The 114218-nt window shown below is 71.3% G+C and carries 106 protein-coding genes, 4 tRNA genes and 2 pseudogenes; 65 read left to right on the top strand and 47 right to left on the bottom strand.

Going from position 1 to position 114218, the window contains the following annotated elements; translation table 11 throughout:
- Nucleotides 1–24: 24 nt before the first annotated feature.
- Complete coding sequence (locus OIE51_RS14930; protein WP_326598165.1) at nucleotides 25–486, top strand: transposase family protein; 462 nt, start codon at nucleotides 25–27, stop codon at nucleotides 484–486.
- On the opposite strand, the gene OIE51_RS14925 is transcribed toward OIE51_RS14930, so the two are convergent.
- The gene (locus OIE51_RS14925; protein WP_326600641.1) at nucleotides 483–1028 is read right to left on the bottom strand and encodes a dihydrofolate reductase family protein; all 546 of its coding nucleotides are present in this window, start codon (nucleotides 1026–1028) and stop codon (nucleotides 483–485) included. The two genes, OIE51_RS14930 and OIE51_RS14925, sit on opposite strands and share 4 nt — an antisense overlap.
- A 276-nt stretch (nucleotides 1029–1304) precedes the next feature.
- Between OIE51_RS14925 and OIE51_RS14920 the strand changes: the two are divergent.
- Nucleotides 1305–1629 (top strand): annotated as a pseudogene (locus tag OIE51_RS14920) (NF041680 family putative transposase); the annotation flags it as partial.
- 12 nt (nucleotides 1630–1641) lie between these two features.
- Here OIE51_RS14920 and OIE51_RS14915 read toward each other — a convergent pair.
- Nucleotides 1642–2430 carry an oxidoreductase gene (locus OIE51_RS14915; RefSeq protein WP_326598164.1) on the bottom strand — a complete coding sequence of 263 codons (789 nt, stop codon included), beginning with the start codon at nucleotides 2428–2430 and terminating at the stop codon, nucleotides 1642–1644.
- A 126-nt stretch (nucleotides 2431–2556) separates the two neighbouring features.
- Between OIE51_RS14915 and OIE51_RS14910 the strand changes: the two genes are divergently transcribed.
- A complete protein-coding gene (locus tag OIE51_RS14910) occupies nucleotides 2557–3165 on the top strand; it encodes a TetR/AcrR family transcriptional regulator (protein ID WP_326598163.1) in 609 nt (202 codons plus the stop codon).
- A gap of 27 nt (nucleotides 3166–3192) precedes the next feature.
- Here the strand turns inward: OIE51_RS14910 and OIE51_RS14905 are convergent, their stop codons facing one another.
- Nucleotides 3193–4587: an EF-hand domain-containing protein gene (locus tag OIE51_RS14905; RefSeq protein WP_326598162.1), complete on the bottom strand. Its 1395-nt coding sequence runs from the start codon at nucleotides 4585–4587 to the stop codon at nucleotides 3193–3195.
- 529 nt (nucleotides 4588–5116) lie between these two features.
- Here OIE51_RS14905 and OIE51_RS14900 point away from each other — a divergent pair.
- Entirely contained in the window at nucleotides 5117–5362 is a 246-nt protein-coding gene (locus OIE51_RS14900; protein ID WP_326598161.1) for a hypothetical protein, read from the top strand.
- Between the two features lie 17 nt (nucleotides 5363–5379).
- Entirely contained in the window at nucleotides 5380–5526 is a 147-nt protein-coding gene (locus OIE51_RS14895; RefSeq protein ID WP_326598160.1) for a zinc-binding dehydrogenase, read from the top strand.
- 273 nt (nucleotides 5527–5799) lie between these two features.
- Here the strand turns inward: OIE51_RS14895 and OIE51_RS14890 are convergent, their stop codons facing one another.
- Nucleotides 5800–6192 carry a hypothetical protein gene (locus OIE51_RS14890; protein ID WP_326598159.1) on the bottom strand — a complete coding sequence of 131 codons (393 nt, stop codon included), beginning with the start codon at nucleotides 6190–6192 and terminating at the stop codon, nucleotides 5800–5802.
- Between the two features lie 6 nt (nucleotides 6193–6198).
- On the opposite strand from OIE51_RS14890, the pseudogene OIE51_RS14885 reads away from it, so the two are divergent.
- Nucleotides 6199–6501 (top strand): annotated as a pseudogene (locus OIE51_RS14885) (alpha/beta fold hydrolase); the annotation flags it as partial.
- Between the two features lie 74 nt (nucleotides 6502–6575).
- On the opposite strand, the gene OIE51_RS14880 reads toward OIE51_RS14885, so the two are convergent.
- The 6 genes from OIE51_RS14880 to OIE51_RS14855 form a co-directional block, all read right to left on the bottom strand.
- Nucleotides 6576–6863, bottom strand: a complete 288-nt coding sequence (locus OIE51_RS14880; protein ID WP_326598158.1) for a hypothetical protein — start codon at nucleotides 6861–6863, stop codon at nucleotides 6576–6578.
- Nucleotides 6864–7108: 245 nt separating this feature from the next.
- The gene (locus OIE51_RS14875; RefSeq protein ID WP_326598157.1) at nucleotides 7109–8269 is read right to left on the bottom strand and encodes a polymorphic toxin-type HINT domain-containing protein; all 1161 of its coding nucleotides are present in this window, start codon (nucleotides 8267–8269) and stop codon (nucleotides 7109–7111) included.
- 953 nt (nucleotides 8270–9222) lie between these two features.
- On the bottom strand, nucleotides 9223–9762 hold the full coding sequence (locus tag OIE51_RS14870; protein ID WP_326598156.1) for an SMI1/KNR4 family protein: 540 nt from the start codon (nucleotides 9760–9762) through the stop codon (nucleotides 9223–9225).
- A complete protein-coding gene (locus OIE51_RS14865; RefSeq protein ID WP_326598155.1) occupies nucleotides 9759–14321 on the bottom strand; it encodes a DNA/RNA non-specific endonuclease in 4563 nt (1520 codons plus the stop codon). The genes OIE51_RS14870 and OIE51_RS14865 overlap by 4 nt, the downstream gene beginning before the upstream one ends.
- Before the next feature lie 568 nt (nucleotides 14322–14889).
- Nucleotides 14890–14980, bottom strand: a tRNA-Ser gene (locus OIE51_RS14860).
- A gap of 45 nt (nucleotides 14981–15025) precedes the next feature.
- Entirely contained in the window at nucleotides 15026–16405 is a 1380-nt protein-coding gene (locus OIE51_RS14855) for a S1C family serine protease (protein ID WP_326598154.1), read from the bottom strand.
- A 90-nt stretch (nucleotides 16406–16495) separates the two neighbouring features.
- Between OIE51_RS14855 and OIE51_RS14850 the strand changes: the two genes are divergently transcribed.
- The 3 genes from OIE51_RS14850 to OIE51_RS14840 all read left to right on the top strand — a co-directional run bounded on the left by OIE51_RS14850 (nucleotide 16496) and on the right by OIE51_RS14840 (nucleotide 18901).
- Nucleotides 16496–17284: a glycerophosphodiester phosphodiesterase gene (locus OIE51_RS14850; RefSeq protein ID WP_326598153.1), complete on the top strand. Its 789-nt coding sequence runs from the start codon at nucleotides 16496–16498 to the stop codon at nucleotides 17282–17284.
- Nucleotides 17285–17439: 155 nt separating this feature from the next.
- Nucleotides 17440–17874: an ATP-binding protein gene (locus tag OIE51_RS14845; RefSeq protein WP_442811928.1), complete on the top strand. Its 435-nt coding sequence runs from the start codon at nucleotides 17440–17442 to the stop codon at nucleotides 17872–17874.
- Between the two features lie 49 nt (nucleotides 17875–17923).
- Nucleotides 17924–18901: a DUF5926 family protein gene (locus OIE51_RS14840; protein WP_326598151.1), complete on the top strand. Its 978-nt coding sequence runs from the start codon at nucleotides 17924–17926 to the stop codon at nucleotides 18899–18901.
- Nucleotides 18902–19138: 237 nt separating this feature from the next.
- Here OIE51_RS14840 and OIE51_RS14835 read toward each other — a convergent pair whose 3' ends face one another.
- Nucleotides 19139–19828 carry a bifunctional DNA primase/polymerase gene (locus tag OIE51_RS14835; RefSeq protein WP_326598150.1) on the bottom strand — a complete coding sequence of 230 codons (690 nt, stop codon included), beginning with the start codon at nucleotides 19826–19828 and terminating at the stop codon, nucleotides 19139–19141.
- Nucleotides 19829–20212: 384 nt separating this feature from the next.
- On the opposite strand from OIE51_RS14835, the gene OIE51_RS14830 reads away from it, so the two are divergent.
- From OIE51_RS14830 to OIE51_RS14815, 4 genes are all read left to right on the top strand, one after another.
- Nucleotides 20213–21616, top strand: a complete 1404-nt coding sequence (locus OIE51_RS14830; protein WP_326598149.1) for a PP2C family protein-serine/threonine phosphatase — start codon at nucleotides 20213–20215, stop codon at nucleotides 21614–21616.
- Nucleotides 21617–21797: 181 nt separating this feature from the next.
- On the top strand, nucleotides 21798–23303 hold the full coding sequence (locus tag OIE51_RS14825) for an aminopeptidase P family protein (protein WP_326598147.1): 1506 nt from the start codon (nucleotides 21798–21800) through the stop codon (nucleotides 23301–23303).
- A 242-nt stretch (nucleotides 23304–23545) separates the two neighbouring features.
- Nucleotides 23546–25012, top strand: a complete 1467-nt coding sequence (locus OIE51_RS14820) for a hemolysin family protein (protein WP_326598145.1) — start codon at nucleotides 23546–23548, stop codon at nucleotides 25010–25012.
- The gene (locus OIE51_RS14815) at nucleotides 25009–26028 is read left to right on the top strand and encodes a hemolysin family protein (RefSeq protein WP_326598144.1); all 1020 of its coding nucleotides are present in this window, start codon (nucleotides 25009–25011) and stop codon (nucleotides 26026–26028) included. Before OIE51_RS14820 ends, OIE51_RS14815 begins: the two co-directional genes overlap by 4 nt.
- Here the strand turns inward: OIE51_RS14815 and OIE51_RS14810 are convergent.
- Nucleotides 26025–26957 (bottom strand): NAD(P)-dependent oxidoreductase, encoded by a 933-nt coding sequence (locus tag OIE51_RS14810; RefSeq protein ID WP_326598143.1) that lies wholly within the window; start codon nucleotides 26955–26957, stop codon nucleotides 26025–26027. The two genes, OIE51_RS14815 and OIE51_RS14810, sit on opposite strands and share 4 nt — an antisense overlap.
- Nucleotides 26958–27103: 146 nt before the next feature.
- Here OIE51_RS14810 and OIE51_RS14805 point away from each other — a divergent pair, with 146 nt between their 5' ends.
- Nucleotides 27104–27448: a winged helix-turn-helix transcriptional regulator gene (locus OIE51_RS14805; protein WP_326598142.1), complete on the top strand. Its 345-nt coding sequence runs from the start codon at nucleotides 27104–27106 to the stop codon at nucleotides 27446–27448.
- Between the two features lie 37 nt (nucleotides 27449–27485).
- Here the strand turns inward: OIE51_RS14805 and OIE51_RS14800 are convergent, their stop codons facing one another.
- From OIE51_RS14800 to OIE51_RS14785, 4 genes are all read right to left on the bottom strand, one after another.
- A complete protein-coding gene (locus tag OIE51_RS14800) occupies nucleotides 27486–27992 on the bottom strand; it encodes a peptidylprolyl isomerase (protein WP_326600640.1) in 507 nt (168 codons plus the stop codon).
- 284 nt (nucleotides 27993–28276) lie between these two features.
- Nucleotides 28277–29560 (bottom strand): hypothetical protein, encoded by a 1284-nt coding sequence (locus OIE51_RS14795; protein ID WP_326598141.1) that lies wholly within the window; start codon nucleotides 29558–29560, stop codon nucleotides 28277–28279.
- A 39-nt stretch (nucleotides 29561–29599) separates the two neighbouring features.
- Nucleotides 29600–30106 (bottom strand): SigE family RNA polymerase sigma factor, encoded by a 507-nt coding sequence (locus OIE51_RS14790; protein WP_326598140.1) that lies wholly within the window; start codon nucleotides 30104–30106, stop codon nucleotides 29600–29602.
- A gap of 139 nt (nucleotides 30107–30245) precedes the next feature.
- Nucleotides 30246–31499: a hypothetical protein gene (locus OIE51_RS14785; protein WP_326598139.1), complete on the bottom strand. Its 1254-nt coding sequence runs from the start codon at nucleotides 31497–31499 to the stop codon at nucleotides 30246–30248.
- A 258-nt stretch (nucleotides 31500–31757) separates the two neighbouring features.
- On the opposite strand from OIE51_RS14785, the gene OIE51_RS14780 reads away from it, so the two are divergent.
- Nucleotides 31758–32468 carry a DedA family protein gene (locus tag OIE51_RS14780; RefSeq protein WP_326598138.1) on the top strand — a complete coding sequence of 237 codons (711 nt, stop codon included), beginning with the start codon at nucleotides 31758–31760 and terminating at the stop codon, nucleotides 32466–32468.
- Between the two features lie 12 nt (nucleotides 32469–32480).
- Here the strand turns inward: OIE51_RS14780 and tatA are convergent, their stop codons facing one another.
- The 4 genes from tatA to OIE51_RS14760 all read right to left on the bottom strand — a co-directional run bounded on the left by tatA (nucleotide 32481) and on the right by OIE51_RS14760 (nucleotide 36188).
- On the bottom strand, nucleotides 32481–32756 hold the full coding sequence (gene tatA / locus OIE51_RS14775; protein ID WP_326598137.1) for a Sec-independent protein translocase subunit TatA: 276 nt from the start codon (nucleotides 32754–32756) through the stop codon (nucleotides 32481–32483).
- Between the two features lie 164 nt (nucleotides 32757–32920).
- Complete coding sequence (locus OIE51_RS14770) at nucleotides 32921–34000, bottom strand: Zn-dependent alcohol dehydrogenase (protein ID WP_326598136.1); 1080 nt, start codon at nucleotides 33998–34000, stop codon at nucleotides 32921–32923.
- A 157-nt stretch (nucleotides 34001–34157) separates the two neighbouring features.
- Nucleotides 34158–35579 carry an aldehyde dehydrogenase family protein gene (locus OIE51_RS14765; RefSeq protein WP_326598135.1) on the bottom strand — a complete coding sequence of 474 codons (1422 nt, stop codon included), beginning with the start codon at nucleotides 35577–35579 and terminating at the stop codon, nucleotides 34158–34160.
- A 162-nt stretch (nucleotides 35580–35741) separates the two neighbouring features.
- Nucleotides 35742–36188 carry an ATP-binding protein gene (locus tag OIE51_RS14760; protein ID WP_326598134.1) on the bottom strand — a complete coding sequence of 149 codons (447 nt, stop codon included), beginning with the start codon at nucleotides 36186–36188 and terminating at the stop codon, nucleotides 35742–35744.
- Nucleotides 36189–36409: 221 nt separating this feature from the next.
- On the opposite strand from OIE51_RS14760, the gene OIE51_RS14755 reads away from it, so the two are divergent.
- The 9 genes from OIE51_RS14755 (at nucleotide 36410) to OIE51_RS14715 (ending at nucleotide 46216) form a co-directional block, all read left to right on the top strand.
- The gene (locus tag OIE51_RS14755; protein ID WP_326598133.1) at nucleotides 36410–37219 is read left to right on the top strand and encodes a hypothetical protein; all 810 of its coding nucleotides are present in this window, start codon (nucleotides 36410–36412) and stop codon (nucleotides 37217–37219) included.
- 104 nt (nucleotides 37220–37323) lie between these two features.
- Complete coding sequence (locus OIE51_RS14750; protein ID WP_326598131.1) at nucleotides 37324–38076, top strand: YcnI family copper-binding membrane protein; 753 nt, start codon at nucleotides 37324–37326, stop codon at nucleotides 38074–38076.
- 82 nt (nucleotides 38077–38158) lie between these two features.
- Nucleotides 38159–38830, top strand: coding sequence for an SCO family protein (locus OIE51_RS14745; protein ID WP_326598130.1), 672 nt, complete (start codon nucleotides 38159–38161; stop codon nucleotides 38828–38830).
- On the top strand, nucleotides 38827–39297 hold the full coding sequence (locus OIE51_RS14740) for a copper chaperone PCu(A)C (protein ID WP_326598129.1): 471 nt from the start codon (nucleotides 38827–38829) through the stop codon (nucleotides 39295–39297). Before OIE51_RS14745 ends, OIE51_RS14740 begins: the two co-directional genes overlap by 4 nt.
- Before the next feature lie 8 nt (nucleotides 39298–39305).
- Entirely contained in the window at nucleotides 39306–41216 is a 1911-nt protein-coding gene (locus OIE51_RS14735) for a copper resistance CopC/CopD family protein (protein WP_326598128.1), read from the top strand.
- 6 nt (nucleotides 41217–41222) lie between these two features.
- A complete protein-coding gene (gene efeB, locus OIE51_RS14730) occupies nucleotides 41223–42533 on the top strand; it encodes an iron uptake transporter deferrochelatase/peroxidase subunit (RefSeq protein ID WP_326598127.1) in 1311 nt (436 codons plus the stop codon).
- Nucleotides 42534–42662: 129 nt separating this feature from the next.
- Entirely contained in the window at nucleotides 42663–43607 is a 945-nt protein-coding gene (gene pheA, locus OIE51_RS14725; protein ID WP_326598126.1) for a prephenate dehydratase, read from the top strand.
- 465 nt (nucleotides 43608–44072) lie between these two features.
- Complete coding sequence (gene serS, locus OIE51_RS14720; RefSeq protein ID WP_326598125.1) at nucleotides 44073–45353, top strand: serine--tRNA ligase; 1281 nt, start codon at nucleotides 44073–44075, stop codon at nucleotides 45351–45353.
- The gene (locus OIE51_RS14715) at nucleotides 45350–46216 is read left to right on the top strand and encodes an HAD family hydrolase (RefSeq protein ID WP_326598124.1); all 867 of its coding nucleotides are present in this window, start codon (nucleotides 45350–45352) and stop codon (nucleotides 46214–46216) included. Before serS ends, OIE51_RS14715 begins: the two co-directional genes overlap by 4 nt.
- A 429-nt stretch (nucleotides 46217–46645) precedes the next feature.
- Here the strand turns inward: OIE51_RS14715 and OIE51_RS14710 are convergent, their stop codons facing one another.
- Nucleotides 46646–47596: an NADP-dependent oxidoreductase gene (locus tag OIE51_RS14710; RefSeq protein WP_326598123.1), complete on the bottom strand. Its 951-nt coding sequence runs from the start codon at nucleotides 47594–47596 to the stop codon at nucleotides 46646–46648.
- Nucleotides 47597–47666: 70 nt separating this feature from the next.
- Here OIE51_RS14710 and OIE51_RS14705 point away from each other — a divergent pair, with 70 nt between their 5' ends.
- Nucleotides 47667–48653 (top strand): GlxA family transcriptional regulator, encoded by a 987-nt coding sequence (locus tag OIE51_RS14705; protein ID WP_326598122.1) that lies wholly within the window; start codon nucleotides 47667–47669, stop codon nucleotides 48651–48653.
- A gap of 12 nt (nucleotides 48654–48665) precedes the next feature.
- On the opposite strand, the gene OIE51_RS14700 is transcribed toward OIE51_RS14705, so the two are convergent.
- The 5 genes from OIE51_RS14700 to OIE51_RS14680 all read right to left on the bottom strand — a co-directional run bounded on the left by OIE51_RS14700 (nucleotide 48666) and on the right by OIE51_RS14680 (nucleotide 53184).
- On the bottom strand, nucleotides 48666–49388 hold the full coding sequence (locus tag OIE51_RS14700) for an ABC transporter permease (RefSeq protein ID WP_326600639.1): 723 nt from the start codon (nucleotides 49386–49388) through the stop codon (nucleotides 48666–48668).
- Nucleotides 49389–49401: 13 nt separating this feature from the next.
- Nucleotides 49402–50319 carry an ABC transporter ATP-binding protein gene (locus OIE51_RS14695; protein WP_326598121.1) on the bottom strand — a complete coding sequence of 306 codons (918 nt, stop codon included), beginning with the start codon at nucleotides 50317–50319 and terminating at the stop codon, nucleotides 49402–49404.
- On the bottom strand, nucleotides 50316–51212 hold the full coding sequence (locus tag OIE51_RS14690) for an ABC transporter permease (protein WP_326598120.1): 897 nt from the start codon (nucleotides 51210–51212) through the stop codon (nucleotides 50316–50318). Before OIE51_RS14690 ends, OIE51_RS14695 begins: the two co-directional genes overlap by 4 nt.
- Entirely contained in the window at nucleotides 51209–52132 is a 924-nt protein-coding gene (locus OIE51_RS14685; RefSeq protein WP_442811927.1) for an ABC transporter ATP-binding protein, read from the bottom strand. The genes OIE51_RS14690 and OIE51_RS14685 overlap by 4 nt, the downstream gene beginning before the upstream one ends.
- A gap of 98 nt (nucleotides 52133–52230) precedes the next feature.
- Complete coding sequence (locus tag OIE51_RS14680; RefSeq protein ID WP_326598119.1) at nucleotides 52231–53184, bottom strand: LLM class flavin-dependent oxidoreductase; 954 nt, start codon at nucleotides 53182–53184, stop codon at nucleotides 52231–52233.
- Nucleotides 53185–53313: 129 nt separating this feature from the next.
- On the opposite strand from OIE51_RS14680, the gene OIE51_RS14675 reads away from it, so the two are divergent.
- Nucleotides 53314–54144: a Cof-type HAD-IIB family hydrolase gene (locus OIE51_RS14675; RefSeq protein ID WP_326598118.1), complete on the top strand. Its 831-nt coding sequence runs from the start codon at nucleotides 53314–53316 to the stop codon at nucleotides 54142–54144.
- Between the two features lie 283 nt (nucleotides 54145–54427).
- Nucleotides 54428–54598 (top strand): hypothetical protein, encoded by a 171-nt coding sequence (locus OIE51_RS14670; RefSeq protein WP_326598117.1) that lies wholly within the window; start codon nucleotides 54428–54430, stop codon nucleotides 54596–54598.
- Nucleotides 54599–54614: 16 nt separating this feature from the next.
- Here the strand turns inward: OIE51_RS14670 and OIE51_RS14665 are convergent, their stop codons facing one another.
- The 3 genes from OIE51_RS14665 to OIE51_RS14655 form a co-directional block, all read right to left on the bottom strand.
- Nucleotides 54615–55304, bottom strand: a complete 690-nt coding sequence (locus tag OIE51_RS14665) for a hypothetical protein (protein ID WP_326598116.1) — start codon at nucleotides 55302–55304, stop codon at nucleotides 54615–54617.
- Nucleotides 55305–55450: 146 nt separating this feature from the next.
- On the bottom strand, nucleotides 55451–56488 hold the full coding sequence (locus tag OIE51_RS14660; protein ID WP_326598115.1) for a metallophosphoesterase: 1038 nt from the start codon (nucleotides 56486–56488) through the stop codon (nucleotides 55451–55453).
- A 179-nt stretch (nucleotides 56489–56667) separates the two neighbouring features.
- A complete protein-coding gene (locus OIE51_RS14655) occupies nucleotides 56668–57792 on the bottom strand; it encodes a LacI family DNA-binding transcriptional regulator (RefSeq protein WP_326598114.1) in 1125 nt (374 codons plus the stop codon).
- 306 nt (nucleotides 57793–58098) lie between these two features.
- Here OIE51_RS14655 and hisC point away from each other — a divergent pair, with 306 nt between their 5' ends.
- The 6 genes from hisC to OIE51_RS14625 all read left to right on the top strand — a co-directional run bounded on the left by hisC (nucleotide 58099) and on the right by OIE51_RS14625 (nucleotide 67784).
- Nucleotides 58099–59229, top strand: a complete 1131-nt coding sequence (gene hisC, locus OIE51_RS14650; RefSeq protein WP_326598113.1) for a histidinol-phosphate transaminase — start codon at nucleotides 58099–58101, stop codon at nucleotides 59227–59229.
- Between the two features lie 123 nt (nucleotides 59230–59352).
- On the top strand, nucleotides 59353–60867 hold the full coding sequence (locus OIE51_RS14645) for a cytochrome ubiquinol oxidase subunit I (RefSeq protein ID WP_326598112.1): 1515 nt from the start codon (nucleotides 59353–59355) through the stop codon (nucleotides 60865–60867).
- A gap of 18 nt (nucleotides 60868–60885) precedes the next feature.
- Entirely contained in the window at nucleotides 60886–61881 is a 996-nt protein-coding gene (gene cydB / locus OIE51_RS14640; RefSeq protein WP_326598111.1) for a cytochrome d ubiquinol oxidase subunit II, read from the top strand.
- Nucleotides 61878–65405 carry a thiol reductant ABC exporter subunit CydD gene (cydD, locus tag OIE51_RS14635; RefSeq protein ID WP_326598110.1) on the top strand — a complete coding sequence of 1176 codons (3528 nt, stop codon included), beginning with the start codon at nucleotides 61878–61880 and terminating at the stop codon, nucleotides 65403–65405. Before cydB ends, cydD begins: the two co-directional genes overlap by 4 nt.
- 25 nt (nucleotides 65406–65430) lie before the next feature.
- Entirely contained in the window at nucleotides 65431–66996 is a 1566-nt protein-coding gene (locus OIE51_RS14630; RefSeq protein WP_326598109.1) for a GAF domain-containing sensor histidine kinase, read from the top strand.
- 17 nt (nucleotides 66997–67013) lie between these two features.
- Nucleotides 67014–67784, top strand: coding sequence for an SDR family NAD(P)-dependent oxidoreductase (locus OIE51_RS14625; RefSeq protein ID WP_326598108.1), 771 nt, complete (start codon nucleotides 67014–67016; stop codon nucleotides 67782–67784).
- Between the two features lie 259 nt (nucleotides 67785–68043).
- Here OIE51_RS14625 and OIE51_RS14620 read toward each other — a convergent pair whose 3' ends face one another.
- The 4 genes from OIE51_RS14620 to OIE51_RS14605 all read right to left on the bottom strand — a co-directional run bounded on the left by OIE51_RS14620 (nucleotide 68044) and on the right by OIE51_RS14605 (nucleotide 71694).
- Nucleotides 68044–69138 (bottom strand): glycosyltransferase, encoded by a 1095-nt coding sequence (locus OIE51_RS14620; protein WP_326598107.1) that lies wholly within the window; start codon nucleotides 69136–69138, stop codon nucleotides 68044–68046.
- Entirely contained in the window at nucleotides 69135–69920 is a 786-nt protein-coding gene (locus tag OIE51_RS14615; RefSeq protein WP_326598106.1) for a polysaccharide deacetylase family protein, read from the bottom strand. The genes OIE51_RS14620 and OIE51_RS14615 overlap by 4 nt, the downstream gene beginning before the upstream one ends.
- 289 nt (nucleotides 69921–70209) lie before the next feature.
- Nucleotides 70210–71373: a glycosyltransferase gene (locus tag OIE51_RS14610; protein WP_326598105.1), complete on the bottom strand. Its 1164-nt coding sequence runs from the start codon at nucleotides 71371–71373 to the stop codon at nucleotides 70210–70212.
- Between the two features lie 234 nt (nucleotides 71374–71607).
- A tRNA-Leu gene (locus tag OIE51_RS14605) sits at nucleotides 71608–71694 on the bottom strand.
- A gap of 300 nt (nucleotides 71695–71994) precedes the next feature.
- On the opposite strand from OIE51_RS14605, the gene OIE51_RS14600 reads away from it, so the two are divergent.
- From OIE51_RS14600 to pknB, 6 genes are all read left to right on the top strand, one after another.
- Nucleotides 71995–72852: a DUF3662 and FHA domain-containing protein gene (locus OIE51_RS14600; RefSeq protein ID WP_326598104.1), complete on the top strand. Its 858-nt coding sequence runs from the start codon at nucleotides 71995–71997 to the stop codon at nucleotides 72850–72852.
- A 9-nt stretch (nucleotides 72853–72861) separates the two neighbouring features.
- A complete protein-coding gene (locus OIE51_RS14595) occupies nucleotides 72862–73359 on the top strand; it encodes an FHA domain-containing protein FhaB/FipA (RefSeq protein WP_326598103.1) in 498 nt (165 codons plus the stop codon).
- Nucleotides 73360–73399: 40 nt separating this feature from the next.
- Nucleotides 73400–74821, top strand: coding sequence for a PP2C family protein-serine/threonine phosphatase (locus OIE51_RS14590; protein ID WP_326598102.1), 1422 nt, complete (start codon nucleotides 73400–73402; stop codon nucleotides 74819–74821).
- Nucleotides 74822–74840: 19 nt separating this feature from the next.
- The gene (locus OIE51_RS14585) at nucleotides 74841–76250 is read left to right on the top strand and encodes an FtsW/RodA/SpoVE family cell cycle protein (RefSeq protein WP_326598101.1); all 1410 of its coding nucleotides are present in this window, start codon (nucleotides 74841–74843) and stop codon (nucleotides 76248–76250) included.
- Complete coding sequence (locus OIE51_RS14580) at nucleotides 76247–77719, top strand: penicillin-binding transpeptidase domain-containing protein (RefSeq protein ID WP_326598100.1); 1473 nt, start codon at nucleotides 76247–76249, stop codon at nucleotides 77717–77719. Before OIE51_RS14585 ends, OIE51_RS14580 begins: the two co-directional genes overlap by 4 nt.
- 230 nt (nucleotides 77720–77949) lie before the next feature.
- Nucleotides 77950–79974, top strand: a complete 2025-nt coding sequence (gene pknB / locus OIE51_RS14575) for a Stk1 family PASTA domain-containing Ser/Thr kinase (RefSeq protein WP_326598099.1) — start codon at nucleotides 77950–77952, stop codon at nucleotides 79972–79974.
- 18 nt (nucleotides 79975–79992) lie between these two features.
- Here the strand turns inward: pknB and OIE51_RS14570 are convergent, their stop codons facing one another.
- Nucleotides 79993–80472: a DUF5324 family protein gene (locus OIE51_RS14570; RefSeq protein ID WP_326598098.1), complete on the bottom strand. Its 480-nt coding sequence runs from the start codon at nucleotides 80470–80472 to the stop codon at nucleotides 79993–79995.
- A gap of 194 nt (nucleotides 80473–80666) precedes the next feature.
- Here OIE51_RS14570 and OIE51_RS14565 point away from each other — a divergent pair, with 194 nt between their 5' ends.
- Together OIE51_RS14565 and OIE51_RS14560 are read left to right on the top strand one after the other, a co-directional pair.
- Complete coding sequence (locus tag OIE51_RS14565) at nucleotides 80667–81200, top strand: peptidylprolyl isomerase (protein WP_326598097.1); 534 nt, start codon at nucleotides 80667–80669, stop codon at nucleotides 81198–81200.
- A gap of 92 nt (nucleotides 81201–81292) precedes the next feature.
- Complete coding sequence (locus OIE51_RS14560; RefSeq protein ID WP_326598096.1) at nucleotides 81293–82177, top strand: rhomboid family intramembrane serine protease; 885 nt, start codon at nucleotides 81293–81295, stop codon at nucleotides 82175–82177.
- Nucleotides 82178–82389: 212 nt separating this feature from the next.
- Here OIE51_RS14560 and crgA read toward each other — a convergent pair whose 3' ends face one another.
- Nucleotides 82390–82650, bottom strand: a complete 261-nt coding sequence (gene crgA, locus OIE51_RS14555; RefSeq protein WP_326598095.1) for a cell division protein CrgA — start codon at nucleotides 82648–82650, stop codon at nucleotides 82390–82392.
- Between the two features lie 141 nt (nucleotides 82651–82791).
- On the opposite strand from crgA, the gene OIE51_RS14550 reads away from it, so the two are divergent.
- The 5 genes from OIE51_RS14550 (at nucleotide 82792) to OIE51_RS14530 (ending at nucleotide 86523) form a co-directional block, all read left to right on the top strand.
- Complete coding sequence (locus OIE51_RS14550; protein ID WP_326600637.1) at nucleotides 82792–83505, top strand: DUF881 domain-containing protein; 714 nt, start codon at nucleotides 82792–82794, stop codon at nucleotides 83503–83505.
- A gap of 85 nt (nucleotides 83506–83590) precedes the next feature.
- The gene (locus OIE51_RS14545; protein ID WP_199827734.1) at nucleotides 83591–83767 is read left to right on the top strand and encodes a hypothetical protein; all 177 of its coding nucleotides are present in this window, start codon (nucleotides 83591–83593) and stop codon (nucleotides 83765–83767) included.
- Nucleotides 83764–84402: an aminodeoxychorismate/anthranilate synthase component II gene (locus tag OIE51_RS14540; RefSeq protein WP_326598094.1), complete on the top strand. Its 639-nt coding sequence runs from the start codon at nucleotides 83764–83766 to the stop codon at nucleotides 84400–84402. The genes OIE51_RS14545 and OIE51_RS14540 overlap by 4 nt, the downstream gene beginning before the upstream one ends.
- Nucleotides 84399–85757 (top strand): class E sortase, encoded by a 1359-nt coding sequence (locus tag OIE51_RS14535; protein WP_326598093.1) that lies wholly within the window; start codon nucleotides 84399–84401, stop codon nucleotides 85755–85757. The genes OIE51_RS14540 and OIE51_RS14535 overlap by 4 nt, the downstream gene beginning before the upstream one ends.
- Complete coding sequence (locus OIE51_RS14530) at nucleotides 85741–86523, top strand: class E sortase (protein ID WP_326598092.1); 783 nt, start codon at nucleotides 85741–85743, stop codon at nucleotides 86521–86523. Before OIE51_RS14535 ends, OIE51_RS14530 begins: the two co-directional genes overlap by 17 nt.
- Nucleotides 86524–86550: 27 nt before the next feature.
- Here OIE51_RS14530 and OIE51_RS14525 read toward each other — a convergent pair.
- Nucleotides 86551–86623 (bottom strand) — tRNA-Ala (locus OIE51_RS14525).
- A 144-nt stretch (nucleotides 86624–86767) separates the two neighbouring features.
- On the opposite strand from OIE51_RS14525, the gene OIE51_RS14520 reads away from it, so the two are divergent.
- Nucleotides 86768–87328, top strand: coding sequence for a DNA-binding protein (locus OIE51_RS14520; protein ID WP_326598091.1), 561 nt, complete (start codon nucleotides 86768–86770; stop codon nucleotides 87326–87328).
- A gap of 137 nt (nucleotides 87329–87465) precedes the next feature.
- Here the strand turns inward: OIE51_RS14520 and OIE51_RS14515 are convergent, their stop codons facing one another.
- Both OIE51_RS14515 and OIE51_RS14510 read right to left on the bottom strand, forming a co-directional pair.
- Entirely contained in the window at nucleotides 87466–87603 is a 138-nt protein-coding gene (locus OIE51_RS14515) for a DLW-39 family protein (RefSeq protein WP_326600636.1), read from the bottom strand.
- A gap of 418 nt (nucleotides 87604–88021) precedes the next feature.
- Complete coding sequence (locus OIE51_RS14510; protein WP_326598090.1) at nucleotides 88022–88855, bottom strand: GntR family transcriptional regulator; 834 nt, start codon at nucleotides 88853–88855, stop codon at nucleotides 88022–88024.
- A gap of 118 nt (nucleotides 88856–88973) precedes the next feature.
- On the opposite strand from OIE51_RS14510, the gene OIE51_RS14505 reads away from it, so the two are divergent.
- The 18 genes from OIE51_RS14505 (at nucleotide 88974) to OIE51_RS14420 (ending at nucleotide 101772) form a co-directional block, all read left to right on the top strand.
- Nucleotides 88974–89405: a TIGR03668 family PPOX class F420-dependent oxidoreductase gene (locus OIE51_RS14505; RefSeq protein WP_326598088.1), complete on the top strand. Its 432-nt coding sequence runs from the start codon at nucleotides 88974–88976 to the stop codon at nucleotides 89403–89405.
- A gap of 50 nt (nucleotides 89406–89455) precedes the next feature.
- On the top strand, nucleotides 89456–90241 hold the full coding sequence (locus OIE51_RS14500; RefSeq protein ID WP_326598087.1) for a GntR family transcriptional regulator: 786 nt from the start codon (nucleotides 89456–89458) through the stop codon (nucleotides 90239–90241).
- Between the two features lie 638 nt (nucleotides 90242–90879).
- Entirely contained in the window at nucleotides 90880–91035 is a 156-nt protein-coding gene (locus OIE51_RS14495) for a hypothetical protein (RefSeq protein WP_326598086.1), read from the top strand.
- Between the two features lie 140 nt (nucleotides 91036–91175).
- Complete coding sequence (locus tag OIE51_RS14490) at nucleotides 91176–91433, top strand: hypothetical protein (protein ID WP_326598085.1); 258 nt, start codon at nucleotides 91176–91178, stop codon at nucleotides 91431–91433.
- 98 nt (nucleotides 91434–91531) lie between these two features.
- Entirely contained in the window at nucleotides 91532–91816 is a 285-nt protein-coding gene (locus OIE51_RS14485) for a hypothetical protein (protein ID WP_326598084.1), read from the top strand.
- The gene (locus OIE51_RS14480; protein WP_326598083.1) at nucleotides 91813–92283 is read left to right on the top strand and encodes a Pycsar system effector family protein; all 471 of its coding nucleotides are present in this window, start codon (nucleotides 91813–91815) and stop codon (nucleotides 92281–92283) included. The genes OIE51_RS14485 and OIE51_RS14480 overlap by 4 nt, the downstream gene beginning before the upstream one ends.
- The gene (locus tag OIE51_RS14475) at nucleotides 92280–92588 is read left to right on the top strand and encodes a hypothetical protein (protein ID WP_326598082.1); all 309 of its coding nucleotides are present in this window, start codon (nucleotides 92280–92282) and stop codon (nucleotides 92586–92588) included. The genes OIE51_RS14480 and OIE51_RS14475 overlap by 4 nt, the downstream gene beginning before the upstream one ends.
- The gene (locus tag OIE51_RS14470) at nucleotides 92588–93682 is read left to right on the top strand and encodes a hypothetical protein (RefSeq protein ID WP_326598081.1); all 1095 of its coding nucleotides are present in this window, start codon (nucleotides 92588–92590) and stop codon (nucleotides 93680–93682) included. The genes OIE51_RS14475 and OIE51_RS14470 overlap by 1 nt, the downstream gene beginning before the upstream one ends.
- Complete coding sequence (locus OIE51_RS14465; protein ID WP_326598080.1) at nucleotides 93679–94071, top strand: RRQRL motif-containing zinc-binding protein; 393 nt, start codon at nucleotides 93679–93681, stop codon at nucleotides 94069–94071. Before OIE51_RS14470 ends, OIE51_RS14465 begins: the two co-directional genes overlap by 4 nt.
- Nucleotides 94072–94094: 23 nt before the next feature.
- Nucleotides 94095–94682: a plasmid transfer protein TraA gene (gene traA / locus OIE51_RS14460; RefSeq protein ID WP_326598079.1), complete on the top strand. Its 588-nt coding sequence runs from the start codon at nucleotides 94095–94097 to the stop codon at nucleotides 94680–94682.
- A gap of 51 nt (nucleotides 94683–94733) precedes the next feature.
- Complete coding sequence (gene traB, locus OIE51_RS14455; RefSeq protein WP_326598078.1) at nucleotides 94734–96740, top strand: plasmid transfer protein TraB; 2007 nt, start codon at nucleotides 94734–94736, stop codon at nucleotides 96738–96740.
- 196 nt (nucleotides 96741–96936) lie between these two features.
- Nucleotides 96937–97401, top strand: coding sequence for a hypothetical protein (locus tag OIE51_RS14450; protein ID WP_326598077.1), 465 nt, complete (start codon nucleotides 96937–96939; stop codon nucleotides 97399–97401).
- A gap of 10 nt (nucleotides 97402–97411) precedes the next feature.
- The gene (locus OIE51_RS14445; RefSeq protein WP_326598076.1) at nucleotides 97412–97864 is read left to right on the top strand and encodes a hypothetical protein; all 453 of its coding nucleotides are present in this window, start codon (nucleotides 97412–97414) and stop codon (nucleotides 97862–97864) included.
- A gap of 15 nt (nucleotides 97865–97879) precedes the next feature.
- Entirely contained in the window at nucleotides 97880–98020 is a 141-nt protein-coding gene (locus tag OIE51_RS14440) for a hypothetical protein (protein WP_326598075.1), read from the top strand.
- A gap of 107 nt (nucleotides 98021–98127) precedes the next feature.
- Complete coding sequence (locus OIE51_RS14435) at nucleotides 98128–99030, top strand: bifunctional DNA primase/polymerase (RefSeq protein ID WP_326598074.1); 903 nt, start codon at nucleotides 98128–98130, stop codon at nucleotides 99028–99030.
- Nucleotides 99027–100298: a DUF3631 domain-containing protein gene (locus OIE51_RS14430; protein WP_326598073.1), complete on the top strand. Its 1272-nt coding sequence runs from the start codon at nucleotides 99027–99029 to the stop codon at nucleotides 100296–100298. Before OIE51_RS14435 ends, OIE51_RS14430 begins: the two co-directional genes overlap by 4 nt.
- 122 nt (nucleotides 100299–100420) lie before the next feature.
- Nucleotides 100421–100615 (top strand): helix-turn-helix domain-containing protein, encoded by a 195-nt coding sequence (locus OIE51_RS14425; RefSeq protein ID WP_326598072.1) that lies wholly within the window; start codon nucleotides 100421–100423, stop codon nucleotides 100613–100615.
- On the top strand, nucleotides 100615–101772 hold the full coding sequence (locus OIE51_RS14420; protein ID WP_326598071.1) for a tyrosine-type recombinase/integrase: 1158 nt from the start codon (nucleotides 100615–100617) through the stop codon (nucleotides 101770–101772). Before OIE51_RS14425 ends, OIE51_RS14420 begins: the two co-directional genes overlap by 1 nt.
- Nucleotides 101773–101827: 55 nt before the next feature.
- Here OIE51_RS14420 and OIE51_RS14415 read toward each other — a convergent pair.
- The 9 genes from OIE51_RS14415 to dnaA form a co-directional block, all read right to left on the bottom strand.
- A tRNA-Ile gene (locus OIE51_RS14415) sits at nucleotides 101828–101904 on the bottom strand.
- A gap of 69 nt (nucleotides 101905–101973) precedes the next feature.
- Nucleotides 101974–102555, bottom strand: a complete 582-nt coding sequence (locus OIE51_RS14410; RefSeq protein ID WP_326598070.1) for a DUF3566 domain-containing protein — start codon at nucleotides 102553–102555, stop codon at nucleotides 101974–101976.
- Nucleotides 102556–102692: 137 nt separating this feature from the next.
- Entirely contained in the window at nucleotides 102693–105296 is a 2604-nt protein-coding gene (gene gyrA / locus OIE51_RS14405; protein WP_326598069.1) for a DNA gyrase subunit A, read from the bottom strand.
- Nucleotides 105297–105359: 63 nt separating this feature from the next.
- The gene (gyrB, locus tag OIE51_RS14400; protein WP_326598068.1) at nucleotides 105360–107417 is read right to left on the bottom strand and encodes a DNA topoisomerase (ATP-hydrolyzing) subunit B; all 2058 of its coding nucleotides are present in this window, start codon (nucleotides 107415–107417) and stop codon (nucleotides 105360–105362) included.
- Between the two features lie 262 nt (nucleotides 107418–107679).
- Complete coding sequence (locus OIE51_RS14395; RefSeq protein WP_326600635.1) at nucleotides 107680–108225, bottom strand: DUF721 domain-containing protein; 546 nt, start codon at nucleotides 108223–108225, stop codon at nucleotides 107680–107682.
- Nucleotides 108226–108254: 29 nt separating this feature from the next.
- Nucleotides 108255–109427, bottom strand: a complete 1173-nt coding sequence (gene recF / locus OIE51_RS14390) for a DNA replication/repair protein RecF (RefSeq protein WP_326598067.1) — start codon at nucleotides 109425–109427, stop codon at nucleotides 108255–108257.
- 28 nt (nucleotides 109428–109455) lie between these two features.
- Nucleotides 109456–110334 carry a phosphogluconate dehydrogenase (NAD(+)-dependent, decarboxylating) gene (gene gnd / locus OIE51_RS14385; protein ID WP_326598066.1) on the bottom strand — a complete coding sequence of 293 codons (879 nt, stop codon included), beginning with the start codon at nucleotides 110332–110334 and terminating at the stop codon, nucleotides 109456–109458.
- An 83-nt stretch (nucleotides 110335–110417) separates the two neighbouring features.
- Nucleotides 110418–111548, bottom strand: a complete 1131-nt coding sequence (gene dnaN, locus OIE51_RS14380; RefSeq protein WP_326598064.1) for a DNA polymerase III subunit beta — start codon at nucleotides 111546–111548, stop codon at nucleotides 110418–110420.
- Between the two features lie 795 nt (nucleotides 111549–112343).
- Complete coding sequence (gene dnaA / locus OIE51_RS14375; protein WP_326598063.1) at nucleotides 112344–113996, bottom strand: chromosomal replication initiator protein DnaA; 1653 nt, start codon at nucleotides 113994–113996, stop codon at nucleotides 112344–112346.
- Nucleotides 113997–114218 lie beyond the last annotated feature (222 nt).

The following is a 114218-nucleotide window of genomic DNA, read 5'->3' as shown; positions in this document are numbered from 1 at the left end:
AAGCACAAGGCGTTCGGCGGCAACGTGCGGTTCCTGTCCGCCCCGGACGGCACCCCGTTGTGGGTCTCCGACGTCGAGCCCGGTTCCACCCCCGATATCACCGCCGCCCGCCGCCACGCGCTACCCGCGCTGGACAAGGCAGCCGCCGAGAGAATGCCGACTTCGGCGGGCAACGGCCATATCGGTGCGGGCATCGGTATCCGGGTCCCCGTCCGCCGTCCCGAGGGCCAGTCCGAGCAGGCCCCGCACGCCGACACCCACCCAACGAACGCCCTGATCCGAAACGTCCGCGCCCTGGGCGAACGCACCGCCGCCGCACTCAGACAACGCCGGGGCACCCGGCAACATGTCACCCTCAGCCCAAGCCGAACCGGCGACATCACCCGCGCCGCCCCTCATCCTCAACAGACACGGGAAGTGATCTTCATGGAGAACACGTCACTGACTGGCCCGTTCTTCCCAGGGCTCAGCGGACGAGCCGGCTAACGCGCCACGCGGTAGCGGAGGTAGACGACTTTCGAGCTGAAGGGGCGGGTCTCGACGAGTTCGAGATCCACTCGGCACTCGCGCTGGGGAAAGAACGGGATGCCGCCGCCGACCAGCACCGGGTAGACCATGGTCCGGTACTCGTCGATCAGACCCAACGCGGCCGCCTCGGCGGCGAGGGTCGCGCCGCCGATCGCGATCTCGCCCTCCCCCGGCTCGGCCCGCAACCGCTCGATCTCCTCCGCCAGGCCGCCGGAGGCCAGGCGGGCATGGCCCCGCACCGCCGACAGCGTGGTCGAGAACACCACCTTCGGCAACGGCTTCCAGAGCGCGGTCCACTCGCGCTCGGAGTCGTCGAGCGATCGATCCTGGTCGGCGGTCTCCCAGTACAGCATCGTCTCGTACAGCCGTCGGCCCAGCAGGTGAACGCCGACCTCCCGGATCTCGTCGATCCAGAAACGAAAGACCTCCTCGTCGGGCGCCGTCCAGCCGAAGTCGCCCTCCGGCCATCGCGGCTCGCGGGATCCCCTGGGCCGAGTCAGGCGCCTCGACCCCCACGCCCCGCCACGCCTGCAGCGCGGGTGAGGTGACGAAGTCGTCGCATGGGTATGAGCGCAAGATCTCGCTGTCGCTCACACCCCACCGGTCACCGATCACGCATCCATCCTCCACCAACATCCCCGTTGGCCGGTGTCCGAAGGCTGAAACGCGCGTCGGCAGGCAGGACGACTTGACGCACCGTGGTCATCACCATCGTTACCCAACGTATCCCTGCCACGGCCGGATAACGCCCCACCAACTGGCCGCCAGTGGGGAGTTGGACATGGCCACTGACAGCCGCCCATGCCCGGCTTCGGCTTGCCCACCCGTTGACCACTGAACCTCCGCAGGCCCTGGGAGAGACCGGTTCCACCGAACAGACTGACGCCCGCTCGGGTCCGGAGGGAGTTCACGAACCTGTGGACGAGGACCGGCTCACCGGCCGGCGCACCCAAACCCTCCCGACCCGGTCCCGGCCGCCCGCCCGGCTCGAAGAACCGACACCCGGCCACCCGCCACGACGTGGGCCGGGTCCTGGTGACCGGTGAGGCATACAGCCGCCCCGCCCACCACAAGAAGGGCACCAACTCCCGTCGCTCGACGAAAGCTACGGGCTCACACGGTCTTGATGGCACCTCCGTCGATGATGTGGTCTGCGCCAGTGATGCTGCCGGCAAGAGGCGAGGCGAGATAGGTCACGAGTGCCGCTACCTCGGAGGGTTCAACGAAGCGGCCGGTGGTCATCCCCGCGGCCGCGGGGAGCCGCGCCAGGAGTTGTTCGTGCTCCAGACCCATGGCGGCGGCCAGTTCCGCCCCGTAGCCGTCGGGGCTTTCCCACATCGCGGTGCGGACGGGACCGGGGGAGACCGTGTTGACCCGGATCCCTTGAGCGCCGAACTCCTCGGAGAGGGCTTTGCCGAAGGCGGTGAGCGCCGCCTTGGCGGTGGTGTACGGCGTGGGGCCGGCGTGCGGCATCCGGGCGCCGTTGGACGAGATGTTCACGATGGCTCCGCGCTTGGGGAGCAGGCTGGGGAGCGCGGTGCGGGTCGTGCGGACAGCGGCGAGAAGGTTCAGGCCGAGCGCTTCGTTCCACTGCCGGTCGGTGAAGGCCAGGAAGCCGCTGGTCTGGCTTTCCCCGCTGTCCCCGCCGCCGACGTTGTTGACCAGCAGGTCGAGCGTGCCCAGTTGGGCCGTGGCCTGATCAATGAGCTGGGACGGGCCGTCAGGCGTGGACAGGTCCACGGCCACGGTGACTGCCCCGGTGTCCTTCAGTTCCGGGGTGACGGTCCGCGCCGCCGCCACTACGCGCATGCCTTCTTCCGTCAGGGCAGCGACGGTCGCGAGTCCGATGCCTCGGCTCGCGCCGGTCACGACTGCGGTCTTGCCGTCCAATTGCAGATCCATGAGTGAGCTCCGTCAGCAGTTGCATCAAGTGTGACGCGACTAACCTAGGAGATGCATCTCAGCTGTTGCAAGTAATGGCTGGGTGGCGACGTCTCTGTATCCTTGGCGTCGTCGCGAGGGAGGCTCATGAACAGCCGGGGACAGGGGCAGGAGCGGCCGCTGCGGGCCGATGCCGAACGCACCGTCCGGGCGATCCTGGAAGCCGCCGAGCGGGTACTGGGCTCCAACCCGGCGGCGACGATGGAACAGATCGCGGAGGCCGCGGGCGTCGCCAGGACCACCGTGCACCGCCGTTTCGTCTCACGGGAAGCACTCGTGTCCGCGCTGAGCGCGTGGGCGACCCGACAGTTCCACGAAGCCGTCCAAGCAGCCCGCCCCGATACCGCCCCGCCGGCCGTCGCCCTTCACCAGGTGACCGCCAACGTTCTCCGAGTCAAGACCGGCTGGGGGTTCGCGATGAGTGGAACGACACCAGAGGACCCCGAAGTGGCACGGGTGCACGACGATGTGCTCGCTCAGTGCGACCACCTCTTCCGGCGGGCACGGGAGGCAGGCGTGCTTGCCCCAGACAGCGATCTGGGGTGGGTACGGCGCGTCTACTACGCCCTGATCCACGAAGCTTCCCAAGAACGACCGGACAGTGACAGCGACGTGGAAGGACTCGCCGCACGCGTGGTCGACACGCTGCTGCACGGCGTTGGCCCACCCGCCGACACCGCGAAGCCGAGCCCCTGACCGCCCACCGGACGTTACAAGACAAGCTCAGGGTCGGCCGAACATGTGGGTGCCCGGGGCGGTAGCGGTGCGAGCGGTGAAGTAGTCCGTGAAGGCATGGACGAACTCCTCCTCGGTGATCCGGCCGTCGCCGTCGGCGTCCAACTCGCGGAATCCCTGGTTGAGTTCGGCCGGGTGAACCCGGGAACCGCCGAACAGCGTGCGGTACTCATCGGCGCACAGGTGGCCACCGCCATCGGTGTCCGCGGCACGGAACATCGCCCGGACCGCCACGTGCAGACCCTTGGCGAGATGGTCGGGGTCCCGGTCGACACCGGCCATCGCGGCTGCCACGAACTCCTCCCGGCCGATCCGCCCGTCACCGTCGGTGTCCATGGTCTCCTCCAAGTGCCGCCACCATATGTCGAAGGCGGCGTGGACCTCGGCCTCGCGTTCGTCCGACAGCTCCAACGGCCAGCAGACGTTGTGCGCCATGGCACGCAGATCGGCGACACCGATGAAGCCGTCTCCGGTCTGATCAAGGACCTGCCGGAAGAACGTGTCGAGGCGGACCGGGCGGGTGTCGCGCCGGCGCGTGCGGCGGGACCCGCGTGAACGCGTGGCCGCAGGCGTCGCGGCGGTCACCGGCAGGCGGAACCGCCACCGGTGCGGCAGCCGGGTCATGACGTGGCGGGCCCCGCGGTGCACGGCCCAGGACAGCAGGGCGGCGCCCCGACCGCTGCGCAGCCCGAACCGCTCCCGGAGAGCGGGTGGCAGGTCCGCGACGGTCAGCGTGGTCACCATGCGGGCGATCAGCACGCGCAGCACCGGCCAGGAGGGCCCCACGAACCACAGGCGCCCGGGACGGGGCGCCGCGCGCAGGACGCCGGACAGCATGTACCGGAACTCCGGGCTGTCCTCAAGGCGTTCGCGGATGGTGCGGTCCATGTATCCGGGAACGTCCGCGGCGGTCGCCGGCCACAGCTCGTCCGGCAGGCCGAATTCCCCGCATACGTCGCGGAACTCGGTGTAGAGCCGGTCGAGTTCGGCGGGCGTGAAGGGATCGTCGGACAGTGCGCGCAACGCAGTCAACGCCTCATAGAGCGTCACGAGCACCCAGATGCGGACCTCCGGGTCCTCGGCCGTGTACGCCCGACCGGCCGGGTCGGTGCCGCGGATGCGGCGGTGTGTGCGCTCCAGGCGGACGACCTCGCGGCGCAATGCGTCTCGGTCGTGGAAGAACAGGCGGCGTCCGCTGTCCATGGTGTGCTGGACCCGTCGCCACGGGTGCGCCCGGTACGTGGACCAATCCCCCATGCCCGCCGCGACGACAGGATGCGCGACCTGCAGTGTCAGCAGCCGCCAGGCGACCAGGGCAATGCGTCGCTCCGCGAGGGTGTGCCGAAACAGGGAGTCGGAGCGGACTGGCTGGCTGGCCGTCATAAACCCTCCAGGAGACACGAACGCGGCGCCCGGGTTGGCCGCCACACGCGCGGACCAACTCAAGCGCCCGCCCGGCCATCCAGGTGATATCCCCCAGCTCAAACCACCCGTTCGGATGATTCCGCGCGTCTCGGCGCCCTTCAGTCCTGCTCCGGGCGCCCGGAGCATTTCCTCGCCCGCACCACCATCGCCTGCACCCTGATCCACTACCGCGGACTCACCGGATGAGACCAGCTCACAAGGCCGGATTCAGGTCCAAGAGACTCGCCGCAAGTCACGCAGGCGCACGTCGACGCCGTCTACCGTCTGGCCTCCGCTTCCTTGTCCAGCGGCAGCTCGTCCCGGGCGCCTCGTCACGGGCGCCGGGACACCTGGCCGCACTCGGCATCGACCATGAAGGAGTTCGGCGGGCCCGAGGTACTTCAACCGACCGAGGTCCCGGATTCACAGCCGCGTCCCGCTCACCATGTGATCGACTGATCGGCTGATCGACGTCAGCCGAGCCGGCGTGAACTACGCGGACACGCACGTGCGGAACAGTACCTACCTCAGCCCGGTGGGACTCCCCTGCATCCCCGGCAACGAGGTGATCGGCACCACCGACGGCGGGCGGCGCTTCGTCGGGCTCACCCGGGGCGGAGGGTATGCCGAGAAGGCCCTCGTTCACCGCCGCACGGCGTGGGCCGTGCCGGAGGACATCACCGACGAGCAGGCCATCAGCCTGGCTCCCAGGGCCAGTCAGCCTGGGACCTCCTCTCCACCTCCGCCGAACTGAAGTCGCGACAGACGGTCGTGATCCCCGCCGCCGCGGGTGGAGTCGGCTCGCTCGCCGTCCAGTTGGCCCAACAGGCCGGAGCCGAGGTCATCGCGCTGGCCGGCACGGAGGAGAAGCGCCAGCTCGCCTGTGACCTCGGCGCCGATGCGGTGACGGACTCCTGATCGACCAGCCTCACCGAAGAGATCGCCGAGGCCGCCCGCGGCCCCGTACACGTCGCGCTGGAGATGACCGGCGGCCATGCGCGGCCGGCGATTCTCCACAGCCGCGAAGTCCGCGCGAGGCGCCCGGACGCAGCCGCCGGGGGCCAGCAGCCGGGGCCGGCAGCCGCCCTCCGGCATGCGGATGAGCTCGCCTGAAGACCCCGAGTCCTGGATGTCGCGGGGTCGGACGTTGTTGACGCGAGACAGTGCGAGGACTCGGTTCGAGGCGTGGGGTCATCGCCGATCGAGGTGCTGATCGAGGGTGGCGAGGATGTCGTTGACGGTGCCGAAGGTGATCATGGCGGTTGTTCCGCCCGCGGTCTCGCCGCGCAGGGGGGAGAGGGCGTTGTGCGCTTGTGTGGCGAGTGATTGGTCTTGGAGCAGGATCGCTGTGTGTGCGTTGACGGCCCAGAGTGAGTCATACAGGTGGTCGGCAGGGGGTGGGGGCAGGGTGGCGGCGGCGTGGCGGGCCGCTGGGAGGTTGCCGCGGGCGATGTCGAGGAGGGGCTGGACCCAGGGACGGTAGGGGCCCCAGTCGAGGTTGGGGTCCGTTGGCGCGGGACGTCGGTGCCGCAGGCGGAGTGAGAGGAGCGCGAGCGGGAAAATGCCGACTTCTACGCCGGACATGCCGGCGTGCGCGCCGAGTACCTTCGCGCATGCCGAGACGCCGTTCCGTCGATCGTCGCCGACTATCGCGCCACCGCGACCGTCGACATCGAACATGACCAAGCCGACCTCGACGCCGGCAACCGGCTCACCATGCCGGTGACGGTCGTCCAGCAGGACTGGGGCCGGCAGTTGGGGTTTGATGCCACCGCGATCTGGCGACCGTGGGCCACCGACTTCCAGCACTTCACCACCCAGGCGGGCCACTTCATGGCCGAGGAGGCTCCGGAAGATATCGCCACGCTGATCCTGAACCTGCTGAAGCGATGATCGCCCCGAACGGGCCGATGTCGGCCGAACCCACCGAAGGCCCTGACGCGCTGCCTGCGTCCAGACGGGGGACGTCAATCCCAGTCGTTGAAGACGATGTCGCCGATGGTCGCTGGTTTCCAGCACGAGACCTGCTCGTGCTCCACTGGGCGGAGCGCCGACAGATCGGCCTCGGAAGCCGGCGCGTCCAGGAACTCCGGCGCCAGCACCGTGAAACCAGCCCAGCTGAAGTGGTCCGCCCAGGTGGGCGGTGACAGGTACCGCGGTCGCGACGCGGCGGCCTCCGTGGGCACAGCGAACGCCACCCACGGCACGTGGCGGTGGCACAGCACGGCGACGCGTTCGCCGGACACAGAGGTCATGAAGACCATGTGGTACTTCTCGCACCCCCAGGACGGTGCCAGGTCCGAGACCTTGAGCTGAGCCCCCCGGGCCGCGGCGTGGCTAGCAGCCTTGAAGGGCCGCAGATCCGTTCTCGAAAGCGCGGGCTCACCGTCGCGCCAGAAGCCTGTCACCCCTGTCGGCAAAGACGGCTGCCTGCTGCCCACTTCAGCTTCCTTCCCCAGGCCGGGATCGGCGGTTGGCCGCCCGGGTTCTTTGTGTTCCGTCATGCCGGCGGATAGACCTGCACGATCCGGCCAGCATCCAGTTTGACCCGGTAGCGGATGCCGTCCACCACGCCAATGAACCCACCGACCGCATTGCCGAGTTCCGCGATGGCCGCGCGATTCTGGTTGACGGTTGCGGCGATGACGTGCTCGACATCGGCGATGGTCATGTCTTCACGGAAGAACGTCTGCGTGTCGGCTCTCGAACCGTTCCAGTAGCGGGGATGGTGGCGGATCAGGATGTGATTCATTCGTTCCGTGGTGAGAGTGATCGCTTGGCCGTGGGAGCCGACCTGGTAGTAGCGGTTCGCCCAGTCGGCCAGTTCAGGTATGCAGCCGGTGCTGTTGTGGACGAGGACGTCCGTGCCCGCGGCGGCGACGTAGAAGGTATGGAATCCGTCGACGGTGAGGTTGTGGACGGTGGCCTGCCGCGTGTGGTGTTCGATCGCGGTGATCTGCACGCGGGTGCCGGCGCTGGTGCGCAGCCACTGCCCGGAGCGCAGGTCGTCGGCGTCGACCCATGTGTCTAGGGCGGGGACCCAGAACGGGTGGCTCGCGGTCGCCGTGATCGTCTCGCGGGTGCCGTCGGAGGTGATGGTGATGTCGACCAGGTTCTTCTCGCCATCCCCGACAATCTCCCGCGTCACCCGCCGGGGGGCGGTCTGACCGGTCTCCGGGTCGGTGGCCAGCACGAGGTCCCCGATCCGCACGTCCTCGATGGCGCGGATGGTGCCGTCGGCCATGACCACGCCGGTGCCGGGGAGGAAGCTGTTGCAGGGCGCCAGCCGGGCTGCGTCGATGACGCGGCGCAGGCGCTCGACGGTGTCCTTGCCGACGTCGACCAGGCGGAAGAAGGCCGGGATTTCGGAGGAGACGCGGGCGATGGCCCGGCTGACGGCGGGCAGCTTGCCGACCGCGACGACCAGGCTGCCTACATCGACCAGGGTCCAGAGGCAGCTTTCGACGTCACCGTCGCCGAAGCAGCGGCGGACGTCGTTGACGCCGATGACTTCGAGGAGGATGTCGAGGCCGTTGTCGGCCAGCCAGTCGACGACGTCGGCATTGGAGTTCGCGAGGGCCTGCCGGTATTCATCGACACACTCCTGGCCGCACTCCTGGCGCAGGATCTCCTCGTCGCTGGCGGAGAGCGGTGAGTCCACCCAGCCGGTGTAGCCGTTTTCGAACCAGACCCCACGCGGTGACCGTGGCCGTCGAGACCCTCAGCCTGCGCATCGGCCACCTTCTCTACGGCGAGAAGTGGCACCCCACCACACCCCACCGTGAGAGCAGACCAACGGTGGAGATCCTGGCCGACACCGGCGGCATCCGCCCACTCACCCGCGGCCTCCACCGCCTGCTCACCGCCGCCCAACACCTCGCCGAAACCGCACCCACCAACTCGCCCAGATCAAGAACCACCTCGTCACCGACTCCGCCGAACACCGCCCCACCGGCCTCAACCGCCGCACCCGCTGGTACCCGATCCCCGCCCGCCAACTCGACGCCCTCACCAACGCCTTCCACACCACCGCTCAAGCCCAGACCCAAGCCCCGCCACCGTCATGCTGACGACCGTCCACCTCACCGGAACCGACACCCCCCGAGCCCGCCTCGACACCACCGCCCACCGCCTGTTCCGCCCCGGCCCACCCGACCGCACGCCACCCCAAGTGCCCGGCATCAACACCCCCGCCACAGCCAAAACCGCCGTACCGAGCAAAGCCCCACCACAGACTCCCGCCCAGCGAACGCACCACCGAACTCCGCCTGCAAGCCGCCTACGAACAACCCGACAGGCCAGGCAAAAACGGAGCCAACCCCGGCCCTTCAACCCCAAGCCTGTGACGGCGGGCGTTGTCCGAACCGGGTAGAACGGGTCTCAACAAGACGCGAAAAGAGGCTCGTCGGATGCGGCCCCGCCGACAACCTGAACCAGCAGGGACCCGCCGGTCCAGGACGACGGGTCGACGAGACCGCGACGGCGCCATGAGCCAGCGCCACCGTTGCAGGTCCCAGCTGAAGGGGAGCAGGTCGGGTGTCCCGCCGATGATGTGCGAAGGATGCCATTCTGAGCCGGGCCAAAGCGGTCGACCCGGCTCAGAATGTACCCGGCTCAGAATGTAGAGGACGGGCGAAATTCGTGCCCGCCAGCAAAATATTCAGGGTCGAGAATCTCCGAGGCCACATCGCCGCTGAGTGTCGACGCCAGAAATTCCACACATCCCACGGGGAAGTGCTCCCACCAATCTCCGCGCGCCTCGTTCACCATAATGGTCCAGTCTTCCGGTGGGGCGGCCGGGTGGATCAGCCAGTAGAGAAACTCCCCGTTGTCCGTGGTTGCCCACGGCACGATATCTGCTCCGGGCAGAGAAAGTTCATCCGGCTTTCGTTCACCGCTGTTCCAGAGCATCTCGAAAGCCTCTGCCCGTTCGCTGCGATGAGTGATGAGATCGTAGTGCCGGTTTGCGCAGTGGGGTTCAAGAACCCAGAGGTAGTCATCAATCTGACCACCACCGTACCGATCGATGAAAGAAATATAGTCGACGGGGAGCCTTGTTCCCAGTTCGCCGAAGATCTCTTCCCAGTCCCTTCCCGGAGGTGAGAGCTCAGGCGGCTGGATCAATTGAGTCAGTCGTTGAATCGATTCGTTCATGGCCTCGGCTGATTAAGAACTGTCTGATTGATATTCAACCCACCTGAGCCTTCGGCCTCGATGGAGACACCAAGGGGCAGGGGGTCGCTGCTGCCGCTACGATACACAGGAGTCACGCGGTAATCCACGCGTTGTCCCGCCTCCACGGCCGCCCTCACTTCGTTCTCGATCCCCCGCATGATGGGCGTGTTCGCGTATTGGTGCATGGTGACGAAGTTGCGAATATCGGTATTGGAGCCGCCGAGTTGCGCACCGAGCAGGTGGGCCCGGTTATAGCCTTGTCCGCTGACCCAGCCAGCAGGGTCAACCCGCGGCCTGGTTCGGCCTCCGATGTTCCCCGTGGTGAGTGTGACCTCCACGCCCGTCGCGCGACCGAAGTCGTCCAGTTCCCCGTAGCGCGGCGTGTACGGCGAGAGCCCGAGGATGTCGATCCAGCGGTAAGGATTGTGCGGATACGTGTACGGGTTGGGTGCTGGAGTGAGTCCCAGTGGATCCGGGCTGGTGTAACGGGCCGTGCAAGGGTCGTAGTGGCGCTGGTAGTTGTAGTGCCAGCCGGTCTCCTCATCGGCGTACTGCCCGGGGAAACGCAGCGGTGTAAGAGGCGCTCCCCCAGGATCCGTGGTGGCAGCTCCCCAAAGGGTGGTGTGGGGTAGCCGCATCGCGTCCCCGGTATCGGTGACGAGGTGGGTTGGGCTGCCCACCAGGTCCGTGACGATAGCGAAGAAACGACGATCGAACTCTGCTTGGTCGCTGTATTCGAGGGGCCTCTCGGTCTGCGCGACAGGTTGGAAGCCCTTGTAGTCCCACGTATGTGTGACCGTGTCCGCTCCGGCGTCGCTGCTCGCCTTCTGTTCGATCAGGATGGCGTCGTGCCAGGTGAAGCTGACTTCCTCGGCAACGGTCTCGCCATCGGCGCCCAGGCGTTGCTTGGCCACACGCCGACCGAAGGGGTCATAAAGGTAGCGCCAAACAGTACCGTCAGGAGCGGTGACATCGGTGAGGCGGTCCTCGGAGTCCCAGGTGTATCGCCAGGTGTCTGGCTTCCGGGAAAGGTTTTTCTTCTGCCTGAGGATAACTCGGCCCGCGGCATCGTATTCGTACCTGATCCGGCCGGAACGTAGCAGAAGGCCACCTCGGTGAACGCGTTCTCCTATCGCTTCCCGCTGCGATTCGGTGGCGGTCCAGGAGGCGGCGGTCTGATCGCCACGCGCATCATAGGTGTAACTCTCACTGCCGACCGGGGAGTCGACCCCGGTGACGCGGCCCACTATGTCGAGGGTGTAGCGGGTATTCCCCCCCGGATCGGAGCATGCGGTGAGGTAGCCATCGGGGCGGTACGAGTAATTTCGCTGGTGTAGCACCCGGCCGGAGTTCGCAGCTTCGCTGGCGGGCTGATGTGCGAGAACCTGATTGGCCAGGTTTCCGACCGGATCCCAGGACTGGGTGAGGACGAGCGAAGCGCCAATACGGCGGCGAGTCTCCCGTCCTGTCGGGTCGTGGTCGAAGCCGAGGGTGTGATCGCCGCTGGTCAGGGAAAGCGGCCGTCCGACCGGGTCGTAGGTCCAGGTGCTGGTGTGAGCGGTCGGTGTGATGCGGGAGGCGAGTTGCCCCAGCGCGTCGTGCGACAGGGTCAGTGTGCGGCCATTCACCGTCTCCGTGATCAAACGGCCGAGAGGGTCATAGGTGCGGGTCAGGTCCACGTCGGGTGACGCGGCGCGCACGACGCGCCCGGCTGCGTCGTGCGCATAACTGAGCGTTCCGCCTTCTGCGGTGGTCTTGCGGATGACGTGGCCCAAGGCGTCGTAAGTGAGTCGCACCGATTGGCCCGCCGCGTTCGTTCGGGCGGTGACCTGTCCGATCGCGTCGACCGTGTAGGTGGTGACACGCCCGTCGAAGTCTTGCTCAGCCGTCAGATGACCGGCCGCATCGTATTCATAGTTCCAAGTGCGGCCCGTCGGATCGGTGACGCTGGTGAGGCGCAGTTCCGTGTCCCGGCTGAAGAGGTACCGGGCGCCGTCCGGTCCGGTCTGCGAAACGGGTAGATCGAATGGACCGTAGGAGTAACTGGTGATGCCACCGTTGGCGTCGGTGTGAGCCAGGAGGTTCCCCTCCGCGTCCCACTCCCACGCCTCTTCGGCCCCCGTGGGGCCAGTGCGGCGCGAGACTTTACCCTCAACCGTCCAGCCGAGGCGGGTTTCCGCACCGAGCGGGTCGACGATGCGGACGGTGCGGCCCAGGGCGTCGCGCTCGTAGCGTATGGCCTCGCCGAGGGGGTCGGTGGCCATGGTGACCAAGCCGGCGCCATCGACGCGGAGGTGGGTCGTATTGCCGAGGGCGTCGGTGACTGTTCGGAGCCCACCATTGGCATGGTGGGTGTAGCGCGTGCGGTTGCCCGCCGGGTCGACCAGAACGGCACGATGGCCGGCAGCGTCGTAGGACTGCTGCCACACGGTGCCGTCGGCGTCACGAAGCTCGGTGACCAGGCCCAGTTCGTTGTGGGCGATATTGATCTCGGCGCCGTCCGGGCGGGTGATGGCCTCGACGCGCCCAGCCTCGTCGTACCCGTAACGTGTGGTGCGCCCCAGCGGGTCGGTGATCGTCAGCGCACGGTCGTAGCGGTCCCATTCCTTGGTTGTGGTGTTGCCCAGTGGGTCGGTCTCGGCGACGAGTTGGAAGCTGTCGTTGAATTGGTAAACGGTGGTGTCGCCGAGGGAGTTGACCACGGTCGTGCGGTGGCTCTCCGGATCGTACGCGTAGCGCCACTCCAACGCTCGGTCCGTGCCGGTGGCGAAGACACAGCGGCCCTCGGGGTCGTACTCGTATCGGTACCAGTAGCCATTGCGGTCCTGCCAGCCCGTCATGCGGCGCTGGGCATCGTAGGTGAAGAGCGAGGGCTGATCGGAGGAGTTGCTGACCTCGCTGAGGTTGCCGGACTCGTCGTAACCGTAGCGAAACAGCGTCGGCTGGTCGGGGCTGCTCAGCAGCACCAGTGCGGTGACCCGGTCGCCGACGGTGGTGACGCCGACCCGGTAGCCACCTGAGTGCGTCACTTCGCACGGTGCGCCGGTCTTGTCGTAGTGCAGTTCGACGCGGTTGGTGTTGCGGTCGGTGATGCTGGTCAGGGGGAGTTCAGTGCCAGCGCGGCCGGCAACCGGGGCGAAGTGGAGAGTGCGGCCGGTCTCGGGCTGGTGGACGGTCATCGGAGAGCCGGGGTTTCCATCCCACGTCAGCCCCCAGCGCGGCCCTTCAACCGGCAGGACGGGGGTGTCGAGATCGGGGAAGGGGACGGGATACTCCAGGACCATGCCATCGTGCGTGATCAACCGCACACCGGCAGGATCGAGGACGAGACGCTGATCCAGGGTGGACGCCCAGGAGGTGCCAAACCAACGACCGTAACGGTAGGTCGATATGTGGTGGCGTTCGACCGTCAGGGGCAGGATGCCGGGGAGCTCCACGTCCACAGCCGGCATGGCAACCTCACCGGTCGCGAGGTCCACCGGGTCGCGGGACAGAACCCGACGGCCGAACTCCACCGCGTTCTGCCGCATTCGTCGCCCGGCGCCGACCGCGCCACGCGCCAAGCCACGCATCCCGGTGGCCGCGAGCGAGCGTATGCCTCGGGCGAGTCCGCCGAGGGTTGTCAGGCCCTTCATGCCCGGGATGCAGTCGAGCGCTGCGAAGGCCACATCCAGCAGGCTCGCTTGTCCTCTGGCGTATTTGACGAGGGTGTCCGCCAGGACGATGAGGGCTGCGGCGAGGACGACCCAGGCGAGGGGGCCGCCGATGATCATCACGACCACGCCCAGGACGGCGACGACGAGCCTGCAGACGTCGACGATGGTGTCCCAGTTGTCGCGGACCCAGTCGATCGCGCGTTCCCACCAGCGGCGGTTGTGGATACCCGCGTCGGAGGCGGCGTCGATGTCGCGGGCGCACTCGCGGGCGGCTTCCTCCCGCATCTCCTGAGCCTGCCGGGCCAGTTCCCGCGCGGCCGACAACGCCTCCTCCGCCGCGGAGACCCTGCCCTGGGCGGCGGTGGCGGCCGCCTGAGCGGCCTGGTGATCCCGCACCGCGTTACGGACATCCGCTTCGGAAGGCGGCTCCGGGGTGGTCTCCCGCCCGGCCTGGTCCTGCAGCCGCTCGGCCTCCTCCCCCGCGCGGGATACCCAGTCCTGGCCGTCGGCCAGCTCCCCCTGCGCGGCCCGCAGATCCGCCTGCGCGGCGATCGCCCGCTCCAGCGCGCGGTCGGCCAGCGCCTGAGCGTTCTCCAGCTTCGGCCAGTAGCGTGCGAGGGCGTCGGCGGCCATGTCGTAAGAGGTCCGCAGCTTGGTCAGGTTCTCCGGCACGCCGTCGAACTCGGTACGGAACGCATCCGCCGTCAGTCCGGCCCACTCCAGCACCGCCCGGTCCGAGGCCATCCCCCGGATCTTCCCCAGCGCCTCACCGACATCGTCGGCGAACTCCTGCAGCTCCTCCGCCAGCTCCCGGACCTCATCCGGCCGGCCCGGTGTGGGGTCGGAGTCCATATCGACCGGACTCCAGTCGGAAGCACGCATCACCCTCGCCCCCAGTGTGATCACCCGACCACCCACAGGAATCTAGTCGTGTTTTCCCCAGGGTCGCAAGGCTGTTCAGGCGGAGAGGCGTTTGCTCATGTCACGTTCGCGGACCGGGCCGCGTAGCGCTCCGGCAGTTCGTCGTGGCTTGCATGGAGGCAGGGGAGAGCCAGCGCCGAGGCTCGTTGCCAGGCGGCGGGGGAAGTCCTCCAGTTCGGCGTGCCAGCGGCTGACGTAGCAGGCACAGTCCACAGCAAGGCCCTCGGCGTGATCTCCGGGCCGTCTCCGGGCGTGCGCAGTCACCCGACGCCGACCGACAACGATTAAAGCCCGCAGCATCTGAACTAAGTCAGAGCCTTGGGCTTCATCAGTCTCGCCGGTGAGCGAGACCGGTGATCAGTAGGCCGGCTGCTGCTCAGCATCCGATCGGCCGACAGCTGAGGAGTCCGTGCCCCAGTCGTGCCCGATCGAGCGGGGAACCACGGGGAACACTGGGCAGCCACCGTAGCCGGGCACGAGCTCGGCCCCCGGCCGAACATCCAGGTCGGGGGCCGTTCTCACTGCTCCGTGGCGGAGGCGGTGGGATTTGAACCCACGGTGAGGGGTTACCTCACGACGGTTTTCAAGACCGTTCCCTTCGGCCGCTCGGGCACGCCTCCGGGTGCGGGGCCGGGGCCGCGCACCCGGATAGCCTAGCGGGTGGGTTACTGGTCGCCGACGCGCTCGCCGAGGGTGATCTCCGTCGTGTGTTCCTGGCCGTCGCGAACGTAGGTGATCTCCACCGTGTCGCCCGGCTCGTAGGTCCAGATCTGGCTGATCAGGGTCGGGCCGCTGTCGATCAGGCGGTCGCCGAAGCGGGTGATCGTGTCGCCCGGGCGCAGGCCGGCTTCGTCGGCCGGGCCGCCGGGGGTGACCTCGTCGGTGCCGTCGGGGGCGGATTCGACGATGCGCGCTCCCTCCGCCGTGCTGGTGCCGCCGGATTCGACCGAGGCGCCGATGATCGGGTAGACCGGGTCGCCGGTCTCGATCAGGTCCTGGGCGACGCGCTGTGCCTGGTTGATCGGGATGGCGAAGCCGAGGCCGATGCTGCCGGCCTCGCCCATGCCGTTGGAGGTGGACTGGATCGCCGAGTTCACCCCGATGACCGCGCCGTCCGCGTTCAGCAGGGGGCCGCCCGAGTTTCCGGGGTTGATCGAGGCGTCGGTCTGGAGCGCGTTCATGTAGGAGGAGCTGCCGCCCTGGCCGTCGCTGGAGGCGACCGGGCGGTCCTTCGCGCTGATGATGCCCGTGGTGACCGTGCCGGAGAGGCCGAACGGGGCGCCGATCGCGATCGAGGCGTCACCGACGGCGGTCTGGTCCGAGTTCCCCAGGGGGAGGGGCTCCAGGTCCCGGTCGCCGAGGTCCAGAAGCCTGATCACCGCCACGTCATACCCCTCGGCACGGCCCACGACCTCCGCCTCGTAGCTCTCGCCGTCGGAGAACGTGGCGCGGAGCGTGCCACCGTCCGCGGCGGCGGCCACCACGTGGTTGTTCGTCATGATGTGGCCCTCTTCGTCATAGACGAAGCCGGTGCCGGTGCCCGCCTCGCCGCCGCTACCGGCTTCGATGGTCACCACACTGGGGAGGGCGGCTTCCGCTATTCCGGCGACCGACTCGGGCGGGCGGGCCGCCGTGTCGGGGTCGGTGTCGCGGTTGACCGTGAGGGAGGCGCTGTCGTCGTCGCTGTCGGCCACCACATAGCCAACGCCGCCGCCGACGCCACCCGCGATGAGCGTCGCCGCGACGACACCCACCAGCAGTCCGGTGCGGCGCTTCCTCGGTGGCGGTGGGGGCGGGGGCGGGAAGGCGCCCCACGGGGCCGGCGGCGGCTCGGGGGCGGGGCCCGGACCGGGGCCAAGGGCCGGACCGGGGCCAAGGGCCGGACCGGGGCCAAGGGCCGGGGCCGGGGCCGGGGCCGGGGCCGGGCCAAAGGTCGGCGGTGCCGCCGGGCCGGCCGGCGGCGTGGGCGGAAGGGGAGGTGCGGCCGGCGGCGGGGCGGCGGCCGGCTCCTCGGGCTTGCCGACGCCTTCGTTCTCGGTGCTCACAACTCTCTCCTCAGGTGCACGACAGGGTATGCGGGCAGTCTTTCCCATGATCTGTCAGACGCACATAAACCCGCGTGGCACCATGACGCGGTGAATGCCGACCGCAAGCCCATACGGGTCATCGCGCACCGCGGCGCCTCCGAGGACGCCCCGGAACACAGCCTGGCCGCGTACCGCAAGGCGATCGAGGACGGCGCGGACGGCCTGGAGTGCGATGTGCGGCTCACCGCCGACGGGCATCTGGTCTGCGTGCACGACCGCCGCGTCAATCGCACGTCCAACGGCCGCGGCGCCGTCTCCGCCCTGGAGCTGGCGCAGCTCGCCGAGTTGGACTTCGGCTCGTGGAAGGCGCCCGCAGACCGGGCCGAGACCCCGGACTCGGCCGATCCGGAGCGCACCACCGTGCTGACGCTGGAACGGCTGCTGCGACTGGTCGCCGACGCCGGCCGCCCGGTGGACCTGGCGATCGAGACCAAGCACCCCACCCGCTGGGCGGGCCAGGTGGAGGAACGGCTGCTGCGGCTGCTCGAACGCCACCCGCTGCCGGGCCAGGTGCGGGTCATGAGCTTCTCGGCACGCTCGCTGCGCCGCGTCCGCCTCGCCGCGCCGGACGTGCCGACGGTGTTCCTCATGCAGTTCCTGCTGCCGCGTCACCGCTCGGGACGGCTGCCCCCGGGCAACGGCATCGCCGGCCCCGGCATCCGCATCCTGCGCCGCGACCCGGAGTACGTGGCCCGCGCGCACCGCGCGGGCCACGAGGTACACGTGTGGACCGTGGACGACCCGGCGGACGTGAAGCTGTGCGCGGAACTCGGTGTGGACGCGGTGATCACCAATCGTCCGCGTACGGTCCGTGAACAACTCTCGCGGCACGACTGACCCCTGAATCACGGAAAATTCTCACACCGCGTGCCCCGGCGCATTCGCTTCGTATCCGATCATTACGACTGCGTCAACGGATCCCGCACGTCCGGTTTCCGCCGTGTGCGCGCAGGGCACCAATCCCATGGCGTGGGGCAAAGGAGGTCTCGGGGGTGGCGTTGGTGGTCACACAACAGGTACCGACGTCGTCGTCCATGTCGGTGCCCCACGGCCCGTCAGGCGTGGGGATGGCGAGGCGGCGATTGCGCGCGGAATTGCGCGAAAGCGGTACGCGAGAATCGCTTGTTGATGACGCGATATTGATTCTTTCCGAGTTGCTCAGTAATTCCTGCCGTCACGCGCGGCCATTGGACGAAGGTCAGGAGATCCGCGCCGCCTGGAGTCAGGGCGGCGATGGATCGGTCACGATCGCGGTGACGGACGGTGGCGGCCCGACGCGGCCCCTGCCGTCGTCGCCCTCGGTGACCGCCCGGGGCGGACGCGGGCTGACGATCATCACCACGCTGTCCCGGGCGTGGGGAGTGCGGGAGACGGAGGCCACCGGAGCGGTGACCGTATGGGCGGTGCTCGGCGGGCAGGGCGGTTAGGCTCGCCGCACATCCGTACCGCCTTACGCACGCAGGAGATCCGCCCAGTATGGCCAAAAAGCGCCGCCTTCGTCCTCCGACCAGCGCCGCGGCCACGCCGCGCACCGCCGACGGCGAGATCCCGGTCGTCGGCGCCAGGGAGCCGTGTCCGTGTGGTTCGGACCGCCGCTACAAGGCGTGTCACGGCAGGGCCGCCGCCCAGGCGGCCACCGAGCTGGTCCGCCGCCCGTTCGAGGGCCTGCCCGCCGAGTGCGACTGGGTGGCGCTGCGTGAGCTGGTACCGGCCGCGACCGTGCGGCTGGCGCCGCGCGACGGCCTGCCGGAGGACGTTCCCTCGCTGACGCTGGGCACCGTGCTGCCCATGGCGTGGCCCGCGCTGCGCCGCGACGACGGGGCCGTGCTGCTCGCACTGCAGAACGACACGGCCACCGGCGACCTCAGCCGCGACCTCGCCGACGTGCTCACGCGCGCGCTGACGGCGCCGCCCGGCAGCCCGGTCGCCGCCGAGCGCACCGCGCCGGACGGGCCGCGTCTGCAGGACCTGCTCGACCCGGACGCGCCGTTCGAGCCGGAGATCCACGAGGGCTTCGAGTTCTGGTTGGACGACGCGCGGCAGGCCACGCCCGAGGTGACCGCCTCGCTGGAACGGGCCAACGCCGCCGTCACCCCCACCGCCCGGCTCGACGGGGTGACCGCCGCCTACTGGTGCCGGACCCCGGAGAAGAACCACCTGCGCTGGGTGATGCCGCACCCCGAGGAGGCCCTGCTGGACGCGCTCGCCCGGCTGCACGCGGCGGGCACCGCCGGCCTGGGCGAGGGGACCCGGCTGGTGGGCTCCTTCCGGGCACACGGGCTGACCGTTCCGGTGTGGGACCTGCCGACCGCCATGGGCGCCGAGGAATGCGAGAAGCCGGCCACCGCCTTCGGCGAGCGGCTGGCCGAGGCCCTGGCGGCCACCGCGCCGTTGACCGTGGACGAGCGCCGCGCGCGCAGTGGCCTCACCAACCGGCAGATCACGCTGAACTGACGCGGCGCCACCGGGGCGGAGGCAGTGATTCCGGTCACAACTCCCCCCGTCTGACGCCATATCAGGCCGTTGGGTCGGCACGCGGGATTTGCGAATCCCCGATGAGTTGTTACCTTCTGAGGTGGGCCCGGTCGCTGGTGCATCCCCCGTCGCCAGCGATCGGGTCCGTCCATGTCCGCGCCCGGGTCGGCCCGCGTCCGCGCGGACCGGACACGACCCCGCGCGGCCCGCCACGGCTCAGTAGGACAGTCGGCTGCCCTGGTCAGGGGCGCTGAGGCCCGCCTCCACCAGGACGTCCAGCAGCTCGGCGGCCCGTGGCAGCGCCACCGCCCGCCGCCCGCCGCGCCGCTCCGTCTGCGGCTCGCGCGCCCAGTCCACCGTCCCGGCCCCCGTCCGCGAGGGCGGCAGCGGCACATAGCCGCCCACCCCGTGGAAGCGCAGGGAGCTGGGCACCTCGTTCCGCACGCTCAGCAGCTCGCCCAGCTCGGGCAGCTCGTACGGCTCGACCAGCAGCAGCCACCGGGTCGGCGCCGCCACCACCGGGCCGGCGCGGACGCCCGCGCGGTCCAGCTCGGCCAGCGCCGTCGGGCCGACCGCGGCGGGCAGGCTCAGCGCGCACGGCGCCCGGCCCCCCGTGGCCATGACGATCGGCGCCCGTGGGCGCTCCGTCCACCACCAGCTCACCATGCGCACGTCCGTCGTGGCGGCCAGCAGGCCCGGATCCAGGGGGTGGGCCCCCGGCACCGCGCAGTCCGTCCGCGGACAGCCGCAGCGGCCGTCCGCGCGCATCTCGGCACCCGGCAGAACGGGCCACCGCCACCGCCGGGCAACGGTCAACGCGGCGCCGCGCACCGCCCAGGCCCGATCGTCGCTCTTGCCGTCACCCTTACCGTTCTTGCGTCGTCGCTCTCCGAGGATCTCGCGCATCGGCGCTTGTTCCCTTCCTTCGCGGGTCAGTCACACCACGTGGAACTCAGATCACCGTACGTAGCGGGTCGCGCTGGCGAGGAGCGGCGGGCGCGCAGGGCCTGGCCGCTTTCGGGCCGGTCGTCCAAACTCAACGATCCGTTCCGATATGTACCCAGCCCACCCGGCTCGATCCGCCGCCGGGAATGTCCAGTCGATCGTGCGCCCGGCGGCTCGTCGCCTCTTTTCCGCCAAAGTCGCCCAGGTCCGGCCTGTCGGACCTGGAACGCACGGATCACCTGGGCATCATCCATCACGGCAGGACAATACTGGACATCCGCCTGCGCACCCATACCCGTGGATGATCCCATCGCGACGCACGTCACTAGGGGGTTCGCCTCACACATGAGTACCTTGCCCCCGCCAAAAGTGGCTGGAATCCACCATCCTCTCGCCACGGTGCCGCAGACTTCCCCGCCCGCCGACGACGACCGGACGGACGGACGCGAGCGGCGGCCCGGCGGCCGGCCGAGCGCCCGGCTGCCGGGCGGCACGCAGGACCAGCTCGCCTCCTGGATGTCCGACCTCACCACCCTGCACGCCCTCAGCGAGCGGCTGGGCCGCACCCGCTCCCTCACCGACGCGCTGGACGAGACGCTCCGCGCGGGGGCCGGCCTGGTCGGCGCTCGCCGGGGCCTCGTCTCCCTGCGCCCCACCGACGGCCTCGGCCCGGAGCGGCTCGCGGGCCTGGGCCTCGGCCGCGCCGACCTCGGCCACCTGGAGACCGTGCCCAGCGGCCTGGACGTGCCGCGCGACGCGCGCGGCGAGCCGGCCGAGGTGGTGCACCGCGACATCGCCCGCGAGGACGCGGTCGATCCCCGCCACCGCGAGGTCGCGGCGCGGCTCGGCTTCGCCGCCAGCTACGCCGTTCCGCTCACCGCCGAGGCCCCGGGCCGGCTGGGGACGGCGGTGTGGCTGTACGACGAGCCGGGCCAGCCCGACCCGAGACAACGCCACCTCCTCGCCCTCTATCTGCGGCAGGCCACCCAGCACATCGCCAACCGGCTGGAGCTCACCCGCGCCACGGCGGCCGTGCGCGCCGTGCATGAGGGGCTGCTGCCCGGCCGGCTGCCGTTCATCCCCGGTGTCGCGCTGGCCGTCCGGCACCGGACCGGGCCGCGCGGCGGCGGCGACTTCTACGACGCGCTCGCGCTGCCCGACAGCGCCCTGGCGCTGGCCGTCGGCGGCACCTCGGACGCCGGGCCGACCGCGCTTGCCGCGATGGGGCGGCTGCGCGCGGGGCTGCGGGCGTACGCGGTGATGGAGGGCGAGGACCCGGTCGCGGTCCTCTCCGACCTGGAGCTGCTGCTGCGGCTGACCGAGCCGGGCCGCTCGGCCACCGCCGTGTTCGGCTACGCGGAACCGGCCGCCCGCCGGATCGTGCTGGCCTCGGCCGGGCATCCGCCGCCGCTGGTGATCGGCGTCGGCCGGGTGGACTTCGCCGAGACGACACTGTCCGCGCCGCTGAACATGCTGGCCTGCTGGGAGGCGCCCAGCGTCCAGGCGCGGGTCGAGCAGGGAGAAACGGTCCTGCTCTACAGCGACGGACTGCTGCACCGCACCGGCGAGCCGCTGGACCTGGCGCTCGCCCGCCTCCGGGACGCCGCGCTCAGCGCGACGCCCGCCGAACGGGCCGATCCCGAGGCGCTCGTCGACCACATCCTGCACACCGTGTTGCCCGACATCGACGCGCCGGATGGCCCGGACAGCGCCGAGGACGTCGTGCTGCTGGCCGCCCGCTTCCTGTGAGATGCCGCGGGGGCCGTGCGTTGCCGTGCCGTGGGGTGCCGTGCCGTGCGGCGCCGTGCCGCGGGGTGCCGTGAGCGTCGGTGACAGCCGGTAAGGCGCTGTTCCCGGGCGTGGCCTCGCACCTACGATGGAAGCGCCGGTTCCCGACCGGTCAGCCGGTGAGCATGCGAGGAGGCGCGACGTGGCCGAAGAGCAGCGGACGGAAGTGCGGGAGGCGCGGGACGCCGAGGCCGAGGGGACGCAGGAGACCGCGGAGGGGCCAGCCGGGCGCGAGGAGCGCAAGAACGGCGTCACCCCCCTGGTGTCGGACGAGCTCGCCGAGAACATGAAGCAGGGCTGGGCGGACACCGAGCGGCGCGACCTGGAGCCCGTCCCGCAGGCCGGGCACACCGCGCGCCGCCGCGCCGAGCTCTCCGCCCGCTTCCCCGGCGAGCGCCTGGTCGTCCCGGCCGGCCGGCTCAAGACCCGCTCCAACGACACGGACTACCCGTTCCGCGCCGGCGTCGAGTACGCGTACCTGACCGGGGACCAGAGCGAGAACGGCGTGCTGATCCTGGAGCCCACGGGCCAGAGCGGCCACGAGGCCACGCTCTATCTGCTGCCCCGCTCCGATCGCGAGTCCGGCGAGTTCTGGCTGAGCGGCCAGGGCGAGCTGTGGGTCGGCCGGCGGAACAGCCCGAGCGAGGCCGCGCGGCTCTACGGTCTGCCGGTCGAGGACGTCCGCACCGTTCCGGACCTGCTCAAGGAGGCCACCGGCCCGGTCCGGGTCGTCCGCTCGCACGACGCCACCGTCGAGGCCGCGCTGACCGACAAGGTCACCGCCGAGCGGGACGCGGAGCTGCGCGTCTTCCTCTCCGAGATGCGGCTGATCAAGGACGACTTCGAGATCGCCGAGCTGACCCGCGCCTGTGAGTCGACGGCGCGCGGCTTCGAGGACGTGGTGCGCGTGCTGGACAAGGCGCGGGCCACCTCGGAGCGGTACATCGAGGGCACGTTCTTCCTGCGCGCCCGCGTCGAGGGCAACGACGTCGGCTACGGCTCGATCTGCGCCGCCGGCCCGCACGCCACCACCCTGCACTGGGTGCGCAACGACGGCCCGGTGCGGCCCGGCGACCTGCTGCTGCTGGACGCGGGCGTGGAGACCACCGAGCTGTACACGGCCGACGTCACGCGCACCCTGCCGGTCACCGGCCGGTTCAGCCCGTTGCAGCGGCGGATCTACGACGCGGTGTACGAGGCGCAGGAGGCGGGGATCGCGGCGGTCAAGCCGGGCGCGAAGTACCGCGACTTCCACGAGGCGGCGCAACGGGTGCTGACCGAGCGACTGGTCGAGTGGGGCCTGCTGGAGGGCCCGGTGGAGCGCGTGCTGGAGCTGGGGCTCCAGCGGCGCTGGACGCTGCACGGCACGGGCCACATGCTCGGCATGGACGTGCACGACTGCGCGGCGGCGCGCCGCGAGACGTATGTCGAGGGGACGCTGGAGCCGGGCATGTGCCTGACGGTGGAGCCCGGTCTGTACTTCCAGCCCGACGACCTGACCGTGCCCGCGGAGTACCGGGGGATCGGGGTCAGGATCGAGGACGACATCCTGGTGACCGAGGACGGCAACCGCAATCTGTCGGCCGCGCTGCCGCGCCGAGCCGACGACGTGGAGGCATGGATGGCGGGGCTGGGCGTGCGCGGCTGACCGTGCGCGGGGGGTGACGTTCACCGGCGGGTGAGTGACGTCCATCCGGGCTGACGGCCAGGTGTTACGGGAGCGATTTCGGGTACAGCCTGGGAACACGGACGTGCTCAGACACGTTGAATGTCTCAGCTTCTTCCGGAAGGAGACCCCGTGTCCGCCCAGTCGACGGACCCTGACGGGCATAGTCCCGGACCACCTCGCCAGCACTCTGCGTGCCGCGGCACACGGCGAGGTGGTGTCAGTTGAGTGCCGCACTCGGCCTGCTCGCCGTGCTGATCCTCACGGCCGGCACAGGCTATTTCGTCGCCCAGGAGTTCGCGTTCGTCGCCGCCGACCGGCTGGCCCTCGGACGGGACGCGGCGGCCGGTGACCGACGGGCCGCCCGCGCCATGAAGGTGCAGGAGCGGCTGTCGTTCATGCTGTCGGGCGCGCAGCTCGGCATCACCGTGACGGGTCTGATCGTCGGTTTCCTGGCGGAGCCGGCGCTCGCGGCGCTGATCGATCCCGCGCTGGGCGGGCTGGGCGTGCCGGACGGCGCCGTCCCGGGTGTCGCGCTGGTCCTGGCGTTCGCGCTGGCCACCGCCATCCAGATGGTCCTGGGCGAGCTCGGCCCCAAGAACCTGGCGCTCGCCGTGCCCGAGCGGCTGGCCAAGTCGCTGGCCTCCTCCACGCTGCTGTATCTGAAGGCCGCCGGGCCGCTGGTCCGGATCTTCGACGTGTCCGCGAACCGGCTGCTGCGCCGGGTCGGCATCGAGCCGGTGGAGGAGCTGCACCACGGCGCGACGTTGGAGGAGCTGGGACATCTCATCGACGAGTCGCACGAGCACGGCCGCCTGCCGCATGCGACGGCGACGCTGCTGGACCACGCGCTCGGCTTCTCGGAGCGGACCCTGGCCGAGGTCATGGTGCCCCGGGTCGACGTGATCTCGGTGCGGGCCTCCGCGCCGGCCGACGAGGTCGTCGCGCTCATCGGGGCGCACGGGCACTCGCACTACCTGGTGGTCGGGGACCGGATCGACGACATCGTCGGGGTCGTCGGCGTGCGGGAGCTGATGCGGATGAGCCCGGAGCGCATCGGCCGCCACCGGGCGGGGCCGCTGGCGCGGCGGGCGCTGCTGCTGCCCGACACGCTGCCGCTGCCGGGCGCGGTGGAGCAGATGCAGGCGGCGGCCGAGGAGTTCGCCGTGGTCCTCGACGAGTACGGCGGGCTGGCCGGGATCGTCACCCTGGAGGACATCGCGGAAGAGTTGGTCGGGGAGATCGCCGACGAGAGCGATCTCGTGGAGACGATGGCGGAGCGGGACGGCGAGGGGTGGCTGGTGGACGCCAGCCGCCGGGTGGACGAGGTGGCGGAGGCGACGGGCGTTCGACTGCCGGAGAGCGACGCCTTCGAGACCGTGGCCGGTCTGGTGATCGACCACTGCGGGCGGTTCCCGGCGGCCGGGGACCGGATCGTGGTGGAGCTGGCGGACGGCTCGTTCGCGCGACTGGAGGTGCTGTCGCTGGACCGGCGGGTGCCCGCGCGCGTCCGGCTGGAGCCGGCGCCGCAGGCCGGGACGGAGCAGGAGGCCGCGACGGCGCCGCAGGCCGGGACGGAGCGGGAGCCGGAGACCGCGCGGCGGGCCGCGCCCCGGACCGGGGGTACGGCGGAGCCGGTGGTGGTCACCGGGCCGGTGCGGGTTCGTCAGCGTGAGGGGCAGCCCTCATGAGCCCGCAGACGGCTGTCCTGGTGACGGGCCTGCTGCTGGTCGGCAGTGGTTTCTTCGTCGCCGCCGAGTTCGCGCTGGTCGCCGCCAAGCACCACCGGATGGAGCAGGCGCGGGCCGAGGGCCAGCGCGGGGCACGCGCCGCGCTGGCCGGGATGCACGAGCTGTCGCTGATGCTCGCCGGCTCCCAACTGGGCATCACCGTCTGCACGCTGGGCCTGGGCAGCATCTCCGAGCCGGCGATAGCGCACCAGGTGGACCCACTGCTGCACGCGGCGGGACTGCCCGGCGGGCTGTCGTACGGCATCGCGTTCGTCATCGCCATGACCGTGGTGGTCTTCCTGCACATGGTGGTCGGGGAGATGGCGCCGAAGTCCTGGGCGATCTCGCACCCCGAGCGGTCGGCGATGCTGCTCGCGCCGCCGTTCCGCGCCGTGGTGCGGACGGTCCGGCCGCTGATCTGGGCGCTGAACAAGGTCAGCAACGGGCTGGTGCGGCTGTGCCGGATCACCCCGCGCGAGGAGCTGACCTCCGTGCACGACCGGGAGCAGCTCACGCACCTGGTCGCGGAGTCGCAGCGGCTGGGGCTGATCAGCGAGACGGACTCGGGACTGATCACGCGCTCGCTGACCGAGCCGCAGTCGCCGGTGGGTGCCTTCCAGGTGCCGGCGGACCGCATCGCGGAGGTGTCCGCCGAGGCGGCCGCGGACGCGATCCTGGCCGCCGCGGCGGCCAGCGACCACACGCGGCTGCTGGTGCGGGACGGTGCGCGGGTGGTGGGCTCGGTGCACGCCAGGGACGCCATCGTGGCGCGGACGGCGGGGCGCCGGGTGACCGCCCGCGAGTTGGCCCGTCCGGTGCCGGAACTGACGGCGGACGACACGGTCGCGTTCGCGGTGGAGCAGCTCCGGCAGCGCCGGGCGTCGCTCGCCGTGGTGCGGGACGTCGACGGGCGGGTGACCGGGCTGATCAGCCTGGACGACCTGCTGGGGCGGCTGATGGGACCGCAGCCCGCCTAGGCGTCGGGAGCGCCGGAAGCGCCGGGGACGAGGAGGGAGATCAGGCCCTGGAGGTCCTCGCCGCCCTTGCCCTGGGCCACGGCGCGGTCGATCAGGTCCCGCATCGGCTCGATCAGGTCGGTGCGCAGGCCCTGGGCACGGCTGCCCTCGATGATGTTGACGAAGCCGACGGCCTGCATGGCGAGGTTGGAGTCCCGGGCGCCGAAGTCGCCCGCGTCCATCTGGCGGGCGAACTCGGGGAGGGCCGTCATCATCGTGCGCAGCCAGGGCACCAGCAGGGCGGTGGTGAACTCCGCCGCCTTTCCCCCCTCGGTGCCGACCATCGCGACGGCGTGCAGGAAGCCGCCGAGCATGCCGTACATACCGCTGAGCAGCGCGAGGTCGTGGAGCGCGGCCACACCGGGGTCGGTGCCGAGGAACGTGGCGGCGCCGAAACGCTCCAGCGTCACGCGGTGGGCCTCGAAGGCGGTCGACGCGCCGCTGTAGAGCAGCGTCGAGCCGGGGTGGCCGATCATCGGCGGGATGGCCATGATGCCGCCGTCGACGTAGTGGGCGCCGTGGCCGGCGGCCCAGGCGGCGGTGGCGCGCGCCTGCTCGGGGGTGCCGTTGGTGAGGTTGACCAGGGCGCGGTCCGCGAGGGTGGCGGCGACCGGTTCGAGGGTGGCGCGCACGGCGGCGTCGTCGAGCACACAGACGATCACCAGCGGGGATGCGGTGACGGCCTCCTCGACCGTGTCGGCGGCGCGGGCGCCCTGGGCGGTCAGCGGCTCGGCCCTGGCTGCTGTGCGGTTCCACACGGTCACCTCGTGTCCGCCCGCCAGGAGTGCTTGCGCCAGCGCGGTGCCCATCGCGCCGAGGCCGAGCACGGTCACCGGACCGGTGCCGGTGCCTGTCTCCTTGTCCGTACCCGGGGTCCTGCTGTCAGTCATGGGTGTCCTGTCCTGTGTCCGTGTGGCGCCCGCGAGGCGAGACAGCGCGGGCGGTGACTGGCTCCAGGCTCATCCACGGCTGTACGGTCAGCAAGTACCTACTATTTTGTCAGGTACCTACCTACAGGTCAGTACGGGCGGACGGCATGACGAAGCGTTCCTACAGCTGTGGTCTCGACGCGGCCATCGACGTGGTCGGCGGGAAGTGGAAGCCGCTGATCCTCTGGGCGCTTCACGAGGGGACGCTCCGGTTCGGAGAGCTGCGGCGGGTGATCGACGGGGTCAGCGAGAAGGTGCTGATCCAGCAGCTCAGGGAGCTGGAGGCGGACGAGATCGTGCACCGCGAGGTGTACCGGGAGGTGCCGCCGCGCGTGGAGTACTCGCTGACGCCGTTCGGCGTCTCACTCAACGACGCGCTGGAGCCCCTGAGCACCTGGGGGCACGAGCACATGGAGCACATCGGGACGATGCGCGACCGGCGGCCGACCTGACCGGCGGCGCCGGTCGGGCCGACGGCCGGCCCGGGGGTCACTCGACGGTGACCGACTCGATGACCACATCCTCGACCGGGCGGTCCGCCGCGTCGGTCTCGGTCACCGCGATGGCGTCCACGACGGCCCTGCTCTCCTCATCCGCGACCTCGCCGAAGATGGTGTGCATCTGGTTGAGGTGCGGGGTCGGGGCCACGGTGATGAAGAACTGCGAACCGTTCGTGTCCGGACCCGAGTTCGCCATGGCGAGCAGATAGGGCTCGTCGAATGCCAGCGTCGGGTGGAACTCGTCTTGGAACTGATACCCGGGCCCGCCCCCGCCGGTGCCCTCCGGGTCGCCGCCCTGGATCATGAATCCGTCGATGACCCGATGGAAGACCGTGTCGTCGTACAGCGGCTCACCGTCGTCCTGCCCGGACCACTGGATGGACCCGTCGGCGAGACCCGCGAAGTTCGTCACGGTGAGCGGGGCCTGCTCCGGGAAGAGCGTCACCGCGATATCGCCCTCGCTGGTGTGGATCGTGGCGGCGGTGACGTCCGGCACCTCAACAGCGGGCGGCTCGTCCTGCGCGCCGTCGGCATCCTCGGCCCCAGTGCTCTCCGGGGCCTCGGGCGCGGCGTCGTCGGCGCCGCTGTCACCGTCGCTGTCGTCCGAACCGCAGGCGGTCAGCGTCAGCACCCCGACGCACAGGAGCGCCGTGGCCAGACGCCGAGGGGAGCGGATCATGTCGCAAGCCTTCCGAATACTCGTACGTGGAGTGCGCAGCCACATCATGCACCACGAAGGCGCGGCTACGCCTCTCCCGTTCGCCGACGGAACCGGCCGGATCAGTCCACAAGCGTCCGCCACCGGGCGGCGGAACCGATCTCCGTCAGCTCCTCCAGGCTCAACGGCGCGACTTCCTCGTCGGCCGCGGCGCCGAGGGCGACGCTCTGCGTGATGTCCAGTGAGGCACCGTCCGGGTAGTACACGTCGATCATCCAGGAGCCGAGGGAGATGTCGACGCACTGGAAGACCCGGGTGCCGTCCTCCAGCGTGGTGGCGAGCTCGCAGCCGTCGTCATGCTCGCCATCGCCCTCCCCGAACACGTCGATCTCCTCGCCGGTGAACGAGCCCTGCCCATAGACGTTGATCTCAAGGTAGGCGGTGTGCGTGCCGTCGCCGACCTCCAGCGAGGCCGAGCCCGGGTCGTCGTCCTCGCCGTCGGTGATCTCCAGCCCCTCCGGGGCCAGCTCCCGGAACATCGTCCGCAGATCGGACGCGGGGACGCCCGCGAGGCCCAGGTCGTCGACTACCCAGTCCTCGAACGCCTCGGGTGCTCCATACTCGACGTCCACCCCGTTCAGCACGGACTGCCAGACCGGGTCCCGCGCGATCTCGGCGAGCCGGTGGAAGTCCACCGGCGGGGCGTCCACGGCCGCGGACCCGCCCTCGACGTCATAGGGGGACACCGACAGCCGCACGGAACGGAAGCCCCGGGCTTCCGCGTCCGGGCCGCTGGGAGCGTCATAGGCGATATCCCAGGCGGCCCCGGGCATCTCCATGTACTCGCTGCCCGTCAGCGCGCCGTCCAGGACGAAGTCCGAGGTCCGCGAGGTGAGCAGGGAGCCGTCGGCCAGCTCCGTCTCCTCGCAGGCCACGTCGGTCTCCCTGCCGGGGTCCCCGCACCCGGCGTCCGCCCGCCACTCGGCCGACTCGAAGCGGCTCATCTGGAGGTCGACGCTGAAGCTGCCCGACTCGTCCGCGACCACGACCGAGACATAGGGGTCGGCGGTGGTCGAGGGACCGGCGGCGCCCATCACCTCGCTGACGACCAGGGAGTCCGGCAGCATGCCTGCCAGGGTGGCGATCATGTCCTGCCCGGTCTCCGGTGGGGCGGCGGTCACCTCGCCGTCCTCGCCGAGACCCGGCAGATAGACGGCGGCCACGGCGACGGCCGTCGCCGACAGGGCGCCGCCGAGCACCCCGGTCCGGCGCCGCCACAGACGCGCCCGGCCACGCCGCATCCCGCCCTCCACCAGAAACTGGGGGTCGCGGTGAAAGCCATTCCCCGTCTGGCGCAGCATCGCGCCGAACTCCCGCTCAAGATCCGTCCGGTCGTCGTTCGTCATCGCTGGGTCCTCCCTCCTACGGCTTCCCTCGGCCCTTGCTCAAGCGGTCAGCTCGGCGAACCCGGACTCGCCGAGCCGCGCCCGGAGCTTGCCCAGCGCCCGGCTGCTGCGGCTGCGGACGGCACTGGAGCTGGTGCGCAGCATCTCGGCGGTCTGCTCCACGCTCAGGTCCTCCCAGAACCGCAGCACCAGCACGGCGCGGTCCAGACGCGGCAGCTCCGCCAGCGCCTGGAGCAGCGTGATCCGCAGCGGCGAGTCCCCCTGCTCGACCGGCTGCTCAGGGAGGCGCACCACGGGGTTTTCACCGCTGCTGCGGCGCCTGCGGTGCGCCAGATAGACCCGGACCAGGACGGTCTGGGCATAGGCGGCAGGATTGTCGATGCACCGCTTCCGGCTCCATGCGGTGTACATCCGGCCGAGTGTCTCCTGCACGAGATCCTCCGCCAGGTGGGTGTCCCCGCTGGTGAGCAGGCACGCCGACCGGTACAGCGCGGAGCCGCGGCGCGTGGCGAAGTCGTGGAACTCCTCCAGATCGCGCTTCTTCATCCGCTCCCCCTTGCGATCGGCCTGCCTGCCCCTGCACTCCTACTGATGCGCGAGCCGGGCATGTATGTTGCACCAGCGGGTCACCCTTTTCCCGCCGGGTCCGGTCAGGTCCGGTCGGGGACCGACGGTCACCCGGCGGTCACCCGAGGAGGGCCTGCCACTCGTCGGCGGTGGCGATGTCGGTCAGCTCCTCCAGGCTGAGCGGTGCCGTGTTGTCACCGGTGTCGTCGGTCTGGGTGATGTCCAGCGAGGAACCGTCCGGGTAATACACCTCGGCCCACCACAGGGCCACCGGGTCGTCCTCGCCGGTCGCCTCCCAGGTGCAGGAGACGATCTCGGTGCCGTCCTCCAGGACCTCGGTCTCGCAGTCCGGGCCCTCGCCCGGCTCGGCCCCGGCCTCACCCTCGCCGATCTCGAAGCCCCCCTCGTGGACCTCGACCTCGGCATCGATGTCGACCTCCAGCTCGACGGTGCTCTGGAGGGGCTCGACGGACACCTCGTCCACGATCTCGCCGCCCTCGCCCCATGCCTCGATCTCACCCTCGGCGAGCGCGCCCTCCGCGTCCCATGCGGTGATGTCGATCTGGGCCGGGCCGTTCCCGTCGTCGATCGTCAGCGTCGCCCAGCCCGGCTCGTCGTCCTCGCCGTCGGTGATCTCCAGCCCCTCCGGCGCCAGCTCGCGGAAGGTCGCGCGCAGCTCGTCGGCCGGGATGTCGCTGCTCGGCTCCTCCGACCAGTCCTCCGGCGGGCCGTACTGCTCGTCCGCCGCGTCCAGCACCTCCTGCCAGACGGGCGCCTGGACTATCTCGGCGAGCTCGTCGATGTCGACCGGCGGCTCATACGAGTCGGGGTCACCGGACTCCGTGAAGTCCTTGTAGAGGGAGAGCGAGACCGAACGACCGCCCGGCTCGTCCAGCCCGGAGCCGCCCGGACCCTCCAGATAGACGTCCCAGCTCCGGGCGGACCACGGCTCGATCCCCTCCTCGGGGATGCCCTCCTCGTCGTACTCCCAGGTGACCAGCGAGAGCACGGAGCCGTCGGGCAGCTCGGTCTCCTCGCAGGTGACGCCGTCCTCCGCGGGCGCCGGCTCCCAGACCGCGCAGCCCGAGTCGGCCCGCCAGTCGTCCGTCGCCCACCGATACATCCCGAGGTCGATCGACGCCCCGCCGGCCCCGTCCTCGACCTGCAGGGACGCATACGGATGGGGGAAGGAATCCAGCCCCTCGCCCTCCGAGCCCGTGATCCCCACATCCTCCGGCAGCAGCGCGGTCAGCGCCTCGATCAGCTCGTCGCCGGTGCGCGGCACGTCCCCCGTCTCCGCCCCGAAGCTCGGCTGGATGGAGCCGGCCGTGGTCACCGCGGCGATCGTCGCGATCGCGGCGGACAGCCCCACGCGCCGGCTCCAGCGCCGCTTCCGTCCCGTTACCCCGTTTGTCATTCCCGTTCCCCTCCATCGGTCACGGGCCGCCGCCGACGATCCGCGACGTGCCCCGTTACTCCTATCGATGCGATGGGACCGGGAAGATGTCGCAGACCTCTTTCGATCTCTTCTTCCGACGTTCTTCTCCGACGTTCTCCTCCGAATCGAGGTCGGGGCCACGGGGGTTGATAGCCTGGCCGGACACCCACCACCCGCGCCCCAGGGGTTCTCTTGACGGATTCTCTCGCCCTCGGTCCCAGTTGGCTGGACCCGGAGCAGCTCATCGAGACCTTCGGCCTGATCGGCATTCTGGTGATCGTCTTCGCCGAATCCGGCCTGCTGATCGGCTTCTTCCTGCCGGGCGACTCGCTGCTGTTCACCGCGGGGCTGCTGGTCTCCACCGATGAGTACCTGCACTACCCGCTGTGGCTGATGTGCGTGCTGATCGCGGTGGCGGCGGTGATCGGGGACCAGGTGGGCTACCTCTTCGGCCGCAAGGTCGGCCCGTCCCTGTTCAACCGGCCGGACTCACGTCTCTTCAAGCAGGAGAACGTCGAGAAGGCCCACGAGTTCTTCGAGAAGCACGGTCCCAAGTCGCTGGTGCTGGCCCGCTTCGTGCCGATCGTGCGCACGTTCACGCCGATCATCGCGGGCGTGTGCCGGATGGACTACCGCACGTTCGTCATCTTCAACGTCATCGGCGGCGTGCTGTGGGGCTGCGGGGTGACGCTGCTCGGTGCCGCGCTGGGCAAGGTCGACTTCGTGCGCGAGCACATCGAGCTGATGCTGATCGCGATCGTGCTGGTGTCGCTGGTGCCGATCGCCATCGAGTACCTGCGGGCCCGGCGCGCCGGGCGGAGCGCGGCGGACACGGCCGCTGGCGTGGGGAACACCGAGCCGCCCCAGGCCGCCAAGGGCCAGGGGCGGGATGTCGGCCGCTGAGGCCGCCGCGCGTCAGCCCTGCTGGGCCGGCCGCGGCTCCTCGACGGGCCGGGAGCTGGCCACGTCGCCAGGAGCGGCCTGGATGGTCTTGGCCACCGGCGGCGACTGCGGCTCGTCACCCTTGGGCGGGGCCGCCGCGCCCTCGGACTTCATGGCCGCCGTCTCACTCTTGAGGATGCGCGCGGACTTGCCCAGCGAGCGGGCGATGTCGGGCAGTCGCTTCGCCCCGAAGACGAGCAGCACGACGATGGCGAGGAGAAGGAGCTCTCTCGCACCGATCTGACCCATGACTTCCACCTCCAGGGGAACGTAACCGAACGTCCCATATCAGACGCCACGGTAGCGCGCCTCACGTAAAGATGACACAAATCCCCGGCCAATACACCGGTGCCCGGCCGATGCAAAATCGGATAAAACTACGCAATCCGGATCCGAGCGTGTCCTGAGCGGGCTCAGAACACCACCAGCGACCGGCCGCCCTTGCCCGCCGACATCCGGTCGAACGCCTCCGGCACGCCGTCCAGGCCGATCCGGTCCGTGACCAGGGCGTCGAGATCGAGGCGTCCGGCGTGCACCAGGTCGGCGAGGACGGGGACGTCGCGCGCCGGGTCGCTGTTGCCGTAGACGCAACCGGACAGTGTGCGGGCGAAGTGGAAGATCTCCATCGCGGACAGCGTCAGCTTGTCGTCCTTGCCGCCCACGCCGACGACCGTGGTGTGGCCGCCGCGGCGGGTCGCGGACCAGGCGGTGCGGATGACGTCGGCACGGCCGACGCACTCGATGGCGTGGTCGGCGCCGTAGCCGCCGGTGAGCTTGCGCACCGCCTTCGCCGTCCCGTCGTCGGCCGGCACGAACGCGCTGGCGCCGTGGCGCAGCGCCAGCTCCTCCTTCTCCGGCGTGACGTCCACCGCGATGATCGGGTCCGCGCCGGCGATGCGGGCGGACTGGAGCACGGAGAGGCCGACGCCGCCGAGACCGAAGACCACGACCGACTCGCCCGCGCGCACCCGTGCCGCGTTGTGGACCGCGCCGTAGCCGGTGAGCACCGCGCAGCCCAGCAGGGCGGCGGCGGTCAGCGGCACGCCGGGCGGCAACGGCAGCACCGCGCGCTCGGTCACCACGGTCTCCTCGGCGAACGCGCCCGTACCGAGGCCCGGATAGACCGGCGTGCCGTCGGCCAGCGTGGCGTACGGAGCCGCCGCGCCGTCGAAGGCGTGCTCGCACAGCCAGGGCTCGCCCAGCTCGCACAGGTGGCAGCCGCCGCACGAGGGCGCCCAGTTCAGCAGGACGGCGTCGCCCGGCCGGACCGACTCGACGCCCTCCCCGACGGCGACCACGGTGCCCGCGCCCTCGTGTCCGAGCACGACCGGGGCGGCGGCGCGCAGCACCCCGTTGGCCAGGGACAGATCGGAGTGGCAGACCCCGGCGGCGGCGAGCTTCACGCGGACCTGGCCGGGGCCGGGCTCGGGCAGCGCGATGTCGACGAGTTCCAGCGGGGCGCCCACGGCGGGCAGCAGAACGGCCTGGACCATCGGGTGTTCCTCGATTCTGGGCGACGGGGAGTCGGAGCGGCAGGCGGACAGACAGGCAGACAGGCAGGCAGACAGGCAGACAGGCGGACAGGCGGACAGGCGGACAGAGCAGCAGAGCGGAAGAACGGCGGGGCGGAAGAACGGACGGCGCCGCGCCTCAGAATTGCAGGGACTGCGTCTGGAGGAACTCCTCCAGGCCGTACCGGCCCAGCTCGCGCCCCACCCCCGAGTCCTTGTAACCGCCGAACGGCGCCGCCGGGTTGAACGCGCCGCCGTTGATGTCCACCTGCCCGGTCTCCATCCGCCGGGCGAACGCGGCGGCCTGGGCCGGGTCCGCCGCCCACACACCGCCGGACAGTCCGTAGTCGGTGCCGTTGGCGATCTCCAGGGCGTGCTCCTCGTCCCGGTAGCGCAGGATCGACAGCACCGGGCCGAAGATCTCCTCCCGCGCGATCGTCATGCCGGGCTCGACATCGGCGAAGACCGTGGGCCGCACGTAGAAGCCCTTGTCCAGGCCCTCCGGCGCCTCCGGTCCGCCCGTGACCAGCCGCGCGCCCTCGGCCACGCCGATCCGGATGTACTCGCGCACCCGCTCGCGCTGCACGGCGCTGACCAGCGGGCCCAGGCGGGTCGAACGGTCGGTGGGGTCGCCCGGCGCGTAGCCCTCGGCGATTTTGGCCGCCAGCTCGACGGCCTCGTCGTAGTCCGCCTCGCCGACCAGCATCCGGGTCCAGGCGCTGCACGTCTGACCGCCGTTCAGGAAGGCGTTGCCCACACCGGTCTTCACCGCGCGGGTCAGATCGGCGCCCGGCAGGATGACGTTGGCCGACTTGCCGCCCAGCTCCAGGGCGACCCGCTTGATGTTCTGGCCGGCGGCGGCGCCGATGCGGCGGCCGACGGCCGTGGAGCCGGTGAACGAGACGACGTCCACGCCCGGGTGCCCGGCCAGCGCCGCCCCGGCGACCGTGCCGAGACCGGTGACCAGGTTGAACGCGCCGGGCGGCAGGCCCGCGTCGTGCACGAACTGGGCGAAGAGCTGGGCCGTCAGCGGCGTGTTCTCGGCGGGCTTGAGCACCACCGGGCAGCCGGCGGCGAGCGCGGGCAGGACCTTGGCGACGATCTGGTGCAGCGGGTAGTTCCACGGGGTGATGGCGGCGACGACCCCGGCGGGCTCGGCGTACACCGTCGAGTTCCCCACCTTCTCCTCGAAGGAGAACTCGGCCAGCACCTCCAGGACCGAGGTGGCGACCGCGACCGGCAGCGCGCCGTGCACCGCCTGCGCCAGCCGCCGGGGCGCGCCCAGCTCGGCCACGACAGTGGCGATGATCTCGTCCTGGTGCCCGGCGAGCCCGTCGCGCAGCCGGGTCAGGGCGGCGAGCCGCTCCTCGCGCGAGGTCGCGCGCCAGGCCCCGGCGGCCGAACGGGCGGCGGTGACGGCCGCGTCGATGTCGTCGGCCGTGCCGGCCGGAACGGTGGCGATAACGGCCTCGGTGGCCGGGTTGACCACGTCGATGAGGTCGCCGGGAACGGCGGCCGGCCGCCAGGCGCCGTCGATGTAGTGCCCCTCGTGAGCCTGCATGCGTGTCGCTCCGCTCTGTTCCGGTCGTCGTCGGTCCGGCTTCCGCGCACAAATTAGCAATGCTAGTTAAATGCGGAAGTCGCCACGGGAACAAGCGCCGCGCACCGTGATCCGGCTCACCCGGCCCACCCGGCACACCCGCCGGGCCGGTGTCACCGACGCTCAGGACGCCTTGAGCAGCGCGCCCTCACGCCATTTCAGCACCTTGTCGAACGTCACGATCGCCCCGCCCATCCCCGGCTGGTTGTCGAACCGGACCCGGTCCGACAGCGCCTCGATCAGCCCCAGCCCGCGCCCGCTGGACGACAGCTCACACGGCTCGCGCCGCAGGACGAGCGGGATGGTGGCCCCCCACGGGAAGCCGGGGCCGCGGTCCGTCACCTCGATCCGGCACACGTCCCCGTGGATCGACGCCGTCACCCGGTACACCTCGGAGCGGTCGCCGCCGTGCTGCACCGCGTTCGAACAGGCTTCGGACAACGCCACGCACAGCTCGTGCGAGATGTCCGCGTCCACCCCCACGGTCTCCATCGCGCCGAGCAGGATCCGCCGCGCGAGCGGGACGCTGGCCGCTTCCCGCCGCAGTTGGAGAGACCACCAGATGCTCATGCTCCAGCCTCCTGGCCGCGGCTCGACATATCTGTAGGTATTGCCTACCCGGGAGCGCCGTAAGCGTCCGATTGACCCGACACCCCCCGTTCGGCGGATGTATTGGGGGATTCGAGTCGATATAGCCACTCTCCGGTGAGAGTGAAGGTCCGCACCGGCGTGCGAACCCGCGTCCCCCGGTGCCTTGCCATGCGCGGACACGGTGAGATGATGACGCCGCCATGCGTGCCGGAGCCGATCTGCGACTGCTGCGAGCCGCGGTCTTCGCCGCGGCCTGCGCCACGCTGGCCGCCGCCGGACACCTGTCCACCGCCGGCCCCGGCATCCCGCTCTGGACCCTGGCCACCGGCTGGGCCGCCGCCTTCGCCGTCGCGCTGCCGCTCGTCGGCCGCGAACGGCGCTCCCTCCCCGCCATCGCCGCCATCCTCGCCGCCGCGCAACTCGCCCTTCATGTCCTGTACCACCTCGGCCAGCACGGCACACTCACGGCACGGTTCGGCGGCGGCAGCAGCAGCGGTGGCGGCGGTGGCGGCGGCGGCGGCGGACCGGTCGCACTCGCCGCCCGGCTGCTGTGCGACGACCACGCCGTCGACCTCACCCAGGCCGAGGCCGTCCGCATGGTCCGCGCCGCCGGCCTCGGCCCGCACGCCGGCCACGGCGGAACGGGCGCCGCCGCGTCCACCGGCGGCGACAGCTGTCTCGGCGACGCCATCGCCTCCCTGGCCTCCTGGCCGATGCTGCTCGGCCACCTCCTCGCCGCGCTCACCGCCGGCTGGCTGCTGCGACGCGGCGAGGCCGCCCTGTGGCAGCTCATCACCCTCTCGACCCAGCTGCCGCCGCTGCGGCGCGCCCTGCGCCTGGCGCGCGTCCTGTCCGGCGGCGGCCCGCGCGCGAACGTTCCCGCGCCGCTCCTCCCGCCGCGCGCCGACCGGGCGTTCCTGCCCGCCCCGCGCGGCGTGGTGCTCGCACGTGCCGTCACCCGGCGCGGGCCGCCCGCGCGCACGGCGCACCGGTTCACTCTCGCGGCCTGACGCACTCCCCGCAGCGCTCCCGGAAGGGACGGAAGGGGCGAGTGCGCCGTCGCCGCGCGCTCGCCATCCCTCTCATCCACCACACCTCTCTGTGGAGTGCTCATATGACCCGCACACGCGTCGCCGCCTCCGTCGCCACCGCCCTGACCGCCGGGGCCTTCCTCGCGTTCACCGCCCCCGCCGCCTCCGCCCACGTCAGCGTCGACCCCGACGAGGCCGAGCAGGGCGGCTACAGCACCGTCAACATCAAGGTCCCCAACGAGCGCGACAACGCCTCGACCATCCGCCTGGAGGTCCATCTCGACCTCGACCACCCGCTGGCCTCCGTGCAGCCGCAGCCCGTTCCCGGCTGGGAGGTCGAGGTCGAGACCGCCGAGCTGGACGAGCCGGTGGAGCTCCACGGCAGCGAGATCACCGAGGCGCCCAGCGTGATCACATGGACGGGTGGCGAGATCGAGCCCGGCCAGTTCCAGCAGTTCCCGATCTCGGTCGGCCCGCTGCCGGAGGACGTGGACCAGGTGCTGTTCAAGGCCGTCCAGACCTACGACAACGACGAGGTCGTGCGCTGGATCGAGGAGCCCGTCGAGGGCGAGGCCGAACCCGAGCACCCGGCGGCCGTGCTCGCCCTCGCCCCCGCTGACGGCGACGACCACGGCACCGGTGACGACGACGCCGGGGAGGCCGGGGAGGCCGGGGAGGCGGAGGACGGCGACCACGCCGAGCCGGTCGCCGCCGAGTCCGGCGACGACACGACCGACACCACCGCCCGCGTCCTGGCGGGCGTCGGCATCGCCGTCGGTGTGGCCGGTGTCGCGTTCGGCGTGCTCGCCGGCCGCCGCCGTTCCACCGAGTCCTGACCCACCCGTCCCACGGCGGGGCGGACCGGCCGTTACCGGTCCGCCCCGCGCCACCTCACTCACACGGAACCGAAAACACGCCATGCACCTGCGCAGAATCAGCACCGCCCTCATCGCCACCGCCACCGCCCTCGCCCTGGCGGCCTGCGGAAGCGATGGCGGGGACGACAGCGCCGAGCACGACCACGACAACCCGGCCGCCGAGGTCTCCGGCGGCACCACCCCGGACGAGGGCACCGTGCTCGACCAGCCCTTCGCCAAACCGGAGCTGGTCCTCACCGACACCCACGGCGAGCCCTACGACTTCGCCGCCGAGACCGCCGGTCACGCCACCCTGCTCTACTTCGGCTACACCCACTGCCCCGACATCTGCCCGCTCACCATGAGCAACATCGCCGTCGCCACCGCCGGCCTCACCGAGGAGCAGCGCGCCGACCTCCGCGTCGTCTTCGTCACCACCGACCCCGAACGCGACACCCCGGAATCGCTCGGCACCTGGCTCCAGGCGCAGGACCCCGACTTCACCGGCCTCACCGGCGACTTCACGACCATCCAGGAGGCCGCCCGCTCCCTGGGCATCCACATCGAGCCGTCCTACGAGGACGAGAACGGCGACATCGTCTCCACCCACGGCACCCAGGTCGTCGCCTTCCTTCCCACCGACGACAAGGCCCACGTCATCTACACCGAGGGCGTCACCGCCCAGACCTTCGAGCGGGACCTGCCCGGGCTCCTCGCCGGAGAGCTGCCATGACCGGAGCCCGCGCGGCCACGGCATCCGCCGCCCTCGCGTTCGCCCTGGCCCTCGGCGCCTGCGGCGGCGGGAGCGGCGACGGCGGTGCGGGCGGCGACGGCGGTCCCGAACTGACCGTCACCGGCGCCTACATCCCCGAACCCGCCACCGAGGACATGGCCGGCGGCTTCCTCACCGTCGAGAACGCCGGTGACACCGATGACACCCTCCTCTCCGCCACCAGCGACATCGCCGACTCGGCCGAGATCCACGAGACCGTCGACAACGCCATGCGCCGGGTGGACTCCCTCCCCATCCCCGCCCACGGCGAGCTGAGCCTGTCCCGGGGCGGCAACCACCTGATGTTCCTCGGCCTGACCCGCGAGCCCGTCGAAGGCGACACCGTGTCCGTCGAGCTCCGCTTCGAGACCTCGGACCCGATCACCCTCGACGTGCCGGTCGAAGCCGCCACCCACACCGGGGAGTGACACCAGCCATGACCACCACCACCCCCGCCGCTGTCCGCTCACCGGCCGCGCCGCTGCTGATCGTCGTCGCGGCGCTGGCCACGCTGCTGCTGGGTGCCACGCCCGCCGCCGCGCACGCCTCGCTCACCGGCAGCACCCCGGCGGACGGGGAGGTGGTGGCCACGGCACCGGCACAGGTCACCCTCACCTTCTCCGAACAGGTCGCCCTCTCCGACGACTCCATCCGCGTCCTCGACCCGCGGGCCGAACGCGCCGACACCGGCGACGTGACGGACGAGGGCGACGACACCCACGCCGTCGCCCTCCGCCCCGGTCTGGAGGACGGCACCTACACCGTGGCCTGGCAGGCCGTCTCCGCCGACAGCCACCCCATCGCCGGCGCGTTCACCTTCTCCATCGGCGCCCCCTCCGCCACCACCGTCGAGCTCCCCGACCAGGCCGTGGGCGAAGGCGGCGTCGGGCTCCTCTACGACATCGCCCGCTACGCCGCCTACGCCGGATTCCTGCTGCTGGCCGGCGCCTGCGCGTTCGTCCTGCTCTGCCGGCGGGAGGCCGCCGCCGCGCCCGCCGTCCAGCGCGTCACCCTCACCGGCTGGACCACCCTCACCGCCGCGACCATCGCGCTCCTGCTGCTGCGCACGCCCTACACCACCACCGGCCGCCTCGCCGACGCCCTCGACCTCGGCGGCCTGCGCGACGTCATCGACACCAAGACGGGCACCGCCCTGGTCACCCGGCTCCTGCTGCTCGCCGCCGCCGGACTGCTCATCGCGCTCCTGCACGGCGGCTACGCCCGCCTGGTCACCGCCGCCGAGGACGACCGGGACGAGGACCACGACGTCCGCGTCCGCGACCTCACCTTCGGTCTGGCGCTCGGCGGCGTCATCCTCGCCACCGGCCTGGCCGCCACCTGGGCCATGGCCGAACACGCCTCCACCGGGCGGCAGACCGCCCTCGCCATCCCCGCCGACGTCCTCCACCTGCTCGCCGTCGCCACCTGGCTCGGCGGGCTCGCCACCCTCCTCACCCTGCTCCGCGCCGGCCCGGCCGTGCCGCGCGCCGCCGTCCGCCGTTTCTCGCGGCTCGCCCTGACCAGCGTCACGGTCCTGACCGTCACCGGCCTCTACCAGGCGTGGCGGCAGATCGGCTGGTCCTGGTCCGGCCTGACCGACACCCAGTACGGCCGACTGCTGCTGCTCAAGGTCGGCATCGTCGGGGCGCTGCTGTGCGTCGCGTGGAACTCCCGCCGCTGGACGGCCCGCCTCGGCGACGTCCTCGTCCCCGAGCCGGACACGGCGCCGTCGCCGTCAGCCGCGGCGGGGGCGGACGCGGGGGCGGATCCGGCCCGCGCCCAGCAGCTCGCCCGCCAGCGCGCCGCGATCCGGCGGGCCGACCGCCGCAAGGCCCGCGACGCCGACCCGCACCGCGCGGCCCTGCGCCGTTCCGTCCTCGCCGAGGCCGCCATCGCCGCCGTCCTCCTCGCCGTCGCCACCTGGCTCAGCGGCACCACCCCCGCCCGCACCGCCTCCGACACCGGAACCGAGGCCGGGGCGGAGACCGGCGACCACATGACGGACGAGCCGGTCTCCGTCGACATCCCCTACGACACGGGCGGCGACGGCGGCCAGGGCACCGCCCGGCTCGACCTCTCCCCCGCCCACACCGGGGAGAACACCCTCCAGATCCACCTCTCCGACCCCGAGGGCCGTCCCGCCACGGCCGCCGAGGTGCGCGTCGCGCTCACCCTCCCCGACGAGGACCTCGGCCCGCTGCGCTACGACCCCGTCCAGAGCGACGCCGCCCAGTGGACCGTCACCGGCCTCCAGCTCCCGCGCCCCGGCGACTGGCGGCTCGCCCTCACCATCCGCACCTCGGACATCGATCAGGTGACCGAGACCGCCACCCTTCCCATCGAGTGATCGAAGATGACTGAACGCCCAGAACATCCGGAACGCCGCGAACACCCCGACCGTCCCGAACGCCGCGAACGCCCCGATGGCCCCGCACCCCTGACCCGCCGCCGGCTGCTCACCACCGCCAGCACGGCCGGCGCCGCCGGGATCGCCATCGGCACCACCACCGGCGCCATCGCCCACTCCGCCGCGACCGACAACGGCGAAGGACCCGCCCTGACCACTCTCGGCACCACCGCCATCCCCTTCCACGGCACCCACCAGCCCGGCATCACCACCCCCGCGCAGGCGCACGGCCACCTCGCCGCGTTCGACCTCGCCCCCGCCTCCGGCCGCCGCGAGGCCGCCGCGCTGCTGCGCCGCTGGTCCGCCCTGGCCGCCGAGCTGATGGCCGGCCGCACCCCCGACAGCGCCACCGACACCGCCGTCGCCCGCGACGCCGGGCCGTCCTCCCTCACCCTCACCTTCGGCTTCGGCAACAGCTTCTTCGACGCCGTCGACCTCACCGACGCCCGCCCCGCCGGCCTCGACCCGCTGCCGCGCTTCTCGAACGACGCCCTCGACGAGCGCCGTTCCAACGGCGACCTGTGGGTCCAGATCGGCGCCGACGACGCCCTCGTCGCCTTCCACGCGCTGCGCGTCCTGCACCGCGCCGCCGACGAGACCGCCGCCCTGCGCTGGCAGATGACCGGCTTCAACCGCAGCCCGGGGGCCACCGCCCACCCCATGACCACGCGCAACCTCATGGGCCAGATCGACGGCACCAACAACCCCCAGCCCGGCGACGACGACTTCGCGGAACGGATCTTCGTCCCCGCCGAGGGTGACCCCGCTTGGATGGCCAACGGCTCCTACGTCGTCTTCCGCCGTATCCGCATGCTGCTGGACGACTGGGAGGCGCGCCCGGTGGAGGAGCAGGAGCGCGTCATAGGACGGCGCAAGTCCGACGGCTCCCCGCTGACCGGTGACGCCGAGACGGCCCCCGTCGACCTGGAGGCCGCCGACGCCGACGGCACGCCCCTCATCGCCGCCAACGCGCACGTCCGCGTCACCGCCCCCGAGACGAACGGCGGCGCCGCGATGCTGCGCCGCCCGTTCTCGTTCCACGATGGATTCCGCGACGACGGCAGCCCGGACGCCGGCCTGCTCTTCATCTCCTGGCAGGCGGACCCGCTGCGCGGCTTCGTCCCCGTGCAGCGGAAGCTCGACCGGGGCGACGCGCTCTCCCCGTTCATCCGCCATGAGGCCAGTGGTCTGTTCGCCGTTCCGCGCGGCGCGGCGGAGGGGGAGTACGTCGGTCAAGCACTGCTCGAGGGCCGGTGAGCGACGGCGGCGCGGCAGCCGGGCCGTGGATGACCGGCGAGCCGCCCGCTCGCCGCGCCGGCGGAAAGCGGACGGTTCAGCAACTGAGACGGAGGGCGACGATCGGGCGCGCGGGGCTACCGTAGCGGCATGACAGCCGCAAGCCGTTATACCTATCTCGGCCCCGAGGGGACTTTCACCGAAGCCGCGCTCCGCACGCTGCCCGAGGCGGCCACCCGCGAGCTGGTGCCCATGATCTCCGTGCCCGCCGCGCTCGACGCCGTGCGTTCCGGCGCGGCGGCGGGTGCGCTGGTCCCCATCGAGAACTCGGTGGAGGGCGGCGTCACCGCCACCGTGGACGAGCTGGCCTCGGGCGAGCCCCTGATGATCTACCGCGAGGTGCTGCTGCCGATCGCGTTCGCGCTGCTGGTCCGGCCCGGCACGCCGATCGAGAACATCAAGACGGTCACCGGGCACCCGGTGGCACAGCCGCAGGTGCGGGGCTGGCTGGAGCGTTTCCTGCCGGAGGCGCAGTGGGAGTCGGCGGCGTCGAACGCGGACGGCGCCCGGCTGGTGCAGGAGGGTCGTTTCGACGCGGCCTTCGCGGGGGAGTTCGCCGCCCCGACTTACGGGCTCGAACCGCTGGTCACCGACATCCACGACGCGCACAACGCCACCACGCGCTTCGTGCTGGTCGGCCGTCCGGCCCGGCCGGCGGCGCCGACCGGCGCGGACAAGACGTCGGTGGTGCTGTGGCTGCGCGGCGACCACCCGGGCGCGCTGCTGGAGGTGCTCCAGGAGTACGCGACCTGCGGGGTGAACCTGGTCCGCATCGAGTCCCGGCCCACGGGCAAGGGCATCGGGCAGTACAGCTTCTCGGCGGACTGTGAGGGGCACGTCTCGGAGCGACGGGTCGGCGAGGCGCTGATGGGTCTGAAGCGGCTGTGCGCGGACGTGCGGTATCTGGGGTCGTATCCGCGCCACGACAACGTCGAGCCGACGGTGCGGGCGGGCACGGCGGACGCCGATTTCCTGACGGCGGCGGACTGGCTGACACGCTGCCTGGACGGCAGGCAGGCCCCCCGGAGGGACTGAGCGGGGACTGAGCGGGGGCTGAACGGGGGCGGGCCCGGGGGTGGAATCTGACAGTCTGTGGAGTGTCCGGAAAGTTATCCACAGGACACCCTGCGTGCTGTGCATAAGTCGACACTCCGAATCGGACATCATCGACATATACCCGTTACGGCAGCGAAGTGGCGCACAGGCTGTTGGATCATGATTCGTCACCCCGCGCGCACCGGACAACCCTTGAGCGTGATGCGATTTCCTCCGTAAGTGAGTGTGAGAGCGGTTTGAATGGGGAATTCTCCGCCGCACCGTCCGCGCCGCCGAACAATCCACCACGTCATCCACAGCCCCCCACTCACCTGTGGATAACTTTGCGGGATCGCCCCCTGACCTGTGGATTTCTTTCCGGCGACCTTTCCGGCAAATCACCTCAAAAGCCACCCCGCGCTTTTCCGATGCAATCCCCGGGACCCGCCCCGGTAGCCTGGGTCCGTGATTGACCTTCGCCTGCTCCGTGAGGACCCCGACCGAGTGCGCGCCTCGCAGCGCGCCCGTGGAGAGGACGTCGGCATCGTCGACGCGCTGATCTCCGCCGACGAGCGGCGCCGGTCGTCCAGTTCCCGCTTCGACGAGCTGCGCGCCGAGCAGAAGCAGCTCGGCAAGCGCGTCCCGCGCGCCCAGGGCGACGAGAAGGCCGCCCTGCTGGCCCGCGCCGGCGAGCTGTCCGGCGCGGTGAAAGCCGCCGACGCCGAGCGCGACGAGGCCGCCGCCGAGGCCCAGCGGCTGCTGCTCCAGCTCGGCAACATCGTGCATCCCGACGTCCCCGTGGGCGGCGAGGACGATTTCGTCGTCCGCGAGACGCACGGCACGATCCGCGACTTCGAGGCCGAGGGCTTCGCCCCGAGGGACCACCTCGACCTGGGCCACGTCCTCGGCGCGATCGACACCGAGCGCGGCGCGAAGGTGTCCGGCTCCCGCTTCTACTACCTGACCGGCGTCGGCGCCCTGCTGGAGCTGGCCCTGGTCAACGCGGCGGTCGCGCAGGCGGCCGAGGCCGGGTTCGTCCCCATGCTCACGCCCGCGCTGGTCAAGCCGCGCGCCATGGAGGGCACCGGCTTCCTCGGCCAGGCCGCCCAGGACGTGTACCACCTGGAGAAGGACGATTTCTACCTCGTCGGCACCTCCGAAGTCCCGCTTGCCGCCTACCACATGGACGAGATCCTGGACGCGGACCAGCTCCCGCTGCGCTACGCGGGCTTCTCGCCGTGCTTCCGCCGCGAGGCCGGCTCGTACGGCAAGGACACCCGGGGCATCTTCCGAGTGCACCAGTTCGACAAGGTGGAGATGTTCTCGTACGTCGCCCCCGACGACGCGGAGGCGGAGCTGGCGCGGCTGCTGGAGTGGGAGAAGCGGTGGCTGACCTCCCTGGAGCTGCCCTTCCGCGTGATCGACGTGGCCAGCGGCGACCTGGGGGCGTCGGCCGCCAGGAAGTTCGACTGCGAGGCGTGGATCCCGACCCAGGGCAAGTACCGCGAGCTGACCTCCACGTCGAACTGCGCGGAGTTCCAGGCGCGCCGCCTGTCCATCCGGATGCGGACGAAGGACGCCGGAATCCGCCCGCTCGCCACGCTGAACGGCACGCTGTGCGCGGTACCGCGCACGATCGTCGCCCTCCTGGAGAATCACCAGCGGGCGGACGGCTCGGTGCGGGTCCCGGCGGCGCTGCGGCCGTACCTGGGCGGGCGCGAGGTGCTGGAGCCGGTGGCGAAGTGAGGCGCGCGGTGTCGCTGCCGCGCCGTTTTCCGTACCGGCTGGTCGCGACCGACCTGGACGGCACGCTGCTGCGCGGCGACCACACGATCTCGCAGCGCACCCGGGACGCGCTCGTCGCCGCGCAGGCGGCGGGCGCGGAGCACCTCGTCGTGACCGGCCGGGGGGTGGCCTCGACGCGGCACATCCTGGACGACCTCGGGTACCGGGGTCTGACGGTGTGCGGCCAGGGCGCCCAGCTCTACCACGCCGGGGAGCACCGCCTGCTGACGTCGGTCACGCTGGACCGCGCCGTGGCGCGGTACGCGCTGGAGCGGCTGGAGACCGGCCTCGGCCCGGTCGCGGTCGCGGTCAACCGGGACGGCCTCGACGGCGAGATCGTGATGGACGGCCGCTTCGAGGCGGTGGTGCACAGCGGCTTCCGGGGCGGGGACCGCGTCCCGCTCTCCACCGCCGAGGTGGACCGCACGGCGCTGTTCGCGGAGCCGGTCATCAAGCTCTATGTCCAGTGCCCGGGTCTGACCGACGACGAACTGGCGTCCGCCGCCCGCGGGTTGGTCGGTGACTCGGTGACGATCGTGGTCTCGGGCCGCGACCTGGTGGAGATGCTGCCGCTGGGCCTGACGAAGGCCACCGGCCTGTCGCTGGCGGCCCGCCGGCTGGGTGTGAAGGCGTCGGAGACGATCGCGTTCGGCGACATGCCCAACGACATCCCGATGCTGCTGTGGGCCGCCCACGGCGTGGCGATGGCGGACGCGCACCCCGAAGTCCTCGCCATAGCCGACGAGATCACCGCGGGGAACGACGCGGACGGCATCGCCAAGACCCTTGAGCCGTTGTTCTCCCCGGTTCCGCCGACCGTCTGAGACCGTCGCGCGGTTTTCCGGACGGCTCCCACCATGCGGCCGGGCCACCTCCCTGACCTGCCCCCGCGTCACGGCCAACCGGACCGCCGCAAAGTTATCCACAGGCTGTGCACAGGCACGCGACCTGCACAGATACTCCTCACCTGTGGACGACCAATCCCAACAATCCACAGGCCCGTTGACCGCCGCCCCCGCCAACACAGCACCCCTCCGGGGTGATTTCGGCGCGGTCAGGGATTCACGGCCTGCCCCGCGAGACCGTCACCGGGAACATCGGCACATCACGCCCGGACGCGCCATCGCCACCCAACGCGCGGAGCTGGCCGCCTTCTTCGAGGGTGTCCGACCATACGGGTATGGGGGATGACACGCGGCCCGTCCGCGACATCACGCAGGGCCGCCCTCCTCCCGCGCGTCACTTCCGGAAGGTCAGACCGTGAGGACGATCTTGCCCGTCGTGCGGCCCGACTCGCCCAGCTCGTGGGCCTTCGCGGCCCGCTCCAGCGGCAGGACCGAGTCGATCTCAGCGCGCAGGCGGCCCGCCGTCACCAGCTCGGCGAGCGTCTTCAGGCCCGCGTGGTCCGGCTCGACCAGGGTGAAGCCGGTGCGGAAGCCGGGTGCCTTTGGCGGCGCGTCGGTGGGGGAGGCGAGCGTGACCAGGGTGCCGCCGGGCCGCAGGACACGCAGGGAGCGGGTCCCGTAGTCGCCGCCGATCGTGTCGACGACCGCGTCCACGTCCCGGAGGACCTCGGCGAAGTCGGTCGTCCGGTAGTCGATCAGCTCGTCCGCGCCCAGCTCGCGCAGCAGCGGGTGCTTGGCGGCCGAGGCGGTGCCGATGACGTGGGCGCCGAGCGTCTTGGCGATCTGGACGGCGAGGTGGCCGACGCCGCCGGCCGCCGCGTGGATCAGGACCCGCTGGCCGGGCAGCACGCCGGCGGCCTCGGTCAGGGCCTGGAGGGAGGTCAGCCCGGCGAGCGGCAGCGCGGCGGCGTGGGGGTGGTCGATCGCGGCGGGCTTGTGGGCGAAGTGGCGGGCGGGGGCGGCGACATACTCGGCGTAGGCACCCGCCTGGTGCGGGAAGCGCGGCATGCCGAACACCTCGTCGCCCGGCCGGAACAGGGTCACGCCGGTGCCGACCGCCTCGACCACGCCGGAGACGTCGTAGCCGAGGATCACCGGGTCGTTCCACAGCCCGAAGCCGCCGTGCCGCCGGGACTTCCAGTCGGTCGGGTTGACCCCGGCGGCATGCACGCGGACCAGGATCTCGGTCGGGCCGGGGGCGGGCCGGGGGGTGTCGATCAGGGTGAGGACATCGGGCGCGCCCCAGGTGCGGAGGCTGACGGCGCGCATCGTTGGTGCTTCGGCGGTGTGCTCGTTCATGGCACCAGCCTGCGCGGCCCGGCGGGCGACCGGCACTGGCCAGATGGCCAGGGTATGACAGGATCTGGCCATGGCCGTTCCTCCGCACCGTGTCGTCGTCCTCGCCCTGGACGGGGTGATCCCGTTCGAGTTGGGCATCCCCGCGCGGATCTTCGGCGGCGCCGAGGGGCCGGACGGGGAGCCGTTGTACGAGGTGATCACCTGCACGCTCGACGGGCGGCCGGTGCGCGGCGACGCCGGGTTCGCGATCGCCGTGGAGCACGACGCCTCGGCGCTGGCGGCGGCGGACACGTTCGTCATCACGCCGTCCGAGAAGCTGGGGGCCATGCGCGAGGGCGGGCCGCTGCCGCCGGAGCTGGCCGCCGCGTTCGCGCGGCTGCGGCCGAGCACCCGCATCGCCTCGATATGCACCGCGTCGTACGTGCTGGCGGCGGCCGGGCTGCTGGACGACCACCCGGCGACCACGCACTGGCGGGAGGCCGCGCACTTCCAGCGCACGTTCCCCCGGGTGCGGGTGGACCGGGACGTGCTCTTCGTGGACACCGGCACGATCCTCACCTCTGCGGGCGCGGCGGCCGGGGTGGACCTGTGCCTGCACCTGGTGCGGCGCGACTACGGCAGCCAGGTGGCCAACCAGGTCGCCCGCCGCTGCGTGGTCCCGCCCTGGCGCGACGGCGGGCAGGCGCAGTATGTCGAACGGCCGGTCCCGGAGCCGGAGTCGAGCGGCACGGCCGCCACCCGGGTCTGGGCGATGGAGCACTTGGGACGGCCGATCACCCTGACCGAGCTGGCGGCGCACGCCCGGATGAGCGTGCGCAGCTTCACGCGGCATTTCCACGCCGAGGTCGGCACCACGCCGGGACAGTGGCTGACGGCTCAACGGGTCGAGCTGGCACGACAGTTGCTGGAGTCCAGCGTGCTATCGGTCGACCAGGTCGCGGACCGGGCCGGCTTCGGCACGTCCAACTCCCTGCGCCAGCACATGCGCGCCACGCTCGGCATCTCGCCATCCGCCTACCGGCGCACGTTCAACTCCCGTGCGCCCGCCCGGGGCTGAGCCCTGGCGCGGCTACTCATCGCCGGCCACCTTCAGCACCCGCAGCCGCTCGCCCGCGTACCAGGTACCGAGCGCGGTGGCGACCACGAGCAGGATCAGGGCCGTGGGCAGGGCGACGTCCGAGGTGATGTCGGCACCGTCCGCCGCGACGCGCTCGGCCAGGGCGAGGGACCACTGCTGGATGCTCAGCGTGCGGGCGCCGGGGACCAGGTTGCCGAACAGCGCCTCCCAGACCAGGGCGTAGATCAGGCCGAAGACCACCGCGTTCCGCGACACCGTGCCCAGCAGCAGGAAGACCGCGCTGTAGGCGACCGACGCGACGCCCGCCGCCACGGTGTACGCGCTGCCGATCTGCTGGCTGTTGTCGTTGAGGATCATCCCGGCCAGCAGGATCGGCGTGGTGGTGAACGCGATGGTGACGCTGATCGCCACCAGCAGCTTGGTGGTGATGATCGTGCGGCGGCTGATCGGCTTCGACAGCAGGTAGACGATCGAGCCGTCGTCGATCTCCGGGGCGATCGCGCCCGTTCCGGCGATGACACCGATCAGCGGCACCATCGAGGCGAGCGCGAAGCCGCCCAGGATCTCGGTGGCGGCCCGGTCGTCGGCGCCGCCGAGCGCCCGCACCACAACGGCGATCACCAGCAGCAGGGTGGGCAGCGCGAGCAGGACGAGCGCCCGGCGGCGGCCGAGCAGCGCCCGGTAGGTGAGCCGGGCGACCGTGGGGTTGTAGATCACGCAATTCTCCTTACGCGCTGACCAGGTAGGAGAAGACGCTCTCCAAGGACTCGTCGGAGGGGGAGACCGTCAGCAGCCGGATGCCGGACTCCCGTGCCAGCCGGGGAAGTTGGGTGGCGAACCGGCCGAAGTCCACGGCCTGCACGCGCAGCGCGCGCTCCCCCGCGTCGAACTCGACGCCGGTCGTGGACGGATCGGCGATGAGCGCGGCGGCCAGCGCCCGGTCGTCGCTGGAGCGGACGAGATAGCGGTGCGGCCGGTCGGTCATCAGGCGCCGGATCTTGCGGTAGTCCCCGGACGCGGCGTGCCGGCCGGCGACGATCACCTCGATGTGGGTGGCGAGTTGCTCGACCTCCTCCAGGATGTGCGAGGAGAACAGCACCGTACGGCCCTCGTCGCCCATCGTGCGCAGCAGCTCCATCAAATGCATCCGCTGGCGCGGGTCCATCCCGTTGAACGGCTCGTCCAGCAACAGCACGGACGGCTCGTGGACGAGGGCCGAGGCCATCTTCACGCGCTGCCGCATGCCCTTGCTGTAGGTGGAGATGCGGCGGTCGGCGGCGGCGGTCATCTCGACCGTCTCCAGCGCGGCCCCGGCGGCGGCCTTCGGGTCCTTCAGGCCGTGCAGCTCGGCGTTGGCGAGCACGAACTCGGCGCCCGTGAGGTAGTCGTACATGCCCTCGCGCTCGGGGACGAGACCGATCTCGCGGTAGACCGCCTCATTGCGCCAGATCGGCCGGCCGTCCAGCGTGACGGCGCCGGAGGAAGGGGCGAGGAAGCCGCTCATCATGTGGATGAGGGTCGACTTGCCCGCGCCGTTGGGGCCGAGGAGGCCGGTGACGCCGGGGGCGATGTCCATCGTCACGTCGTTGACGGCGACGACGTTCCCGAACCAGCGGGATGCGGCGGCGATGTTGATGGTGGTCACAGGCCCGCCCTCCGGTAGCGACGTGTCAGCAGGAAGAAGCAGAGGACGACCAGCGCGGCGATGACCAGCGGATAGCAGGCGCCGACCGCGTCGGACGGCATGAGATGGTCGGGGAACTCACTGTCCCCGCCGAGGAACTTGGCCTGAAGGCCCTCCATCAGCGTGCCCGGCGAGAAGAGGCCGAGCCAGCCCACCGCGTCCGGGTTGCCCTGCTCGTTGGCGACGACCTGGACGGCGGTCACCGCGAAGTAGGGCACGGTCAGCGTGGCGATGACCGCGGCCACGCCGAAGCCGCGGCGCGGTGTGAGCGAGGCGACCAGCAGCGCGATCCCGGCGTGCAGCACGGCGAAGACGGCGGCGGCGACCAGGCCGCGGGCGAAGCCGCTGGTCTGGGCCCCGAAGCCGAGCTCGCCCAGCAGGCCGCCGGCGTAGGCGATGATCAGCGGGACGGAGATGAAGAGAAAGAGCGCGACGGTCAGCGCGGCGAACTTCGCCAGCACGTAGTCGTCGCGGTCGATGGGACGCGAGAAGTAGAGCGGGATCGTCTTGAACCGCAGGTCGAGGGAGACCATCTGCGGTGCGGCCAGGGCGATGTAGAGGCCGAGGATGGGCTGCATGAACAGCGCGTAGCGCGTGTACTCGACGGGCATCTCGTCCAGCCCGGTGGTGATCGCGACGGCGACCATCACGATGGCGGGGATGGTCATGATCGCGAAGAGCCCGAACGGCAGCACTTTGTGGCGCGCGGAGCGGCCCAGGCCATAGGCGCCGCGCAGCGAGTGCGTGACCAGGGAGAGCCGGGCATAGCCTCGGCCGAGGCGCTCGCCCTCGTAGTGGCGGTAGCCGATGTCGTGGATGCGGGCGTCGCGGACGCCGCGCGTCTCCGTGCTCACTGGGCAGCCTCCTGGAAGACCTCGGCGATGCGGTGGCGGCGCTGCTCCATGCGGATCAGGCCCAGGTCCAGGTCGGTGATGGCGTCGCGGACCCCGTCGTAGACCGCCTCGTCGGCGGCGTCCACGTAGACCAGGTGCCCGGTCCCGGCGGTGGCGGTCAGACCGCGCGCCCCGAGGGCGGCGAGCAGCGCCGCCGCGCCGTCCGGGTGGGCGTCGCTGTCGGTGACCTCCACCGCCAGGGACGCGGTGACCTCGGTGAACGCGGCGATGGCCTGGGAGCGCAGCAGCTTGCCGCCGTCGATGACGACGATGTGGTCGCTGGTCCGCTCCAACTCCCCGAGCAGGTGCGAGGTGACCAGGACCGATATCCCGAAGTCGGCGTGCACGCGCCGGATCAGGCCGAGCATCTCGTCGCGCCCGGCCGGGTCGAGACCGTTCGTCGGCTCGTCCAGCAGCACCAGCCGCGGATCGTGCACCAGCGCCTGAGCGAGCTTGACGCGCTGCTTCATGCCCGTCGAGTAGCCGCCGATCGGCCGGTACCGCTCCTCGTACAGGCCGACGTGGCGCAGCGTGTCGGCGGTGCGCTCGCGAGCCGCGCTGGCGGGCAGCCCCGACATGCGGGCCATGTGCACGACGAACTCGGTGGCCGAGACATCGGGCGGCAGGCAGTCGTGCTCCGGCATGTACCCGACCTGCTCGCGGATGGCGCCGCCCTCGCGGGCGGCGTCCCGGCCGAGCACGGTGGCGGTGCCCTCGCTCGCCGGGGCCAGCCCCAGCAGGAGCTTGATCAGGGTCGACTTGCCGGCGCCGTTCGCCCCGACGAGGCCCGTCACCCCCGGCCCGATGTCCACGGTCAGCCGGTCGAGCGCGGTCACCCGTGGGTACCGCTTGGTCAGGCTCTCGGTCTGAATCACGCTCACGCTCACCCCGGTGACGCTAGTCGGCGCGGGACGCGGGGCGCGTCACACTTTGGTAGCGAGGTGGCCGGCGTTCCCCTAAGGGGACGCGGACGCCGGAGTCAGGGCCGCGCGAGCTGGGGAAGGCCCTCGGTCACGATCCGCTCGAAGACGTCCTGGTCCGCCGCGAAGACCGAGTCCGGGATCGGCCAGTGCAGCACCAGCTCGGTGAAGCCCAGCGCCGCGACCGATCCGGCGTAGTCCACGAACGCGGCGACCGAGGCCAGCGGGGAGACGCCCTCCGGCGTCAGGCTGGAGTCGAGCAGGATGCGCCCGAGGCCGCCCGGCTCGCGGCCGGCCTCCTCGCACACGCTGTCCAGCCGCTCGGTCTGCCGCGCCAGCCCGACCAGGAAGTCGGCGGCGGTCCCGTCGAACGTCGCCGGGTCGCCGGTCGTCACCCACGCCTGCCCGTGCCGGGCGGCCAGCCGCATCCCGCGCCGCCCGGTGGCGGCCACGGCGAACGGCAGCCGGGGGCGCTGCGCACAGCCGGGGATGTTGCGGACCTCGTGCGCCGAGTAGAACTCGCCCTGATACGACACGCCGCCCGCCCCCACCCCGGTCGGGGCGCCGCCCTCACTCAGCAGCCGGTCCAGCAGCCGCACGAACTCCTCGAAGCGGTCGGCCCGTTCGCGCGGCGGCCAGACCTCGTTGCCCAGCGCCGTCGCGTCGAAGCCGGTGCCGCCGGAGCCGATGCCCAGCGTGACGCGCCCGCCGGACACGTCGTCCAGCGTGATCAGCTCCTTGGCCAGGGTCACCGGGTGCCGGAAGTTGGGCGAGGTGACCAGGGTGCCGAGCCTGATCCGCTCGGTCACCGCCGCGGCGGCCGTCAGGGTGGGGACCGCGCCGAACCACGTCTGGTCGCGGAAGCTTCGCCAGGTGAGGTGGTCGTAGGTGTAGGCCGCGTGGAAACCGAGCTCCTCGGCCTGCCGCCAGATTCTCCGGCCGCCCTCCGCCCAGCGGTGGACGGGAAGGATCACGGTGGACAGCCGCAGCGGCAGCTCGGGAGAAACAGCCATGGGCAGAAAGGGTAAGCCCAATCCCGGCGCATTTGGACCGCTTCGGCGGAAGCGGCCGGGAACCGGCGGAGTGCTCCCGTCCGGGTGCGCCCCCGCACTGGTGTGCGCGCGGACCTATGCTGACTGATCGTGGCCCCGCTCCCCCCGCCGCGTTTGATCGCGACCGACCTCGACGGCACACTGCTGCGCTCCGGCGCGACGGTGTCGCCGCGCACCGTGGCCGCCCTCGCGGCGGCCGAGGCCGCCGGCCTCCAGGTGATCTTCGTGACCGGCCGCCCGGCCCGCTGGATGGCGGTCGTCCGGGAACACGTGCACGGCCACGGCCTGGCCATCTGCGGCAACGGCGCGGCCGTGGTCGACCTGCACCGCGGCGGCGAGCTGATCGAGACCCGCCCGCTGCTGCGGGAGAACGCGCTGGCCATCGTGCACGCGCTGCGCCGGGTCGCGCCCGGCGTGAGCTTCGCGGTCGAGCGGACCGCCGGCTTCCACCACGAGCCGGGATACCCGCCGGCCGGCTTCGAGCCGATAGCGGTCGTCGCGCCCGTGGAGAAGCTGCTGGAGCCCGGCCCGGCGCTCCGCGGCCTGCCGATCCTGAAGCTGCTCGCCCACCACCACGCCATGGACCCCGACGAGTTCCTGGCTCTGGGGCGCGAAGTGGCAGGCGAACACGGCGAGTTCACCCGGTCCAGCCCGACGGCACTGCTGGAGATCAGCGCGCCCGGCGTCACCAAGGCCCGCACCCTGGCCGCCCGCTGCCGCCGGTACGGCATCCGGCCGGACGAGGTGGTGGCGTTCGGGGACATGCCCAACGACCTGGAGATGCTCCGGTGGGCGGGCACCGCGTACGCCATGGCCAACGCCCACCCGGCGGTCCTCGCCGCGATCCCCCGGCACGCCGCGTCCAACGAGGAGGACGGCGTCGCCGCCGTCATCGAGGAGCTGCTGGCGGACCGGTTCTAGGGTGTTCCGGAGGCCGTCTTCACAGGGGTATCCGGCCGCCCACGGCGTCTGGTGCGTGCGATCGGAAGGCGCGGGATCGTCCTCGGACGCGTGGGGTCACCCGGACGGAGTCTGGGGGCCGTGGGCACACCAACACCCTGGTAGCCCCGGCTAGCGGACCGATTTCCGCAAGGTCGGGGACGTGATCGGGGTGCCGGCTGCGGCAGCCACGAAGCCCGCCCTCCGGAGCGGGCATGAGCGCTCAGGCAACACGGGCAGCTCCGCGGCCCAGGTGGATCCGCTGGTGAGAAAGTCCACGGTCGTCCGTGACGGCGAACAGACGCTCTCCCCGCGTGCCCAGGAGGACCGGGAGGACCGGGAGGACCGGGAGGACCGGGAGGACCGGGAGGACCGGGGGCGGCGGCGACGCGGCGAGCGTGCGTGCCCGGCGTCGAAGTCAGGGCGGCCTTCGTGACGACGGGCCCCAGGCCCTAACGGCGCGCGTCGCGGTCGGCGCCCCCCTCGGCCGGGCTGGAGAAGCGCGGGCTGCTGAAGCGCGGGCTGGAGAACCCGGTCCGCGACGCGCCCGCGCGCCGCCCCTCGGGCACTCGGGCGGCGTGCTCGCGCAGGAACGGCGCGATCCCCCGGTCGTGCAGCGCGCGGTGCCACTCCTCGCGAGCGCGGGCCGGCTCGTCCGTGGGCACGGGCACGGTGGACGCGCCGTTGCGGACGGCAGCCACCACCAGACCGGCGGCGGCGAACACCGCGCCCGCCCCGGCCACCGCGGCGAACACCCAGCCCGCCTGCCGCATCGGCTGGGCGATCGTGGGCTCGGATCCGGTCACGCCCAGCACGTAGCCGAGCAGCAGGAAGACGACGGCGGCGATCGCGGCCAGCACCGGCACCAGCACGAAGACGACGGTCGCGGCTCCGGCGCCGTCCGCCTCCCGGGGCCGCCCGGCGCGGGACTCCTCCCGCAGCCAGGCGTACCGCCGGTACTCGGCGTCGGCGGCGGAGGCGATCGTGGGCAGCGCGCCGAGGGCCAGCGCGCGGAGGCGGTCGATGTCGGAACGGTCGACACCCGACGTGAGCCGGACGGTCAGCAGGGTCTCGTCGAGGATCCGCTCGACTTCGGCACGGTCCTCGGCGGCCAAGCCGACCAAACCATCAGGGCTGTTCATAAGCGTTTCCCCAGTCCCCAGAGCCTTCAACGGCAACCAGGTGATGAGCGGACCCCGATGGTAGGACGCATCCGCGTTTTATGACAGGGAATTACCGGAATCTGTCGACCCGACACCCGACACCCGACACCCGACAGCGGTTCGCGTCATTCGGGCAGCGGCAGCCGGGCCACCAACAGCTTCCCGGCCATGGTGACACCGCCGTCCATCGCGATGGCGAGCGAATCGGCGTACACGTGCGGCCCGTCCACGCGCGGCGCGGCGTCCGCCCCGGAGCCGCCCGCCGCGTCGGCGTCCGCGCCGTTCTCCCCGGTGAGGTACGGGATCGGGCTGTGGCCGTGCACGACACGCTTGCCGCCGTAGGTGTCGAGCAGCTCCCGCACCGCCAGCGGGCCGGTCTCCCCGTCGCGGAAGGCGAAACGCTTGGTGAACTTGCGGAAGAGATCCCAGGTCACCTCCACGTCGTTGCGCTGGAGGGCCTGCCAGATCGAGTCGTTGACGTCGTCGATCGTGCTGCCGTAGTCGAGGTACGCGGTGGTGTCGGAGTGCAGCAGCAGATGGCCGTCGGCCAGGGCCATCGAGTCCAGCCGGGACATCCACTGGATGTGGTGATCCCGCAAGCGCTCCATGTCGCTGCGCTGGCCGCCGTTGAGCAGCCAGGCCGCCTGGAAGGAGGCGGTGCCCGCGGCGGAGTCCACCGGGGTGTCGGTGAACCGGCTCGCGCCGATCAGCAGCAGCTCGTGATTGCCGAGCAGTGCCTTGCAGTACCCGCCGGCGGCGGCGGCCTCCGCGGACAGCCGCATCACCAGGTCGAGCACGCCGACCCCGTCCGGGCCCCGGTCCGTGAAGTCCCCGAGGAACCACAGCCGGGCGGTGCCCGCGGCCCAGCCGTCGTTCTCGTCGGTCAGACCGGCCTCGCGCAGGGCGGAGCGCAGCTCGTCCAGATATCCGTGCACGTCACCGACGACGTAGAGCGGGCCCGTTCCGTCGAGCGCGGCGCCGGCGTCCCCGGGCGCCGGGACCGGCGGCGGGGACGGAGGCGGGGGCGGGACGGTCGGCATCGGCAGGTCCGGCAATGTCGGAGAGTAGACGTCCGGCGCCTGCGGAGCGGGCGCGCCTGGGGCGGGCACGCCCGGCTGCGCGCCGTGCCATACGTCCGGTCCCTGACCGGCCCCCTGAGTCATCGACCCCTCCACCACTACGCGCCGCCTTCAGCTCTGCGACCTGCCCGACGGGCGGGATCGCCGTGCCATTCGCCCATCATAGGAATCCCGGCGCCCGGTTGTGAGGCATCCGGGGCCTGACTTTCACTTCCGGCCCAGGCGGCACTGCCTTCGGCTGCCGCCTACCTGTCTACCCGAACCTACTGGTCAGTGGCAGGGGGGGTACGCGGAGCCGACACCGTGGCGGGTGCACGGACGTGCGGCGGGCGGTGCGAAGAGGCGCGGACGATGAGCTCGGTGGGCATCACCTGCTGACCCTGCGGCCTGCCGGGGGGCCCCTCGATGGCGTCGATGAGGAGCTGGATCACGGTGGTGCCGATGCGGCCCGGCTTGAGGGAGAGGGTGGTGATGGGCGGCTCGGTGGTGGCGTAGACGCTGGACTCGCTGCAACAGACGACGAGCAGGTCGTCGGGGACGCGCAGGCCGTAGCGGCGGGCGGCGGCCAGCAGGTCGGTGCCGTTGGGGTCGAAGAGCCCGTAGACCGCGTCGGGCCGGTCGGGGCGGGCCAGCAGCCGGTCGGCGGCGACGGCGCTGGCGCACGGGTCGTGCGCCGGGTACGCCTCGTAGACCGGGTGCTGGCCGGCGCGCTCGCACCAGTTGAGGTAGGCGGTGGTGGACAGGCGGGTGTACGTATCGGTGCTGGTGCCGGTCAGCAGTCCGATGCGGCGGGCGCCGGCGGCGGCGAGATGGTCGAGCAGTCCGGTGACGGCGGCCTCGTGATCGTTGTCCACCCAGGCGGTGACGGGCAGACTGCCGCCCGGCCTGCCGTCGGAGACCACGGGAATGCCCTGGCGGACCAGCTCGGTGACGACCGGGTCGTTGTCGGCGGGATCGATGACGACGGTGCCGTCGAGGGCGACGTTCGACCAGACGTCGAAGTCGCGGTGCTGGGAGGCGGCGGGCAGGATGACCAGTGCGTAGCCCCGGGCCAGGGCGGCGGAGGTGGCGGCCCGGGCCATCTCCGCGAAGTAGGCGAACTCGGTGAAGGTGAACGGTTCTTCGCCGTAGGTCGTCACCGTCAGGCCGATCAGCCCGGACTTGCCGGTGCGCAGGGTTCGGGCGGCGGCGGAGGGTCGGTAGCCCAGGCGGTCGGCGACGGTGCGGACATGGCGGCGGGTGGCTTCCGGCAGCCGCCCCTTGCCGTTGAGCGCGTCGGAGACAGTCGTGATCGAGACACCGGCAGCCGCGGCGACATCCCGGATGCCGGCCCGCCCGCTAGTTCGGCGACCGGAAGTCCGGGTCACCTGATGCTTCGCTGCTGTCATGGCGACCTGATCGTAGGCCCGGCCGGGCGTACCTAGGGCGGCTTCCGGACGCTCCGGTGGGAGTACGTTTTTGCATGGTCGGCGGGCCGTCGGGCCATGGTTTGGAAGGCGATCGGGGCCGTGGACCCGGCACAGAAGCGATGCACGAGCGCCTGCCGCGCAGGGCCGCACCGAATTCAACGGGCGCGTCCTCACCCCCACGGGGGTAGCGCGCCAGGGCGCCCGCCAGGGGCGTGCGCCACCTAATGCGAGCCGCCACGCCCCGGGGTTACGCCCGGCTCGCGCGTTGCTTCTAGGGTGTGCGAAATGAGCGCATCTTCTCAGCACCCCGTCCCCGCCCAGCCCACTGCCCAGGCCACCGCCCCGGCCGGCGGTCCCCGGCTGCGCGCCGTGCTGGAGGGCATCCCCGCCTACGCGCCGGGCCGCCCGGCCGCCGAGGGTCCGGGATCCTTCAAGCTGTCCTCGAACGAGAACCCATATCCTCCGCTCCCCGGGGTCCTGGAGTCGGCCGTCGCCGCCGCGGGCTCGCTCAACCGCTACCCGGACATGGCCTGTTCCGGACTGCTCGCCGCGCTCTCCGAGCACTTCGCGGTGCCGGTGAGCCACCTCGCGGTCGGCACCGGCTCGGCCGGGGTCGCCCAGCAGCTCCTCCAGGCCACGTCCGGGCCGGGCGACGAGGTGATGTACGCCTGGCGGTCGTTCGAGGCGTATCCGATCATCACCCAGGTCTCCGGCGCCACCTCGGTGCGCGTGCCGCTGACGGCGAGCGAGGAGCACGACCTGCCGGCGATGGCCGACGCGGTCACCGAGCGGACCCGGCTGATCTTCGTCTGCAACCCCAACAACCCGACCGGCACCGCGATCCGGCGGGCCGAGCTGGAGAGGTTCCTGGACCGGGTGCCCTCGGACGTGCTGGTGGTGCTGGACGAGGCGTACCGGGAGTTCGTGCGCGACGGCGAGGTGCCCGACGGCGTGGAGCTGTACCGGGAGCGGCCCAACGTGTGTGTGCTGCGCACCTTCTCCAAGGCGTACGGCCTGGCCGGGCTGCGGGTCGGCTTCGCCGTGGCGCACGAGCCCGTGGCCGCCGCGCTGCGCAAGACGGCGGTGCCGTTCGGGGTGAGCCAGATCGCGCAGGACGCGGCGGTCGCGTCGCTGGGCGCGGAGGCGGCGCTGCTGGAGCGGGTGGACACGCTGGTGGCCGAGCGGGCGCGGGTGACGGCCGGGTTGGCGGAGCGCGGGTGGACGGTGCCGCGGTCGCAGGGGAACTTCGTGTGGCTGCGGCTGGGGGAGGACGCGGCGGCGTTCGCGACGGCGTGCGAGCGAGAGGGCGTGACGGTCCGGCCGTTCGCGGGGGAGGGTGTCCGGGTCACGGTCGCCGAGCCGGAGGCGAACGACGTCCTGCTGCGGGTGGCCGCCGCCTTCCGCGAGGGCCGGTAGGGGATTTCTCCTGGCTCCCCACCCCGCCCACGGGTCGGGTGGGGGCGTGGGTCATAATGGCTTGTGAATGTGAATACGTTCACAAGCTCGCTCGGCACCACCCGCGGAGAAGAGAGAAAAACCGTGGACCTCGCGCTCGCTCCGGAAACCCTGGCGCGGTGGCAGTTCGGCATCACCACCGTCTACCACTTCCTTTTCGTTCCCCTGACGATATCCCTGGCCTCCCTGACCGCCGGTCTCCAGACGGCGTGGGTCCGCACCGGAGACGAGAAGTACCTCCGGGCCACCAAGTTCTGGGGAAAGCTCTTCCTGATCAACATCGCGATGGGCGTGGTCACCGGCATCGTCCAGGAGTTCCAGTTCGGCATGAACTGGTCGGACTACTCCCGCTTCGTCGGTGACGTCTTCGGCGCTCCGCTGGCCTTCGAGGCGCTGATCGCCTTCTTCTTCGAGTCCACCTTCATCGGCCTGTGGATCTTCGGCTGGGACAAGCTGCCGCCCAGGCTGCACCTCGCCACCATCTGGACCGTCGCCGCCGGCACGGTCCTGTCGGCCTACTTCATCCTGGCCGCCAACTCCTGGATGCAGCATCCGGTCGGCTACCGGATCAACGAGGAGACCGGCCGGGCCGAGCTCACCGACTTCCTCCGGGTGCTGACGCAGAACACGGCCGTCGCCCAGTTCTGCCACACCATCACCGCCGCCTTCCTGACCGGTGGCGCTTTCATGGTCGGCGTCGCCGCCTACCACCTGCTGCGCCGCCGGCACATCGCCGTCATGCGGACCTCGCTGCGGGTGGGCCTGATCACGATGGTCGTCGCCGGCCTGCTCACCGCGTTCACCGGCGACCGGCTCGGCAAGATCATGTACGAACAGCAGCCGATGAAGATGGCCTCCGCCGAGGCCCTGTGGGAGACCGAGGCACCCGCGCCGTTCTCCCTCTTCGCCGTCGGCGACGTCGAGCAGGGCCACAACACCGTGGCCATCGAGGTCCCCGGCCTGCTCTCCTTCCTCGCCCACGACAACTTCTCCGAAGCCGTGCCCGGCATCAACGACATGAACGAGGCGCTCCAGGAGCAGTACGGCCCCGGCGACTACCGGCCCAACATCCCGCTCGCCTACTGGAGCTTCCGGTGGATGATCGGCTTCGGCATGGCCTCGGCGACCCTGGGCGCGGCCGGGCTCTGGCTCACCCGGCGCCGCCTGTGGCTCGCGCCCGCGCTGCGCACCGGCCCCGACGAGCGGCCGCGCCTGGCCCTCACCCGCGACCACGAGCTCGGCCCGGTCCTGACCACCTGGTGCTGGCGGGCGGCGCTGCTCACCATGCTCTTCCCGCTCGTCGCGAACGCCTGGGGCTGGATCTTCACCGAGACCGGCCGCCAGCCCTGGGCGGTCTACGGCCTGCTGCGCACCTCGGCGGCCGTGTCCCCCGGTGTCTCGCAGGGCGAGGTCATCACCTCGCTGCTCGTCTTCACCTCGCTGTACGGCGCCCTCGCCGTGATCGAGGCGCGGCTGATGGTCAAGTACATCAAGGCCGGGCCGCCCGAGCTGACCGAGTCCGACCTGAACCCGCCGACCCGGATCGGCGGCGACGGTCCCGGGACGGACTCCGACCGGCCGATGGCCTTCTCCTACTGACGGCGCGAGGAGCGAGCGATGCATCTTCCCGACCTCTGGTTCCTCATCATCGCGGTGCTGTGGACCGGCTACTTCTTCCTGGAGGGCTTCGACTTCGGCGTCGGCGTGCTGACCGGCACCCTGGCCCGCGACCGCGCCGAGCGCCGGGTGCTGATCAACACGATCGGCCCGGTCTGGGACGGCAACGAGGTCTGGCTGCTCTCGGCGGCCGGCGCCACGTTCGCCGCCTTCCCCGACTGGTACGCCACCCTCTTCTCCGGCTTCTACCTGCCGCTGCTGCTGATCCTGGTCTGTCTGATCGTGCGCGGCCTCGCCTTCGAGTACCGGGCCAAGCGGACCGAGGAACGCTGGCAGCGGAACTGGGAGAACGCCATCTTCTGGTGCTCCGTGCTCGTCGCCTTTCTGTGGGGCGTCGCCTTCGCCAACATCGTGCGCGGCGTCCCGATCGGCGCGGACCACGAGTACGCGGGCGGCGTGCTCGACCTGCTCAACCCGCACGCCCTGCTCGGCGGCGTGGTCACACTGGTGCTGTTCACCTTCCACGGCGCGGTGTTCACGGCGCTGAAGACGGTCGGCGACATCCGCGTCCGGGCCCGCCGGGCGGCGGGCGGCCTCGGCGTCGCGGCCGGCGTGCTCGGCACCGCGTTCCTGCTGTGGACGCAGGCGGAGAGCGGCAACGGGCGCAGCCTCGTCGCGCTGGCCGCCGCGGTCGCGGCCCTGCTCGGCGCGCTCGCCGCGAACGCGCGAGGCCGCGAGGGCTGGGCGTTCGCCCTCTCCGGCACGGCGGTGGCGGCCGTCGTCGCGACGCTCTTCCTGGCGCTGTTCCCCGACGTGATGCCGTCCTCGCTCGCCGGCGAGTGGAGTCTGACCGTCGACAACGCGGCCTCCACCCCGTACACGCTGCGCATCATGACCTGGTGCGCCGTCCTGGCCACGCCGCTGGTGCTGGTCTACCAGGGCTGGACCTACTGGGTGTTCCGCAAGCGCATCGGCACCCAGCACATCGCGTCATGAGGCCGGTCGATCCGCGTCTCCTGCGTCACGCCCGGGCCACGCGCGGCTTCCTCGCCGCCACCGTGGCCCTGGGCCTGGCCGACGCCTGCCTGGTCATCGCGCAGGCCGTGCTGATCGCCACGGCCGTGACCGAGGTCTCGCTCGCGCCGCTGCCCGTGCTCGCCGCCACGGCGGCCGGGCGCGGCCTGGTCGCCCATCTCAGCCAGCGGGCCGCCCACCGCACCGGCGCCGCCGTCATCTCCGAGCTGCGCGTCCGGCTGCTTCGCCACGCCACCCGGCTCGGCCCGGCGTGGCTCGGCGGGCGCCCGACCGGCGAGCTGACGACCCTGGCCACCCGGGGCGTGGACGCGCTGGAGGGGTACTTCGCGCGGTATCTGCCGCAGCTCGGCCTCGCCGCCGTGGTGCCCGTCGCCGTCCTGGCCCGGATCGTCACCGACGACTGGATCTCCGCCGCCACCATCGCGGTCACCCTGCCGCTGATCCCGCTGTTCATGGCGCTGATCGGCTGGGCCACCCAGTCCCACACGGACCGGCAGTGGCGGCGGCTCGCCCGGCTCTCCGGGCACTTCCTGGACGTGGTCTCCGGGCTGGCCACGCTCAAGGTCTTCGGCCGAGCCAAAGCCCAGGCCGAGAACATCCGTGCCATCACCGAAGACCACCGGCGCGGCACCCTGCGCACGTTGCGGATCGCGTTCCTGTCGTCGTTCGCGCTGGAGCTGCTGGCCACGATCTCGGTGGCGCTGGTGGCGGTCGGCATCGGCATGCGCCTGGTCCACGGCGACCTCGATCTCTACACCGGTCTGGTCGTCCTGATCCTCGCGCCCGAGGCGTATCTGCCGCTGCGGCAGGTCGGCACCCAGTTCCACGCGGCCCAGGAGGGCCTGTCGGCCGCGGCCGAGGTCTTCGCCGTTCTGGAGACCGAGCCCCCGGCCCGGGGCACGGCCCCGGTCCCCGCCTCACCCGCACTGGCATTCGACCGCGTGGTGGTGCGCCACAGGGACCGCGCCGCCCCCGCCCTGTCCGAGACCACCCTGACCGTCGCCCCCGGCGAGACGGTCGCGCTGACCGGCCCCTCCGGCAGCGGCAAGTCCACCCTGCTCGCCGCCCTGCTCGGCCTGGTCCGCCCCACCTCCGGCCGCGTCCTGATCGGCGGCCGGGACCTGGCCGACCTGGACCCGGCCGCCTGGCACCGCCACCTCGCCTGGGTCCCCCAACACCCCCACCTCTTCGCGGGCACGATCGCGGACAACGTCCGCCTGGCCCGCCCCGACGCCGACGACGAGGCGGTCGGCCAGGCGCTGCGTGACGCGGCGGCGGCCGATCTCGACCCGGACCGGCGGCTGGGCGAAGGCGGCACCGGCCTGTCGGCGGGCCAGCGCCAGCGGGTGGCACTGGCCCGGGCCTTCCTGGCCGACCGCCCGATCCTCCTGCTGGACGAACCGACGGCGGCCCTCGACGGCACGACCGAGGCCGAGGTGGTCGAGGCGATCCACCGCCTGACCACCGGCCGCACGGCCCTCCTGGTGACGCACCGCCCCGCCCTGCTGGCCGCGGCCGACCGCATGTTTCACGTGGAACCAAGCCCGGCCGGGGTGGGGTTTCACGTGGAACCAAGCCCGGCTGGGGCGGCCGAACAGGTGACGGCGCCACCCGACCGGCCGAATGTCCCGGCCCCGGCTGCCGCCCCCACCCCCGGGCCCGACGCCTCGGCCCCGGCCCCGGCCCCGGCCCCCGCCTCCGCCGAGGGCGCGGCCCCGCGCACCGCCGACGCCCTCGCCTGGGTCCGCGCCGCGGGCTCGGCACGCAAGGGTCGGTTCGCGCTCGCCGCGCTGCTGGGGGCCGCCGCGCTGGGGAGCGTCGTGGGCCTGATGGCCACCTCGGGCTGGCTCATCTCGCGGGCCGCCCAACAGCCGCCCGTGCTCTACCTGATGGTCGCCGTCACCGCGACCCGCGCGTTCGGTATCGGGCGGGCCGTCTTCCGGTATGCCGAGCGGCTCGTCAGCCATGACGCCGTGCTCCGCGTCCTGGCCGACCTGCGCGTCGGCGTCTACCGGCGGCTGGAGCGCCTCGCCCCGGCCGGGCTCGGCCGGGCCCGGCGCGGCGATCTGCTCTCCCGGGTGGTCGCCGATGTCGACGCCCTCCAGGACTACTTCCTGCGCTGGCTGCTGCCCGCCGTCGCCGCGGCGACCGTGGGCGCGGCGGCCGTCGCGTTCACCGGCCTGCTGCTGCCCGGCGCGGGCGCCGCGCTCGGCGCCGGTCTGCTCGCCGCCGGGGTGGGGGTCCCGGCCCTGGCCGCCGCCGTCGCGCGGCGCACCGAGCGGCGGCTCGCCCCCGCGCGCGGCGAGCTGGCCACCCGCACGGTCGAACTGCTGACCGGCACCGCCGAGCTCACCGTCGCCGGCGCCCTCCCCGCCCGCCACGCCGCCGTCCGAGCCGCCGACGCCCGCCTCACCGCGCTCGCCGCCCGGTCCGCCTCCGTCACCGCGCTGGGCAGCGGTCTGATGGCCCTGATCACCGGGCTCACCGTCACCGCCGCCGCCCGGGTGGGCGTCCCCGCCGCCGCCGACGGCCGCCTCGACGGCGTCTGGCTGGCCACGGTCGTCCTCGTGCCGCTCGCCGCGTTCGAGGCGGTCGCCGGGCTGCCCCTCGCCGTCCAGCACCGGCAGCGCGCGCGGCGCGCGGCCGAACGGGTGCGGGACGTCGTCGACGCCCCCGAGCCCGTCCGCGAGCCGGAGCATCCGGCCCCCGCGCCCACCACCCCGTTCCCGCTGACCGTGCGCGGCCTGACCGCGCACCACCCCGGCGCCCGGCCTCAGGCGCCCGCGCTGCGCGGCCTCGATCTCGACCTCACCCCCGGCCGCCGGATCGCGGTCGTCGGCCCGTCCGGCGCCGGGAAGACCACCCTTGCCCACTGCCTGTTGCGCTTCCTGGACCCCACCGCCGGGAGCTACCGCCTCGGCGGCACCGACGCGACCGCGCTGGACGGGGACACCGTCCGCCGCCACGTGGGCCTGTGCGCTCAGGACGCGCACCTGTTCGACAGCACCCTCCGCGAGAACCTGCGCCTCGCCGCGCCCGGCGCCGACGACGACACCCTCCGCGCCGCCCTCGCCGCCGCCCGGCTGCTCGACTGGGTGAACGACCTGCCACACGGACTCGACACCCCGGTCGGCGAGCACGGCGCGCGCCTCTCCGGCGGCCAGCGCCAGCGCCTCGCGCTGGCCCGCGCGCTGCTGGCCGACTTCCCCGTGCTGATCCTCGACGAGCCCGCCGAACACCTCGACCTGCCGACCGCCGACGCGCTCATCGCCGACCTCCTCGCCGCCACCGAGGGCCGGACCACCGTGCTGATCACCCACCGGATGACCGGCCTCGACGCCGTGGACGAGATCCTGGTCCTGGACGCCGGCCGGACCGTGCAGCGCGGCACCTACCCGGAGCTGGCCGCCGCCGACGGCCCGTTCCGCGCCCTGCTGGACCGCGAGCGCGCACCGACCCTCGCCGCGCACCGACTGTCGCCATGAGGCGGACGTGACTACGCTCACAGGCATGCGGCAGATGCCACGGCTGCTCCGGGCGATGGAGGCCATCGGCGGCGACATCGCGCCGGAGGCCGTGCTGGAGCGGATCGTGCGGACCGCCGCCGAGCTGGCCAGAGCCCGTTACGCCGCGCTCGCCGTGCTCAACGAGGACGGCGACGGCGTCGGCCGACTCGTCAGGGAGGGGCGCGACCCCGTGCCGGACGGCGACGGCCCGCTGATCCGCATGCTGCTCGACGGCACCCGGCATGGCCCCCCGGGACAGACCGCCGGCACCCTCCTGGTGCCGGTCCCGGTGCACGGCGTCCGGTTCGGCGTCCTCCAGGTGACCGCCAGGACCGACGGCACCGGCACGGGCACGGGCGCCGACGGGGATTTCACCGACGAGGACCGCCAGATGCTGCGCATCCTCGCCACCGAGGCGGGCATCGCCATCGGCAACGCCCGCCTGCACGAGGCCGTCCGCCAGCAGGCCCGCTGGATGGACGGCAGCCTGGAGCTGTCCACCGCGCTGCTCTCCGCCGACGAGGACAACACCCTCGCCGTGGTCGCCGAGCAGGCCCGACGGCTCGCCGAGGCCGTCACCAGCACCGTCCTCGAACCCGCCCCCGGCGGCGACCTCGAAGTCGTCGCCGCCTCCTCGGTCCCCGCCGCCGAGGCCGCCCGACTGCTGGGCAGCACCGTCCCCGCCGACAGCCCCGCCGCCCGCCGGGTGCTGGACGGCGAGCCGGTCTTCGTCGACGATCCGGCCGCCGACCCCCGGCTCGTCACCGGGCTCGCCCAGGGGCAGGGCCCGAGCATGCTGCTGCCGCTGGCCGCCGACGGCACCCCGCTCGGCGCCCTCTCCCTCGCCCGCCCGCCGGGCGCCGCGCCCTACACGGTGCCCGAGCGCGCCCTGGCCACCCAGTTCGCCCAACAGGCCGCGCTCGCCCTCGTCGTCGGCCGGGCCCGGCGCGACCGCGAGCAGCTCGCCGTCCTGGAGGACCGCGACCGCATCGCCCGAGACCTGCACGACCTCGTCATCCAGCGGCTGTTCGCGGTCGGCATGACCCTGGAGAGCGCCCGCCGCGCCGACCCCCCGGACGACGTGCGCGACCGCATCGACACCGCGACGCGCGAGCTCGACGCGACCATCCAGGAGATCCGCACCGCGATCTTCGCCCTCCAGCAGCAGCCCGACGAGGCGCCCACGTCGCTGCGCACCCGCGTCCTGCGGGAGACCGGGACCGCCGCCCAGACCCTCGGCTTCAGCCCGTCCGTGTCCTTCACCGGCCCGGTGGACGCGCTGATCGGCGAGGGCGTCGCCCGCGACCTGGTCGCCGCGCTGCGCGAGGCCCTCTCCAACGCCGCCCGGCACGCCCGCGCCTCCCGCGTCGAGGTGACGGTCGACGCGGCGTCCGGGGACGCGGTGCGGCTGACCGTCACGGACGACGGCGTCGGCGTCCCGGCCGACCGGGCCCGCCGCAGCGGTCTGCGCAACCTCGCCCGGCGCGCCGAGGCGCTCGGCGGCTCGGCCGACATCGGCCCCGGACCCGGCGGCACGGGGACCCGGGTGACCTGGCAAGTGCCCCGGTGACGGGGTACGGTCCGGGCATGGCGGGACGCACAGTGATCATCAGTGGCGGCGGCACCGGCATCGGCCTCGCGACGGCACGGGCCTTCGCGCGGGACGGCGACACGTCCGTTCTCATCGGCCGCCGCGCCGAAGTGGTCGAACGGGCCGCCGCGAGCGTGGGGAACGCCGTCGCCCTCCCGGCCGACCTCACGGACCCGGCCGAGGCCGCGCGCGTGGCCCGGTTCGTCGCGGAACGCTTCGGCACGGTCGACGTCCTCGTGCACAGCGCGGGCGGCAGCGGCCTCCTCGAACCCCGCCCGGACGACGCCGACGACGCCGACGACACCGGCGACCCGCTCGCCGCCGCCGCCCACCACTGGACGGTCGCCTTCCGGATCAACACCCTCACCGCCGTCCTCCTCACCGAGGCGCTCCGCGACCGCCTCGCCTCCCCCGGCGGCCGGGTGCTCTTCCTCAGCTCGATCGCCGCCTACCGGGGCTCCGGCTCGGGCGCCTACGCGGCGAGCAAGGCCGCCCTGCACCCCTACGCCTTCGACCTCGCCCGCGCCCTCGGCCCCCGTGGCGTCACCGTCAACGTGGTGGCACCCGGCTATATCGAGGAGACCGAGTTCTTCGGCCCGGCCATGCCCCCCGAACGCCGCGAGGCCCGCGTCGCCGAAACCCTCAACGCCCGCGCCGGCACCCCCGGCGACGTGGCCGAGACCCTCCGCTGGCTGGCCTCCCACGCCGCGAGCCACATCACCTCCCAGACCATCCAGGTCAACGGGGGCGCGGAACGCGGCCACTGAGCCGGTCCCCGCGCCCGCAGCGTCCCGGCGGCACCCCCGCGTCGGCGACCGCCGTGCCGAGCACCGCCTCACCCGTCGCCACCCGCCCCAGCGCCCGCGCCGGCCCCACGGCGTCGGCCGGGTCCGCGCCCGCCACCCGTGTCACCAGCACCTGGCCGCTCGCCGCCTACTACCGGTCGGCCAACAGCGCGTACCCGGCCCCGCCGACCATGCCCAGCAGCAGGGCACAGCGCCGACGGCCGCCACCACACCAGCCCCCTCACCGGCACACCCCCTCATAGACGGCCATCAGCCGGTCCGCCGCCCGGTCGATGTCGTACCGGCGCACCGCCTCCGGCACCGGCAGCCGCCGCACGCCCAGCGCCAACTCGGCCCGCAGCGCATCCGCCAGCTCCGCCGCCCCCGCCCCCACCCGCCGCGCGCCCGGCGCCTCGCGGCGCGGCAGCTCGTCGACGGCCGGACACGTGACGTGCAGCACCGGCAGTCCGGCGGCCAGCGCCTCCAGCACGGCGAGCCCGAACGTCTCCTCCGCCGACGCCGAGACGAACAGGTCGAACGCCGACAGCAGCCCGGGAACGTCCGGGCAGCCGCCGGTCAGAACCAGCCGCCGAGTGAGCCCGAGCCGCCCGGCCAGCCCGCCCAGCGCGGCCCGTTCCGGACCCGCACCGGCCAGCACCAGCCACACGTTCTCCGGCAGCCGGGCCACGGCCCGCACCACCACGTCGAACCGCTTGTCCGGCACCAGCCGCCCCACCCCGCCCACCACCACGGCGTCGGCGGGCACCCCGAGCCGGGCCCGGACGGCGGCGCGCGCGAGGGGGTCGTAGCGGTAACGGGCCGACTCGATCCCGTTCGGCACCAGATGGATACGCCGGTCCGGCACGCCCCACGCGCGCAGCCGCCCCGCCACGGTCGCGGAGACGGCCACGGTCGCCGCGCCCAGCCGTTCCGTCGCCAGATACAGCGCCCGCGTGCCCGGCGTCAGCGGGCGTCCCTCCATGCGGTGCGCGCCGAGCGAGTGCTCGGTCGCCACCACGGCCCGCACCCCGGCCATGCGGGCGGCGACACGGCCGTAGACGCAGGCCCGGTACAGGTGGGTGTGGACGACGTCGTACCGCCCGTCGCGGATCAGCCGCGCCAGCCGGGGGAGCGCGCCCACATCGCGGTTGCCCGCCATGGCGAGGTGCGCGACCCGCACCCCGTCGGCCCGCAGTTCGCGGGCGACGGAGCCGGGATGGGTGAGGGTGACCACATCGCAGGCGAGCGGCAGCCGTCGCAGCAGCGCCCGCAACTGCCGCTCCGCGCCGCCGAGTCCGAGTCCGAGTCCAGTGATGACGTGCAGCGCTTTTCTCATGACGCCTCGTTCGACCAGGCCGACTCGGCGGGGGCGGGCAGCGGCGGCAGCGGGCGGCGGCGCCTGGGGTGCAGCAGCCGCTTCAGCCGCAGCCGCGCCGCGTTGTCCCGCTCGCCGACGTGGACGCGCGGCAGCGCGAACTGCCCGGTCAGCCGGCCGGGGTCGACCGCGCAGGCGTAGGCGTAGCCCGCCGCCCGCACGGCGTCGATCGCCCGCTGGTCCACCGCGCCGTACGGGTAGCAGAAGCCCCGCACCGGCCCGCCGGTGATCTCCGCCAGCAGTTCACGGCTGCGCGCGATCTCCCGCTCCAGCGCGTCCGCGTCGAGTCCGGGCAGCGACTGATGCAGCAGCCCGTGCGAGCCGATCTCCATCCCGGCCGCCGCGACGGCCCGGATGCCGTCGGCGTTCAGCAGCCGCTTGCGCGGGCCCTCCGTGTCCCAGGCGTTGCTGCCGTGCAGCCGGCCGGGCAGACAGAACACGGTGGCCGTGCAGCCGTGTCCGCGCAGCAGCGGGACGGCCGTGTCGAGGAAGTCGCGGTAGCCGTCGTCGAAGGTCAGCCCGACCATGCGACCCGCGCGCCCGGCGGCCCTGGCCCGCAGCAGCTCGCCCACGGACACACCGCGCAGCCGGTTGCGGCGCAGCCACGCGAGCTGCCGGTGCAGCCGGTCGGGCGTGACGGTGATCCGGTTGGGGTCGGGGGTGGTGTAGGAGACGGAGTGGTACATCAGCAGCCACATCGGGCTGAGGCCGGGTCCGGCGGCGGGGTCAGCGGCAACGCGCATGGTCGAGCCTTTCCTTGAGGGCGGACAGGGCTGGCAGGCCGCGGAGGGCCGACGCGGCCGACGGGGCCGACGCGGCCGACGTGAGCGGCGACGCCTCCGGCACCCGCAGCGCCACGGCGCACGCGGCGAAGACGGCGGGGACGAGCAGGCAGCCGAGGCGAGGGCGGGCAGGGGAGCGGCCGGCGCGCCCACCGGGAGCTGGACGAGCGCCATCAGCGCCCCGCCGCGCGCGACCCCGGCCGCCGCCGCCCGGATGCCGCACGAGTCGTGCCGGTCATGCCTTCCGTGCTCATGGCCTGCTGAGCTCCCTCGCCTCGGGCGCCGGTTCGCCCGGCTCCCCGTCCACCAGACGCCGGTAGAGCCGGGCGTACGCGGCGGCGGTACGCCGCACGTCGTGGGAGCCCCTGGTGTGCTGCGCGGCCTGCCGACCCAGCGCCCGGCGGCGGGCGGGCTCGGCCAGCAGCGCGGTCAGGGCGTGGGCGAGGGCGGCCGGGTCGCCGGGCGGCACGAGGCAGTACGGGGCCTGCCCCGGCGGCAGGCTCTCGCGGGCGCCGCCGACGTCCGTGAGCACCACCGGGCGGCCGACGGCCATCGCCTCCAGGGGAGCCAGGGCCATCGCCTCCCAGCGGGACGGCAGGACCACGACGTCGGCGGCGGCGTACCAGGGCCGGATCTCGTCGGTGTGCCCGGCGAAGAGGACCCCGGGCCCGGCGGCGGAGCGCAGCGCCGCGCGGTCGGGTCCGTCGCCGACAAGGGCGAGCCGGGCGCCGGGGACCCGGGCGGCGACGGAGGGCCAGGCGCGCAGCAGCACGTCCTGTCCCTTCTGCGGGCAGAGCCGGCCCGCGCAGACGACGAGCGGAGCCCGTTGCGGCAGGGCGTGCACAGTGGCGAGCGCGGCGCGCGCCTGGCGGCGGGCGACGCCGTCCGCGACGGGGAACCGTTCGAGATCAACGCCGTTGGCGATCACCTCCCACCGGGCGTCCAGGCCCGCCGCGCGCCCGCGCAGCCGTTCCGCTTCGCTGACGCACAGCACACGGTCGGCCCACTGTGTGGCGAACCTCTCCCAGCGCAGCGCGAGTTGGGCAACGGGACCGTTCGCGGCCTCGAACGACCAGGCGTGCGGCTGAAATACGGTGGGCAGCCGCCCGCGCAGCGCGAGCCGCCCGGCGAGCCCGGCCTTGGCACTGTGCAGGTGCACCACGTCGGGCCGGTCGCGGCGCGCGATCCGGGCCGCGCACGCGATCTCCCACGGCAGGTTCGGCCCGGCCCCGCGTTCCGCGAGCCACAGCCGGACGCGCGCCCCGGCGGCGGCGGCCGATTTCCCCAGCCCGCCGCCCGGCGGGCACGCCACGACGGCGCGCATTCCCCCGCCGGTCTGTGCCCGCACCAGATCGGTGACGACCTGAGCGACGCCTCCATCGACCGGCTGGACGAGGTGCAATACGGTCAGCACGCCTGGTCCTCGCGTGCGTCACCGCAGGTCAGACGGTGCATGACTCACCCTCCAGGCGGACTTTCCGACAGGCGGGAAAACCATGACAGAAATCAAATGGGAAATCACGCATAACCGCGCACACCAGGCACAAAAATGCATTCTGTGATTTACATATAAGCGGTATACAAGGGGAGGGAGACTCACCACTACCCGGCGACAACAGAAAGACCCCTGATCAACAGGGGTCTTCTCTGGTGCGCGAGGGGGGAGTTGAACCCCCACGCCCTTTCGGGCACTGGAACCTGAATCCAGCGCGTCTGCCTATTCCGCCACCCGCGCATGGGTGTCGCCGAAGACCTGGCCCGCCGGACTGTCCTGTCCGGGCGGAGGGCCACCGACACCAAAAGGCTAACACGCCCCGAAGCGTGCCCTCGCCCGCGTATCGCGGGCCCCCCCGCACGCTCCCCCCCATCCCCTCCGCATTCCCTCCGCACATGCGCGACACTGTTCCAAGCTCCCCCCTACGATCCGGGGGAAGACGGGTACCCGGAGGGGAACCACCTGATCGTCTCGGGCGTGGATACGATCAGTAAGCCCTACCACTTCAGCCGCGCCCGGACATCGGAGAAGGAGGTGCACATGGGAGTACTGAAGCGCTTCGAGCAGCGGCTGGAGGGCCTCGTCAACGGCACCTTCGCCAAAGTCTTCAAGTCCGAGGTCCAGCCGGTGGAGATCGCCGGCGCGCTCCAGCGCGAGTGTGACAACAACGCGACGATCTGGAACCGCGAACGCACCGTCGTGCCCAACGACTTCATCGTCGAGCTCAGCGCAGGCGACTTCCAGCGGCTCTCCCCCTACGCCGGCCAGCTCGGGGACGAGCTCGCCGGCATGGTCAAGGAGTACGCGAAGCAGCAGCGGTACACCTTCATGGGAGAGATCCAGGTCCACCTGGAGAAGTCGGACGCCCTCGACACCGGCCTGTACCGGGTGCGCAGCCGCACCCTGGCCGCCTCCTCCTCCGCGGCCCCGCCGCCGCACGGCGCCCCGCCCCCGCAGGGACCGCCGCCGACGGTCGCGCCGGGGTACCCCGGCCGCCCGCCGTCCCCGCCGCCCGCGCCGCCGGGCGCCGGATACGCGCCGCCGCCGGGTCCAGCGCCCGGACCACCGCGCGCACAGCAGCCGCCCGCCGCCCCCTTCGGGCACCCGGGCCACAGCCGCGTCCGGCGCTGGATCGAGATCAACGGCACCCGCCACCAGATCTCCCGCACCAGCCTCGTCATCGGCCGCAGCACCGAGGCCGACGTGCGCATCGACGACCCCGGAGTCTCCCGCCGGCACTGCGAGATCCAGGCCACCGACCCGGCCACCATCCGGGACCTGGGCTCCACCAACGGCATCGTGGTGGACGGACAGCACACCAAACGCGCTACGCTCCGCGACGGCTCACGCGTCGTCGTGGGCAGCACCACAGTCATCTACCGGCAAGCCGAAGGGTAAGCGGGGGCAATGTCAGAGCTGACCCTGACGGTCATGAGGCTGGGCTTTCTGGCCGTCCTGTGGCTGTTCGTCATCGTGGCCGTCCAGGTGATCCGCAGCGACCTGTTCGGCACCCGGGTCACCCAGCGCGCCGTCGCCCGCCGCCCCGAGGCCGCGCCCCAGCCGCAGCGCCGCCCGCAACAGCCGCCCCAGCGCGGCCGGCAGCGCCGCGGCGGCCCCACCAAGCTGGTGATCACCGAGGGTTCCCTCGCCGGAACCACTGTCGCCCTCCAGGGCCAGACCATTACGCTCGGCCGGGCACACGACTCGACCATCGTGCTGGACGACGACTACGCCTCAGGGCGGCACGCGAGGATCTACCCCGACCGTGACGGCCAGTGGATCGTCGAGGACCTCGGGTCCACGAACGGCACCTACCTCGACCGGGGCCGCCTGACCACCCCGGTCCCCATCCCGCCCGGCACGCCGATCCGTATCGGCAAAACCGTCATCGAGCTGCGGAAGTAGGGCCGACCACAATGACGACCGGAGGGTGGGAAAGGCGCGCATGAGCCTGTCACTGAGATTCGCCGCCGGATCCCACACCGGCATGATCCGCGACCACAACGAGGACTCGGGCTACGCCGGCCCCCGCCTCCTCGCCATCGCGGACGGCATGGGCGGCCAGGCCGCGGGCGAAGTCGCCAGCTCCGAGGTCATCTCCACCCTCGTCCAGCTCGACGACGACATCCCCGGCTCCGACATCCTCACCTCGCTCGACGTCTCCGTGCAGCGCGCCAACGACCAGCTCCGTTCCATGGTCGCCGAGGACCCACGCCTGGACGGCATGGGCACCACCCTCACCGCCCTGCTGTGGACCGGCCAGCGCCTCGGCCTCGTCCACGTCGGCGACTCCCGTGCCTACCTGCTGCGCGGCGGCGAGCTGCTCCAGATCACCCAGGACCACACCTGGGTGCAGCGGCTGGTCGACGAGGGCCGGATCACCGAGGAAGAGGCCACCACCCACCCCCAGCGCTCCCTGCTGATGCGGGCCCTCGGCAGCGCCGACCACATCGAGGCCGATCTCTCCATCCGCGAGGTCCGGCCCGGCGACCGGTATCTGCTGTGCTCCGACGGTCTCTCCGGCGTCGTCAGCGCCGAGACCCTCCGGGACGCCCTCAGCACGTTCGCACCCCCCCAGGACACCGTCCGCGAGCTGATCGAGCTCGCGCTGCGCGGCGGCGGCCCGGACAACATCACGTGCATCGTCGCCGACGTCCTCGACGTCGACACCCAGGAGAGCGACACCCTCGCCCGCCAGCTCTACGACGCCCCGCAGATCGTCGGCGCGGTCGCCGAGGCCCAGGCCCAGAGCGCCGGCGACATCCCGCAGACCCCCGCCTCCCGCGCCGCCGAGCTCGGCCGCCCCCCGGCCACGCCCCCCGGCGCCCCCGCGTCCGGCGTGGCCGGACCGCCCACCGGCGCCTTCGGCGCGTTCACCGACGCGGACTACCTGCCCGCGCGCCCCGGCCGCCGCGCGCTGAAGAGCACCGCTCTCATCGCGCTCGCGCTCATCGTCGTCGGCGGCGGCCTCTACGCCGGATACCGCTGGACCCAGGGCCAGTACTACATCGGGGCCAACGGCGACCACGTCGCGCTCTACCAGGGCGTCAGCCAGGACCTCGGCCCCCTCAGCCTCAGCAGCGTCGAGAAGGACCACCCGGAGATCCAGCTCGACCACCTGCCGGAGTTCCAGCGCAGCCGGGTCGAGGAGTCCATCTCGACCGGCAGTCTCGGCGAGGCCGAGACCCGCATCGCCGAGCTCGCCGCGCAGGCGGAGGCATGCCGGCTGCTCGCCGAGCAGGAGCGGGCCAACGAGCAGAACGAGCAGGGCGATCCGGGCGACGGCAAGGACGCGGCCAACCCGGACACCGACCCCCAGACCCCGTCCCTGTCCGAGCGCCAGCGCGAACTCGCCCGGGACTGCTGACCCTTAAGGCCAGAAGTCAATGAGCCAGACCAGCAACACCACAGTCTCCACCGGCGGCCTCCCCAGCCGCCGGAACACCGAGCTGGCGATGCTCGTCTTCGCCGTGCTCATCCCCGTCCTCGCCTACGCCAACGTCGGCCTGGCCAAGGAGGAGACGCTCCCCACCGGCATGCTCGGCTACGGACTCGGACTCGGTCTGCTCGCCGGCGTCGCCCACCTCGTCGTCCGCCGGTACGCGCCCTACGCCGACCCGCTGATGCTGCCCATCGCGACCCTGCTCAACGGCCTCGGCCTGGTCCTCATCTGGCGCCTGGACCAGGAGCCCACCATCACCACGGACGCCCTGGGCGGCCCGCTGGCCCCCGACCAGCTCGTCTGGTCCACCGTCGGTGTCGCGCTCTTCCTCGCGGTGCTGATCTTCCTCAAGGACCACCGCATCCTCCAGCGCTACACCTACATCTCCATGGTGGTCGCGCTGATCCTGCTGGCCTCGCCGATCTTCGTCGGCAAGGAGGTCAACGGCGCCCGCATCTGGATCACCATCCCCGGCGTCGGCTCCCTCCAGCCCGGCGAGTTCGCCAAGATCATCATCGCGGTCTTCTTCGCCGGCTACCTGATGGTCAAGCGCGACGCCCTCGCCCTGGCCAGCCGCCGCTTCATGGGCCTGTACCTGCCGCGCGGGCGCGACATGGGCCCGATCCTCGTCATCTGGGCGATCAGCCTGATGATCCTGGTCTTCGAGACCGACCTCGGCACCTCGCTGCTGTTCTTCGGGATCTTCGTGGTCATGCTCTATGTGGCCACCGAGCGCACCAGCTGGATCATCTTCGGCCTGCTGCTCTCCGCCAGCGGCGCGGTCTTCGTCGCCAACACCAACTCCCACGTCGGCGTCCGCGTCCACAACTGGCTCAACCCGCTGGAGAACGAGCCGCCCGACAGCGGCAACGTCACCGAGACCGCCCAGTCCATGTTCGCCTTCGGCTCCGGCGGCCTCTTCGGCTCGGGCCTCGGCCAGGGCTTCTCCCGGCTCATCCAGGGCATCGGCGCCAAGAGCGACTACATCCTCGCCACCGTCGGCGAGGAGCTGGGCCTGACCGGCCTGATGGCCGTGATCCTGCTGTACGCGCTGCTCATCGAGCGCGGCATGCGCACCGCCCTCGCCGCCCGCGACCCGTTCGGCAAGCTCCTGGCGGTCGGGCTCTCCGGGATCTTCGCCATCCAGGTCTTCGTCGTCGCCGGCGGCGTCACCGGCCTGATCCCGCTGACCGGCATGACCATGCCGTTCCTCGCCCAGGGCGGCTCCTCCGTCATCGCGAACTGGGCCCTCGTCGCCCTCCTGCTGCGGATCAGCGACACCGCTCGCCGACCCGCCCCGGCGCCGGCGCCCTCCCTCGACGCAGAACAGACTCAGGTGGTCCGGACAACATGAACAAACCGATGCGACGGGTGGCCGTCTTCTGCGGCCTGCTCATCCTGGCCCTGCTGGTCCGGGTCAACTGGGTGCAGTTCGTCCAGGCCGACGACCTCCAAAACCACGAGGACAACCGCCGGGTCGCCATCGAGCGGTACGCCCACCCCCGCGGCAACATCATCGTGGACGGCGAGCCCATCACCGGCTCCGTCGAGACCGACGACACCGACTTCACGTACAAGCGGACCTGGACCGACGGCGAGATGTGGGCCCCCGTCACCGGCTACGCCTCCCAGCGGTACGGCACGACGCTCCTCGAAGGCGTCAACGACTCGATCCTCACCGGCGACGACGACCGGCTGTTCTTCAACCGCACCATCGACATGCTCACCGGCGAGGACCAGCGCGGCGGGAACGTGGTGACCACCCTCGACGCGGACGCCCAGCGCGCCGCCTTCGAGGGCCTGGGCGACAACAAGGGCGCCGTCGTCGCGATAGACCCGCGCACCGGCGAGATCCTCGCCCTGGTATCCACCCCGTCCTACGACCCGTCCACCTTCGCGGGCAACAGCACGGACGACGACGAGGCATGGGCCGCCCTCCAGCCGGACAACAACCCCGACGACCCCATGCTCAACCGGGCGCTGCGCGAGACCTACCCCCCGGGCTCCACGTTCAAGATCGTCACCGCCGCCGCCGCCCTGGAGAACGGCCTGGTGGACGACGTCAACGAGGAGACCGAGTACGAGGACCCGTACATCCTGCCGGACACCGCCGACGTCGAGCTGCCCAACCAGATCCCCAACGTCTGCGAGGACGCCTCCATCCGCGAGGCCATCCGCTGGTCCTGCAACAGCGTCTTCGCCGGCCTCAGCAACGACCTCGGCAACGAGACGATGATCGAGGCGGCCGAGAGCTTCGGCTACAACGAGGAGCCGTTCATCCCCGTCCGCGCCACCGCCAGCTCCTACCCGGAGGACAACCGGCCGCAGAACGCCCAGGCCGGTATCGGCCAGGCGTCCAACCGGGCGACTCCGCTCCAGATGGCCATGGTCGCCGCCGCCGTCGCCAACAACGGCTCGCTCATGCGGCCCTACATGGTGGACCAGCTCGTCGCCCCGAACCTCAACGTGGTCGAGCAGCACGAGCCGGACGAGATGAGCCGCCCGATGTCCTCGGACACCGCGCGGCAGCTCCAGGACGCGATGGAATACATGGTCGAGGAGAGCTCCATCGACACCGGCTCCGTCGAGGGCGCCACCATCGGGGGCAAGACCGGCACCGCCCAGCACGGCGAGAACAACGAGGAGCTGCCCTACGCCTGGTTCATCTCGTACGCCATGACCGACGAGGGCTCGCCGGTCGCCGTGGCCGTCGTCGTCGAGGACGGCTCCGACGAGCGCGACCAGATCTCCGGCAGCGGCCTCGCCGCCCCGATCGCCATCGACGTCATCGAGGCGGTCCTGGAGGGCGAGAACGCGGGGTGACCCCGGCCACGTGACCGGTGTGGCGCAACGGATCACGCCGAACACACGTCATACACAGGACCGGCCGTTCCCGACCGGTCCCGGTACCTGGCGATACCGAATGGATATCGGCCGACAACCGCCGTCCGGTGGGTCCGCTCCCGCCGGGTACCGTAAGCCAGGGCCTGGTCCCCTGGCCCGAGGGCCGACCAGGGGGTAGGGCCCGGGACCAAACGGAGAGGGCTGGAAACATGGAAGAGCCGCGTCGCCTCGGCGGGCGGTACGAACTGGGTCAGGTGCTCGGCCGTGGCGGCATGGCCGAGGTCTACCTGGCTCACGACACCCGTCTGGGCCGCACCGTCGCCGTCAAGACGCTCCGTGCCGACCTCGCTCGCGATCCCACGTTCCAGGCCCGCTTCCGCCGCGAGGCGCAGTCCGCGGCCTCGCTGAACCACCCCGCGATCGTCGCCGTCTACGACACCGGCGAGGACTACGTCGACGGCATCTCCATCCCGTACATCGTGATGGAGTACGTCGACGGCTCGACCCTCCGCGAGCTGCTCCACTCCGGCCGCAAGCTGCTCCCCGAGCGCACCCTGGAGATGTGCATCGGCATCCTCCAGGCCCTGGAGTACAGCCACCGCAACGGCATCGTCCACCGCGACATCAAGCCGGCCAACGTCATGCTCACCCGGACCGGTCAGGTCAAGGTGATGGACTTCGGCATCGCCCGCGCCATGGGCGACTCCGGCATGACGATGACCCAGACCGCGGCCGTGATCGGCACCGCGCAGTACCTCTCCCCCGAGCAGGCCAAGGGCGAGGCCGTCGACGCCCGCTCCGACCTGTACTCCACCGGCTGCCTGCTCTACGAGCTGCTGACCGTCCGGCCCCCGTTCATCGGTGACTCCCCGGTCGCGGTCGCCTACCAGCACGTCCGCGAGGAGCCCCAGCCCCCGAGCGTCTACGACCCGGAGATCACCCCCGACACCGACGCCATCGTGCTCAAGGCGCTGGTGAAGGACCCGGACTACCGGTACCAGTCGGCCGACGAGATGCGCGCCGACATCGAGGCGACCCTCGACGGCCGCCCGGTCAGCGCCGCCGCGGCGATGGGCGCGGTGCCCTACGGCTACGACGATCGGCCGACCACGGCCCTGCGCGCCACCGACCCGTCGACCCAGATGATGCCGCCCGCCACCGACCCCGACGGGTATGGCTACGACGACTACGGCGGCCGGGCCGACCGGCGCCAGCGCAACCGGAACACCTCGACCATCCTGCTGGTGCTGGCCGGCGTCCTCGTGCTGATCGGCGCGATCTTCATCGGCCGAGCGCTGTTCGCCAGCGACCCGCCGGAGGGCGACCTCACCGTGCCCGACGTCACGGGCCAGTCGCTGGAGGAGGCGCAGCGGGAGCTGGAGAACGCCGGATTCGAGTCGCGGGAGGGCGACAGCCGCCCGTGCGAGGCGGACGAGGACACGGTCTGCGCGACGGACCCGGCGGCCGGCCAGGAGATCGACCGCGGCTCCACGGTCACCATCATCATGTCCGAGGGCGCCGAGACCGTCGAGGTGCCCGACGTGACCGGGAAGGACTTCGAGGAGGCCGAGGCCGAGCTGGTGGACCTGGGCTTCGACGTCACCCGGGAGGACCAGGAGACGGACGCGGAGGAGCCCGGCACCGTCCTGGACCAGGACCCGGCGGCCGGCGACGAGGCCGAGACCGGCACCGAGATCACGCTGACCGTCGCCGCCGAGATCGAGGGCGTGGACGTGCCGGACGTGGTCGGGGACACCTTCGACGCCGCCAAGCAGGAGCTGGAGGCGGCCGGGTTCGTCGTCACCCGTCAGGACCAGATCGACGACTCGCGCGAGGAGAACACCGTGATCCGCCAGGATCCCCGCGCCGGCTCCCAGCTCGAACCGAGCGGCGTCGTCACGCTCTACGTCGCGATCCCCTCCAACACCGAGCCCCCGACGGAGGAGGTGCCGAACGTCGGCGGCCAGTCGCTGACCGACGCCAGGGCCGCGCTCCAGGCCGCCGGGTTCACCAACATCACCGTCCAGGGTCCCGACACCCCCACCGCCATGGTGATGTACACCACACCGAACGGCGGCGAGGAGGTCGACCCGGGCACCGCGATCACCGTCCACACCTACGACCCGGGCGCCACCGGCGGCGGCCAGGACGGCGGCGCCGACGGCGGCAATGGGGACGGCAACGGCAACGACGGCGGCGACATCGGTGACTTCTTCGGGGGAACGGGCGACTAGCCGTCCGTCACCCGCGCGTCAGCCGAGGGTTCCCTCCTCCGGCTCCGGCACCTCGGTGGCGGGGGAGGGCTCCATCAGCCAGTCCGGGTTGGTCTGGCCGCTCCACCACTTCCAGGCGACGAACGTGCCGCCCGCGACCAGGCCGAGCAGCGCGGTGCGCCGCACGAGGCGTCCGGTCCGCGCCCGCCGCCGGCCGCGCCGTACGGCCGCGCGCAGCTCGCGCGGGCTGATCTCGCCGCGCAGCGCCGACAGCGCCGCCTGCGAGCGGGCCGCCGCCTCGTCCTTGGCCGGGCCGGCCGCGGCCACCGCCTTCTCCACGCGCGGGGCGACCTGCGTCGCGTACTTGACGCGGGCTCGCAACGCCGCCTGACGGGCCTTCGGCCCCAGGTAGGACCCTGCCTGCTGGGCCGCCTGCACCGCGCTGTCCTTCGCCGTCACGGCGTACGGGGTGACCATGTCCGCGGCGTACCGCACCCCCGACTTTCCGTTGTGGCTCATGGATTGCTCCTCCTTGTGCTCCTTGGTGGCGTTTTCCCACTGCCTTGTCGTGTTGTCCACTCATGCGGAAATCATGCGCAAATCATGCCGGGTAGGCCGGGACCCGGCACGCGAAACGAGCATCCGGAGGGCTGGCGTGTCGCGCGCGCATGGCAGGATCGGGGACCGTCACTGACGTAGACGGAAGGTAGATCGTGGCTGAGCAGCTCTACGCCACCCTGAAGACCAACCGCGGCGACATCGAGGTCCGGCTCTTCCCGAACCACGCGCCCAAGACGGTCAAGAACTTTGTCGAGCTCGCCGAGGGCGCCCGCGAGTGGGTCAACCCGGCAACGGGCGTGAAGTCCACGGAGAAGCTGTACGACGGCACGGTCTTCCACCGGGTGATCAGCGGCTTCATGATCCAGGGCGGCGACCCGCTGGGCAACGGCACCGGCGGCCCCGGTTACAAGTTCGGGGACGAGATCCACCCCGACCTCGGCTTCACCCGCCCGTACCTGCTGGCGATGGCCAACGCCGGCCCCGGCACCAACGGGTCGCAGTTCTTCATCACGGTCGCGCCCACGGCCTGGCTGACCGGCAAGCACACCATCTTCGGTGAGGTCGCCACGCCCGCCGGCCAGCAGGTGGTGGACGCCATCGCCAACACCGCCACCGACGGCCGCACCGACCGTCCGGTGGAGGATGTGGTGATCGAGTCGGTCGTCATCGCCACCCGCGAGGGCTGACCCGTTCGGGAACCATTCCGGCCCCCTGTCCGTAGGATCAGGGGGCCGGAGGGCCTGAAGAGGCCCGTGGGGGTGGTTTCGGAAGGGACGTCATGGCCGAGCGATTCGGAAAGCCGCAGCCGCAGCACGGCCTGGCGCGCTGCTACCGGCATCCCGACCGGGAGACCGGTATCCGCTGCGCCCGCTGCGACCGGCCCATCTGTCCCTCCTGCATGATCTCCGCGCCGGTGGGCTATCAGTGCCCGGACTGCGTCCAGGGCGCCTCGGGAGTGGCCCGCGCCGCCCGGCCCCGGACCCTGGCCGGCGGCACCGTCGTGGACGATCCCCGGCTGATCACCAAGATCCTCCTCGGGCTCAACCTGGCCGTCTTCGCGGCCGTCCTGATCGCGGGCGACCGGCTGGTCACGGACCTCGGCATGCTGGGGTACGCGATCGACGCCCGCACGTTCGAGTGGATCGGCGTCGCGGACGGCCAGTGGTACCGGATGCTGACCGCGGCCTTCCTGCACGAGCAGATCTGGCACCTCGCGTTCAACATGCTGGGCCTGTGGTTCCTCGGCCCGCCCCTGGAGACGGCTCTCGGCCGCGTCCGCTATCTCGCGCTCTATCTCGTCTCGGCGCTCGCCGGCAGCACCCTGTCCTATCTGCTCGCCGAGCAGAACCAGCTCTCGCTGGGCGCCTCGGGCGCCATCTTCGGCCTCTTCGGCGCGACGGCGGTGCTGCTGCGCCGGCTGCGGGCCGACACGCGGCCCATCGCGATCCTGCTGGCGATCAACCTGGTGATCACCTTCACCTGGTCGAACATCGCCTGGCAGGCTCACATCGGCGGCCTGGTCGCGGGCGCCGCGATCGCCTACGGCATGGTCAACGCCCCGCGCGAGCGGCGGACCCTGGTGCAGGTCGGCACCTGTGTGCTGGTGCTCGTCGTGATCGCCGTCGCCTGTGTGATCAGGACCACTCAGCTCCTGAACGGCTGAAAGTTATCCACAGCTGTCCACAGCCGGTGTCGGTCCCTGTGCGGGGTGTGGATGACGGGCCCCTGACCTGCACCGACCCACGTTTCCGCAGGCGAACAGGGGTGCGGCGGCGATCAGCGCTCGGACGGGCGTTCCCGCGTTCACTCAGTTATCCACAGATCTTGTGATGTTCGGGCGAGCTGTGGATAACTCGCGGGGCCCCGCGAGGGGCCTCACTTCCACTGCGTGGAGACCACGAACCCCAGCGCGATGAACCCGAAGCCGACCACGATGTTCCAGTTCTCCAGGGACTCCACCGGGAGGTCGGCCTGGGTGATGTAGTAGACCACGATCCACGCCAGCCCGATCACGAACATCGCGAGCATCAGCGGCGCCACCCACCGGCGTCCGCCCATGTCGAGCTTCGTGGGCGTCCGCTTCTCGGGCGGGGCGAACGTGTCGGCCTTCTTCTTCCGGATCCTGGACTTCGGCACGAGGGGCTCTCCTGTCGATCGCGCTGCCTTGATCGCGCCGGTCAGCGCGGAGCTATGGGATCGTCCGTTAGCGTAGTGCTTCCCCGTCCGATAAAGGAGACCAGGGTCACGGTGAACGGCTCCCGACCGCGCCCGACGCCGATGCGGCTGGGCACCGTCGCCGTCTTCGCACTGGCCGGCCTCATATTCTGGCTCAGCTTCCACGTGGCCCAGGGCAACAACATCCGCACCGATGACTCCCTGCTGCAGATGTCCGACCTCGTCCGCGAGCGCGCCCGGGACAACACGGCCCTGGAGTCCGACACCGCCGCCCTGCGCGACGAGCTCGACGCCCTCGCCGCGGGCGACCGTCCGGCCGACCCCGCCGAACGCCGCCGCCTCGACCGGCTCGAACGGTCCGCCGGCCTCACCGGGCTCACCGGCCCCGGCCTCACCGTCACCCTCACCGACGCCCCGCCGGACGCCACCGCCCTGGTCCCCGACGTCCCCGAACCGTCCCCCAACGACCTCGTCATCCACCAGCAGGACCTCCAGGCCGTCGTCAACGCCCTGTGGGCCGGCGGCGCCGAGGGTGTCCGCGTCATGGACCAGCGGCTGATCTCCACCAGCGCGGTGCGCTGCGTCGGGAACACCCTGATCCTCCAGGGCCGCCTCTACTCGCCGCCCTACACCATCACCGCCGTCGGCGACCGCGAGCGCCTGCGCGCCGCCCTCGACGCCTCCCCCGAGATCCGCAACTACCGTCAGTACGTGGACGCCTACGGCCTCGGCTGGCGCGTCGAGGAGCACGCCGAGGCCACCCTCCCCGGCTATGAGGGCAGCGTCACGCTCCAGCACGCCCAGCCCACCGAATGAGCACACATCACTGCGTCCCCCTCGTCGTACGCTTGGAGCACGCGTCGTCACACACGCGGGACACCGAGGAGGGGAACGCGAAGCCATGTACGGGTGGATCTGGCGGCATCTGCCGGGCAACGTGCTGGTGCGCGCGCTGATTTCACTGCTGCTCGCGCTGGGCGCGGTGTATCTCCTCTTCGAGTACGTCTTCCCGTGGGCCGAGCCCCTGCTGCCGTTCAACGACGTGACCGTGGACGAGGGACAGGAGACCGGACAGTGACCCGCGCGCGCATCCTCGTCATCGACAACTACGACAGCTTCGTCTACAACCTGGTCCAGTACCTCTACCAGCTCGGCGCGGAGTGCGAGGTCGTGCGCAACGACACGGTCACCACGGACCGGGTGCGTGCGGGCGGCTTCGACGGCGTGCTGATCTCGCCCGGACCCGGTACCCCCGAGCAGGCCGGCGTGAGCATCGACATGGTCCGCCACTGCGCGGCCACCCGCACGCCCGTCTTCGGCGTCTGCCTCGGCATGCAAGCGATGGCGGTGGCCTACGGCGGCGTCGTCGGGCGCGCCCCCGAGCTGCTGCACGGCAAGACCTCCGACGTGCGCCACACCGGCTCCGGCGTCTTCGACGGGCTGCCCACGCCGCTGACCGTGACCCGGTACCACTCGCTGGCGGCCGAGGAGACCACGCTGCCGGCCGAGCTGGAGGTCACGGCCTGGGCCGGGGATGTCGTCATGGGCCTGCGCCACCGCGAGCTGCCGGTGGAGGGCGTGCAGTTCCACCCCGAGTCCGTGCTGACCCGGGGCGGCCACCGGATGCTGGCGAACTGGCTGACGGTCTGCGGCGACGCGGGCGCGGTCAGCCGCTCGCACGGACTCGCCCCCGTCGTGGGGCGCCCGGCGTGACCACCGGATGGGGGTCGGACGACGACGCCTACCAGGCAGCGATCGAGGCACTCCACGACCCCCTGAACGACCCGCTCCCCGGCCCCGCGGCCCCCGGCGACCCCGAGACGATCGGCCTGCGCCGCCCCGGCCCTTTCCCGGCCGCCGTGCCGCCGCCCGGCGGCACGGCGGGCGAGTCGCCGTTCGGCCACCAGGGCCACCAACCCGTCGGCCCGACCCCGGCCTTCCCCCCGCCGGCCGCCGTCCACCCCGGCGGCCGGGCGGCCCGCCGGCGGGCGGCGCGGGGGGCCGGTGACGGCTCCCCGGACGAGCGCCCGACCGAGACCACCGCGGCCCTCCCCACGCTCCCCGCCGACGGCGGCCGGGCGGCCCGCCGCCGGGCCGCGCAGGCCGGCGGCGGCGCCGCACCGGACGTCGTGCCGGAGGCACCCGAGGGGGGCGGCCGGGCCGCTCGCCGTCGGGCGGTGCGCGGCACCGGCGCGACACCCGCGCCGGCGTCCGCCGCCGCGTCCGCCGCCGCGCCGCCGGACGGCGGCGGGCGCGCCGCGCGCCGCAAGGCCGCGACGAAGGGCCCCGCACCGGCCGCGCGGGCCGCCGACGACGAGCCCCTCAGCGGCGGGCGGGCCGCCCGCCGCAAGGCGGCGAAGGCGGCGGCCAAGGCCGCCCGGCAGACCGGCACCGCGATCAGCAATGTGATCGGCGAGCTGTTCATCACGACCGGTGTGCTCCTGCTCCTCTTCGTCGTCTACCAGCTCTGGTGGACCAACGTCGAGGCCAGGGCCCACGCCAACGGCCAGGCGGACCGCCTCCAGGACCAGTGGGAGGACGCCGGGCCCGAGGGCGAGGACCGCGACCCGGGCACGTTCTCCCCCGGCGAGGGCTTCGCGATCCTCTACCTCCCCACCCTCGACGTGCGCGTCCCCATCGCGGAGACCGTCGACTCCGAGGAGGTCCTCGACAACGGCATGGTGGGGCACTACACGGAGGAGGACCGGCTCCCCACGGCCATGCCATGGGACGAGGAGGGCAACTTCGGCCTGGCCGGCCACCGCAACACCCACGGCGAGCCGTTCCGGTACGTCAACCGACTGGAGCCCGGCGACCCGATCGTCGTGGAGACCCAGGACGCCTTCTACACCTACGAGATGACCAACCGGCTCGACTCCACCTCGCCGTCCAACACCGCCGTCCTCGACCCCGTCCCGGATCAGGGCGGGTTCACCGAACCAGGCCGCTATATCACCCTCACCACTTGCACGCCGGAGTTCACCTCCACGTACCGCATGATCGTGTGGGGCCAGATGATTGAAGAGCGTCCGCGTAGCGAAGGGAAGCCGGATGCCCTCGTCGACTGAGCAGGACACCCCGGCGGACAAGTCCGCGCCAGCCCCCTCCCGGCGCCGCCCGAGCCCGGCGCGCCGCCGCATCGCCACCGCCGTCAGCGTCTTCGGTGAACTCCTCATAACCGGCGGCATCGTGCTCGGCCTCTTCGTCGTCTACTCGCTGTGGTGGACCAACGTCGTCGCCAACCAGGAGGCCAAGCGCGACAGTCACACGGTCCGCGAGCACTGGGAGGCGGCCCCCGACGACGACGGCGACGACACCACGCCCCCGCCCAGCTACGACCCCGAGGACGGCATCGGCTTCCTGCACGTGCCGACGATGACGGGCGCCGACATCCTGGTGAAGCAGGGCACCGGACTCGACGTGCTGAACGGCGGCGTCGCCGGGTACTACGAGGATCCGGTCGAGTCGGCGATGCCATGGGACGAAGAAGGGAACTTCTCGCTCGCCGCCCACCGGGACGGCCACGGCGCCAAGTTCCACGACATCCACCAGATCGGCGAGGGCGACCCGATCATCTTCGAGACGGAGAACACCTGGTACATCTACCAGGTCTCCGCGATCCTCCCCGAGACCTCGAAGTACAACACCGGCGTCCTCGCCCCCGTCCCCGAGGAGTCGGGCGCGACCGAGGCCGGCCACTACATCACGCTGACGACCTGCACCCCGGTCTACACCTCGCGCCACCGCTACGTGGTCTGGGGCGAGTTGGTCCGCACGGAGGACGTGGACGAGCAGCGGACCCCACCCGAGGAGCTCCGGGCGGCGGCGGACTGATCCGCCGCCCGCGGCGGGTGGGAGGGGTGGAGCCTAGGAGAGTCGAACTCCTGACATCCGCCATGCAAAGACGGCGCTCTACCAACTGAGCTAAGGCCCCGCGGCCCTTGGGAGGGCCGAAGCCAAGGTTACCCAATCTTCTCGCCGGATTCCGACCGGGTATCGCCCCGGACACTGGTCCCTCCGTAGGATGACGCGCAACTTCGCTCACGTGAAGCGATCAGGGGAGAACAGGGGAGAGACGATGGACGCAGCACAACAGGAGTCCACCGAAAAGGCGAGAGAGCAGCAGACGACCTGGTACGGAGAGCCGCTGGGGATGCTCTTCCGGCGCCTCATCGCCGATCTGGGGCTCAACCAGGCACGGCTCGCGGTCGTTCTGGGGCTGTCTGCGCCGATGTTGTCGCAGCTCATGAGCGGTCAGCGCGCCAAGATCGGCAATCCGGCCGTCGTCCAGCGGGTGCGTTCCCTCCAGGACCTCGCCGGCGAGGTCAGGGCCGGGCGGATCAGCGCGGCGGAGGCGACCGCCGCCATGGACGAGATCCGCCGCACGTCCGGGGGGAACGTGCTGAGCCCGAGCTCCACCGCCACCAGGTCCGGCTCCATCGGCGTCCCGGCCAACCCCACCAAGCGCGTGGTCCGGGAGATCCAGGCGCTGCTGCGCTCGGTCTCCGACGCCACCGAGATCCAGAGCGCGTCGCGGCTACTGGCCGACAGCCACCCCGAACTCGCCGAGTTCCTGCGCGTGTACGGCGTCGCCCGCACCCGCGAGGCAGTCGAGCACTACGAGAACCACCAGGGCTGAAGGGCATGGCGGCGCGGTGCACGACGAGGGCGTCGTGCACCGCTCGTGTTCGCAAACGCACACCTACAGACGTATACAAAAAGGGCGGGGCGTCACAGAGTGACAGCCCCGCGTCGTATGCGGAGGGATCGCCCGAGTCAGCTGCCCGCGGGACCACTCGGCACGGAGTCGGTCGCCTCCGTCCACAGGTCCTGCTCAGCCTTGCTCGACACCAGCTGCTGGTAAACGAAAAGGCCGCCGACCGCCACCAGAGAGAACAGCAGAAGCTTCTTCACCGCGCTACCTCGTCCTTCTTCAACGTGCATCAACGTGATCGTCACAACGTGATCAGGCCATCTGGCGCCCGATGATACCCAACGGCTCCGGCACCCGGCCCCGACACAAACAGCTCGGTCCGACCGAAGATCTTCAGCCGGACCGAGTCTCAAGTGTGGGGCTAACAGGACTTGAACCTGTGGCCTCATCCTTATCAGGTCAATCCGGTCCCCGTTCTGCCCCTCAGTGACCATGTGCTTCCGATGAGCGCGATACGGCCCGACTCCCCTGGGTCTCTCTGTCCGTCATCCGGCGTTCCCCGATGTTGATGTCAGACAGCGATGTCAGGTGATGTCAGGTGTTGTCGCCTGGCATCACCGCTGGTCGGCACCCACGTGACAACCACCACAGCGTCGGCCCGCACGGCCCTGGAACGCGTCACACCGGCTGGGCGATGGTGGACCAGACGCTGTCGAACCACGCCTGCGCCTGCTTCACATACTGAGAGCCCGGCGACGCCCCATCGGCATCTGTCGAGTGATGAAAAAGCGGCACATCGTTGCCCGCTACATCGAAGAAGGTCTTCGGTTCGTCGGCAGTCATCGTCCGCTGATGGAACGGGTAGAAACCGAAGAAGGCTTCCGTTCCGTTGATGACGCAGAGCCGGAAGAGCGCCGACGCTGGGAAAAAACGAGCCTCGACGTGCGCCGACTGGACCAGGCCGAGTTCGGCAAGCGACTCAACGGAATACTTAATTCCGCTGGCGATGGTGGCCGCAGTATCCCCTGCCCGCCGCCGCAGCTCTGGGTCATCGCGTAAGCCGTCCACCAGCAGCGGCACGCCCCTGGGCTGGGAGCTGTCCGGCAGCAGAAGCCGGACGGCGATGGACTGCGGGGTGAGCCGACCCGAGCGGACTTTGTCCAGTGGGATCTGGATGGCGTCGCGCAGACTCCCGCCGGACAGGCCGATGAAGTCGATGGTCACCTGCGGCTTCTCGAAGGCCGCTTCAAGGTGTGGGCCGAGTCCCTCCGGCCGCTGAGCCCGCTGCCGGGCGAACGTCCCACTGCCCTTGCGCGTCACGACCAGTCCCTCGTCACGGAGTAGGTCGAGTGCCTTGGTAACTGTCGCTTTGGCCACGCCGTACCGCTTCACCAGCTCGGGACCTGACGGAAGCCGGTCTCCCGGCGCGTACTTCCCGGTGAGGATGTCTGCCCGCAACGCGCTGCTGATCTGCTGAAACGCAGGCCGCAAGTCGTCTGGGTCAAGGCTCATGCGCACATGGTAGGCGCCTGTCCAACACCCCCGGGAAGTCGTCCCGCCCGCCCCTCCCAGGCTGGTGACGCCCGGATCGCCGCACACCTACCAGACCGTGAATCAGGTATCCAGGGGTATGCGACTCACGACAGAGGACGCCCGGCGGCGACTCACCGAAGCCCATGTTCTTCGTCTGGCGACGGCCAGCTCGGACGGCGTTCCCCACCAAGTGCCGGCGACCTTCGCCGCAAAGGGCGAGACGCTGGTTATCGCCGTCGACCACAAGCCGAAGCAACACCAGAACCTCAAGCGCCTGCGGAACATCAGGGAGAATCCGCAGGTCTGCGTTCTGGTAGATGTCTACGACGACGACTGGAGTCAGCTCTGGTGGGTCCGCGGGGACGGCTCCGCCCGCATCCTCGTAGGCGAAGATCGCCGAGCACCGGTGGAATGGCTTAAGGAGAAGTACCCCCAGTATCGTGAGCAACCCCCGGCCGGTCCGGTCATCGAGATCACCGTGTCCCGGTGGACTGGATGGTCTTACTCCACTCCACCGCCGTGGGAATAGCGCGCTGGCGCAGTACGCTGACTTGTATAACCAAGTCTGGGGAGTGTTTCATGACCGATCGCGCCGCGAAGTTCCGGGTGATCGCCGAAGATCTTCGGAAGGAGATCCAGAACGGGGTCATCACCCCGGGAGAAAAGCTGCCGTCCGAGCATCAGCTTGCGGACCGGTTCGAGACCACTCGCGCCACCGTCCGGAAGGCCGTCGCTCTGCTTCGATCCGAAGGGCTGGTGGTCTCCCGCCAGGGAGCGGGGGTCATCGTCCGGCCGCGCCCCCAGGTGCGCATGCTGGGAGCAGGCGCCAACTACCGAGCACGCCGAGCCACCGGCGTGTCCAACTTCAACGCGGAAGCCGCAGCCCAGGGACAACGAGCTGTCCAGCACATCCGCGAGGTGACGGAGGAACCGGCCACACCGGAGATCGCGGACCTTCTCGAAGTCGAGGCGGGTACAGCGCTGGTCGTCCGGCGGCGGCTCTTCACCGTGGACGACGAGCCGATGCAGCTCGTCGACGGCTACTACCAACGGGAGCTGGTGGCCGGCACACCGATCGCCGCGCCCCGTCGCATCCGGGGCGGCGTCCACGCCGTGCTGGAAGACCCGTCCGGCTCGATCCGGCGGCGAGTCGCCCGCTTCGTCGAAGACCTCGACATCCGTATGCCGAGCCCCGAGGAACGCGACGCTCTTGCCGTACCCCCGGGTGTACCGATCGCGCGCGTCCTGCGCACCGCCTACGACACCGACGGTAAGCCGATCGAGGTACTCGACTCGCTGATTCCCTGCGATCGACACATCTTCCGGTACGTCATCGAGCTGCCGTCTGCTGACGGCCAATCATGATCTGACCTGCGCAAACGAGAAGAGGGCCACCCCCGGTCGGGGTGGCCCTCTTCTCGTTTCCCTCATCCACTCGATCGACCAACTTGCATAACCAAGTTGGCGTCGCTACCTTACTTGCATATCCAAGTTGCTCGGATCTCCGAGCGGCGGAGGGATCAACTGCCGTGCTCTGGCGGTCGGCTGGCGCTGACTCAGGAGAACCGGTCGGTACTTGAGAACTGAACAGTTGATGCAAGGACTGAAGCCGGGAGTTCCGCATGGGCCCGGCTGGCCCCCAGGTAGGTCCCTGGCTAGGCCGAACCGCCCACTGACGTGTGGCCTTTAGGTCCTTGCCCACGCCACCGAGCTGAGTACGTCGGTGGCGTGCAGGGGGCCGAACGGGACCCCGAGAACGGGCGTGGCCCGGGGCTGTCACCCCGGGCCACGCAGACACACAGGCACTCTGAAAGGGATCACCTGTGATGACCACAATCATCGCACTGCCTGATGCCCACTCACATCTTCGAGCAGGGCTGATTGACAACGTGGAGCACGACGGGGCCCTTGGCTTGGCCTTCCCCGCCTGGCTCCTGTGGGGCGAGGGGACGCGGCCGCCGCTTCCGGTTCGTCCGCCGAACCCGCCGCGGCATGACCGCCCGGTGTCCGAGCCGCCGCCGGTCCGTCCGCACCCGCACGTCGTGCCGGAGGGCGTGGAGCTCCCCCGCTCCGAATGGACGTCGTGCAACGCCTGCAACGGCGGGGGCGGTGGCGAGAGCGGCGGCGCGTGCAACCACTGCGGCTCTCCGCTGGCCTGACGGCTGCCTGATCCGTCCGTCCCGACCACGCCACGGGACGGGCGGTGAGGGGAGCTGGACCAGAGCGGTCCGGCGGGATTCAGGGAGGACCTGTGGTCTCTGCGCGTCGTCGTCACCTCGCTATGGCCGCCGCTGTTGCCGTGAGTGCCGCATTCGCGGTGTGGACCGGCTGGAGTCTGCACGCCTACAACGTGCCGGTCAGTCTGATGCTCACTGCCGCCTTGGGCGTGTTCAACGCCGTTTTCGGTCCTGCGGCCGACCTGGCCGCCAAGGCCGGGACGGTCACCCACCGGTGCCGGGAGAGCGGCTGCACCTTCCGAGTACAGCTGACCGGCCCCGACTCGGGTGAGTCCCGGCGGTGGCAGGAGATCGCCGCTCAGCACCCGCACCACCTCTGACAACGATCACCGTCCCCGGGGCGGCGGCTCCACGCCAAATGCAGCCCGCCGCCCCGGGTCTTCCCCTGCCCATTCACGACGGAATCTGGAGAACGACTTTGAGGACGTTCATCGGCGCCCATGAGGCGCTGGACGATGACGACTTCATTGAGCTCGCGTTGGGGACTCCCCTGGCGCTGTGGCTCGGTGAGGAGAACGAGTCCGAGGAGGAGCGCGCGGCGCGTATGGACGCGGCGCGCGACATCCTTGCCGACGACCCCGGCCTGTTCAACCGCGTGTCGCAGCTGGCCGTGCGGGCGATCGGGGCGCAGGCCCCGAACCTGCTCGCTGTCCTGCCCCTGCGTCCGGCGGCACGGCGTACGCGGAAGGCGGTGGCCGCGTGAGCGCCGCCCCGACCCGTGACGTGGATGCGGCGCTGTCCGAAGCACTTGCGGAGGTTCAGAGCCAGATCGCGCGGACGGACACCAAGGCGTCGGTGCTGCTGGCTGCCATCGGCGCCACGCTTGCTGTGGTCGGGACCGTGGGCAGCGCCGTGACACTGCCGGTGGCCGGGGCGATCGCCGCCGGTTCCGGGGCCGCGCTGCTGGTCGCCGCAGCGGCCGTGCTGCTGGCCGTCATCCGGCCGCAGTTGAGGACCAACGCCCCCGGAACGCTGCCGCACTGGGCCTTGCTGACCCCCGAGGAGTTCCGCACCGAGGTGGCTTGCGACCGCCGCGCGGAGGCGGTCCCCGCCTTGGCTCGCATCGCGGTGAACAAGTACCAGCGGCTTCAGCGCGCGGTCGACCTGACCCGCGCCGCCGGCATCCTGCTCGCCCTCGCGGCCCTGATCGCGGTCGGGGGTGCGCTGTGAACGGGCCGACGCTGTCCGCGCAGGGACCTGCGGTGGCCACGGTCGCGGCACTGGTGGCGGCGTTCCCGCACCTGCCGGTCGTGGACGTGCACCTGTCCACCATCACGCCCCGTCAGGTGGACCTGTCGGTCTACGAGGACATGGCGGCGTTCGAGCAGTGGCGGGCCGCGCTCGGTCTGGACCCGGCGGCTGTCGTGCTGGGCACCGGCACCACGACAGCCTGGCTCCGCGTCTGCGGCGAGTGGAGCGGCGTGCCGGTCGAGCTGACCGGCTACGGCGTCAGCCTGCCGGAAGGAGGCGCCTGATGAATGCCGGGACCAGGCATGACGTCCGTTCCGCAGAACGGGCGCTGAACGTGGGCACGTGGCTGATCGTGTGCGGGGCGATGCTCTACAGCGTCCTCACGGTCACGCCGCTGATGCTGGAACACACCCCCTCAGGGTGGGAGTTGACGGCGCCGATCCTGCCGATCGTGGTGGACGCGGCGGTTGTCATCGTGGTGCGTCTGGACGCGGTACTTGCCCGCCTCGGCGGCAGGGGAGGCGCGTGGCCAATCCTGCTGCGGTGGATGACGGGTCTGATGACTCTCGGGCTGAACACGGCCGATTCGGCGCTCAAGGGCGATCCGGTCGGGGTGGCGGTGCATGCGGTGGCGCCGCTGCTGCTGATCGTCACCGCAGAAACCAGCCTCGCCTATCGCCGGGCCATCGCCAAGGCACTGGCTCGCATCGACGCCGAGCAGCGCGAGGAGAAGGAGCGTGAACGCCGCGAACGGGCGGCCCGTGAACAGGCCGCACAGCGAGAGCGCGAGCGTGAACAGGCCGCAGTTGAGCGCCGTGAACGCGAAGCTCGTGAACACGCACGGGAGGAGCGGGAGCACGCCGCCCGTATCGAGGGTGAACGCGCGGACCGTGAGGAGAGGCAGCGCCGTGAGGAGCGCGAACACCAGGCCCGGATGGAACATCAGCGCCTTGAACACGCCGCCAGCCTGCGGAAAGAGGAAGCCGACCGTAAGCGGGAAGAGGCCGCACGGCTGGAAGCCGAGCGCGCCACTCAGCGCGTAAACGCCGCTGCTGAACACCGCGAACTTCCCATCGGCGCCACTCAGGGCCGGGTTGTTCATGAACAGCCTCCCGCCTTCCGGCGGGAGGCTGAGCCCGCCCGCCGTGAACGCCAGGAAGCCGCGACCGTAGCCGATGAACACCCCGCAACGCCGGGGCGTGAACGGCCCAAGATGTCCGAGCCCAAGGCCCGGGAAGCCGTCCGCCTCGGCGCTGTTCACGGCACGAGCGTGCGGGCCTTGGCCGACCTCACCGGCTGGTCCGTCGGCTGGGTCTCCGCCCGCCTGAACGAAACCCGCAGCACCGCCACTCAGCCCGCTGAGGAAGTGGCTGCATGACCACCGCCTACACCGAGGTGTTCGACCCCGAAGGCGTCCGGCACGGCATCCCCACCTTTCCGTGGAAGTGGGCGCCGGAAGGGCTCGCCACACGCAGGCAGCTGCGCGCACAGGGTCTTCGGCCCGGTGGTCAGGAACCGGTGGCGCAGGTGATGCGCCTGCGCCACCGGGGCCGTGAGCCGCTGGTCGCGTATCTCTACCGCGTCGATCTGGCGTTGCCGGTTCGGCCGATGACGGCCGCCAAGCAGGCCGCGTTGGACGCGGCGATGACCGCGCGTCGCACCTGCCCCGGCTGCCGGGCGGAAGCCGACTACTGCATCCCCCGATCCATCGGCCTGTGCATCCCCTGCGCCTACCCCGACCACGATTCGACGGCCATAGCGGCCTGAACACGAGCAAGGGAGAACCGTCCATGGCAACACCTCTTCGTCCCCGCCGTCCCGCGCCCGCGGCCGATGCGGCAGCGCCTGAGAAGCCGCCGCGGGTGCGGCGGTCCTCACCGAAGGAGCGGGACCGCAAGCGGCGCGAGAAGGTCAGCAAGACCGTCTACCGCACCAAGGAGAAGAACCGCGAGTACCACGTTCACATCGCGAAGAACGTGGGAGGCGCCGCTGGCGCGGGAACTCCGGCCGGCGCCCCGGGGAACGCGGAGAAGGGCACGCCCGGGGCGGGTTTCATGTCGAACGAGGACATCCGGGCGTTCAGCGAGCACCTCAGGAAGCAGGCGCGGAACCGCGCGGTCGAGCGGGCCATGGATGCCGAGCAGCTTCAGGCGGTGCTGAGGCATATCCCCAGCTCGGACGGCTCCATGGCCGGGGCCCGGATGCGGGCCCGCCGCGTTGCCCGGCACGTGAAGGCCATCGCGTCGGCGGAGAAGCTGATCGCGAAGCAGAGCGCCGCCCTGTACGCGGCGTTTGAGCGGGAGTTCGAGTCCGATCTGCGGAAGGTCGGCAAGGCCCGCCCCACCCAAACGCCCCGCGCCCCGTTCGAGTGGCACTGACACCCAACCGGCCAGCACCGACACACCCTCTTCTCGTATTGGAGTGACACCGTGGCTGACAGCCCCAAGGGCGACCTGTGGAAGGCCGCCAAACATCCCCGCACGCGGCCGTGGCTGGCGGTCGCGGCCGAACTCCCCGCGTCGTTCGCCGCGCACGCGGCGTGGGGTGACTCGCCGCCCGCCGCCATGGGCCTGACCCTGGCAGCGGGCGTGCTGACCGCGGCGACCTGGTGGGCCGGGGCGGGCACGAACGCGGCCCGCCGCCTGCACGCCACCGTCTCGACCGGGGTGGCCACCTCCTACCTGGTGGTGACCACCGTCACCGACCCACTCGACCCGACGCTACTGTCCACGCTGGTGATCGGCGGCGCGGTCGCGGCCGGGTCGTGGAACGTGCGGCAGGCCCTGCGCGTCAACCCCGACGCCAAGACGGGCGAGAAGGGTTCCTCCGAGACCGGCGTCCTGGTCAAGGCGATCGGCAACGCCCGCGCTTCGCTGCGGAAGGCGCCGCAGGTGGAGCCGAACAAGGTCACCGCCGAGCTCCAGCTCACCGGCGGCGACGTCACCACCGACGAACTCGGCAATCGCATCAAACACATCGCCGGAGAACTGGGCGTCTCACCGACCAGCATCCGGGTCATCCCCGACCCGGACCGGGCCGACCGTGCCGAGCTGGTGATCGTGCCGACCGACATGCTCAAGCAGCCGACCGACTGGCCCGGCCCGTCCGCGCTCGGAGGCTCCATTACCGAACCGGTCGTCGTCGGGGTCTACGAGGACGGCGCCGACGCGGTCCTGTGGTTCCCCGCCGACCCGGACAGCGGACGCAACGCCACCCACTTCCTGACCGCCGGGATGAACGGCTCGGGCAAGTCGGCCGGAGTGTCCGTCGCCATGGCGGAGGCGCTGACCAGGCGGGATGTCATCGTGTGGGCGGTGGACCCCTCCAAGGGCATGCAGACCTTCGCCCCGTTCCTGCCCCACCTGGACTGGGCAGAGATGACGCTCTCCGGCGGTGAGGCGATGATCGACGCCCTGACCCGCGTCATCACCGCCCGCGCCAACGCCCTGGGCAAGGCCGGGTTCAAGAACTGGACCCCCGAAGCGTTCCGGCAGTTGGCCATGCCCTACATGATCGTGTGGATCGAGGAAGCCGCGAAGTTCTTCCGCGAGGGCACCGAGATGGAAGGGCTGGTGATGGAAGCCCGCTCCGCCGGGATCTCCGTCATCATCAGTCTCCAGCGGCCCAGCTCGACCAGCATGCCCACCGACGTGCGCGAACAGCTCGGTGGCGCGTTCATCTTCGGCGTCAAGGGCTCCACCACCGCCGACATGGCCCTGCCGGACGACGTCCGCGACGCAGGCGCACGTCCCGAGGCATGGGAGAACCGCCGCCCCGGCTACGCCTACCTCATCGCCCCCGGCGTCGACGAGGAGCGCTACCCGACCCCGCTGCGCACCCACCGCATCGAGGACGACGACATCACCGGCGCTCTGGCCATCGCCCCACGCCCGCCGGCCGACCCGGTCACCGCCGCAGCCGCCGGTGAGGCGTACGCCAACCGCACCCGCTACCAGCCCGATACACCGCTGACCAGCTTCAAGGAGAACCCTGTGCGAGAGGAGGACGACGAGGAAGCCGAGCGTGACGCCCTCCTCGACCGACAGGTCGAGCGGGCCGTCATGGAAGCCGCAGGCATCACCGACGCTCCCGCCCCGGACCCCGGCATCACCGGAGAGCGCGAGATCCCGCCCGTCCCCGCCGACCAGGTGTGGACCTTCGGCCAGCCGCCCGGCGGTCAGGAAACGCGGGAGCTGACCGCCGAAGAGGCGTTCGCCGAACTCCTCGCGCTCCTGGATGAGTTCCGGCGGCAGGGACGGACCATCGTCGGGCCGAAGGACTTCCAGCCCTACTGGGGCCGGGGCAACCGCCTCGACCGCTCCCGGGCCTGGATCAGCCCGCGGCTCGGTGAACTGGCCGACGAAGGCGCGCACCTCGCTGAGACCGACGAACCCGGCGTCTACCGGCTCCTCGACCCCGAGCCCGCCGCCGCCTGACACCGAGGCTGACCTGCACTGACACCGCCTGACAGCCGATTGGGCCGTCAGGCGGTGTCAGCCGACGCTGTCAGCGCCGCTGACACCGCCTCTGGCCTTAGTCAACGCGTGCGCGCGCACGCGAGCCGACACCCCACTGACACCGCCCCCTGACACGCCACGCCTGTCAGAGGAGAAAAAGCCTATGAAAAGCCGCATGACGACCGCGCGGGTCTTCGCCGCCGCCTTACGCAACTGGACCCGCATCGGCGGGCAGACCGACGCGGCGACCGCTGTCCGCGTCGACGTACGCCAGCCCGCCGACTGGTCCCACATCGCCACCATCAACATCGACCGCCAACAGGCCAACCGCGTCCTCGGGCTCCTCCGGCACGACGTCGCCGACCAGATCCCCGGCCCCCGCGCCCCCGAGCAGGCCGCGCTCCTCATCGACGCCCGCCTGACCGAGCTGCGCGCCGCCGGTCACCGCACCATCCGGCCCACCGACCTCCTCGACCTCGCCCATACCACCGGCCAGACCAAGGAATGGCTCGCCGCCCACCTCAGTCACCTCGCCGATACGGGCCGTCTGCGCGAAACCCGCTGGCGAACCGGCATCTACCGCATCACCACCCCACCCGCGCCCTGGGCCATCCGCCCCGGCATGCCAACCGCCCGATGAAGGAGGGCCGATGAACGACCACCTCCCCCAGCACCGCACCATCCAGAGCCCGTACGGCTGGCCCGCCCAACCGGCAGAAATCACCCCCTACCAGCCGATGCCCCTGGAGATCCCGGTCGGCGAGCGGCGGATCGTCGGCTACACCCGGTACGGCGACTGCCTGATGCCGGTCTACGAGGCCCGCACCGAATCCGCCCTGCTCCCCGCCCCCCGAGACCTGACCCCCCAACCGCTGATCGATCCCCGAGCGCAGGTCCTCGCCGGAGGGGGCGTGTGCGCCGCCGGCATCGGCTACGGCGCCGGACAGATCCTCAACGCCTTCGCCGGAATCGGCTCCGGCGCCCTCATGGCCCTCGCCCTCATCCTGCTCGCCGCCAAAATGCCCGCACGCCACACCGGGGGCGACACCTACCACGTGACCAACCACAACAGGTGGTTCGGCAAGTCCACCACCAACCTCTGAGGCTGAAGAGGAGCCATGGACAACGACCAGTGCAACGCCGAGTTCATCGACGGCTCGTACACGTACTGCGGCTGCGAGGACTGCGGCCAGCGCGAGTACGAAGACCGCGAGGGCGACATCGAGATGGGCTACGACCCGGAGTCCGGGGAGTGGTGACCGCCCCGAACCGCACATAGCTACACCCGGGGCGGTGGCTCCACGCCAATGCAGCCCACCGCCCCGGGCCCTGCCCATGCCCTACGAGAGAACCGGACACCACCACTATGGCCCATGACAACCGCGCGGCGCTGCTCGCCGCCGCCATGGCCTCCGCAGAACGCGGCTGGCCCGTCTTCCCCCTGCGACCCGGCGACAAGCGGCCCGCCGGACACGCCGAAGCCGACTGCCCCGGAACGGGCCGTTGTTCGGCCGGTCACCTGAAGTGGGAGCAGCGCGCCACCACCGACCCCGACCTGATCCGCGCCGCCTGGACGGCCCGGCCGTACAACATCGGCATCGCGACCGGCCCGGCCGGACTGCTCGTCATCGACCTCGACAAGCCCAAGAACCAGAACGACATGCCTGACGGCATGACGACCTTCAAGGCGCTCTGCGAGCGCGCCGGACAGGCCATCCCCACCACCCACCGCATCCGGACCGCGAGCGGCGGGCAGCACCTGTACTTCGCCAACCCGGTGGGAGTGCATCTGCGGAGCACCGCCGGGAAGCTCGGCAGGCTCATCGACACCCGGGCGCACGGTGGGTACGTCGTATCCGCTGGCAGCATGGCCCAGGGCGGCGCCTACGAGGTGATCGACCCCGCTCCGGTCGTCCCGTTGCCGCACTGGCTCATCGACGCTCTCATGCCCCGGTGCAAGAAGGCACGGCCCGTTCCGGCAGCGCTGACGACTGGGGCGAACCGGTACGCCACCGCCGCGCTCCGCAACGAGAAAGCGAACGTCGCCACGGCGCCGGAAGGCACCCGAAACGCCACGCTCCTGCGGGCAGCGCGAGCACTCGGGCGGCTGGTCGCCACGGGCGACCTCAACCGTAGCGTGGTTGAGGATGCTCTTAGTGGGGCGGCGCTGGCGGGCGGCAGCGAGTCGCCGCGCTACTACGCCGACGTCATCACCAGGGCGCTGAACTGGTCCATCGCCAACAACCCGAGCAAGGGGCATACGGCATGAGCGCCCTCACCCCGCCCCCCACTAAGAGCAAAACCCCCACCGAAGACGGCGCCGCGCTGCTCAGCGAAGTCGAGCAGTTCCACCGCCGGTTCAACGCCTTCCCCAGCGAAGCGGCCTACGTGGCGGTGGTGCTGTGGGACGCGCACGCGCACCTGATCGACGCCTTCGACTCCACACCGCGCATTGCCTTCCTGTCCCCCGAGCCGGGCTCGGGTAAATCCCGCGCCCTGGAGATCATGGAAACCCTGGTGCCGAACAGGATGGCCGCCGTGGACGCGTCGCCTTCGGCGCTGTTCCGCGCTGTCTCCGGAGTGGACGGGCAACGTCCCACGATCCTCTTCGACGAGATCGACACCGTATTCGGACCCAAAGCGGGGGAGAACGAGCAGCTTCGCGGCTTCCTGAACGCCGGACACAGGCGGGGGAGGCTCATGTACCGGTGCGTGGGCGATGGAGCCAACCAGACCGTGCAGGGCTTCCCCTCGTACTGTGCCGTGGCCATGGCCGGACTCGGCTCCCTCCCGGACACCATCCTGACCCGCTCGGTCATCATCCGGATGCGTCGCCGGGCCCCCAACGAGCACGTTCAGCCCTACCGCGAGCTGATCAACGAGAAGGAAGGCCATGCCCTGCGCGACCGGCTGGCCTCATGGGCCGACACCGTGCGCGAGAGCATCACCGGTACCTGGCCCGTCATGCCGGAAGGCATCACTGACCGGCCCGCCGACGTGTGGGAACCCCTCCTCGCCGTCGCCGACGCCGCCGGCGGGGACTGGCCCGAGCGGGCCCGCGCCGCGTGCGTCGAACTCGTCACCGCTGCCAAGGAGGACGACAAAGCCTCCCTGGGCATCCGCCTGCTCACGGACCTGCGCGACCAGGTGTTCTGCGGAGCCGACCGGATGCCCACCGCCGTCATCCTCGAATGTCTCAACGCCCTGGACGACTCCCCGTGGGGCGATATCGCGGGCAGGCCCCTCACCTCCCGTGGCCTCTCCCGAATGCTCAGCGAATACGTCACCGCCGACAACCACCCCATCAAACCCCGCAGCATCCGCACCACGACCGGCGTACCGAAGGGCTACTACGCGGAAGACCTCGCCGACGCCTGGACCCGCTACTGCTCCCCACCCCCTCAGAAGTCCGCTACATCCGCTACATCCGCTACACCGCAGGTCACAGCCACCGCAGATGTAGCGGAAGAGCTTCCCGGCATCCGCTACATCACCGCCGAAGCCGCTACGGCAGACGCCGCCGCCCGCACCGCGTAGCGGCATCTATCCGCTACATCCCGCGTATCCGCTACACGAATCAGGCCCCTGACCTGCCGTGTAGCGGATGTAGCGGATGTAGCGGATCCCAGAGACAGGGCCGATTCCCGGAGGGATCAAGCATGCAGCCCACCCCGAACCCGATCGAAGTCCTGACCGTGCCCGAGGCGATGGCGGCTCTCCGCATCAAGCGGAACAAGATCTACGACCTCATGCGGACTGGTCAGCTCGTGAGCTTCACCATCGGCCGCGCCCGCCGTATCCCTGCCGACGCCGTGCGCACGTACATCGCCAAGCAGATCGAGGAGGGCCACTGATGGCCACGCGCCGCCCCAACGGTGGAGGCACCATCACCAAGCGGAAGGACGGCCGCTATCAGGGTGCCGTGTACGTCACCGACTCGGACGGAATCCGCGTCCGCAAGTTCACGTACGGCCGGACGTACGACGAGGTTGCCGAGAAGAACGCGAAGCTTCAGGAGCAGGAGCGGAACGGCGTTCCCGTGCCCTCCCGGTCATGGACGGTAGGCGAATTCCTTCTCTACTGGCTGGAGCACATCGTCAAGCCGAACCGGGAGTTCAACACCTACGCGAAATACGAGGGGAAGGTCAGGCTCTATCTGATTCCGCACCTCGGTAAGAAGTCGCTGCCGCGGCTCACGCCCGCGCAGGTCCGCTTGGCACTGGCCACGATGAAGAAGGATGGCGTGCCCGACCCGACCCGGGCCGAGTGCTTGCGGGTCCTGCGGAACGCGCTCAATCGCGCACGTCGCGAGGAGCTGCTGACGCGGAACGTTGCCGAGCTGGTCGACATGCCGTCGGTCACCAAACGGGAACGCAAGCCGTGGACGGCGAAGGAGGCGATCACCTTCCTCGCTTCCGCCCGTCGGCATCGCCTCTATGCGGCCCTGGTGCTGCTGCTCACGCTCGGTCTGCGACGCGGTGAGCTGCTGGGGCTCCGCTGGGAGGACGTCGACTTCGACAACGAGCAGTTCACGCCGGTCATGCAGGTGCAGAGGCAGCGCGGAAAGCTCGTGCTGAAGAAGCTCAAGACTGACTCGTCAGTCGCCGCGCTTCCCCTGCCGAAGTTCTGCGCCGACGCGCTCAGGGAGCGCAAGCGCATCCAGGACACGGAGAAGGCGGCAGCCGGGCCGCGCTGGCATCAGGAACCGGGGGAAGACCTGATCTTCTCCGAGCGCCACGGCGGCATGATCGAGCCGCGCGGGTTCTCGCGGACGTTCGAGACGCTGGTATCCGGGGCCGACGTCCGGCCGGTCACGGTCCGCCTCGGTCGGCACACCTGTGGAACGCTGCTCGCCTTCCTCAAGGTGCATCCCAAGGCGGCTCAGGCGATCCTTCGGCATAGCCAGATCAGCATGACGATGGACATCTATACACACGTTGTGGACGACGACCAGCGCGCCGCCGCCGCGCTGCTGGCCGATCTCCTGGAAGGGGTGGAAAAGACCGGCTGATGTCAGCCGTAGATGTCAAACGCCCCTGGTCAGAGCCGACCAGGGGCGTTTTGGCTGGTGGGGCTAACAGGACTTGAACCTGTGGCCTCATCCTTATCAGGGATGCGCTCTAACCATCTGAGCTATAGCCCCGCGTGCACGGAAAGGCTAGCGCATCAGCACCCCGCCACCAAAATCGGTAAGCGGGGCACCGAACGAGCCCTACTCGTCCTCCGCCAGCGTCACCTCGACGCCCCCGACGAAGCCGGCCGACAGGTTGTACATGAAGGCCCCGAGGGTCGCCAGGGCCGTGGCCAGCACGACGTCGATGATCGCGATGACCGTGGTGAACATCAGCACCCTGGGCAGCGACAGGAACCCCTCCAGGTCGAAGCCGCTGTCCGTGTCCGTCTCCGTGGCCTCGGTGATGGTCTCGCCGATGGTCGCGAAGACGCCCATCGAGTCCATCACCATCCACAGGACGGCGACGGCGATGATCGTGCAGATCCCCAGGGCGATCGACAGCAGGAAGCTGACTTTCATCACCGACCACGGGTCGGCCTTGGCCACCCGCAGCCGCGCCTTGCGGGTGCGCGGCACCGTGCGGGCACCGGTGCGCGGGCGGCGGACCGCCTGCTGCTGCCGCTGCTCGCCCGTCCTGGATTGCTGGGCCTGCTGCTGTCCCACCGAGGGAGCCACGCCCGGCGGGGCCGGGTACGCCTGCGGGGGGTGGTAGTGCTTGGCGTCCCGCGAGGAGGGGCCCTGCCCCTGCGCGTAGGAGTCCGCGGATCGTGCACTGCTCATCGTGGCCCCCCCACGAGTCGTCGCTGCTGGGGACGGGCCCCGGGGGCGAACGCCCCCGGGACGGCCGGGACCGGCGCCAGGGGCTGCCCGTCGTTCCCCGTGTCGCCCGGAGGGGCGCCCCTGGTTCCGCTCACGCCTTACTCCTCATCGACCGGGGCCGCCAGGGCCCCTTCCGCGGCCCCGGCCTCGCCGTCGGGAGCCTCGCCTTCTTCGGCGACTTCCTCGGCCTCGCGGCCGGCCTCGGCGTTGCGGGCGATGCCGACCACGGCGTCCCGCTTCCCCAAGTTGATCAACTGGACACCCATGGTGTCACGGCCCGTCTCCCTGACTTCGTTGACCCGTGTACGGATCACCCCGCCGCCGAGCGTGATGGCGAGGATCTCATCAGTGTCCTCGACCACCAGCGCGCCCACCAGAGAGCCCCGGTCCTCCACGATCTTGGCCGCCTTGATGCCCAGGCCGCCGCGTCCCTGGATCCGGTACTCGTCGACCGGCGTCCGCTTGGCGTAGCCGCCATCGGTGGCGGTAAACACGAAGGTACCGGCTCGGACGACGTTCATCGACAGGAGCTCGTCGCCCTCGCGGAAACTCATGCCCTTCACGCCCGACGTGGCCCGGCCCATGGGCCGCAGCGCGTCGTCGGTCGCCGTGAACCGGATCGACTGCGCCTTCTTGCTGATCAGCAGCAGGTCGTCGTCGGGAGAGACCAGCTCGGCGCCGATCAGCTCGTCGTCGCGGCCGTCCTCCATCTCTCGCAGGTTGATCGCGATCACGCCGCCCGAGCGGGGTGAGTCGTAGTCCTTCAGCGCGGTCTTCTTCACCAGACCCGACTTCGTGGCCAGCACCAGGTACGGCACCGCGTCGTAGTCCCGGATGGCGAGGATCTCCGCGATCCGCTCGTCCGGCTGGAACGCGAGCAGGTTCGCCACGTGCTGGCCGCGCGCGTCCCGGCCGGCGTCCGGCAGCTCGTACGCCTTGGCCCGGTAGACCCGGCCCTTGTTGGTGAAGAACAGCAGCCAGTGGTGCGTGGTGGAGACGAAGAAGTGGTCGACGATGTCGTCCTCGCGCAGCTTCGTGCCGCGCACGCCCTTGCCACCGCGCTTCTGGGCGCGGTAGTCGTCGGCCTTGGTGCGCTTGACGTAGCCGCCACGGGTGATCGTGACGACGATGTCCTCCTCGGCGATCAGGTCCTCGATGGACATGTCGCCCTCGAAGGGGATCAGCGTCGTGCGCCGGTCCTCGCCGAACTTCTCGACGATCGCGGTCAGCTCTTCGCCGATGATGCCGCGCTGGCGCACCGGGGAGGCCAGGATCCCGGTGTACTCGTCGATCTTCTGCTGCAGCTCGTCGTGCTCCGCGACGATCTTCTGCCGCTCCAGCGCGGCCAGGCGACGCAGCTGCATCTCCAGGATCGCGTTGGCCTGGATCTCGTCGATCGTCAGCAGGTCCATCAGACCGCCGCGCGCCACGTCGACCGTCGCGCTGCGCCGGATCAGCGCGATGACCTCGTCGATCGCGTCCAGCGCCTTGAGCAGACCGCGCAGGATGTGCGCGCGCTCCTCGGCCTTCCGCAGCCGGTAGCGGGTGCGGCGGACGACGACGTCGATCTGGTGCGCCACCCAGTTCCGGATGAAGGCGTCCAGCGACAGGGTGCGCGGCACGCCGTCGACCAGGGCCAGCATGTTCGCGCCGAAGTTGGTCTGGAGGTCGGTGTGCTTGTACAGGTTGTTCAGCACGACCTTGGCGACCGCGTCCCGCTTCAGCACGATGACCAGGCGCTGGCCGGTGCGCGAGGACGTCTCGTCGCGGACGTCCGCGATGCCGCTGACCCGGCCGTCCTTGACCAGCTCGGCGATCTTCTGCGCGAGGTTGTCCGGGTTGACCTGGTACGGCAGCTCCGTGACCACCAGGCACTGGCGGCCCTGGATCTCCTCGACCTCCACCACCGCGCGCATCGTGACCGAGCCGCGGCCGGTGCGGTACGCCTCCTCGATGCCGCGGCGGCCCACGAGCAGCGCGCCGGTCGGGAAGTCCGGGCCCTTGATCCGCTCGATCAGCGCGTCCAGCAGCTCCTCGGCGCTCGCCTCCGGGTGCTCCAGGAACCACAGGGCGCCGGCCGCGACCTCCCGCAGGTTGTGCGGCGGGATGTTGGTGGCCATGCCGACCGCGATGCCGGCCGAGCCGTTGATCAGCAGGTTCGGGAAGCGGGCCGGCAGGACCGTCGGCTCCTGGTTGCGGCCGTCGTAGTTGTCCTGAAAATCGACGGTCTCCTCGTCGATGTCCCGGAGCATCTCCATGGCCAGCGGCGCCATCCGGCACTCGGTGTACCGCATGGCGGCGGCCGGGTCGTTGCCGGGCGAGCCGAAGTTCCCGTTGGAGTCGACCAGCGGCATGCGCATCGTCCACGGCTGCGCCAGCCGGACCAGGGCGTCGTAGATCGAGGTGTCGCCGTGCGGGTGGTACGTCCCCATCACGTCGCCGACGACGCGGGCGCACTTGTAGTACCCGCGCTCCGGACGGTACCCGCCGTCGTACATCGCGTACAGCACGCGCCGGTGCACGGGCTTGAGCCCGTCCCGCACGTCCGGCAGCGCGCGCGAGACGATGACGCTCATCGCGTAATCGAGGTAGGAGCGCTGCATCTCCGTCTCAAGCGTCACCGGCTCGATGCGCAGAGCGCCCGAGGAGTTCAGCTCGGGCTCCCCGCCGCCGGGCGGAGTGGTGGAGTTGTCGTCGGCCATGAGTCGCGTCCGATTCCTTTCGAGCCGCTGTGGGGGTGACCGGAGTCAGGTGTCGGAACGGTGCTAGATGTCCAGGAACCGGACGTCTTTGGCGTTCCGCTGGATGAACGACCGCCTGGCCTCGACGTCCTCGCCCATGAGGATCGAGAACAGGTCGTCCGCGGCGGCGGCGTCGTCCAGCGTGACCTGGCGCAGCACGCGGTGCGCCTGGTCCATGGTGGTCACCCGGAGCTCTTCGGCGTTCATCTCGCCCAGGCCCTTGAAGCGCTGGATCGAGTCCTCCCTGATCCGCTTGCCGCGCTCGCGGCCGAGCCGGATCAGGCTGTCGCGCTCTCGGTCCGAGTAGGCGTACTCGAACTCCTCGCGGCCCCACTTGATCTTGTACAGCGGGGGTTGGGAGAGGAAGACGTGCCCGGCCTCGACCAGCGGGCGCATGAAGCGGAAGAGCAGGGTCAGCAGCAGCGTGTTGATGTGCTGGCCGTCGACGTCGGCGTCGGCCATGAGGATGATCTTGTGGTAGCGGAGCCGGGAGATGTCGAAGTCCTCGTGGATGCCCGTGCCGAAGGCCGAGATCAGGGCCTGGACCTCGGTGTTCTGGAGGACCTTGTCGATCCGGGCCTTCTCGACGTTGAGGATCTTGCCGCGGATGGGCAGGATCGCCTGGTACTGCGGGTCGCGGCCGGACTTGGCGGAGCCGCCGGCCGAGTCGCCCTCGACGATGAAGATCTCGCTCTTCGTCGCGTCGTTGGACTGGCAGTCGCTGAGCTTGCCCGGCAGGGACGCCGTCTCCAGCAGGCCCTTGCGGCGGGTCAGGTCGCGCACCTTGCGGGCGGCGACGCGGGCGGTGGCCGCCTGGATGCTCTTGCGGATGATGTCGGCGGCCTCGGTCGGGTTCCGGTCGAGCCAGTCCGCGAAATGCTCGTTGACGATCTTCTGGACGAACGCCTTCGCCTCGGTGTTGCCCAGCTTGGTCTTGGTCTGGCCCTCGAACTGCGGCTCGCCCAGCTTCACCGAGATGATCGCCGTCAGACCCTCGCGGATGTCCTCACCCGTGAAGTTGTCGTCCTTCTCGCGCAGCAGCTTCTTCTCGCGAGCGTACTTGTTGGCGAGGAACGTCAGCGCGGTGCGGAAGCCCTCCTCGTGGGTGCCGCCCTCATGTGTGTGGATCGTGTTCGCGAAGCTGTAGATGCCCTCGCTGTACTGGCTGTTCCACTGCATCGCGATCTCGACGGAGATCTTGCGCTCGGTGTCCTCGCCCTCGATCTCGATCACCGAGGCGTGCACCGGCTCGCCCTTGCGGGAGTTGAGGTGGCGCACGAAGTCCGAGATGCCGCCCTCGTAGTGATACGACACCGAACGCGGCTTGTCGTCCTCGTCCGCCGCCACGGTGTCCGCGCCCGACGTCTGCTTCGCCGCCGCCCGCTCGTCCGTCAGCGAGATGGTCAGCCCCTTGTTCAGGAACGCCATCTCCTGGAAACGCCGCGACAGCGTCTCGAACGAGTAGTCCGTCGTCTCGAAGATCTCGCCGTCCGCCCAGAACGTGACCGTCGTGCCGGTCTCGTCGGTCTCCTCGTTCCGCGCCAGCGGAGCCGTCGGCACCCCCAGCTTGTAGTCCTGGGTCCACCGGTGCCCGTCGCGGCGGACCTCGACGGCCACCCGCGCCGACAGCGCGTTCACCACCGAGACGCCCACGCCGTGCAGACCGCCGGAGACCGTGTACCCGCCGCCGCCGAACTTGCCGCCCGCGTGCAGCACCGTCAGCACGACCTCGACCGCCGGCTTGCCCTCCGACGGGACCATGTCGACCGGGATGCCGCGGCCGTTGTCCACCACCCGGACACCGCCGTCCGCGAGCAGCGTCACATCGATGGCGTCGGCGTGACCCGCCAGCGCCTCGTCCACCGAGTTGTCCACCACCTCGTAGACGAGGTGGTGGAGGCCGCGCTCACCGGTCGACCCGATGTACATGCCGGGCCGCTTGCGGACCGCGTCGAGACCCTCCAGCACCGTGATCGCGCTGGCGTCGTACGACGGGGCACCGGTCGCGGGTGCGGCGGGGCTGGGAGTGTTCTTGTTGGCATCGCCGGAATCGGCCACGAAGCGCCCTTTCTGGCACAGCACGAGCCAACTCCGGCAAACGGGAGCGGCTGTGGCGTTCGACAGTGTCCGCAACGGGGCGGGTCACTCCAGTCTACCGGTAACGCACAGCACAACGGCGGTTTGCCGGGGTCTGGCTCCGCATGTGCCGCCCTTAACTGGCATCCAGTGACTCCCTATATACGGACTGGGCTTCTGATCCGCTCACAGGGGCGCTCAGCGCTTCCGCCTGTCAACCTCTGCGAAAGTGACCGGCATCACTTCCACCTCGTCCGCCACGCCCGCACTAGCCATACGTATCCCCAGGCCCCCGGCTCCCCGGCGCCCGCAGCCGCCCCGCGCCGCGCACCGGCGATGCCGGGCCCGCCACCTTGATCAACCGCACCGTGTCCCGGCCCAGATCCGCGTTCAACCGCCGCAGCAACTGCGGGGTCAACAGCCTCAGCTGCGTCGCCCACGCCGTGGAGTCACAGCGCACGGTCAGCACCCGCGCCTCCTCGTCGTACCCCTCCGGCGCGCAGTGCTGCGCCACCTCCGGGCCGACCAGCTCCGGCCAGCGGCCCAGCACACCCCCGACCGCCAGCGGCATCTCCCAGCCACGCTCCACCGACAGCCGCTCCACCGCCGCCCCCAGCGGCAGCGGATCACGCCCGCCCGCCCGGGCCCCCGACCGCAGCCCGCCACCCCGCCGCGCCTGCCGCCGCTGCTGCGCCATGGCCCCCCGCGCCCGCGCCTGTTCCTTGGCCGCCCGCAGCGCGACCCGCGCCAGATCCACCCCCGACAGCTCGGGCTCGCCCTTTCCCTCCCCAGGTCCCTCGCCAGGGCCCTCCACCGGGCCCCCCGCCGGGCCCGCCGCCGCACTCACGTCCGTTCGACCCTCCCCCCCGACACCGAGAACCGCGCCCCGGTCAGCACCTGCGGCACGTCCTCCGGCACCGCCGCCGTCACGAGCACCTGCTCGCCGCCCGCCACCGACTCCGCCAGCCGCTCCCGCCGCCGCGCGTCCAGCTCCGCGAACACGTCATCCAGCACCAGCACCGGCTCCGGGCCCTCCTCCTTCAGCAGGTCGTAGGAGGCCAGCCGCAGCGCGAGCGCCAGCGACCACGACTCTCCGTGGCTCGCATAGCCCTTCGCGGGCAGCTGGCCCAGCCGCAGCACCAGATCGTCCCGGTGCGGACCCACCAGCGTCACCCCGCGCTCGATCTCCCGCGCCCGCACCGCGGTCAGGGTCGCCCGCAGCAGCTCGTACAGCTCCTCGCGCGACACCGCGTCGGACGCGGCACCTCCGGAGGCCGACTCGGCGTCCGCGCCCTCCCCGGCCGCCTCCGCCGCCGAGCCCCGGTACTCCAGGCCCACCGGCCCGCCGCCCGGCGCCACCCGCTCGTACGCCTTGTCCACCAGCGGACGCAGCGCCGCGACCAGCGCCAGCCGCTGCGCCAGCAACTCCGCGCCCGAGCGCGCCAGATGCTGGTCCCACACGTCCAGCGTCGCCAGATCCATCCCCCGGCCGCCGTGCCGCCGGGCCATCGCCGCCGACTTCAACAGCGAGTTGCGCTGCTTCAGCACCCGCTCGTAGTCCGCTCGCACCCCCGCCAGCCGCGGCATCCGCGCCGTGGCCAGCTCGTCGAGGAACCGCCGCCGCTCGCCCGGATCGCCCTTCACCAGCTCCAGATCCTCCGGCGCGAACAGCACCGTCCGCACCACGCCCAGCAGATCGCGGGGCCGCACCCGCGTCGACCGGTTCAGCCGGGCGCGGTTGGCCCGGCCCGGATTCAGCTCGATCTCCACCAGCTGACGGCGCTCGCCCTCCACCACCGCCGCCCGGATCACCGCGCGGTCGGCGCCCATCCGCACCAGCGGCGTGTCCGAGGAGACCCGGTGGCTGCCCAGCGTCGCCAGATAGCCGACCGCCTCCACCAGATTGGTCTTGCCGTGCCCGTTCGGCCCGATGAACGACGAGACGCCCGGACCGAGCTCCACCTCGGCCCGGGCATACGAACGGAAGTCGGCGAGCGACAGATGCGTGACGTGCACCGAAAGCCAACCTCCCCCGTCCCGGCCGCTACTTGGAGCTTTCGACCGCGTGTCCGCCGAACTGGTTCCGCAGGGCGGCGACCATCTTCATCTGCGGCGAGTCCTCCTGCCGGGAGGCGAACCGCGCGAACAGCGACGCCGTGATCGCGGGCAGCGGCACCGCGTTGTCGATCGCCGCCTCCACCGTCCAGCGCCCCTCGCCGGAGTCCGCCGCGTAACCCCGCAGCCGGTCCAGGTGCTCGTCCTCGTCCAGTGCCCGGACCGCCAGGTCCAGCAGCCAGGACCGGATGACCGTGCCCTCCTGCCAGGAGCGGAACACCTCCCGGACGTCGGTGACCACGTCGGCCGACTCCAGCAGCTCCCACCCCTCGGCGAAAGCCTGCATCATCGCGTACTCGATGCCGTTGTGGACCATCTTCGCGAAGTGGCCGGCCCCGACCTTGCCCGCGTGCACCGCGCCCGCCTCGCCCGGCGGCTTCAGCGCGTCGAAGACCGGCCGCACCCGCGCCACGTGCTCCGCCTCGCCGCCGTACATCAGCGCGTAGCCGTTCTCCAGACCCCACACGCCGCCGGAGACCCCGCAGTCCACGAACCCGATGCCCACCGCCGCCAGCTCCTCGGCGTGCTTGGCGTCGTCCGTCCAGCGCGAGTTCCCCCCGTCGACGACGACGTCACCGGGCGACAGCAGGCCCTTCAGATCGTCGATCACCGACTGCGTGGCCGCGCCGGCCGGCACCATCAGCCAGACGACGCGGGGCGCGGCGAGCGCGTCCACCATGTCCTTGAGGCTGTGGACGTCCGCGCTTGCCGTGTCCGGCGCGTACCCCACAACGGTGTGGCCGGCCTGGCGGATGCGCTCCCGCATGTTCCCGCCCATCTTGCCGAGGCCGACGAGACCGAGCTCCATCAGGGACTCCTTCGTTGCGATATGACCTGAGGCCGAGCCTACGCCCGCACCGCCATACCCACCCGCGGAGCCCGGTGAGGTCGTCAGCCGGACAGCCGGACGGGCATCATCAGATACTTGTACGCCTCGTCCGCCTCGGCGTCGATCGCCGGCCGGCCGCTCAGCAGCGCCGGCTTCGTGGCGGTGGTGAACGACAGCTGCGCCACCGGGGAGTCGATCGCGCTCAGGCCCTCCAGGAGGAACGCCGGGTTGAAGGCGATCGAGATGTCCTCGCCCTCCAGCCGCGCGTCCACCCTTTCCACAGCCTGTGCGTCGTCGCTCGACCCGGCCTCCAGCGTCAGCACGCCCTGCTCGAAGCTCAGCCGGACCGGGGTGTTCCGCTCGGCGACCAGCGCCACACGCTTGACCGCCTCGACGAACGGCCCGGTCTCCAGCACCGCGACCGAGGCGAACTCGGTCGGGAACAGCGTCCGGTACTTCGGCAGATCGCCCTCAAGCAGCCGCGTCGTCGTGCGCCGCCCGGCGCCCTCGAAACCGATCAGGCCCTCACCCGCGCCCGCGCCCGAAAGCGCCAGCGACACCGTGTCGCCGCCACTGAGCGACTTCGCGGTGTCCAGCAACGTCTTGGCCGGGACCAGCGCCACCGCCGAGACATCGGCCGCCTCGGGCTTCCACAGGAACTCCCGCACCGCGAACCGGTACCGGTCCGTGGAGGCCAGGGTCACCAGGTCGCCCTCGATCTCGATCCGCACACCGGTGAGCACCGGGAGCGTGTCGTCGCGGCCCGCGGCGATGGCCACCTGGGAGACGGCGGCGGCGAACACCTCGGCCGAGACCGTGCCCGTCGCGGTCGGCATCTGCGGCAGCGCGGGGTATTCCTCTACCGGCAGGGTGTGGAGAGTGAACCGCGAGGAGCCGCAGACCACGCTCACCCGCACGCCGTCGGAGGAGATCTCCACCGGCCGGTTCGGCAGGGCGCGGCAGATGTCGGCCAGCAGCCGGCCCGACACCAGGACCGTGCCGCCCTCCTCGATGTCCACCTCGACGGAGACCCGCGCCGAGACCTCGTAGTCGAAGCCGGAGAGGCTCAGCGAGCCTTCCTCCGCCTTCAGCAGCAGGCCCGCGAGAACCGGCACCGGGGGTCGGGCCGGCAGGCTGCGGGCGGCCCATGCCACCGCCTCCGCGAGCACATCGCGTTCCACCCGGATCTTCACTGTCAGCCGCCTCCCGCTGTCGCTGGCCGCTCGCCCTGCTGGCGTCTTACGGGGCACCAGTCTGACGCACGGCACTGACAGTAGGGGCTTCCGTGAGTCAAATCGACTTCTGGTGGGTAGACCGAGGCCGGACCCGGTTGTGCACAGCCCCCACTTCGAAACGATCTGGCGGCTTATCTCTGTAGTCGTAGTAGTAGGGCCTGTGGAAACGGTGGAAAACCTTGTTCTCCCAGGTCAGCCGCCGTTTTTTGTGCACAGGCCCTGTGGGTGCAGCGGTGGACGACGCAGGGGGTCCTGTGGATCCCGCTCCGTTGTGCACAGGCCGTCCCCAGGTGCCCCCGGGTTGTCAACAGCTTCGTCCCCAGATTCGGGCCGGTTCTCAACAGGCTTGTGCTCGCCCCGGTGTGACCTGTTTCACTCGACCCGGTGAGAGCGCGCGTCGCGTTGCCGAACAGTGGATAACTCTGTGGATTGGCTGTGTACAACCCCTTGTTGCCTGTGGGCGGGCGGTGGACAACGCCTCCGGGGCGCTGACCGCGAGCCCGCGTGTCCACAGTCTGTGGATCATCGTCGTCCACACTTCCACAGGCACTTGACCTGCGGCTCTCCCTTATCGCCGGGCTGCCTGTGGAGAAGATTCTGGATAACTTCCCGTTCCCACAGGGTGTGGACGACGGCGACCGGGCAAATCTGTGGAGAACGGGCCGTGTCCCGGCGGTAATCGAACAGCGCCCCCGGGATGTCCTCGGGGGCGCTGTGGACGCCTGTGTGCTTCAGGGGCCGTCGGCGGGCCGGTCAGCCGTTCTTGATGCGGTTGGTGAGCTCGGTGACCTGGTTGTAGATGGAGCGGCGCTCCGCCATCAGCGCGCGGATCTTCCGGTCGGCGTGCATGACGGTGGTGTGGTCGCGGCCTCCGAAGTGCTGGCCGATCTTGGGCAGCGAGAGGTCGGTGAGCTCCCGGCACAGATACATGGCGATCTGCCGGGCGGTGACCAGGATGCGGCTGCGCGAGGAGCCCGCGAGGTCCTCGACGGTGAGGCCGAAGTAGTCGGCGACGGCCGAGGTGATGGCGTCCGCGGTGATGTCGGGCGTGGCGTCCTCGCCGCCGGGGATCAGGTCCTTGAGCACGATCTCGGTCAGGCCGAGGTCGACCGGCTGCCGGTTGAGGCTGGCGAAGGCCGTGACCCGGATGAGGGCGCCCTCCAGCTCGCGGATGTTCCGCGAGATCCGGGACGCGATGAACTCCAGGACCTCGGGAGGCGCGTTGAGCTGCTCCTGGACCGCCTTCTTGCGGAGGATCGCGATGCGCGTCTCCAGCTCCGGCGGCTGGACGTCGGTGATGAGTCCCCACTCGAAACGGTTGCGCAGCCGGTCCTCCAGCGTGATGAGCTGCTTGGGCGGCCGGTCGGAGGAGAGCACGATCTGCTTGTTCGCGTTGTGCAGGGTGTTGAACGTATGGAAGAACTCCTCCTGGGTCGACTCCTTGCTCGCGAGGAACTGGATGTCGTCGACCAAGAGGATGTCCATGTCGCGGTACCGCTTGCGGAAGGCGTCGGCCTTGCCGTCGCGGATGGAGTTGATGAACTCGTTGGTGAACTCCTCGGAGCTCACGTACCGCACCCGGGTGCCGGGGTAGAGGCTGCGGGCGTAGTGGCCGATCGCGTGCAGCAGATGGGTCTTGCCGAGCCCGGACTCCCCGTAGATGAACAGCGGGTTGTACGCCTTGGCGGGGGCCTCCGCGACCGCGACCGCGGCGGCGTGCGCGAAGCGGTTGGACGCGCCGATGACGAAGGTGTCGAAGAGGTACTTCGGGTTCAGGCGCGCGGTCGGCTCGGGCGGGCCGGACGCCGAGGCGGGAGCGGGCGGGCCCGCCGGGGGCCTGCCCAGCTGCTGGTGCCCGGGCGGTCCCGGCGGGCCGCTGTCGGCGGGCCGGGCGGGCGGCGGCACGTACCGTTGCTCGCCGTACGGCTGCCCGTAGGCCTCCTGGCGGCCGTACGGGTACTCGGGGCGCTGCTGCTGCCACCCGCCGGCCCCCGGGGCCTGCGGGTGGTCGGGGTACGCCGGGCGCGCGGCGGGGAGCTCGCGTCCGTGGTAGCCGTCCCCGCCGTAGGGGTCGGGCTCGGGGAGCTGCTGCTGTCGGTGCTGGTGCTGGTGCGGGAGCTGCGGCTGAGGGTCGGGCGGCGGCGCGGTGACGGTGATCGCCAGCCGGATGGGCTGGCCGCACTCACGGCTGAGCGTGTCGCTGATCAGCGGGGCGAGCCGGCCCTCCAGCACGCTCTTCGCGTATTCGTTCGAGACGCCGAGCAGCGCCGTTCCGGAGACGAGCGCCAGTGGCTGGCAGTCCTCCAGCCAGCGGTGATCCTTGCCTTCGAGCCGCTGGCCGTCCGCGAGCATGGAGCTCAGAGCGCGTGGCCAGACCGCGGCGAGGTCTGTAGGGAGGTCGGCCACGGAACACGCTCTCTCACTCGTCTGGGGGAACCTCCCGGGTAGGGGGGAGGGTGGTGCCGGCGTCGGCGACCGCCGGGTGTGTGGGGGCGGATGACTCGGGAAAGGATCCGGAGTTCAGCAACGGTAGTCAGCGCGACGTACGCACATCAAGTCATTGTCCACAGGGTGTGCACAAAGGGGCGTCTCGTGAGTTTGACCCATGGGAGGGCTCGCGCGTACCGT

Origin of the sequence: Streptomyces sp. NBC_01803 (assembly GCF_035917415.1) — a bacterium.
Classification (GTDB): domain Bacteria; phylum Actinomycetota; class Actinomycetes; order Streptomycetales; family Streptomycetaceae; genus Streptomyces.
Note: the sequence above shows the minus strand (reverse complement) of the source record. Positions and strands in the feature narration are given on the sequence as shown.

Coding starts and splice junctions, on each gene's coding strand:
- OIE51_RS14915 (WP_326598164.1), bottom strand. CDS start 2,430: ATGGATCTGCAATTGGACGGCAAGACCGCAGTCGTGACCGGCGCGAGC.
- OIE51_RS14910 (WP_326598163.1), top strand. CDS start 2,557: ATGAACAGCCGGGGACAGGGGCAGGAGCGGCCGCTGCGGGCCGATGCC.
- OIE51_RS14905 (WP_326598162.1), bottom strand. CDS start 4,587: ATGACGGCCAGCCAGCCAGTCCGCTCCGACTCCCTGTTTCGGCACACC.
- OIE51_RS14890 (WP_326598159.1), bottom strand. CDS start 6,192: ATGTCCGGCGTAGAAGTCGGCATTTTCCCGCTCGCGCTCCTCTCACTC.
- OIE51_RS14880 (WP_326598158.1), bottom strand. CDS start 6,863: ATGACCTCTGTGTCCGGCGAACGCGTCGCCGTGCTGTGCCACCGCCAC.
- OIE51_RS14870 (WP_326598156.1), bottom strand. CDS start 9,762: ATGAACGAATCGATTCAACGACTGACTCAATTGATCCAGCCGCCTGAG.
- OIE51_RS14865 (WP_326598155.1), bottom strand. CDS start 14,321: ATGCGTGCTTCCGACTGGAGTCCGGTCGATATGGACTCCGACCCCACA.
- OIE51_RS14840 (WP_326598151.1), top strand. CDS start 17,924: ATGGCCAAAAAGCGCCGCCTTCGTCCTCCGACCAGCGCCGCGGCCACG.
- OIE51_RS14835 (WP_326598150.1), bottom strand. CDS start 19,828: ATGCGCGAGATCCTCGGAGAGCGACGACGCAAGAACGGTAAGGGTGAC.
- OIE51_RS14830 (WP_326598149.1), top strand. CDS start 20,213: ATGAGTACCTTGCCCCCGCCAAAAGTGGCTGGAATCCACCATCCTCTC.
- OIE51_RS14815 (WP_326598144.1), top strand. CDS start 25,009: ATGAGCCCGCAGACGGCTGTCCTGGTGACGGGCCTGCTGCTGGTCGGC.
- OIE51_RS14810 (WP_326598143.1), bottom strand. CDS start 26,957: ATGACTGACAGCAGGACCCCGGGTACGGACAAGGAGACAGGCACCGGC.
- OIE51_RS14805 (WP_326598142.1), top strand. CDS start 27,104: ATGACGAAGCGTTCCTACAGCTGTGGTCTCGACGCGGCCATCGACGTG.
- OIE51_RS14795 (WP_326598141.1), bottom strand. CDS start 29,560: ATGACGAACGACGACCGGACGGATCTTGAGCGGGAGTTCGGCGCGATG.
- OIE51_RS14790 (WP_326598140.1), bottom strand. CDS start 30,106: ATGAAGAAGCGCGATCTGGAGGAGTTCCACGACTTCGCCACGCGCCGC.
- tatA (WP_326598137.1), bottom strand. CDS start 32,756: ATGGGTCAGATCGGTGCGAGAGAGCTCCTTCTCCTCGCCATCGTCGTG.
- OIE51_RS14770 (WP_326598136.1), bottom strand. CDS start 34,000: ATGGTCCAGGCCGTTCTGCTGCCCGCCGTGGGCGCCCCGCTGGAACTC.
- OIE51_RS14765 (WP_326598135.1), bottom strand. CDS start 35,579: ATGCAGGCTCACGAGGGGCACTACATCGACGGCGCCTGGCGGCCGGCC.
- OIE51_RS14760 (WP_326598134.1), bottom strand. CDS start 36,188: ATGAGCATCTGGTGGTCTCTCCAACTGCGGCGGGAAGCGGCCAGCGTC.
- OIE51_RS14755 (WP_326598133.1), top strand. CDS start 36,410: ATGCGTGCCGGAGCCGATCTGCGACTGCTGCGAGCCGCGGTCTTCGCC.
- OIE51_RS14750 (WP_326598131.1), top strand. CDS start 37,324: ATGACCCGCACACGCGTCGCCGCCTCCGTCGCCACCGCCCTGACCGCC.
- OIE51_RS14745 (WP_326598130.1), top strand. CDS start 38,159: ATGCACCTGCGCAGAATCAGCACCGCCCTCATCGCCACCGCCACCGCC.
- OIE51_RS14740 (WP_326598129.1), top strand. CDS start 38,827: ATGACCGGAGCCCGCGCGGCCACGGCATCCGCCGCCCTCGCGTTCGCC.
- OIE51_RS14735 (WP_326598128.1), top strand. CDS start 39,306: ATGACCACCACCACCCCCGCCGCTGTCCGCTCACCGGCCGCGCCGCTG.
- efeB (WP_326598127.1), top strand. CDS start 41,223: ATGACTGAACGCCCAGAACATCCGGAACGCCGCGAACACCCCGACCGT.
- pheA (WP_326598126.1), top strand. CDS start 42,663: ATGACAGCCGCAAGCCGTTATACCTATCTCGGCCCCGAGGGGACTTTC.
- OIE51_RS14710 (WP_326598123.1), bottom strand. CDS start 47,596: ATGAACGAGCACACCGCCGAAGCACCAACGATGCGCGCCGTCAGCCTC.
- OIE51_RS14705 (WP_326598122.1), top strand. CDS start 47,667: ATGGCCGTTCCTCCGCACCGTGTCGTCGTCCTCGCCCTGGACGGGGTG.
- OIE51_RS14680 (WP_326598119.1), bottom strand. CDS start 53,184: ATGGCTGTTTCTCCCGAGCTGCCGCTGCGGCTGTCCACCGTGATCCTT.
- OIE51_RS14665 (WP_326598116.1), bottom strand. CDS start 55,304: ATGAACAGCCCTGATGGTTTGGTCGGCTTGGCCGCCGAGGACCGTGCC.
- OIE51_RS14660 (WP_326598115.1), bottom strand. CDS start 56,488: ATGACTCAGGGGGCCGGTCAGGGACCGGACGTATGGCACGGCGCGCAG.
- OIE51_RS14655 (WP_326598114.1), bottom strand. CDS start 57,792: ATGACAGCAGCGAAGCATCAGGTGACCCGGACTTCCGGTCGCCGAACT.
- hisC (WP_326598113.1), top strand. CDS start 58,099: ATGAGCGCATCTTCTCAGCACCCCGTCCCCGCCCAGCCCACTGCCCAG.
- cydB (WP_326598111.1), top strand. CDS start 60,886: ATGCATCTTCCCGACCTCTGGTTCCTCATCATCGCGGTGCTGTGGACC.
- cydD (WP_326598110.1), top strand. CDS start 61,878: ATGAGGCCGGTCGATCCGCGTCTCCTGCGTCACGCCCGGGCCACGCGC.
- OIE51_RS14630 (WP_326598109.1), top strand. CDS start 65,431: ATGCGGCAGATGCCACGGCTGCTCCGGGCGATGGAGGCCATCGGCGGC.
- OIE51_RS14625 (WP_326598108.1), top strand. CDS start 67,014: ATGGCGGGACGCACAGTGATCATCAGTGGCGGCGGCACCGGCATCGGC.
- OIE51_RS14620 (WP_326598107.1), bottom strand. CDS start 69,138: ATGAGAAAAGCGCTGCACGTCATCACTGGACTCGGACTCGGACTCGGC.
- OIE51_RS14615 (WP_326598106.1), bottom strand. CDS start 69,920: ATGCGCGTTGCCGCTGACCCCGCCGCCGGACCCGGCCTCAGCCCGATG.
- OIE51_RS14600 (WP_326598104.1), top strand. CDS start 71,995: ATGGGAGTACTGAAGCGCTTCGAGCAGCGGCTGGAGGGCCTCGTCAAC.
- OIE51_RS14595 (WP_326598103.1), top strand. CDS start 72,862: ATGTCAGAGCTGACCCTGACGGTCATGAGGCTGGGCTTTCTGGCCGTC.
- OIE51_RS14590 (WP_326598102.1), top strand. CDS start 73,400: ATGAGCCTGTCACTGAGATTCGCCGCCGGATCCCACACCGGCATGATC.
- OIE51_RS14585 (WP_326598101.1), top strand. CDS start 74,841: ATGAGCCAGACCAGCAACACCACAGTCTCCACCGGCGGCCTCCCCAGC.
- OIE51_RS14580 (WP_326598100.1), top strand. CDS start 76,247: ATGAACAAACCGATGCGACGGGTGGCCGTCTTCTGCGGCCTGCTCATC.
- pknB (WP_326598099.1), top strand. CDS start 77,950: ATGGAAGAGCCGCGTCGCCTCGGCGGGCGGTACGAACTGGGTCAGGTG.
- OIE51_RS14570 (WP_326598098.1), bottom strand. CDS start 80,472: ATGAGCCACAACGGAAAGTCGGGGGTGCGGTACGCCGCGGACATGGTC.
- OIE51_RS14560 (WP_326598096.1), top strand. CDS start 81,293: ATGGCCGAGCGATTCGGAAAGCCGCAGCCGCAGCACGGCCTGGCGCGC.
- OIE51_RS14550 (WP_326600637.1), top strand. CDS start 82,792: ATGCGGCTGGGCACCGTCGCCGTCTTCGCACTGGCCGGCCTCATATTC.
- OIE51_RS14545 (WP_199827734.1), top strand. CDS start 83,591: ATGTACGGGTGGATCTGGCGGCATCTGCCGGGCAACGTGCTGGTGCGC.
- OIE51_RS14530 (WP_326598092.1), top strand. CDS start 85,741: ATGCCCTCGTCGACTGAGCAGGACACCCCGGCGGACAAGTCCGCGCCA.
- OIE51_RS14520 (WP_326598091.1), top strand. CDS start 86,768: ATGGACGCAGCACAACAGGAGTCCACCGAAAAGGCGAGAGAGCAGCAG.
- OIE51_RS14510 (WP_326598090.1), bottom strand. CDS start 88,855: ATGAGCCTTGACCCAGACGACTTGCGGCCTGCGTTTCAGCAGATCAGC.
- OIE51_RS14505 (WP_326598088.1), top strand. CDS start 88,974: ATGCGACTCACGACAGAGGACGCCCGGCGGCGACTCACCGAAGCCCAT.
- OIE51_RS14500 (WP_326598087.1), top strand. CDS start 89,456: ATGACCGATCGCGCCGCGAAGTTCCGGGTGATCGCCGAAGATCTTCGG.
- OIE51_RS14470 (WP_326598081.1), top strand. CDS start 92,588: ATGAATGCCGGGACCAGGCATGACGTCCGTTCCGCAGAACGGGCGCTG.
- OIE51_RS14465 (WP_326598080.1), top strand. CDS start 93,679: ATGACCACCGCCTACACCGAGGTGTTCGACCCCGAAGGCGTCCGGCAC.
- traA (WP_326598079.1), top strand. CDS start 94,095: ATGGCAACACCTCTTCGTCCCCGCCGTCCCGCGCCCGCGGCCGATGCG.
- OIE51_RS14450 (WP_326598077.1), top strand. CDS start 96,937: ATGACGACCGCGCGGGTCTTCGCCGCCGCCTTACGCAACTGGACCCGC.
- OIE51_RS14445 (WP_326598076.1), top strand. CDS start 97,412: ATGAACGACCACCTCCCCCAGCACCGCACCATCCAGAGCCCGTACGGC.
- OIE51_RS14440 (WP_326598075.1), top strand. CDS start 97,880: ATGGACAACGACCAGTGCAACGCCGAGTTCATCGACGGCTCGTACACG.
- OIE51_RS14435 (WP_326598074.1), top strand. CDS start 98,128: ATGGCCCATGACAACCGCGCGGCGCTGCTCGCCGCCGCCATGGCCTCC.
- OIE51_RS14430 (WP_326598073.1), top strand. CDS start 99,027: ATGAGCGCCCTCACCCCGCCCCCCACTAAGAGCAAAACCCCCACCGAA.
- OIE51_RS14425 (WP_326598072.1), top strand. CDS start 100,421: ATGCAGCCCACCCCGAACCCGATCGAAGTCCTGACCGTGCCCGAGGCG.
- OIE51_RS14420 (WP_326598071.1), top strand. CDS start 100,615: ATGGCCACGCGCCGCCCCAACGGTGGAGGCACCATCACCAAGCGGAAG.
- OIE51_RS14410 (WP_326598070.1), bottom strand. CDS start 102,555: ATGAGCAGTGCACGATCCGCGGACTCCTACGCGCAGGGGCAGGGCCCC.
- gyrA (WP_326598069.1), bottom strand. CDS start 105,296: ATGGCCGACGACAACTCCACCACTCCGCCCGGCGGCGGGGAGCCCGAG.
- gnd (WP_326598066.1), bottom strand. CDS start 110,334: ATGGAGCTCGGTCTCGTCGGCCTCGGCAAGATGGGCGGGAACATGCGG.